Source organism: Microbacterium sp. LWH11-1.2, from assembly GCF_038397745.1.
GTDB lineage: Bacteria > Actinomycetota > Actinomycetes > Actinomycetales > Microbacteriaceae > Microbacterium.
Window position 1 is genome coordinate 1,296,639 of sequence record NZ_CP151636.1, and the last position, 109,535, is coordinate 1,406,173.

107 protein-coding genes and 1 tRNA gene (1 of these 108 only partly in view) are annotated in these 109,535 nt (G+C 69.0%); 59 read left to right on the forward strand and 49 right to left on the reverse strand.

All coding sequences use genetic code 11. The annotated features are described in order from the left end of the window. The first annotated feature begins 10 nt into the window (after window positions 1-10). The 5 genes from MRBLWH11_RS06145 to MRBLWH11_RS06165 all read left to right on the forward strand — a co-directional run bounded on the left by MRBLWH11_RS06145 (window position 11) and on the right by MRBLWH11_RS06165 (window position 2,722). Window positions 11-724 (forward strand): DNA-3-methyladenine glycosylase, encoded by a 714-nt coding sequence (locus MRBLWH11_RS06145; protein ID WP_341947142.1) that lies wholly within the window; start codon window positions 11-13, stop codon window positions 722-724. Between the two features lie 154 nt (window positions 725-878). Further along, on the forward strand, window positions 879-1,115 hold the full coding sequence (gene rpmB, locus MRBLWH11_RS06150) for a 50S ribosomal protein L28 (protein WP_017203559.1): 237 nt from the start codon (window positions 879-881) through the stop codon (window positions 1,113-1,115). After that, window positions 1,115-1,285, forward strand: coding sequence for a 50S ribosomal protein L33 (gene rpmG, locus MRBLWH11_RS06155; RefSeq protein WP_046014935.1), 171 nt, complete (start codon window positions 1,115-1,117; stop codon window positions 1,283-1,285). The genes rpmB and rpmG overlap by 1 nt, the downstream gene beginning before the upstream one ends. Window positions 1,286-1,288: 3 nt before the next feature. Then, on the forward strand, window positions 1,289-1,594 hold the full coding sequence (gene rpsN, locus MRBLWH11_RS06160; RefSeq protein WP_017829734.1) for a 30S ribosomal protein S14: 306 nt from the start codon (window positions 1,289-1,291) through the stop codon (window positions 1,592-1,594). A gap of 534 nt (window positions 1,595-2,128) precedes the next feature. Next, window positions 2,129-2,722: a DUF559 domain-containing protein gene (locus tag MRBLWH11_RS06165; protein WP_341947143.1), complete on the forward strand. Its 594-nt coding sequence runs from the start codon at window positions 2,129-2,131 to the stop codon at window positions 2,720-2,722. A 136-nt stretch (window positions 2,723-2,858) separates the two neighbouring features. Here MRBLWH11_RS06165 and MRBLWH11_RS06170 read toward each other — a convergent pair whose 3' ends face one another. Continuing rightward, window positions 2,859-3,686 carry an alpha/beta fold hydrolase gene (locus MRBLWH11_RS06170; protein WP_341947145.1) on the reverse strand — a complete coding sequence of 276 codons (828 nt, stop codon included), beginning with the start codon at window positions 3,684-3,686 and terminating at the stop codon, window positions 2,859-2,861. Between the two features lie 162 nt (window positions 3,687-3,848). Between MRBLWH11_RS06170 and MRBLWH11_RS06175 the strand changes: the two genes are divergently transcribed. The 3 genes from MRBLWH11_RS06175 (at window position 3,849) to MRBLWH11_RS06185 (ending at window position 7,016) form a co-directional block, all read left to right on the forward strand. Next, a complete protein-coding gene (locus MRBLWH11_RS06175) occupies window positions 3,849-4,430 on the forward strand; it encodes a helix-turn-helix domain-containing protein (protein WP_341947146.1) in 582 nt (193 codons plus the stop codon). Between the two features lie 182 nt (window positions 4,431-4,612). Then, the gene (locus tag MRBLWH11_RS06180; protein WP_017203554.1) at window positions 4,613-4,900 is read left to right on the forward strand and encodes an HU family DNA-binding protein; all 288 of its coding nucleotides are present in this window, start codon (window positions 4,613-4,615) and stop codon (window positions 4,898-4,900) included. A gap of 103 nt (window positions 4,901-5,003) precedes the next feature. Further along, complete coding sequence (locus MRBLWH11_RS06185; RefSeq protein ID WP_341947148.1) at window positions 5,004-7,016, forward strand: cytochrome c oxidase assembly protein; 2,013 nt, start codon at window positions 5,004-5,006, stop codon at window positions 7,014-7,016. A gap of 6 nt (window positions 7,017-7,022) precedes the next feature. Here the strand turns inward: MRBLWH11_RS06185 and MRBLWH11_RS06190 are convergent, their stop codons facing one another. Further along, window positions 7,023-8,093 carry a hypothetical protein gene (locus tag MRBLWH11_RS06190; protein ID WP_341947150.1) on the reverse strand — a complete coding sequence of 357 codons (1,071 nt, stop codon included), beginning with the start codon at window positions 8,091-8,093 and terminating at the stop codon, window positions 7,023-7,025. Window positions 8,094-8,208: 115 nt separating this feature from the next. Between MRBLWH11_RS06190 and MRBLWH11_RS06195 the strand changes: the two genes are divergently transcribed. Continuing rightward, window positions 8,209-9,630: an AAA family ATPase gene (locus tag MRBLWH11_RS06195; RefSeq protein WP_341947809.1), complete on the forward strand. Its 1,422-nt coding sequence runs from the start codon at window positions 8,209-8,211 to the stop codon at window positions 9,628-9,630. Window positions 9,631-9,632: 2 nt separating this feature from the next. On the opposite strand, the gene MRBLWH11_RS06200 is transcribed toward MRBLWH11_RS06195, so the two are convergent. Both MRBLWH11_RS06200 and MRBLWH11_RS06205 read right to left on the reverse strand, forming a co-directional pair. After that, window positions 9,633-10,280, reverse strand: coding sequence for a biliverdin-producing heme oxygenase (locus MRBLWH11_RS06200; protein ID WP_116633546.1), 648 nt, complete (start codon window positions 10,278-10,280; stop codon window positions 9,633-9,635). 51 nt (window positions 10,281-10,331) lie between these two features. Continuing rightward, window positions 10,332-10,646 carry a DUF2470 domain-containing protein gene (locus MRBLWH11_RS06205; RefSeq protein ID WP_341947152.1) on the reverse strand — a complete coding sequence of 105 codons (315 nt, stop codon included), beginning with the start codon at window positions 10,644-10,646 and terminating at the stop codon, window positions 10,332-10,334. A 96-nt stretch (window positions 10,647-10,742) separates the two neighbouring features. Here MRBLWH11_RS06205 and MRBLWH11_RS06210 point away from each other — a divergent pair, with 96 nt between their 5' ends. Further along, the gene (locus MRBLWH11_RS06210; RefSeq protein ID WP_341947153.1) at window positions 10,743-12,026 is read left to right on the forward strand and encodes a serine hydrolase domain-containing protein; all 1,284 of its coding nucleotides are present in this window, start codon (window positions 10,743-10,745) and stop codon (window positions 12,024-12,026) included. A 40-nt stretch (window positions 12,027-12,066) separates the two neighbouring features. After that, window positions 12,067-13,083, forward strand: coding sequence for a magnesium/cobalt transporter CorA (corA, locus tag MRBLWH11_RS06215; RefSeq protein WP_341947154.1), 1,017 nt, complete (start codon window positions 12,067-12,069; stop codon window positions 13,081-13,083). Here the strand turns inward: corA and MRBLWH11_RS06220 are convergent. Further along, complete coding sequence (locus MRBLWH11_RS06220; RefSeq protein WP_341947155.1) at window positions 13,080-13,475, reverse strand: hypothetical protein; 396 nt, start codon at window positions 13,473-13,475, stop codon at window positions 13,080-13,082. The genes corA and MRBLWH11_RS06220 overlap by 4 nt on opposite strands. Window positions 13,476-13,545: 70 nt before the next feature. Between MRBLWH11_RS06220 and MRBLWH11_RS06225 the strand changes: the two genes are divergently transcribed. Next, window positions 13,546-13,977 (forward strand): MarR family transcriptional regulator, encoded by a 432-nt coding sequence (locus MRBLWH11_RS06225; protein WP_341947157.1) that lies wholly within the window; start codon window positions 13,546-13,548, stop codon window positions 13,975-13,977. 81 nt (window positions 13,978-14,058) lie between these two features. After that, window positions 14,059-14,637, forward strand: a complete 579-nt coding sequence (locus MRBLWH11_RS06230) for an isochorismatase family protein (protein ID WP_341947158.1) — start codon at window positions 14,059-14,061, stop codon at window positions 14,635-14,637. A gap of 10 nt (window positions 14,638-14,647) precedes the next feature. Here MRBLWH11_RS06230 and MRBLWH11_RS06235 read toward each other — a convergent pair whose 3' ends face one another. Beyond that, a complete protein-coding gene (locus MRBLWH11_RS06235; RefSeq protein WP_341947159.1) occupies window positions 14,648-14,863 on the reverse strand; it encodes a multidrug transporter in 216 nt (71 codons plus the stop codon). Window positions 14,864-15,098: 235 nt separating this feature from the next. Here MRBLWH11_RS06235 and MRBLWH11_RS06240 point away from each other — a divergent pair, with 235 nt between their 5' ends. Both MRBLWH11_RS06240 and MRBLWH11_RS06245 read left to right on the forward strand, forming a co-directional pair. Then, window positions 15,099-15,746 carry an aquaporin gene (locus tag MRBLWH11_RS06240; RefSeq protein ID WP_116633582.1) on the forward strand — a complete coding sequence of 216 codons (648 nt, stop codon included), beginning with the start codon at window positions 15,099-15,101 and terminating at the stop codon, window positions 15,744-15,746. 124 nt (window positions 15,747-15,870) lie between these two features. After that, window positions 15,871-16,542 carry a GPP34 family phosphoprotein gene (locus tag MRBLWH11_RS06245; protein WP_341947160.1) on the forward strand — a complete coding sequence of 224 codons (672 nt, stop codon included), beginning with the start codon at window positions 15,871-15,873 and terminating at the stop codon, window positions 16,540-16,542. 11 nt (window positions 16,543-16,553) lie between these two features. On the opposite strand, the gene MRBLWH11_RS06250 is transcribed toward MRBLWH11_RS06245, so the two are convergent. Next, on the reverse strand, window positions 16,554-17,744 hold the full coding sequence (locus MRBLWH11_RS06250; RefSeq protein WP_341947161.1) for an MFS transporter: 1,191 nt from the start codon (window positions 17,742-17,744) through the stop codon (window positions 16,554-16,556). A gap of 110 nt (window positions 17,745-17,854) precedes the next feature. Between MRBLWH11_RS06250 and MRBLWH11_RS06255 the strand changes: the two genes are divergently transcribed. Then, window positions 17,855-18,316, forward strand: coding sequence for a MarR family transcriptional regulator (locus MRBLWH11_RS06255; RefSeq protein WP_116633585.1), 462 nt, complete (start codon window positions 17,855-17,857; stop codon window positions 18,314-18,316). Here the strand turns inward: MRBLWH11_RS06255 and MRBLWH11_RS06260 are convergent. From MRBLWH11_RS06260 to MRBLWH11_RS06285, 6 genes are all read right to left on the reverse strand, one after another. Continuing rightward, the gene (locus tag MRBLWH11_RS06260; protein WP_341947162.1) at window positions 18,247-19,299 is read right to left on the reverse strand and encodes an NADP-dependent oxidoreductase; all 1,053 of its coding nucleotides are present in this window, start codon (window positions 19,297-19,299) and stop codon (window positions 18,247-18,249) included. The two genes, MRBLWH11_RS06255 and MRBLWH11_RS06260, sit on opposite strands and share 70 nt — an antisense overlap. A 26-nt stretch (window positions 19,300-19,325) precedes the next feature. After that, window positions 19,326-21,062, reverse strand: a complete 1,737-nt coding sequence (locus MRBLWH11_RS06265; RefSeq protein ID WP_341947163.1) for a glycoside hydrolase family 9 protein — start codon at window positions 21,060-21,062, stop codon at window positions 19,326-19,328. A 1-nt stretch (window position 21,063) separates the two neighbouring features. Next, a complete protein-coding gene (locus MRBLWH11_RS06270; protein WP_341947164.1) occupies window positions 21,064-21,984 on the reverse strand; it encodes a carbohydrate ABC transporter permease in 921 nt (306 codons plus the stop codon). Window positions 21,985-21,998: 14 nt separating this feature from the next. After that, window positions 21,999-22,913, reverse strand: a complete 915-nt coding sequence (locus tag MRBLWH11_RS06275) for a sugar ABC transporter permease (RefSeq protein WP_341947165.1) — start codon at window positions 22,911-22,913, stop codon at window positions 21,999-22,001. A gap of 58 nt (window positions 22,914-22,971) precedes the next feature. Beyond that, on the reverse strand, window positions 22,972-24,255 hold the full coding sequence (locus MRBLWH11_RS06280; RefSeq protein WP_341947166.1) for an ABC transporter substrate-binding protein: 1,284 nt from the start codon (window positions 24,253-24,255) through the stop codon (window positions 22,972-22,974). A 94-nt stretch (window positions 24,256-24,349) separates the two neighbouring features. Next, complete coding sequence (locus MRBLWH11_RS06285; protein ID WP_341947167.1) at window positions 24,350-25,294, reverse strand: alcohol dehydrogenase catalytic domain-containing protein; 945 nt, start codon at window positions 25,292-25,294, stop codon at window positions 24,350-24,352. A 180-nt stretch (window positions 25,295-25,474) separates the two neighbouring features. Here MRBLWH11_RS06285 and MRBLWH11_RS06290 point away from each other — a divergent pair, with 180 nt between their 5' ends. From MRBLWH11_RS06290 to MRBLWH11_RS06340, 11 genes are all read left to right on the forward strand, one after another. Then, window positions 25,475-26,545 (forward strand): Gfo/Idh/MocA family oxidoreductase, encoded by a 1,071-nt coding sequence (locus MRBLWH11_RS06290; protein WP_116633592.1) that lies wholly within the window; start codon window positions 25,475-25,477, stop codon window positions 26,543-26,545. A 36-nt stretch (window positions 26,546-26,581) separates the two neighbouring features. Continuing rightward, window positions 26,582-27,565, forward strand: coding sequence for an ABC transporter permease (locus tag MRBLWH11_RS06295; RefSeq protein ID WP_116633593.1), 984 nt, complete (start codon window positions 26,582-26,584; stop codon window positions 27,563-27,565). Then, window positions 27,562-29,445, forward strand: a complete 1,884-nt coding sequence (locus MRBLWH11_RS06300) for a dipeptide/oligopeptide/nickel ABC transporter permease/ATP-binding protein (protein ID WP_341947168.1) — start codon at window positions 27,562-27,564, stop codon at window positions 29,443-29,445. The genes MRBLWH11_RS06295 and MRBLWH11_RS06300 overlap by 4 nt, the downstream gene beginning before the upstream one ends. Continuing rightward, window positions 29,442-30,401: an ATP-binding cassette domain-containing protein gene (locus MRBLWH11_RS06305; protein ID WP_341947169.1), complete on the forward strand. Its 960-nt coding sequence runs from the start codon at window positions 29,442-29,444 to the stop codon at window positions 30,399-30,401. Before MRBLWH11_RS06300 ends, MRBLWH11_RS06305 begins: the two co-directional genes overlap by 4 nt. Window positions 30,402-30,468: 67 nt before the next feature. After that, window positions 30,469-32,115 (forward strand): ABC transporter substrate-binding protein, encoded by a 1,647-nt coding sequence (locus MRBLWH11_RS06310; protein WP_116633596.1) that lies wholly within the window; start codon window positions 30,469-30,471, stop codon window positions 32,113-32,115. 81 nt (window positions 32,116-32,196) lie between these two features. Then, window positions 32,197-32,844 (forward strand): ThuA domain-containing protein, encoded by a 648-nt coding sequence (locus MRBLWH11_RS06315; protein WP_341947170.1) that lies wholly within the window; start codon window positions 32,197-32,199, stop codon window positions 32,842-32,844. After that, a complete protein-coding gene (locus tag MRBLWH11_RS06320) occupies window positions 32,841-33,611 on the forward strand; it encodes a sugar phosphate isomerase/epimerase (RefSeq protein WP_243408757.1) in 771 nt (256 codons plus the stop codon). The genes MRBLWH11_RS06315 and MRBLWH11_RS06320 overlap by 4 nt, the downstream gene beginning before the upstream one ends. Then, window positions 33,608-34,591, forward strand: a complete 984-nt coding sequence (locus tag MRBLWH11_RS06325) for an NAD-dependent epimerase/dehydratase family protein (RefSeq protein WP_341947171.1) — start codon at window positions 33,608-33,610, stop codon at window positions 34,589-34,591. The genes MRBLWH11_RS06320 and MRBLWH11_RS06325 overlap by 4 nt, the downstream gene beginning before the upstream one ends. Before the next feature lies 1 nt (window position 34,592). Then, window positions 34,593-35,333 (forward strand): TIM barrel protein, encoded by a 741-nt coding sequence (locus MRBLWH11_RS06330; RefSeq protein ID WP_341947172.1) that lies wholly within the window; start codon window positions 34,593-34,595, stop codon window positions 35,331-35,333. Further along, window positions 35,330-36,433 carry a Gfo/Idh/MocA family oxidoreductase gene (locus MRBLWH11_RS06335; RefSeq protein ID WP_341947173.1) on the forward strand — a complete coding sequence of 368 codons (1,104 nt, stop codon included), beginning with the start codon at window positions 35,330-35,332 and terminating at the stop codon, window positions 36,431-36,433. The genes MRBLWH11_RS06330 and MRBLWH11_RS06335 overlap by 4 nt, the downstream gene beginning before the upstream one ends. Window positions 36,434-36,542: 109 nt before the next feature. Next, window positions 36,543-37,307 carry a GntR family transcriptional regulator gene (locus MRBLWH11_RS06340; protein ID WP_116633600.1) on the forward strand — a complete coding sequence of 255 codons (765 nt, stop codon included), beginning with the start codon at window positions 36,543-36,545 and terminating at the stop codon, window positions 37,305-37,307. Window positions 37,308-37,343: 36 nt separating this feature from the next. Here the strand turns inward: MRBLWH11_RS06340 and MRBLWH11_RS06345 are convergent, their stop codons facing one another. Then, window positions 37,344-38,303 (reverse strand): alpha/beta hydrolase, encoded by a 960-nt coding sequence (locus MRBLWH11_RS06345; RefSeq protein WP_341947174.1) that lies wholly within the window; start codon window positions 38,301-38,303, stop codon window positions 37,344-37,346. A gap of 63 nt (window positions 38,304-38,366) precedes the next feature. Between MRBLWH11_RS06345 and MRBLWH11_RS06350 the strand changes: the two genes are divergently transcribed. Next, window positions 38,367-39,326, forward strand: coding sequence for a WYL domain-containing protein (locus MRBLWH11_RS06350; protein ID WP_341947175.1), 960 nt, complete (start codon window positions 38,367-38,369; stop codon window positions 39,324-39,326). Window positions 39,327-39,340: 14 nt separating this feature from the next. On the opposite strand, the gene MRBLWH11_RS06355 is transcribed toward MRBLWH11_RS06350, so the two are convergent. The 4 genes from MRBLWH11_RS06355 to MRBLWH11_RS06370 are packed head-to-tail and all read right to left on the reverse strand — an operon-like array spanning window position 39,341 to window position 44,312. Then, window positions 39,341-40,255 carry a BadF/BadG/BcrA/BcrD ATPase family protein gene (locus MRBLWH11_RS06355; RefSeq protein WP_341947176.1) on the reverse strand — a complete coding sequence of 305 codons (915 nt, stop codon included), beginning with the start codon at window positions 40,253-40,255 and terminating at the stop codon, window positions 39,341-39,343. Next, entirely contained in the window at window positions 40,252-41,268 is a 1,017-nt protein-coding gene (locus MRBLWH11_RS06360) for an SIS domain-containing protein (protein ID WP_341947177.1), read from the reverse strand. Before MRBLWH11_RS06360 ends, MRBLWH11_RS06355 begins: the two co-directional genes overlap by 4 nt. Window positions 41,269-41,290: 22 nt before the next feature. After that, a complete protein-coding gene (locus MRBLWH11_RS06365) occupies window positions 41,291-43,231 on the reverse strand; it encodes a primary-amine oxidase (RefSeq protein ID WP_116633603.1) in 1,941 nt (646 codons plus the stop codon). Between the two features lie 43 nt (window positions 43,232-43,274). Further along, the gene (locus MRBLWH11_RS06370; RefSeq protein WP_341947179.1) at window positions 43,275-44,312 is read right to left on the reverse strand and encodes a Gfo/Idh/MocA family oxidoreductase; all 1,038 of its coding nucleotides are present in this window, start codon (window positions 44,310-44,312) and stop codon (window positions 43,275-43,277) included. Between the two features lie 180 nt (window positions 44,313-44,492). Here MRBLWH11_RS06370 and MRBLWH11_RS06375 point away from each other — a divergent pair, with 180 nt between their 5' ends. The 5 genes from MRBLWH11_RS06375 to MRBLWH11_RS06395 all read left to right on the forward strand — a co-directional run bounded on the left by MRBLWH11_RS06375 (window position 44,493) and on the right by MRBLWH11_RS06395 (window position 49,525). Then, entirely contained in the window at window positions 44,493-45,770 is a 1,278-nt protein-coding gene (locus MRBLWH11_RS06375) for an ABC transporter substrate-binding protein (protein ID WP_165807972.1), read from the forward strand. Window positions 45,771-45,835: 65 nt separating this feature from the next. Further along, window positions 45,836-46,720 (forward strand): sugar ABC transporter permease, encoded by an 885-nt coding sequence (locus MRBLWH11_RS06380; RefSeq protein WP_116633606.1) that lies wholly within the window; start codon window positions 45,836-45,838, stop codon window positions 46,718-46,720. 9 nt (window positions 46,721-46,729) lie between these two features. Continuing rightward, window positions 46,730-47,632, forward strand: coding sequence for a carbohydrate ABC transporter permease (locus MRBLWH11_RS06385; RefSeq protein ID WP_116633607.1), 903 nt, complete (start codon window positions 46,730-46,732; stop codon window positions 47,630-47,632). 31 nt (window positions 47,633-47,663) lie between these two features. Continuing rightward, window positions 47,664-49,040: an aldehyde dehydrogenase family protein gene (locus tag MRBLWH11_RS06390; protein WP_341947180.1), complete on the forward strand. Its 1,377-nt coding sequence runs from the start codon at window positions 47,664-47,666 to the stop codon at window positions 49,038-49,040. Continuing rightward, window positions 49,028-49,525, forward strand: coding sequence for a hypothetical protein (locus tag MRBLWH11_RS06395; RefSeq protein ID WP_341947181.1), 498 nt, complete (start codon window positions 49,028-49,030; stop codon window positions 49,523-49,525). Before MRBLWH11_RS06390 ends, MRBLWH11_RS06395 begins: the two co-directional genes overlap by 13 nt. 9 nt (window positions 49,526-49,534) lie before the next feature. On the opposite strand, the gene MRBLWH11_RS06400 is transcribed toward MRBLWH11_RS06395, so the two are convergent. Both MRBLWH11_RS06400 and MRBLWH11_RS06405 read right to left on the reverse strand, forming a co-directional pair. After that, window positions 49,535-50,485 carry an NAD(P)-binding domain-containing protein gene (locus tag MRBLWH11_RS06400; RefSeq protein ID WP_341947810.1) on the reverse strand — a complete coding sequence of 317 codons (951 nt, stop codon included), beginning with the start codon at window positions 50,483-50,485 and terminating at the stop codon, window positions 49,535-49,537. After that, window positions 50,410-51,867: an MFS transporter gene (locus MRBLWH11_RS06405; RefSeq protein WP_341947182.1), complete on the reverse strand. Its 1,458-nt coding sequence runs from the start codon at window positions 51,865-51,867 to the stop codon at window positions 50,410-50,412. The genes MRBLWH11_RS06400 and MRBLWH11_RS06405 overlap by 76 nt, the downstream gene beginning before the upstream one ends. Window positions 51,868-51,981: 114 nt before the next feature. Between MRBLWH11_RS06405 and soxR the strand changes: the two genes are divergently transcribed. Beyond that, window positions 51,982-52,422 (forward strand): redox-sensitive transcriptional activator SoxR, encoded by a 441-nt coding sequence (soxR, locus tag MRBLWH11_RS06410; protein ID WP_116633612.1) that lies wholly within the window; start codon window positions 51,982-51,984, stop codon window positions 52,420-52,422. 28 nt (window positions 52,423-52,450) lie between these two features. Here soxR and MRBLWH11_RS06415 read toward each other — a convergent pair whose 3' ends face one another. Further along, window positions 52,451-53,878 carry an MFS transporter gene (locus MRBLWH11_RS06415; protein WP_341947183.1) on the reverse strand — a complete coding sequence of 476 codons (1,428 nt, stop codon included), beginning with the start codon at window positions 53,876-53,878 and terminating at the stop codon, window positions 52,451-52,453. A gap of 152 nt (window positions 53,879-54,030) precedes the next feature. Here MRBLWH11_RS06415 and MRBLWH11_RS06420 point away from each other — a divergent pair, with 152 nt between their 5' ends. Genes MRBLWH11_RS06420 through MRBLWH11_RS06430 form a run of 3 tightly spaced genes read left to right on the forward strand, consistent with a single transcriptional unit; the run spans window position 54,031 to window position 57,487 of the window. Beyond that, entirely contained in the window at window positions 54,031-54,243 is a 213-nt protein-coding gene (locus MRBLWH11_RS06420; protein ID WP_116633613.1) for a heavy-metal-associated domain-containing protein, read from the forward strand. Further along, window positions 54,240-55,178 carry a heavy-metal-associated domain-containing protein gene (locus tag MRBLWH11_RS06425; protein ID WP_341947184.1) on the forward strand — a complete coding sequence of 313 codons (939 nt, stop codon included), beginning with the start codon at window positions 54,240-54,242 and terminating at the stop codon, window positions 55,176-55,178. Before MRBLWH11_RS06420 ends, MRBLWH11_RS06425 begins: the two co-directional genes overlap by 4 nt. 47 nt (window positions 55,179-55,225) lie before the next feature. Beyond that, window positions 55,226-57,487 carry a heavy metal translocating P-type ATPase gene (locus MRBLWH11_RS06430; protein ID WP_341947185.1) on the forward strand — a complete coding sequence of 754 codons (2,262 nt, stop codon included), beginning with the start codon at window positions 55,226-55,228 and terminating at the stop codon, window positions 57,485-57,487. A 19-nt stretch (window positions 57,488-57,506) separates the two neighbouring features. On the opposite strand, the gene MRBLWH11_RS06435 is transcribed toward MRBLWH11_RS06430, so the two are convergent. Continuing rightward, complete coding sequence (locus tag MRBLWH11_RS06435) at window positions 57,507-58,259, reverse strand: hypothetical protein (RefSeq protein ID WP_341947186.1); 753 nt, start codon at window positions 58,257-58,259, stop codon at window positions 57,507-57,509. Between the two features lie 155 nt (window positions 58,260-58,414). On the opposite strand from MRBLWH11_RS06435, the gene MRBLWH11_RS06440 reads away from it, so the two are divergent. Beyond that, window positions 58,415-58,876 (forward strand): DUF4279 domain-containing protein, encoded by a 462-nt coding sequence (locus MRBLWH11_RS06440; RefSeq protein ID WP_341947187.1) that lies wholly within the window; start codon window positions 58,415-58,417, stop codon window positions 58,874-58,876. Here the strand turns inward: MRBLWH11_RS06440 and MRBLWH11_RS06445 are convergent. Continuing rightward, complete coding sequence (locus MRBLWH11_RS06445) at window positions 58,873-59,094, reverse strand: hypothetical protein (protein WP_341947188.1); 222 nt, start codon at window positions 59,092-59,094, stop codon at window positions 58,873-58,875. The genes MRBLWH11_RS06440 and MRBLWH11_RS06445 overlap by 4 nt on opposite strands. 148 nt (window positions 59,095-59,242) lie before the next feature. On the opposite strand from MRBLWH11_RS06445, the gene MRBLWH11_RS06450 reads away from it, so the two are divergent. Genes MRBLWH11_RS06450 through MRBLWH11_RS06465 form a run of 4 tightly spaced genes read left to right on the forward strand, consistent with a single transcriptional unit; the run spans window position 59,243 to window position 62,736 of the window. Beyond that, entirely contained in the window at window positions 59,243-60,073 is an 831-nt protein-coding gene (locus MRBLWH11_RS06450; protein WP_341947189.1) for a hypothetical protein, read from the forward strand. 56 nt (window positions 60,074-60,129) lie between these two features. Continuing rightward, complete coding sequence (locus MRBLWH11_RS06455) at window positions 60,130-61,296, forward strand: aminotransferase class I/II-fold pyridoxal phosphate-dependent enzyme (protein WP_341947190.1); 1,167 nt, start codon at window positions 60,130-60,132, stop codon at window positions 61,294-61,296. 44 nt (window positions 61,297-61,340) lie between these two features. Continuing rightward, window positions 61,341-62,342, forward strand: a complete 1,002-nt coding sequence (locus MRBLWH11_RS06460; RefSeq protein WP_341947191.1) for an aldo/keto reductase — start codon at window positions 61,341-61,343, stop codon at window positions 62,340-62,342. A 19-nt stretch (window positions 62,343-62,361) separates the two neighbouring features. After that, window positions 62,362-62,736 carry a hypothetical protein gene (locus MRBLWH11_RS06465; protein WP_341947192.1) on the forward strand — a complete coding sequence of 125 codons (375 nt, stop codon included), beginning with the start codon at window positions 62,362-62,364 and terminating at the stop codon, window positions 62,734-62,736. A gap of 95 nt (window positions 62,737-62,831) precedes the next feature. Here the strand turns inward: MRBLWH11_RS06465 and MRBLWH11_RS06470 are convergent, their stop codons facing one another. The 3 genes from MRBLWH11_RS06470 to MRBLWH11_RS06480 all read right to left on the reverse strand — a co-directional run bounded on the left by MRBLWH11_RS06470 (window position 62,832) and on the right by MRBLWH11_RS06480 (window position 66,162). Next, the gene (locus tag MRBLWH11_RS06470; RefSeq protein ID WP_341947193.1) at window positions 62,832-63,431 is read right to left on the reverse strand and encodes a DUF305 domain-containing protein; all 600 of its coding nucleotides are present in this window, start codon (window positions 63,429-63,431) and stop codon (window positions 62,832-62,834) included. 85 nt (window positions 63,432-63,516) lie between these two features. Then, on the reverse strand, window positions 63,517-63,978 hold the full coding sequence (locus MRBLWH11_RS06475; protein ID WP_341947194.1) for a DUF6153 family protein: 462 nt from the start codon (window positions 63,976-63,978) through the stop codon (window positions 63,517-63,519). Between the two features lie 51 nt (window positions 63,979-64,029). Beyond that, window positions 64,030-66,162: a heavy metal translocating P-type ATPase gene (locus tag MRBLWH11_RS06480; protein WP_341947195.1), complete on the reverse strand. Its 2,133-nt coding sequence runs from the start codon at window positions 66,160-66,162 to the stop codon at window positions 64,030-64,032. 284 nt (window positions 66,163-66,446) lie between these two features. Here MRBLWH11_RS06480 and MRBLWH11_RS06485 point away from each other — a divergent pair, with 284 nt between their 5' ends. Beyond that, window positions 66,447-68,912, forward strand: coding sequence for a glycoside hydrolase family 2 protein (locus MRBLWH11_RS06485; RefSeq protein WP_341947196.1), 2,466 nt, complete (start codon window positions 66,447-66,449; stop codon window positions 68,910-68,912). Here the strand turns inward: MRBLWH11_RS06485 and MRBLWH11_RS06490 are convergent, their stop codons facing one another. The 6 genes from MRBLWH11_RS06490 to MRBLWH11_RS06515 all read right to left on the reverse strand — a co-directional run bounded on the left by MRBLWH11_RS06490 (window position 68,913) and on the right by MRBLWH11_RS06515 (window position 72,986). Further along, a complete protein-coding gene (locus MRBLWH11_RS06490) occupies window positions 68,913-69,602 on the reverse strand; it encodes an SGNH/GDSL hydrolase family protein (protein WP_341947197.1) in 690 nt (229 codons plus the stop codon). Between the two features lie 38 nt (window positions 69,603-69,640). Continuing rightward, complete coding sequence (locus MRBLWH11_RS06495) at window positions 69,641-70,177, reverse strand: hypothetical protein (RefSeq protein WP_341947198.1); 537 nt, start codon at window positions 70,175-70,177, stop codon at window positions 69,641-69,643. Between the two features lie 37 nt (window positions 70,178-70,214). After that, entirely contained in the window at window positions 70,215-70,910 is a 696-nt protein-coding gene (locus MRBLWH11_RS06500; protein WP_341947199.1) for a zf-HC2 domain-containing protein, read from the reverse strand. Continuing rightward, entirely contained in the window at window positions 70,907-71,428 is a 522-nt protein-coding gene (locus MRBLWH11_RS06505; RefSeq protein ID WP_116633626.1) for a sigma-70 family RNA polymerase sigma factor, read from the reverse strand. Before MRBLWH11_RS06505 ends, MRBLWH11_RS06500 begins: the two co-directional genes overlap by 4 nt. Before the next feature lie 137 nt (window positions 71,429-71,565). Continuing rightward, a complete protein-coding gene (locus tag MRBLWH11_RS06510) occupies window positions 71,566-72,372 on the reverse strand; it encodes a thioesterase family protein (RefSeq protein ID WP_116633627.1) in 807 nt (268 codons plus the stop codon). Then, window positions 72,369-72,986 (reverse strand): LysE family translocator, encoded by a 618-nt coding sequence (locus MRBLWH11_RS06515; RefSeq protein WP_116633628.1) that lies wholly within the window; start codon window positions 72,984-72,986, stop codon window positions 72,369-72,371. Before MRBLWH11_RS06515 ends, MRBLWH11_RS06510 begins: the two co-directional genes overlap by 4 nt. An 80-nt stretch (window positions 72,987-73,066) precedes the next feature. Between MRBLWH11_RS06515 and MRBLWH11_RS06520 the strand changes: the two genes are divergently transcribed. The 7 genes from MRBLWH11_RS06520 to MRBLWH11_RS06550 all read left to right on the forward strand — a co-directional run bounded on the left by MRBLWH11_RS06520 (window position 73,067) and on the right by MRBLWH11_RS06550 (window position 76,209). After that, window positions 73,067-73,525, forward strand: a complete 459-nt coding sequence (locus tag MRBLWH11_RS06520) for an Lrp/AsnC family transcriptional regulator (protein ID WP_341947200.1) — start codon at window positions 73,067-73,069, stop codon at window positions 73,523-73,525. A gap of 144 nt (window positions 73,526-73,669) precedes the next feature. Then, entirely contained in the window at window positions 73,670-74,161 is a 492-nt protein-coding gene (locus MRBLWH11_RS06525) for an Asp23/Gls24 family envelope stress response protein (RefSeq protein WP_341947201.1), read from the forward strand. Further along, the gene (locus MRBLWH11_RS06530; RefSeq protein WP_116633630.1) at window positions 74,158-74,346 is read left to right on the forward strand and encodes a DUF2273 domain-containing protein; all 189 of its coding nucleotides are present in this window, start codon (window positions 74,158-74,160) and stop codon (window positions 74,344-74,346) included. The genes MRBLWH11_RS06525 and MRBLWH11_RS06530 overlap by 4 nt, the downstream gene beginning before the upstream one ends. Continuing rightward, complete coding sequence (locus tag MRBLWH11_RS06535) at window positions 74,346-74,741, forward strand: hypothetical protein (RefSeq protein WP_341947202.1); 396 nt, start codon at window positions 74,346-74,348, stop codon at window positions 74,739-74,741. Before MRBLWH11_RS06530 ends, MRBLWH11_RS06535 begins: the two co-directional genes overlap by 1 nt. Beyond that, entirely contained in the window at window positions 74,738-75,322 is a 585-nt protein-coding gene (locus MRBLWH11_RS06540) for a DNA/RNA endonuclease G (RefSeq protein WP_341947203.1), read from the forward strand. The genes MRBLWH11_RS06535 and MRBLWH11_RS06540 overlap by 4 nt, the downstream gene beginning before the upstream one ends. After that, the gene (locus tag MRBLWH11_RS06545) at window positions 75,319-75,933 is read left to right on the forward strand and encodes a hypothetical protein (protein ID WP_341947204.1); all 615 of its coding nucleotides are present in this window, start codon (window positions 75,319-75,321) and stop codon (window positions 75,931-75,933) included. The genes MRBLWH11_RS06540 and MRBLWH11_RS06545 overlap by 4 nt, the downstream gene beginning before the upstream one ends. A gap of 102 nt (window positions 75,934-76,035) precedes the next feature. After that, window positions 76,036-76,209, forward strand: coding sequence for a CsbD family protein (locus MRBLWH11_RS06550; protein ID WP_116633633.1), 174 nt, complete (start codon window positions 76,036-76,038; stop codon window positions 76,207-76,209). Window positions 76,210-76,285: 76 nt separating this feature from the next. On the opposite strand, the gene MRBLWH11_RS06555 is transcribed toward MRBLWH11_RS06550, so the two are convergent. After that, window positions 76,286-78,751, reverse strand: coding sequence for a X2-like carbohydrate binding domain-containing protein (locus MRBLWH11_RS06555; RefSeq protein WP_341947205.1), 2,466 nt, complete (start codon window positions 78,749-78,751; stop codon window positions 76,286-76,288). A 171-nt stretch (window positions 78,752-78,922) separates the two neighbouring features. Between MRBLWH11_RS06555 and MRBLWH11_RS06560 the strand changes: the two genes are divergently transcribed. The 3 genes from MRBLWH11_RS06560 to MRBLWH11_RS06570 are packed head-to-tail and all read left to right on the forward strand — an operon-like array spanning window position 78,923 to window position 83,554. Then, window positions 78,923-81,385 carry a glycoside hydrolase N-terminal domain-containing protein gene (locus MRBLWH11_RS06560; RefSeq protein ID WP_341947206.1) on the forward strand — a complete coding sequence of 821 codons (2,463 nt, stop codon included), beginning with the start codon at window positions 78,923-78,925 and terminating at the stop codon, window positions 81,383-81,385. Next, window positions 81,375-82,349: an acetylxylan esterase gene (locus MRBLWH11_RS06565; protein WP_341947207.1), complete on the forward strand. Its 975-nt coding sequence runs from the start codon at window positions 81,375-81,377 to the stop codon at window positions 82,347-82,349. The genes MRBLWH11_RS06560 and MRBLWH11_RS06565 overlap by 11 nt, the downstream gene beginning before the upstream one ends. 38 nt (window positions 82,350-82,387) lie before the next feature. Next, a complete protein-coding gene (locus MRBLWH11_RS06570; protein ID WP_341947208.1) occupies window positions 82,388-83,554 on the forward strand; it encodes an ROK family transcriptional regulator in 1,167 nt (388 codons plus the stop codon). 102 nt (window positions 83,555-83,656) lie between these two features. On the opposite strand, the gene MRBLWH11_RS06575 is transcribed toward MRBLWH11_RS06570, so the two are convergent. The 11 genes from MRBLWH11_RS06575 to MRBLWH11_RS06625 all read right to left on the reverse strand — a co-directional run bounded on the left by MRBLWH11_RS06575 (window position 83,657) and on the right by MRBLWH11_RS06625 (window position 96,951). After that, a complete protein-coding gene (locus MRBLWH11_RS06575) occupies window positions 83,657-85,288 on the reverse strand; it encodes an extracellular solute-binding protein (RefSeq protein ID WP_341947209.1) in 1,632 nt (543 codons plus the stop codon). A gap of 52 nt (window positions 85,289-85,340) precedes the next feature. Further along, window positions 85,341-86,318, reverse strand: a complete 978-nt coding sequence (locus MRBLWH11_RS06580; protein WP_341947210.1) for a carbohydrate ABC transporter permease — start codon at window positions 86,316-86,318, stop codon at window positions 85,341-85,343. Then, window positions 86,315-87,289: an ABC transporter permease subunit gene (locus MRBLWH11_RS06585; protein ID WP_341947211.1), complete on the reverse strand. Its 975-nt coding sequence runs from the start codon at window positions 87,287-87,289 to the stop codon at window positions 86,315-86,317. The genes MRBLWH11_RS06580 and MRBLWH11_RS06585 overlap by 4 nt, the downstream gene beginning before the upstream one ends. A 77-nt stretch (window positions 87,290-87,366) precedes the next feature. Next, window positions 87,367-89,535: an alpha-galactosidase gene (locus MRBLWH11_RS06590; protein ID WP_341947213.1), complete on the reverse strand. Its 2,169-nt coding sequence runs from the start codon at window positions 89,533-89,535 to the stop codon at window positions 87,367-87,369. Between the two features lie 46 nt (window positions 89,536-89,581). Continuing rightward, window positions 89,582-90,301 (reverse strand): GntR family transcriptional regulator, encoded by a 720-nt coding sequence (locus tag MRBLWH11_RS06595; protein ID WP_341947214.1) that lies wholly within the window; start codon window positions 90,299-90,301, stop codon window positions 89,582-89,584. Window positions 90,302-90,306: 5 nt separating this feature from the next. Continuing rightward, window positions 90,307-91,338, reverse strand: coding sequence for an aldo/keto reductase (locus MRBLWH11_RS06600; protein ID WP_341947216.1), 1,032 nt, complete (start codon window positions 91,336-91,338; stop codon window positions 90,307-90,309). Further along, the gene (locus MRBLWH11_RS06605; RefSeq protein ID WP_341947217.1) at window positions 91,335-92,462 is read right to left on the reverse strand and encodes a mandelate racemase/muconate lactonizing enzyme family protein; all 1,128 of its coding nucleotides are present in this window, start codon (window positions 92,460-92,462) and stop codon (window positions 91,335-91,337) included. Before MRBLWH11_RS06605 ends, MRBLWH11_RS06600 begins: the two co-directional genes overlap by 4 nt. After that, window positions 92,459-93,325, reverse strand: a complete 867-nt coding sequence (locus MRBLWH11_RS06610) for a carbohydrate ABC transporter permease (RefSeq protein ID WP_116633642.1) — start codon at window positions 93,323-93,325, stop codon at window positions 92,459-92,461. The genes MRBLWH11_RS06605 and MRBLWH11_RS06610 overlap by 4 nt, the downstream gene beginning before the upstream one ends. Then, window positions 93,318-94,280, reverse strand: coding sequence for a sugar ABC transporter permease (locus MRBLWH11_RS06615; protein WP_341947218.1), 963 nt, complete (start codon window positions 94,278-94,280; stop codon window positions 93,318-93,320). The genes MRBLWH11_RS06610 and MRBLWH11_RS06615 overlap by 8 nt, the downstream gene beginning before the upstream one ends. Before the next feature lie 13 nt (window positions 94,281-94,293). After that, on the reverse strand, window positions 94,294-95,547 hold the full coding sequence (locus tag MRBLWH11_RS06620) for a sugar ABC transporter substrate-binding protein (RefSeq protein ID WP_341947219.1): 1,254 nt from the start codon (window positions 95,545-95,547) through the stop codon (window positions 94,294-94,296). Between the two features lie 57 nt (window positions 95,548-95,604). Further along, window positions 95,605-96,951, reverse strand: coding sequence for an alpha-L-fucosidase (locus MRBLWH11_RS06625; RefSeq protein WP_341947220.1), 1,347 nt, complete (start codon window positions 96,949-96,951; stop codon window positions 95,605-95,607). An 87-nt stretch (window positions 96,952-97,038) separates the two neighbouring features. On the opposite strand from MRBLWH11_RS06625, the gene MRBLWH11_RS06630 reads away from it, so the two are divergent. Continuing rightward, the gene (locus MRBLWH11_RS06630) at window positions 97,039-98,367 is read left to right on the forward strand and encodes an alpha-L-fucosidase (protein ID WP_116633645.1); all 1,329 of its coding nucleotides are present in this window, start codon (window positions 97,039-97,041) and stop codon (window positions 98,365-98,367) included. 61 nt (window positions 98,368-98,428) lie between these two features. Next, entirely contained in the window at window positions 98,429-99,001 is a 573-nt protein-coding gene (locus MRBLWH11_RS06635) for a DUF2165 domain-containing protein (protein ID WP_116634009.1), read from the forward strand. A gap of 11 nt (window positions 99,002-99,012) precedes the next feature. Here MRBLWH11_RS06635 and MRBLWH11_RS06640 read toward each other — a convergent pair whose 3' ends face one another. Continuing rightward, the gene (locus MRBLWH11_RS06640; protein ID WP_341947221.1) at window positions 99,013-100,113 is read right to left on the reverse strand and encodes a serine hydrolase domain-containing protein; all 1,101 of its coding nucleotides are present in this window, start codon (window positions 100,111-100,113) and stop codon (window positions 99,013-99,015) included. A gap of 135 nt (window positions 100,114-100,248) precedes the next feature. On the opposite strand from MRBLWH11_RS06640, the gene MRBLWH11_RS06645 reads away from it, so the two are divergent. Continuing rightward, window positions 100,249-101,553 (forward strand): alpha/beta hydrolase, encoded by a 1,305-nt coding sequence (locus MRBLWH11_RS06645; RefSeq protein ID WP_341947222.1) that lies wholly within the window; start codon window positions 100,249-100,251, stop codon window positions 101,551-101,553. Here the strand turns inward: MRBLWH11_RS06645 and MRBLWH11_RS06650 are convergent. From MRBLWH11_RS06650 to MRBLWH11_RS06665, 4 genes are all read right to left on the reverse strand, one after another. Beyond that, a complete protein-coding gene (locus MRBLWH11_RS06650) occupies window positions 101,545-102,231 on the reverse strand; it encodes a response regulator transcription factor (protein ID WP_341947223.1) in 687 nt (228 codons plus the stop codon). The genes MRBLWH11_RS06645 and MRBLWH11_RS06650 overlap by 9 nt on opposite strands. After that, window positions 102,228-103,334, reverse strand: a complete 1,107-nt coding sequence (locus MRBLWH11_RS06655; protein WP_341947224.1) for a histidine kinase — start codon at window positions 103,332-103,334, stop codon at window positions 102,228-102,230. Before MRBLWH11_RS06655 ends, MRBLWH11_RS06650 begins: the two co-directional genes overlap by 4 nt. 128 nt (window positions 103,335-103,462) lie before the next feature. Then, a tRNA-Gly gene (locus tag MRBLWH11_RS06660) sits at window positions 103,463-103,536 on the reverse strand. Window positions 103,537-103,647: 111 nt separating this feature from the next. Then, a complete protein-coding gene (locus tag MRBLWH11_RS06665; protein ID WP_341947225.1) occupies window positions 103,648-108,111 on the reverse strand; it encodes a glycoside hydrolase in 4,464 nt (1,487 codons plus the stop codon). Window positions 108,112-108,216: 105 nt separating this feature from the next. Here MRBLWH11_RS06665 and dcd point away from each other — a divergent pair, with 105 nt between their 5' ends. From dcd to MRBLWH11_RS06680, 3 genes are all read left to right on the forward strand, one after another. Continuing rightward, the gene (dcd, locus tag MRBLWH11_RS06670) at window positions 108,217-108,822 is read left to right on the forward strand and encodes a dCTP deaminase (protein ID WP_116633650.1); all 606 of its coding nucleotides are present in this window, start codon (window positions 108,217-108,219) and stop codon (window positions 108,820-108,822) included. Window position 108,823: 1 nt separating this feature from the next. Further along, complete coding sequence (locus MRBLWH11_RS06675; protein ID WP_341947226.1) at window positions 108,824-109,279, forward strand: hypothetical protein; 456 nt, start codon at window positions 108,824-108,826, stop codon at window positions 109,277-109,279. 76 nt (window positions 109,280-109,355) lie between these two features. Next, window positions 109,356-109,535 carry the 5' end (the start) of a hypothetical protein gene (locus MRBLWH11_RS06680; protein ID WP_341947227.1) on the forward strand. 351 nt of this gene lie beyond the right edge of the window, so the window shows 180 of its 531 coding nt (coding positions 1-180); the start codon lies at window positions 109,356-109,358; its stop codon lies off the right edge, out of view.

Below are 109,535 nucleotides of genomic sequence, written 5' to 3' on the forward strand. Positions count from 1 at the left end.
CGGCTCTGAGATGACCGACCACGATGCGCGGCGTCGCGCCACGCGCGCGGAGCTGAGCGGCTCGGCGGTCGATGTCGCGCCTCGTCTGCTCGACGCGGAGCTGCGCACGGTGCTCACGGCACCCGGTGCCGACCCCGTCGAGGTGCGCCTGCGCATCACCGAGGTCGAGGCCTATCACGGGCAGGGAACAGGGGCGCTGCCCGACCCCGGCTCGCATGCGCGCATGGGGCGGACGGCGCGCAACGCCACGATGTGGGGCGAACCCGGGCATCTGTACGTGTATCTGAGCCACGGCATCCATTCCTGCGTCAACGTCGTCGCCGGTCCCGAGGGGCAGGGCGACGGGGTGCTGCTCCGCGCCGGCGAGGTCGTCTTCGGGACGGATGCCGCAGCCCGGCGCCGTGGCGCGACACTGCCGCTCGGACGCACGGCGCTGCGCGATCTCGCGCGAGGACCCGGTCGGCTCGGGCAGGCCGTGGGCCTTCGGCATCCGCTGCATGACGGGATCGACGCGATCACCGGCGCGGAACAGCACGGCGCGCGGGCGGAGCTGTGGCTCGCGGAGCGCCGCACCGACATCGCCACCGGCCCTCGTGTCGGCGTGGCCGGCGTCGCCGGAACGGACGCCTTCCCGTGGCGGTTCTGGCTCGACGGGGATCCGACGGTGTCGCCGTTCCGCTGGGGACGCGGGGCGCAGGCGGCCTCTTCCGGCGTGCTAGACTGACTCTTTGTCTGCGCACACTCCTGTGCGCAGTTCGCGTGCCGGTTGGGTTTTCTCGGTTCCTGAGCTTGTCGAAGGAGTCGAAGGGCCCGCGGCGTGCAGACAAGGGATCTTGGGTGGGGCCGTCCGGCCCCACGGTAGAGAAGGAGTCACCATCATGGCAGCAGTGTGCCAGGTGACCGGAGCTGTTCCCGGTTTCGGTCACAACGTCTCGCACTCGCACCGCCGGACGAAGCGCCGCTTCGACCCGAACGTGCAGAAGAAGACCTATTTCGTGCCGTCGCTCGGCCGTAAGATCACGCTCAACGTGTCCGCCAAGGGCATCAAGGTGATCGACGTCCGCGGCATCGAGAACGTGGTCAAGGACCTCCAGGCGAAGGGTGTGAAGCTCTAATGGCCAAGAAGGCTCAGGACGTCCGTCCGATCATCAAGCTGCGTTCGACGGCGGGTACGGGTTACACGTACGTGACCAAGAAGAACCGCCGCAACACCCCCGACCGCCTCGTGCTGAAGAAGTACGACCCGGTCGTCCGCAAGCACGTCGAATTCCGAGAGGAGCGTTGATCAATGGCTAAGAAGAGCAAGATCGCTCGCAACGAGCAGCGCAAGGTCATCGTGGAGCGTTACGCCGAGCGTCGCGCCGAGCTGAAGAAGACCCTGGTCGACCCGAACGCCACCGACGAGGCCCGCGAGGCCGCACGCGTCGGCCTGCAGAAGCTGCCGCGCAACGCGTCGCCTGCTCGCGTGCGTTCGCGCGACGTCATCGACGGCCGCCCCCGCGGTGTCCTCACGAAGTTCGGCATCTCGCGTGTCCGCTTCCGTGACATGGCACACCGTGGCGAGCTGCCCGGCGTGACCAAGTCGAGCTGGTAAGCACCCGCTGAAAAGGGGCGAGGATCTTCGGATCCTCGCCCCTTTTCGCGTTCCGGGTCAGGCCCCTGCGGCATCCGCATCCGCATCCGCATCCCGCGCGCAGCGGCGCGGTGTCGGGCTGACTTCGCAGCCTCGGGCTGAAGATCGAGGCGGCAGCTTCCGCCGGACGCGGTGTCTTCTCCCGACGGTGAGCCTCCGACTTCTCGTCCACAGTGGGCGCTGTCACTCAGCTCTGCACATGCTCCGCGGAGCGACGGGCGAAGCTCCGCAGGAGATGCGCACGCCGGGCAATATCGGCACCCATGGATCCGGTATCTGCGCTGCGGGCGCGCGATGGGGTAGCGAGAGTCAGAACGCTTCGGCGAGTCGGCGTCAGCGATCACGATCTGCGTCGAGCGCGAGAACGAGGGCTGATCTTCTCGGTGTGCCGGGGCTGGGTCGCATTGCGCGGAGCCGATGGGATGCTGGTGGCCGCGGCACGACGGGGGGGTCGTGCTCAGCTGCGTGACGCTCGCCGCTCGCAAGGGGCTGTGGGTGCTCGACGATTCGCGGCCCCATCTCGCGGCGCCACCGCGGTCAGGCCACGCGTCGGCTGCGCGCGGAGTCATCCATTGGAACGCGCCGACCTTCCCTCGCGATCCGGATTCCTGCGAGGACTCGCTCGAGAACGCGTTGGTGATCCTTGCCCGGTGCCAACCGTACGAGAGCGCCTTGGCGACATGGGAGTCGGCCTTCAGGCAGAGGCTGGTCGATCCAGCGGAGCTCGAGCGAGCCCCGTTGCCGCCCGTCGCCCGTCGGCTGGTCGAGGAAGCGCGACCGTTCGCCGACTCGGGCACCGAGACGATCTTCCTCACGCGGCTCGCCTGGCTCGACCTGGCGATCACCCCGCAGGTGTGGATTCTGGGACACCGGGTGGACTTCCTGATCGGCGAGCGCCTCATAGTCCAGGTCGACGGAGGTCACCACGTCGGCGCGCAGCGCTCCAGTGACATCGCGCACGATGCTCTGTTGACGCTGCATGGTTATCACGTGATCCGCATCGGCTACGACCAGCTCATGAATCAGTGGCCGTGGGTGCAGCGGACCATCCTCGCCGCCATCGGGCAGCGGCTTCACCGTGCAGCCTGATGCGTTCGCGATGCCTTACATCGAGTCGGGCGGAGATCTCGCCGATGGGCGGAGGATGCATTCGCAAACCTCCGCCCATCGATGAGATCTCCGCCCGACAAGGTGCGGTAAGCGCGCGGCGCGCAGCGCCCGGGCATCAGGCGACGGATGCCGTCGCGTGCGCCTCGGCCCAGGCGAGGGCCTCGTCGGCGATCTCCTCCCAGCCGTCCTGGCTGACGAGCCGGTGCGTGCGGCCGGTGTACTCCTTGCGCTCGACGATCGCGGGGCTGCCGGTGGAGAGGTACTTCTTCTCGATCGCCCGCACGATGGCCGGCGGCACGACGTGGTCGATCTCTCCGGCGATCAGGAGCAGCGGGGCGCGGTCGGCGCGGCTGTAGTCGACGTGGGTCACGCCGCCCTTCTCGTTGAGCACCGAGGTGACGCCCTCGAAGAAGACCCGGTTGTACGAGTTCACCGCGTACTCCTCCCACAGGGCGTCGGATGCCGCGCGGGGCAGGTCGTTGCCGAACGTGAAGTGAAAGTGGCGCTTCGACAGCGGCTTCGCGCCGTTGCGTCCGAAGGGGTTCGAGAGGATCGGCGTGCCGGTCCACAGAGTGGAGAGGGGGAGCGCCGTGACGCCGGCCGTCTGCCCCGGTGCGACGCCGACGTACGCGACGCCGAGTCCGCGATCGGCGAGCATCTGGGTGATCACTCCGCCGAACGAGTGGCCCATGATGATCGGCTTGGCCGGGAGGGCGCGGATGATGCGCTCGTAGTGGTCGGCGATCTGCTTCAGGCCGATGCCCTTGAGAGCTGCCGGGTTGCGACGGATGTCCTCGACCGTGCGGTCGTCGATGCCGGGCCACCCGGGAACGATGACCTCGTGGCCCTTCGCGCGGAAGCGCTCTGCCCAGGTGTCCCAGCTCTTCGGCGTCATCCACAGTCCGTGGATCAGGACGATCGGGGTCTTGTCGGTGCTGTTCATGATTTCTTCTCCTGTCTGCGGCCCCGCCCTCTGCGGTGGCTGTATAGTGATAGTAGACCGAACGTTCTATCTACCGCAACTCCTTCGACAAACTTCTTTTCCGCGATCGGATTCGAGGGGCGGATGCGGGGGATCGGATGCGACGATGAGAGGAGAGAGATCATGAACATCACCACGAAGCGCCCAAGTCCCGCCCGCGCCCGATTGATCGACGCCGCCACCCGCCTCTTCTACGAGGAGGGCATCCATGCGGTGGGTGTCGATCGCGTGATCGAGGAGGCCGCGGTGACGCGCGCCACCCTCTACAAGCAGTTCGGCGGCAAGGAGAATCTCGTGCTCGCGTACCTCGCGGGCGAGGACGAGGCGCTCCGAAGCATGTTCGCGGATGCCGGAGCCGCCGTCGCCGATCCCGATGACCTGCTGACCGCCGTGATCGACGGCATCGCCGCCGACATCCGCCACCGCCACACGCGCGGATGCCCGTTCATCAACGCGGCAGCCGAGTACCCCGATGCCGCGGGCGCCGTGCGCCGGCTCATCGGCGAGCACCGGGAGTGGTTCCGGGCGACGCTCCAGGCCGTGGCCGAGGGGGCGGGTCTCACGCGTCCGGCCGACGTCGCCGCATCGCTCGTCCTGCTGCGGGATGCCGCCCTCGTCGGCGGCTATCTCGACGGCGACGACCGCGTGACGCCGGCGTTCGAGCGCACCGCGCGGTCGGTGATCGACGCGCACCGGCGGGCGTGAACGACCTGAAACGTGTGACTGGAGTGACCAAAGTGGTGCGACACGCCCAGTAATTGCCCAAAACCCGCGAAATGACGCGGAAATGTGGGCGGTCGTTGATACATTCGAGGCGGTCGCAAGACCAGGAGCATCCGCTCCGAACCCACAACGATGCGACGGGATCTCGTCGCTGGAGGAGTGACATGGCTGACAAGTCCATCACCAAGACCGAGCTCGTCGCGAGCATCGCAAGCGCCACGGGCCAGAGCCAGGCCACCGTCTCCGGTGTCCTCGACTCGCTGTTCGCCACGGTCTCCGACGCCGTTGCCAAGGGCAGCAAGGTCTCGATCCCGGGCTGGATCTCGTTCGAGCAGGTCGACACGGCCGCACGCACGGGCCGCAACCCGCAGACCGGCGCCGAGATCAAGATCCCGGCCGGCAAGCGCGTCAAGGTGACCGCTGGCTCCAAGCTCAAGGCTGCCGTCAAGTAATTCGACGCACCTTCACGAAGGCCGCCGCCCCACTCGGGTGGCGGCCTTCTGCGTCTGCCGACGGCGGTCAGCCAGGACGGATGCCGCGGCTTAGGCTGGAGGGGTGACTTCCGGCGCCGAGACGACCACCCGGTCCTCGGCGTATCGACTCGCCGGGATCGCGATCCTCCTCGTCGCAGCCGTCATCGCCACGGTGATCGCCCTCGCGCTCGGCGGCGGAGCGAAACCTCCGCTGCTGCAGGACCCCGGGCCCTTCGTGCTCTGGGGCACGCCGATCGCGAAGCTCGTGATGAACATCGCCGGTGCCGCGATGCTCGGGTCGCTGGTGCTCGCGCTCTTCGCGCTGCGGGCGGGGGAGCGGGCCTTCGACGCCGCGCTGAACATCGCCTCGATCGGCGCTGCGGTCTTCACTGTCGCATCGGGGCTGGCCGGATTCCTCGCGTTCATGGCGGCGTTCAACCCGAAGCTCAGCATCGAACGCGAGTTCGGCGCGCAGCTCGGCCGGTTCCTTCTCGACCTGCCGCTCGGGCAGTCATGGCTGATCACCACGATCTTCGGCGCGGTCATCACGGTGCTCGCGTTCGCCTGGCGCACCTGGACGCCGACGCTCATCACGGCGCTCCTCGCCGCGGCATCCTTCCTGCCGCTCGCGACGCAGGGCCACGCGGGAGATCTCGCCGGCCACAACGTCGCGGTGAACTCGATCCTGCTGCACATGATCGCGGCGGCGGTCTGGCTCGGCGGGCTGCTGCTGCTCGTGCTGCTGCGCGGCCGCACCGACGTCGACACCCCGCGGCTGGTGGCGCGGTACTCCTCGCTCGCGATCGCCGCGTTCGCCGTCGTCGCCGTGTCGGGTGTCACCCGCTCGATCGTCGCCGTCGGCAGCTGGGACGCCCTGTGGGCCACTCCCTACGGCGCGATCGTGCTCGCGAAGGTCGCGCTGCTCGTCGGCATGGGGCTGCTCGGCGCCTGGTATCGCACGCGCCTCATCCCGAAGCTCGAGGGGGAGCGCGCCACGCGCTGGTTCTGGATGCTGGTGCTCGGCGAGGTCGCGCTGATGGGGCTGGCCTCCGGTGCCGCAGCCGCGCTCGCGCGCACGCCGCCGCCGACCGGGGAGACCGCCGCGTTCGCCCAGACGCCGGCCGAGATCCTGACAGGCGCCAAGCTCCCGCCGGAGCTCACCCTCGAGCGCTGGTTCACCGCGTGGAACATCGACGTGCTCTGGCTGGTCGCCGCCGGATTCGGCCTGTTCCTCTACCTCGCGGGTGTGATCCGCCTGCACCGCCGCGGCGATCGCTGGCCGATCTACCGGACCGTGTTCTGGGTGCTCGGCATGCTGATGCTCGTCTGGGTCACGGGCGGACCGATCAACGCCTACCAGGAGTACCTCTTCAGCGTGCACATGCTCGGGCACATGATGCTGTCGATGGCGATCCCCCTGCTGCTCGTCTCCGGCGCCCCGATCACGCTGGCGCTGCGTGCCGTGCGCAAGCGCGACGACGGCACCCGCGGCGGCCGCGAGTGGATCATGTGGGCCGTGCATTCGCCCTTCGCCCGGGTGGTCACCCATCCGTTCGTCGCGGCGGCGATCTTCATCCTGTCGCTGTGGGCGTTCTACTTCACCGACCTCGTGCGCTGGTCGATGTACGAGCATCTGGGACACGAGTGGATGGTCATCCACTTCCTCCTGTCCGGCTACCTCTTCGTGATGAGCCTGATCGGCGCCGATCCCGTGCCGTACCGGCTGCCGTATCCCGGACGCCTCATCACGCTCATCGCCGTCATGGCCATGCACGCGTTCTTCGGCATCGCGATCATGATGCAGGAGGGGCTCATGGTCGCGGACTGGTTCGGTTCGATGGGCCGCGACTGGGGGGTCGACCCGCTGGCCGATCAGTACGTCGGCGGCGGCATCGCCTGGTCCATCGGCGAGATCCCCACGCTGATCCTCGCCATCACGGTCGCGATCCAGTGGAGCCGCAGCGACACGAAGCTGCAGCGCCGGAACGATCGGCATGCCGACCGCACCGGCGACGCCGAGCTCGAGGAGTACAACGCCAAGCTCGCCGCCCTCGCCGAGCGCGACCTGCGGGACGCGGAGCGAGAGCGCCGCTAGGCCCGCTCAGTCGGCGATGGGTTCGCCCGGGGAGCCGACCCGGATCGACGCGGACCCGTCCGGCAGGATCGTGATCGTGCCGTTGACCTGGAAGGGCACGTCCTCGGACACCGGCTCGATCGAGCCGTCGAACAGCGACTGGATCTCGACCTCGACGTGAGCCACGGCATCCGTCGTCGGGATCTGCCAGTTGCCGCCGTCCGGTGCGACCGTGACCTGCGGCTGGGCGCTGATCGACCACTGCGGCGGGGAGGCGATGCGGTCGCGGACCTCCAGGCCGAACGGGCACGCGGCCGGCATCAGCACCTGCTGCGTCGTGCACTGTGTCAGGAACTCCTCGACGCGCTGCTGCACGACGCCGACGAACTCCTCGGTCGGCGTCGTCTGCACGTCGAGCGGCGTGATCGCCAGAGGCGTGTCGGCCAGCACCCCGGTGCCGGAGGCCTGCGCGATGGGGGTGTCGACCGTGACCGAGTACAGGCCGGGCGTGAATACCAGGAGGGGCAGCGGGTCGATCGCGGTCGCGTCCGCTCCGGCGGCCGACACCTGACGGCGATCGACCTCGAAGCCGTTCACCGCGAAGCGGTCGGCTCCCAGGACCGTGAGGTCCACGACAGCCAGCGGGCTGGTGGTGAAGCGCCAGTCGGGGGTGACTCCTGCCCAGCCGTCCTGCTCGACGAGGAACGTGGTGGTGCCCGCATGGCCGCCGGCCTTGTAGCTGACGGTCACGGCCGTCTTGCCGTCGGCGGGCTCCTCCGACTCGATCTCGACATCGGTCAGCGGTGCGAGCGCGGCATGACGGAGCATCGCCTCGGATGCCGCGGCGTCGATGCCCGCCGCATCGAGCGTCTCGCGGTCGACGGCGACGCCGGGGATGCGCAGGGCGTCCGCGGCGCGACCGGCGGCGAGGAGGTCGAGGTAGCGGGTCACGAACGCCGAGGGGCCGTAGAACTGCTGGTAGAGCGTCGCGCCGCCGGCGCCGAGGGCGGCGAGGAGAAGCACGCCGACGAGCGCGAGCATCGTCAGATCGGCACCGAGACGGGCGCGCCGGGGCACCGCGGTGTCGACCTGCTGCATGGCGTCAGTCTAGAAGGGCGTCCTGGGACGACGCCGAGCGTCGGCGACTCCGGGCGGATGCCGGGACGTAGCATGGGTGGGCGCCCCGTGTCCGTCCGCTGCCCCTGTGAGAACCGTGTCCCTTCCCGCCCTGTCCGAGGAGCAGCAAGAGCTGTTCCGGCTCATCGAGGACACCGGCGAGCACGTCTTCATCACCGGCCGCGCCGGCACCGGGAAGTCGACGCTCCTGCAGCACTTCGCCTGGAACACGAAGAAGCAGATCGCGATCTGCGCCCCGACCGGCGTCGCCGCGCTGAACGTGGAGGGGCAGACGATCCACTCCCTCTTCCGCCTGCCGATCGGGCTCATCGGCGACGCCGACATCGACCAGAACGATGCCACGCGCCGCATCCTCAACGCCATCGAGACCCTGGTGATCGATGAGATCTCGATGGTCAACGCCGATCTGATGGATGCGATCGACCGTTCGCTGCGTCAGGCGCGGGGTCGGCGCGGCGAGCCCTTCGGCGGCGTGCAGGTGGTGATGTTCGGCGACCCGTACCAGCTGGCTCCGGTGCCGCCCCGCGGTGACGAGGCCCGCTACGTGCAGGATCACTACCGTTCGTTCTGGTTCTTCGACGCGAAGGTCTGGGCGGGGCCGTGGACCGCTTCGGGCACGCGGGCCGAGGCGCACGGCTACGGTTCGTCGGACCAGGCCGGCCTGTTCGAGGTCGACACCAGAGCCGAGCTGCACGTGCGCGAGCTGGTGCAGATCCATCGGCAGTCCGATGACGGATTCAAGGCGATGCTCAACGCGGTGCGGTACGGGCGGGTGACGGCCGAGATCGCCGGAGTGCTCAACGCCCAGGGGGCCCGCACACCGCCGGATCCCGAGCCCGGCGAGGTGCCGATGATCACGCTCGCGACCCGCAACGACATCGTGAACAAGATCAACAGTCAGCACCTGAACGCCCTGCCCGGGAAGGAGCAGACGGCGCGCGCCGAGGTCAGCGGCGACTTCGGCCGGGGCGAGGCCTCGCTGCCGGCGGAGTCGGAGCTGAAGCTCAAGGTCGGCGCGCAGGTGATGTTCCTCCGCAACGACACGGCGATGTCCGGCGAGCCCCCGCGGTGGGTGAACGGCACGATCGGCACGGTGATCCGCATCCTCGGCGGTGCCGTGCGCGTCGACATCGACGGCGAGGAGGTCGACGTCGAGCCCGCGGTCTGGGAGCGATTCCGCTACGCGTACGACCAGAGCACCAAGAAGCTGTCCCGCGACGTGGTGGCCGAGTTCACGCAGTTCCCGCTGCGCCTCGCGTGGGCCGTCACGATCCACAAGTCGCAGGGGAAGACCTACGAGCGCGCGATCATCGACCTGGGTTCCGGGGCGTTCGCACCCGGCCAGACCTATGTCGCGCTCAGTCGTCTGACGTCGCTGGACGGCCTGTACCTTTCGCGGGCGCTGCGCCCCACCGACATCCGGGTCGACGAGGACGTGCGGCGGTTCATGCGCGAGGCATGGCTCGCGAAGTCGACGCCGGAGCTGCCGACGGCCTGACCTCAGGCGGCGACGCGCGCGCGGTCGAGGTCTTCGAACAGCTCGGTGTTGAAGCGGTAGGCGAGCAGGACCTCGTCGATCACGCGCTCCCGCTCGGCGTCATCCCAGGGGGCGGCATCGAGCTGCTCGCGGTAGACGTCCTTGAAGGCAGCCGGGTCGGCGATGTCGTCGAACAGGTAGAAGCCGATGCCGTTCGTCTCGAACCCGAAGCGCCGCGCCATCACGCGGCCGATGAAGATGCCGCCGGAGAGATCGCCGAGGTAGCGCGTGTAGTGGTGGGCGACGAATCCGCCGGCCCAGGTCGCGCCGACCTGACGGATGCGCTCGACGTAGCGCTCGGTGGTGGGAAGCGGCGTGATGCGCTCGCGCCAGTCGGCCCCGAGCAGGAACTCGAGATCGGCCTCGAGCGCGGGCAGGCGGGTCAGCTTGTCGCTGAGGAAGACGGATGCCACGGGGTCCTGCCGCATCCGCTCGCCGGCGCCCTCGAGCGCCTCGTAGATGAAGTAGTGCTGCGAGACCAGCGAGATGTAGTCCTCGCGCGAGCCCTCGCCCTTCAGCAGGTCGGACATGAAGCCGGCGCCCTCGCTGCGGGAATGCGACCCGGAGGATCGTTCGCGCAAGGCGGCGGAGAAGGAGAGGATCTCGGACATGGGATCAGTGTAAGGCTTACCTAACCTCCTGTGGAAGTCAGATATGCGGCATCAGGCGTGCGGACGCGGCTCGACCCCGAGGCGTGCGCACGCGGCGTCGTAGAGTGCGACGACCTCGCGGCGCACGGCGGGCCGGTCATCGATCGGGCCGCCCGGCCACGGCACGCGGAGCTCGGACACCGCGGCGTCACGGGTGATCTCCCACACCCCGCCGTCTCCGTCGAAGCCGACCATCACGGCATCCGTGATCGTCGCATCGGCCGGTTCGGCGAACGCGCGGGCGATGAGGAGATTGTCGTCGGTGTGGTCTCCGTTCATGTGTCGGAGGACGGCGGAGATCACATCGGCATCGAAGGCATGGGGCACATTCACACCTTAGGACGCCCGCCGGAGGGGCCGCCGGTGCAGAATTTCAGCATCCGCGTTCTAGACTCGGGAGACACGTCTTCGGGGGTACTTTCCATGCAGCATCTCTCGTCGCGCCGGTGGCGCGCCGTCGCGGCCACTGCGGCCGTGCTCGGTCTTGTCCTCACCGGCTGTTCCTCCGGTGAGACCTTCACCTACACGCCACCCGCGCAGGTCGACGGCGCACTGCCCGACGACACGGTCGCCGCGATGCAGGAAGCGGTCGACAGCGCGATCGCGGCCTCGGGCGCCTCCGGCGCCATCGTCGGGGTGTGGGCGCCCTGGAGCGGCAGCTGGGTCACGGCGAGCGGCACGCAGGAGCGCAGCGGTGAGACGCCGCTCGATACCGAGATGTCCTTCCGCATCGCCGACGTGACGCGGCTGATGACCTGCGACGTGCTCTACGCCCTCGCCGACGAGGGGACGGTCAAGCTCGACGCGAAGGTCCCGAAGTATGTGTCGGGCGTCGCCGACATGCAGGACATCACCCTGCTCGACCTCTGCAACGGCACCAGCGGCGCCGGATCGTCCGAGGCCACCGTGAAGAACGCCTGGCTGAACACCCCCGACCGCGTCTGGGCTCCCCTGGAGCTCGCCGGGTTCGGGCTGGGGCGTCCGCGAGTCGCTGCGCACACCACCTACCGCGACTCGGACTCGGGCTACCTGCTGCTCGGCCTGGCGCTCGAACGCGCCTCGGGCATGACGGCATCCGAGCTGATCGCCGAGTACGTCACCGAGCCCCTCGGCCTCCCGAACACGTCGCTTCCCGGCCCCACCGCCGCTCCGCCGTCCGCGGGGCCGTCGATGAACGGGCACTTCATCAACGTCGTCGAAGGCGGATACGGCTGCGCCGCACCGGTCGACATCACCGAGCTCTCGTCGAGCTCGGGCTTCACCGACTCCGGTGTCGTCTCGACGATCACCGACCTCGGCCGCTACGCACAGGCGGAAGCGGCTCAGGTGCTCCGCACGAAGGACAAGCCGGCGCGCTTCGGTGCACCGCTCCCGGTCGCTGCCGACGCCCCCTCCTGGTACCAGGCGACGGGGGGTGCCTATCTCGTCGGCTCGCTGGTCGGCCAGCACGGCTGGACCCCGGGTTACGCGACGGCGGCGTACTCCGACCCGGCGACCGGCTTCACGGTGGCGGTCGTGCTCAACGACTCCACGGCGGGCCCGCTCTTCGCGCAGTACCTCTCGTGGGAGCTCGCGGCGATCGCGTCCAAGGCGCCGGCGGCCTCCGGGGAGACCGCTCCGGAGTTCGGCCTGCCGTTCACGGCCGGTCAGTACCACCAGGCCATCATCGACGCCGCGCTCGTCTGCGTCGACCCGCCCGTGGAGTGATCCGCGGCGCATCCGGCAGAGCGAGCGAGGGGCGGCGACGATGGCGATCATCGACAACGCGATCTATGTGAACGGCGTCCGCACCGAGAATCCGCAGAGCCTCAGCGAGACGTTCGAGCGCATGCGCGAGCGCGGCGGGATGAGCTGGATCGGACTGTACCGTCCCAGCGAGGAGGAGATCCGCGAGGTCGCCGACGAGTTCGGCATCCATGCCCTCGTGGTCGAGGACGCGCTCGCGGGCCATCAGCGCTCGAAGCTGGAGCGCTACGGTGACGTGCTGTTCATGGTGCTGCGACCGGCGCGCTATCTCGATGCCTCGGAGGAGGTCGAGTTCGGCGAGGTGCACGTGCTCGTCGGCCCTGATTTCGTGGTGACCATCCGGCACGCCGAGTCGCCCGATCTCGGGAGGGTGCGCAGGCGCCTGGAGAGCGATCCGACGCTACTCGGCCACGGGCCCGAGGCGGTGCTCTACGCCATCCTCGACGAGGTCGTCGACGAGTACACGCCGGTGCTGGCGGGGCTCGAGAACGACATCGACGAGATCGAGAGTCAGCTGTTCGAGGAGGATGTCGACGCGACCCAGCGCATCTACGACCTCGGCAGGGAGGTCATCGACTTCCAGCGTGCGACGCAGCCGCTGTCGGGGATGCTGGAGGCGCTGCTGCGCGGATCCGACAAGTACCGGGTGAGCGAGGAGCTCCAGAAGTACCTGCGTGACGTCCTCGACCACACGCTGCGCGTCACGGATCGCGCGACCACGTTCCGCACGGTGCTGGACAACGCGCTCACGGTCGAGTCGACCATCGTCGCACGCCGGCAGAACGAGGAGATGCGGCGGATGACCGAGCTGAGCATCCGTCAGAACGACGAGGTCAAGAAGATCTCCGGATGGGCAGCGATCCTGTTCGCGCCGACGCTGGTCGGCACGATCTACGGCATGAACTTCGACCACATTCCCGAGCTGCACTGGGTGCTCGGCTATCCGATGGCGATCGGCCTGATGCTCGCCATGGGGATCGGGCTGTACGCGGCCTTCAAGCGCAAGGGGTGGCTCTAGCCGCGCAGGAGCACCGTCGTCTGCGCCAGCACACTGCGGAGTGCTCGCGCGGCGGCCTCGGCATCGGCCGCGTCGATGCCCGCCCAGATCGGCTCGGTCAGGGCTCTGATCTCGCGGCCGATCTCGTCGACCAGGTCCGCTCCGGCGACGCTGAGCGCGTCGTCGACGATCAGGCCGCGCCTCTCGAGGCCCGACAGGAGGTCGGCCGCGTCCGCGAACTGCCCTCTGTCCCTGATCGTCTCGGCAAGAGCGTCAGGTCCGTCGAACTGCGAGGTGAGGCGCAGGGCGACCCACTCGCGCTCGGAGAGCTGCCGGTCGACCAGCACCGTTCGCAGGAGGGCGTTCAGGGCCTTCTCCGTCTGTCCGATGAGCTGTGAGCCGAAAGGAAGCATGATTCCTCCTAATAGTTGGTGACGCCAACGATATCAGATCGTAGGTGGGGCCAACGAGTAGGGTGGTGGCATGGGACGTCTCGACGGTCGGGCGACGTGGCAGGTGAGCCGCGCGCACCTTCGTGCACACTCCCTTCTGCAGGAGCTGTTCGCCGATGCGGGAGCGCGCGCGTATCACTACCGCCTGCTCGCAGCGCTCGAAGAGGCAGGCGCCGTGAGCCAAGCCGAGCTCGGGCGCGTGACCGGTCTCGATCGCAGCGATGTCTCGGTCGCGTTGAGTGCGCTGGAAGAGGGCGCGCTCATCGTGCGCGCCGCGCACCCCACCGACCGGCGCCGGAATCTCGTCTCCCTCACCGCGCGAGGGCGCGACGAGCTCGCGCGGCTCGACGCCGTCGTCGAACGGGCGCAGGCCCTGTTCCTGGCGCCACTGGCCGAGGAGGAGCGCGACGCGTTCCTCGACATGATCACCCGTCTCGGGCGTGAGCCCGGTACCGGGGTCTGAGCGCGAGGACTGGCGGGATCCCTCCCTTCGTTGACCGTTCCGCGTCTTGCCGGATGCGGCGGGCGGACCGAGGCTGAACGGATGACCGCATCCTCCGACACCGCCCTTCTCGTCATCGACGCCCAGGAGTCCTTCCGCCAGAGAGCCGACGATTGGGCGGCCACCGCGAACCCGGCGGTGCTCGACAACATCGCCCACCTCGTCGAGCACGCCAGGACCGTCGGCGACCCGGTCGTGTGGATCACCCACTCCGAACCAGGGACCGGGGGAGTCTTCGATCCCGCGCTCGGGTTCGTGCGCGTGATCTCGGAGCTCGGCCCGAGACACGAGGAGGCAGCGGTCACGAAGACCACGATCAATGCCTTCACGTCGACCGATCTCCAGGAGCGGCTCGAGGGCACCGGCATCCGTCGGGTCGTGATCTGCGGCATCCGCACCGAGCAGTGCTGCGAGACGACGGCGCGCGTGGCCGCCGACCTCGGATTCGACGTCGAGTTCGTCACCGACGCGACGACGACCTCGGCCATCCCGAGCCGGGGTGCGCTCGCCGCAGTGTCGGGCGACGACATCATGCGCCGCACCGAGAGCATCCTCTCGGCCCGCGGATTCGCCACGATCACCGACACGAAGACGAGGATCGGAGCGAGCCCCGTCGCCTGAGCGGAGCGGCTCAGTCCCCCTCGTCGCCGGTCTCGACGCCCGGTCCGGGACCAGGTCGTACCGGGGCATCCGGGGCGATGTCGATCCGGGTGTTCCCGTCGTGCTCGCTCACCTCGATGCGCGGCGCAGCATCGGCCTCGGTGGCATCGGGCGCCGCGGTCAGCTGGTCGTGGCGCTTCTCCTCGAACGTCTCGTCGTCTGCGGATGGGTGATCAGGCGTGCTCATGGCTCTCCTCGGTCGTCATCGTCGAAAGCTATGTTCCGACCGTGCCCCGCGGCGATGGGGTTGACAGCGGGGGTCCGGATGCGCACTCAGGATTCTCACAGAAACACCGCGCGGCGCGGTCATCCGTTCGCCCGGCACCGATATATTGTCGTCGCACGAAGGACGGTCCGCCGGCCTCCGGCAGGGGCGATCGAGGGGATCGCTTCACGACCTGACACAAGAAACGGGTTCTCTCATGACCGGTACCGCACGGAAGGCGCTCGCCGAAGGGCTCGCGACCTTCCTCTTCGTCCTCGCCATCATCGCCGCGGTGAACAGCGAAAGCCCGCTGACGCCGCTCGCGATCGGCTTCACCCTCATGGTCCTCGTCTACTCGACGGGCCACATCTCGGGCGCGCACCTGAACCCGGCCGTCTCGGTCGGTGTCTTCCTGCGCGGCGGCCTGAGCGTCGTGGACTTCATCGCCTACCTCATCGCTCAGTTCATCGGCGGCGCGCTGGCCGCACTGGCCAGCCTCGCGGTCTGGCCCGCGGGCGGAAAGGCCGTGGTCATCGAGATCGGCCCCGCCTTCCTCGTCGAGGCGCTGTTCACGCTGATCCTCGTCTGGGTGGTCCTCAACACCGCCACCGCGAAGGGCACCGAGGGTAACTCCTTCTACGGCCTCGCGATCGGTGCCACGGTGTTCGTCGGTGCCGCGACCGTCGGCTCGATCTCGGGCGGCGGCTTCAACCCGGCCGTGGCCCTCGGTCTCTCGGTGGGCGGCTACTTCGCCTGGAGCTCGCTGTGGCTCTACATCGTCGCCCCGGTCGTCGGCGCCGTGATCGCCGCGATCCTGTTCCGCGTGCTCAACGCGGACGACGCCAAGAAGATCGCCGGCGAGTAACCCGCTGCCACGAAGCGCCGCGTCCTCTGCGAGGGCGCGGCGCTTCTGCGTGCGGGCCTCTCCGTCGAGCGATGTCCGCCACGCGGGGGATGCGGGCACCGACGCGGCGACGTACCGTGAAGCCATGCTGATCGTCGAGGAGCTCCATCTGCTGCTCACCCGGCCTGACGGCCGAGTCGAGAGCGCAGCGAGCGTGCACCGTCTGTTCGGCGCGATCGCCGCCGTCATCGTCGATCTCTCCCTCCACGACCGCGTCGTGGTGACGGAGGAGAAGAACCCGGCCGTGCAGGTCGTCTCCGCCGATCCGATCGGCGACCCGGTCCTCGACACGGCGCTCGCGCGCCTCGCTCCCCTGAGCGGCAAGCGCCTGCAGTCGCTCCTCATGCGCTCGAGGCTCGATCCGCTGGACCAGGTCGTCGAATCGCTCGTCGCACAGGGCGTTCTCGTGCGTGGAGAGCGGGGCTTCTTCGGGTGGGGCTCGCTGCGCACACCCGAGTCGGATCCCGGACCGGAGATGCTGATCCGCTCCCGCCTCGCGGCCGTGCTGTCGGGATCGGCCGCGCCCACCCTGGCCGACGTGACGATCCTCGCCATCCTGCAGGGGATGAACGCGGCGCATCCGATCCTCAAGAACGAGGCGGCCGGGGCATCGGCGGGTCAGCTCAAGAAGCGGATCGAGCAGCTGGTCGCGGGCTCGGCGGCCGGTGATGCCGTCACGAAGGCCGTGAACACGGCGATCGCCGCGGCGCTGATGGCCGCGATGACACCGGTCATCGTGGCGACCACGACCGGCTGATCACCGCGGCGTCAGGACGCCACGGCGGCGGCCGTCGCGTGCCGGTCGGACTCCGCGGGGACGCGAGTGCGCGCGGCGGCGATCAGCATGACCACCAGCGCGACCGCGGTGATGATCGCGCCCAGCCAGATCGGCGAGGTGTATCCGAGGCCGGCGGAGATGCCCACGCCCCCTGCCCAGGCTCCGAGGGCGTTGCCGACGTTGAACGCGCCGATGTTGGCGCCGGAGGCGAGCGTGGGCGCGCCGCCCGCGTATTGCATCACCCTGCTCTGCAGGCCGGGCACGGTGCCGAATCCGAATCCGCCCATCAGGAAGAGCGCGACGATCGTCGCGATCCCGGACGATGCGAAGAGCGCGAACAGAGCGAGCACCGCGACCAGCGCGGCGATGAAGACGATCAGGGTGCGGTCGATGGCGCGGTCGGCGAGACGGCCGCCGAGCCAGTTGCCGAGCACGAGTCCGCCGCCGAACAGCACCAGCAGCCACGGCACGGCCGAGGACGCGAAGCCGCTGACTTCCGTGAGCGTGTACGCGATGTACGTGAACGCCCCGAACATCCCGCCGAAGGCGAGGATCGTGACGGTCAGCGAGAACCACACCTGGCCGGATCGGAAAGCTCGCAGCTCCTGGCGGAGGCTGATGCTCTGGTCGGGCCGCGGGAGGGCAGGCACGAGTGCGGCGATGCCGATGAAGGCCAGCACGCCGATCGCGGAGATCGTCCAGAACGTCGAGCGCCAACCGAACTCCTGGCCGAGGAACGTGCCGAACGGCACGCCGAAGACGTTCGCGGCGGTGAGGCCCGTGAACATGATCGCGATGGCTCCGGCCTTCTTCTCCGGGGCGACCAGGCCCGCCGCGACGACGGAGCCGATGCCGAAGAACGCTCCGTGGCAGAGGGCGGCGATGATCCGGCCGATCATGGCGGTGCCGTAGTCGGGAGCGAGAGCCGTGAGCGCGTTGCCCAGGATGAAGAGCACGAGGAGGCCGAGCAGCACGGGCTTGCGGGGCAGGCGCGTCGTCGCGGCGGTCAGCAGCAGGGCGCCGACGACGACGGCCAGCGCGTACCCGGAGATGAGCCAGCCGGCCGCGGATTCGGTGACGCCGTATTCGGTCGCGACCTCCGGCAGCAAGCCCATGATGACGAACTCGGTGAGTCCGATGCCGAACGCCCCGATGGCGAGGGCGATCAGTCCTACTGGCATGACGATTCTCCTGATAAAGTAATTTGATTGCAGACGCCGGATATTGCGCGTCGAAACACAATGCTTGCACACGCAACTATAAAGCGCAAGCAACTATCTGAGGAGTGCGGATGGGAATCGCAGACGACGCCGTCGAAGTGCGCGCCCAGGGGTGGCGGACGCTGGCTGCGCTGCACGGCCTGATCGAAGCAGAACTCGAGCGCGCCCTCGCCGACGCGGTCGGCCTGTCGGTCGTGGAGTACACCGTGCTCGACGCGCTCGAGCGTCAGGACGGCTGGCACATGCGCATGCAGCAGCTGGCCAGGGCGACCGCCCTGAGCCCCAGTGCCACGACGCGGCTCGTGAACCGTCTCGAGGACCGCGCGCTGCTCACGCGTGTGCTGTGCGCCGACGACCGTCGTGGCATCTACACCGAGCTGACGGCATCCGGTCGGGAGCTCTACGAGCGTGCCCACCCGATCCACGACGCCACGCTCCGCCGCGCTCTGGACGATGCGGCTGCTCAGCCGGAGCTCGCTCCCGTGGTCGAGGCTCTGAACGGCGTCGCGCTCCCCGCGCTCGTCACCCGCTGAGGCGCCGCGAACTCACCGGTCGGGGTGATCCCGACGCTCGGCGTCAGGGAGATCACGATCTTGCCGGAGGCGTGTCCGGCGATCGATCGCGCATACGCGAGACGCACGTCTTCGAGCGGATGCACCGAGTCGATCGGCAGCTCGACGCTGCCGTCGGCGATCAGCCGAGCGACCATCGTGAGCTCCCGCGCGCCGGCCTTCGCCCCGCCGATGCCGCGGACCGGATGCCGAGAGCGCGCCTCGTAGTCGGCCACGGTGTTGATGCGATCCGCGGGCACACCCATGGCCAGAGCGAGGTCGACCGTGCCGTGACCGACGGTGTCGAGCACCGCAGTGATCCCGCCGGGCGCCGCCGCCCGCACCGCGTCGGCGAGGTCGTCGCCGTAGGCGAGCGGATGGACGCCGAGGCGCCGCAGCAGCGCGTGGTTGCGCGGACCGGCCGTCCCGATGACCCGGGCACCCCGAAGGACGCAGAGCTGCGCCGTGAGGATGCCGACGCCACCGGCTGCGCCGCTCACCAGGACCACGTCGCCCGCGCCGATCCGCTGGGATCCGACGCTCGCCACGGCCGTGCGGCCGACGACGTTGAGCGCTCCCGCGACGACGAGCGGGAGCCCCTCCGGCAGGCGGACGAGCAGCGCGGGGTCGATCACGAGGTGGTCGGCCTGCGCGTGGTACCGGAGCCCGCCGAACACCTCTTCGCCCGTGCGCCATCCGGTGACGTCGTCTCCGACAGCTTCGATGGTGCCCGAGAAGTCGTACCCGTTGCCGGATGGCAGGCTCCGCTCGTACGGATCGTGCATCGGCTCGCCGCTGAACAGCTTCCAGTCGACGGGGTTCACACCGGCCGCGGCCACCCGCACCAGAACCTCACCCGCGGCGGGACGGGGGACCGCCCGATGCTCGATCTCGAGCACCTCGGGGCCCCCGAACCGGTGGAACACGACGCGTCTCGACGCGGCATCCGTCGGTGCGAGGGTCATGGGGACAGCCTAGGAGGATCCCCTGCTCACCCGGCGCTGACGGCGAGCAGGAACCAGGCCGAGTGCGGGATCCACTGCTCCGCCCATCGCCAGGAGTCGGGGCCCTCGGCGGTGTCCGATGTCAGGAAGGCGATGCCCTGCTCGTCGTCGGGGTGGCTGGTGATGCCGTTCACGATGCCGCCGGGCAGGTTCGGGAAGTCCGGGGTGTACTCGACGTTGTTCCGGCCGCGCCCCTGGAGCATGCAGGCGTCGAAGGGGTTCCGGCCGAGCACCCAGTGCACCTGATCGGCGGCGAAGCGACGCAGTCGCGCCGCAAGATCGGCATCGCACTCCGGGAGATCTGCGACGATCGCGGCTGCGAACGAGAGCGAGGCGAGGTTCGCGTTCTCGCCCTGCCACCAGTAGCCGGTGTCGTTGTCGTGAGGGAAGAAGAACGCGTCCTTCGGCACACCACCGCGCGGCTGCACGCGCTGCCGGGGGTAGCCGAACGGATTGGCGACGGCGTCCGTCCGATCCAACAGATCCTTCGCGAGCTGCACGGCGAGGGCGCGCGCCCGCCCGACGTGGGCGCCGGCCGGCACGAGCGCCGCGTAGCGGAGCAGGGCGATCGCCGGGAATCCGGCCTCGACCGCCGAGAAGTACGGGCGTCCGTCGTGCCAGGCCTCGAACCATCCTGCCGCGCCGTCGGCTCCGGCGCGATAGCGCTCGATCAGCGAGAGGGCGCGGCGGTCCGCCGCGGCGGCGAATCGCGTGCGCTCATCGGGTCCGACAGCCGCCACGAGCTCGGATGCCGCGAGCAGCGCGCAGTGGTCGTCGACGATCGACTCCGCACTCTCGGTCAGCTCCCCGGTCTCGAGATCGAGCCCGAACAGGTAGTCGTCGTTGTGCATCTCGAGGTCGTCGAAGGCCCCGACGGCAGCGGCCAGGTATTCCGCAGACGTGAAGTCGCCGTGCGCGCTCTCCCGCGACGCCCGCGCCAGCGCGGCGATCGCGAGCCCGCCGCCGCCGCGGTACGACGCCCGGTACCGGTCGGTGCGCACGCATTCCGGCAGCGGCGCGTTGATCACCCGCTCGTCGAGCTGCTTGGTCAGGGCGTCGAAGATGCCGCTGTAGAACGCGCCTTCCGGGGTGCGGAAGCGCACCAGGAAGTCGGCGCCGAACAGGGCCTCGTCACGCAGCCGCGCTCCGAGTGCCCGATGGAACCGCGGATGCCGTGTCGCCAGCTGGTCGCGCGCCTCGAGGAACGCCCACGTGCACAGGGGGATCTGCTGCGGGCTCATGGTCGGCGAGTACGTCAGGTGGCTGAGGAACTTGCTCGTGTCGCCGCTCGCGTCGAGCCACCCGCCGCGGGCATCCACCGTGCAGCCGGAGTCGTCGCCGTACCGCAGGGCGGCGGCATCCTTCCGTTCGATCTCACCGCTGGAGCGCCCTGCCTTGAAGGCGAAGAGGATGTCGGAGAGCGTGCCGGCGGCGAGCCGCTCCTCGCCGATCGTGAACGGCTCCGACGAGACGGCCTCGTCATCGACCGCCGCCGCGAGGACGTAGCGTCCGGGTGTATCGACGGCGTCGAAGTCCACGCGCGAGTATGCGCCCGTCCGCCAGGCGTCCACCGCCGCCACCGGTGTCGCCTCCAGCCGGATGCGGGAGCCGTCGTCGAGGGACAGCAGCTCCACGTGCGGCGTCGACCCGAGCTCGGCGAGCTCGATGAGTGCGGACTTGGGTGCCCCGGTGTCGTAGCCGAGGTGATCGATGAGGATGCGCATGTCAGCCCTTGAGTGCTCCGGCGAGGACCGCGTTCTCCATCTTCTCGGCGAACACCGCGTAGACGAGGTAGGCGGGGATCAGGGTGATGAGGATGCCGGCGGCAAGAACACCGTACTGCGCGGCGTTCGCGATCGAGAGTGTGGGCAGCGCCACCTGCGCGGTGCGCAGCGTCGCCTCCGGCCCGATGATCACGAGCGAGAAGAAGTACTCGTTCCAGAAGGAGAGGAAGTTGAGGATCGCGACGACGGTGAGAGTCGGCACGGCGAGCGGGACGTAGACCGACCACAGCACCCGCAGGGGACCGGCGCCGTCGAGCACGGCCGACTCCTCGAGCTCGGCAGGCACCGCGCGCATCGCCTGCGTCAGCAGGATCACCGTCAACGGCATCGCCGACGCGGGGAGGAAGAGGATGAGGAACTCGCGGGTGTGGAACAGATGCATCGCGATCGACAGCAGCACGGTCGGCACGAGCGCCGCGAAACCGGGGATGAGGAATCCGAGCGCGAAGATCCGCTCCACCATCTGTCCGAGCGAGCCCTTCGCGCGCGCCAGCGCGAACGCCGCCGGCACTGCGAGGGCGAGCGTCAGGACCTCCGCACCGATCGTGATGTACGCCGAGTTCAGCAGGGCCGTGCCGAGCGACGCCTGCGAGAACGCCAGCCCGAAGTTGTCGAGCGTCAGCGGGGTGAAAGGCGAGAACGGCTGGTTGAAGATGTCGGTGTTGCGCTTGAACGCCGAGATCAGCAGGTAGTAGAGCGGAGCGGCGAGCAGGATCACGTACAGCCAGACGCCGGCGTGCGCGAAGTACTTCGAGGGACCGGTGCGGGCCAGAGCGCCGCCGCGCGTGCGACGACGCGGGGTGGAGCGAGGGGCGGATGCCGTGGTGCGGGAGGGAGCGGGGGCTTCGAGTGTGGTGGTCATGGCGTCGGATCCCTTCAGTACTTCTGCCGGAACGCGCGGCGGATCACGAGGATGCCGACGACGCCGACGACGAACAGCACCACGGCGACGGCCTGGCTGTATCCGACCTTCGACTGGTTGAAGGCGAAGTCGTAGACGAGGAACGACAGGGTGGCGGTGGCGTTGCCGGGGCCGCCCTTGGTGAGCAGCAGCACGACGGCGGCGGAGGAGAACAGTGTCCAGAGGAACTGCAGCATCGTGACGACGCCGACGAACTCCCGGCACATCGGCCAGGCGATGCTCCACATGCGGCGGAAGTGGCCGCACCCGTCGATCTCGGCGGCTTCGAAGACCGAGGCGTCGATGGAGTTGAGTCGCGCGGCGAGCATGATCGCGGACACCGACATGCTGCACCAGATGGTGACGATGATGATCGACAGCATCGCGCTGTCGCCGTTCGCGAGCCACGGGCGGGCTAACTGCTCGAGACCGAGGATCTCGAGGAAGCCGTTGATCATGCCCTTCGGCGCGAAGACGCCGATGAACACCATGGCGAGGGCGGATGCCGAGAGCAGCACGGGCGTGAACATGAGGGCGCGGACGAACCGGTGGCCGCGGGGCTTCAGGTTCAGGTAGTACGCGATCATGAACGCACCCACGACCACGATCGGCAGGGTGACGACGAGCTGGAGGATCGTGTTGCCGGTCGCCAGCCACACGACCGGGTCGCCGGCCAGGCGGACGAAGTTCTCGAATCCGGCGGGGGTGCGCGGGGCGATGAGCCCTCGCCAGTTCACGGTGGAGAAGTAGAAGAGGCTGACGAGGGGGCCGATCGTGAAGACGAGGAACCACAGCAGCGCGGGGAGCGTTGCCGACAGCTGCAGCATCTCGCTCCGTCGGCGGGATCTGCGGCGCCGAAGCGCGACGACGTCGGGGGACAGGGCGGTCATGGATGCTCCAGCAGTCGGGAGGGCGGTCCGGCGGATGCGCCGGACCGCCCCGGCGGTCTTACTTCGCGGCGGCGTAGATGTCGTCGACGGTCTGGCAGATCGTCGCGGCATCCGTGCCGGGGGTGAAGGCGACCGAGGTCGCGCGGTACATCGGGTTGGAGACGTCGGCCGGCACGTAGATGTCGGGCATCACGGGGAAGTCCACGGCCTCGGGCAGCTCGGTCAGCGACTGGGCGAGCAGCGGAGAGGTGACGCCGGACGTGTCGCCGCCGAAGTCGGCCACCGGGATCACGCCGCCCTCGTCGAGGATGCCCTTGAGCACGTCGTTGCCGTACATGTAGGTGATGAGCTGCTCGACCGCGTCGATCTTCTCCTCGCCGTTGGGGCTGATCCACCACCCGGCGGACGTCGAGCCGCGGTAGGCGAGGGGCTTGTCGAACGGCGCGCCGTCGGCGACCGGGAGTCCGCCGAGCACCGTGGCAGCGGCGAGCTCGTCCGAGGCGGACGGATACGCCCACGACCCGATCGGAGCGATGGCGGCCTGTCCGTCCATGTACGCGGCCTGCGCCTGGTCTGCCGTGTATCCCTCGACGCCGTCGACGAAGACGCCTGCGTCGCGGAGCTCGACGAGCAGTTCGATGCCCTTCATGGCCTCGGGGTTGTCACACGTACCGCCCTCCGCGTAGACCTGCTTGGCCTCGTCGGTCGACATGTACATCTCGAGGAACTGCAGGAAGATCTTCTGCCCTGACCAGTCGATACCGCCCAGCGCGACCGGGGCGATGCCGGCGGCGCGCAGCTTCTTCGTCGCGTCGATGAGCTCGTCGGTCGTGGTGGGGACGCTTTCGACACCGGCGTGAGTCAGCAGGTCGGTGTTGTACCACCACGGCCACGTGAACCCGGAGTACGGGAAGGCGCGGACGTTGTCCTCGGCATCCGTCCAGTCCACGAGCGCGTCCTCGGGGATCCGGTCGGCGATGCCCCATTCCTCGATGTAGTCGTTCACGGGCACCACGGCGCCGTTGATCGCCCAGTCGAGCTGCTTCTCGAGGAGCCCGACCAGCAGCACGTCGGCCTCTTCGCCGGCGAGAAGCGAGGTCTCGTAGACCTGGTTCAGGTTGTCGCCGGATTCGAGCACCTTGACCTCGATGCCGGTCTCCTCGGTGAACGCCTCGAAGGCGGCGAACAGCGGCTTGTTCTGCGCCTGGCTCGCCGTCCAGTTCGTCTGGACGACGATCTGGTTCGGGTCGCTGGCGGGCTGGCTGCTCGCGCAGGCCCCGAGGCTCACGGCGAGCACGACGGCACTGGCTCCGGCCAGGGGGATGGACACGCGCTTCTGCACGAGAGACCTCCTTGTCGGCCGGTCGGATACCGGCGATTCCCTGAATGGTACTGTCTCGGACTCTAAGTGGTCAATACTGGTATGTAAAAGACCTCTAACTAAATACGACGACGCCCTTCACGAAGTCGGCAGGACGCTCCTCCATCAGCTCATACGCCCGATCCACGTCTTCGAGGGCGAAGGTGTGGGTGATGAGCGGCAGGTAGCTGAAGCGGCCGTCGGCGATCATCGCGAGGCCCTCGCGCATCGCACGGACCGTGCGCGGGCGCTCGGGGGAGAAGCCGTTCACGAGCGTCGCGCCCTTGTACCAGAGCTCCATGTCCATCGGCGCGTCGCCGGCGTGGTGGTACCCGACGATGCACACGGTGCCGTACGGGCGCACGAGCGAGGACGTGGTCCGCAGCGCGGCGGTCACCCCCGTGGCCTCGACGACGACGTCCATGCGCTGCTCGCGCCGGCCGGATGATGAGACGAACTCACCCGGCAGGTCATCGGGGTGATAGGCCTCATGCGCGCCGAGCGCCAGGGCGCGTGCGCGCGCGGCCGGATTCGGGTCGACGGCCACCAGCAGTCCCGGCAGGCGGGTCGCGGCCAGCTGGACGAGGCCGAGACCCATGAAGCCGAGCCCCACGACCGCGACGCGATCACCCGGACGGATGCGGCTGCGGGACAGCGCCTCCTCGAGGTCGGCGAGTGGCTCTCCGATCACATGCTGCGGCGCGAACCCCGCCGGCACGCGCAGGATCGAATCGGCGTCGAGCGCGACCCGGGTGGCGAAGCCGTCGCCGCCGAGACCGGTCACGACCTCGCCCACCTGCCAGCGTCCGGCGGGGTCGCCGACCGCGCTGATCCGGCCGACGGTCTCGTGGCCGAGCCGTACCGGCTTCTCCGGCGTTCCGTGCTCGCGCCATGGCGTGCGATCGGACGTGCAGACGCCGCATGCCAGCACGTCGATCACCACCTGGGAGGGCGTCGGGATCGGATCGGGCGCCTCGACGATCTCGGACCGGCGCGGACCGACTACCTGGCTGATGAGCATGGAATTCTCCTCCGGCGGGTGACTGCGGACCACTCACCGGCTTGTCTCAATTGGACAGCAAGTGGTTGCACTCATCATAGAAGCGTATTAGCTTGGCCCTCAGTGGTATTTCAATGGACTACTACAAACGCTCGAAGGAGAGGCCATAGTGTACCAGTTCCCCCTGACGGACGGGCCGCGATGACGGCGGCCCTCACCGCTGCCGTTCTCGGCGCGGGTGCGCAGGGAGCAGTTCACGCCTTCGGCCTCTCCCGCATCCCCGGGATGCGCATCGTCGCGATCAGCGACGTCGATCCGGATGCCGCCGCGTCTCTCGCGGCCCGCCACGACGCCCGGGCGTACACCGATCTCGAAGCCCTGCTGGCCGACCACCGCGTGGACCTGCTGAGCATCTGCGCGCCGGCTGCCGTGCACCGCGCCGTCGTCGACGCCGCGATCGCGCACGGGGTGCGCGCGATCCACTGCGAGAAGCCGATGGCCCTCACGTACGGCGACGCACGCCATCTGGTCGCGGCGACCGCGGACGCGGGCGTCGCCCTGACCGTCAATCACCAGCGACGCTTCGACCGCATGCACCGCGAGGTGCGGGAACTCGTGCAGGACGGCGTGATCGGAGCGCTCACCGGCGCGCAGGGCTACTGCGCGAACCTCTTCGACTGGGGATCCCACACGCTCGACCTGATCCGGCTGCACCTCGGGGACCCGCGGGCGGTCTCGGTGCTCGCGCAGATCGACGTCGCCGCCCGCAAGCGCGTCTACGGGGCGCTGACCGAGACGGCCGGCATCGTCAAGGTGCGCTTCGACAGCGGCACCGATGCGATCATCGCGACCGGACGCGATGAGCGCCTGCACGCGCTCGGCGACAACGGGATCGTGCTGCAGGGCACGCGGGGACGCGTCGACATCTTCGGCGGGCGCGCGCTCGTGCACGCCGACGGCCGCGAGCCCCGCGAGATCGCGGAATCCGTCGACCCCGCCTTCGCGATCGAGCTCGGCGGCGTCGACGCCACGATCATCGAGCAGACCGCCCTCGCTCTCGCCGACCTCGCCCGCTGTCTGACGACGGGCGAAGAGCCCGTGCTGCACGCCCACCACGGACTCGCTGCTGCGGAGATCATCTTCGCCGCCTACGAGTCGAGCGTGCGCCGCGGCACCGTGCGGCTGCCGCTGGACGTGTTCGACAACCCGCTCCAGCGCGGGCTCGACCAGGGGCTCTGGACGCCCGCCGGCGAGATCGTTTCGACCTACTGACGTGAGAGAGATGGAAGCGATGAGAGAGGCCGTGGCATGAGAGTGCTCCTGCGGCGAGGACTGTTCTATCTGATCACCGCCTTCGCGGCGATCACGATCAACTTCTTCCTCCCCCGAATGATGCCGGGCGACCCGATCGAGCGGATGCTCACGCGGTTCCAGGGAAAGCTGAGCCCCGAGGCGGTGTACGCGCTCCGGCAGCTGTTCGGCCAGGGGGACGCCAACCTGTGGAACCAGTACTGGGAGTACTGGGGCAACATCTTCACCGGCAACCTCGGGGTGTCGATCAGCGCGTACCCCGCGCCCGTGTCGACGATGATCCTGCAGGGGCTGCCCTGGACGCTGTCGCTCATCGGCATCTGCACCGTGCTGAGCTTCGTGATCGGCGTCGGGCTCGGCATGCTCGTCGGCTGGCGCCGCGGCTCGTGGATGGACGGTCTCGTGCCGGCCACCACCTTCATCTCGTCGATCCCCTACTTCTGGTTCGGGCTGATCATGGTCTACGTCTTCGCCGTGCTGCTGCGATGGTTCCCGCTGTCGGGCGGATATGAGCCAGGGCTGATGCCGGGGTTCAACCTGGAGTTCATCGGGAGCGTCATCTCCTACGGGATGCTGCCGGCGATCACGATCATCGTGTCGTCGATCGGCGGCTGGCTCCTCGGGATGCGCAACATGATGGTCACCACCCTCAGCGAGGACTACGTGCTCCTCGCGCAGGCCAAGGGTCTCAAGACCCGGCGGGTGATGAGCACCTACGCCGGACGCAACGCGGTGCTGCCCTCGCTCGCGAGCTTCGCGATGTCGCTCGGCTTCCTCGTCGGCGGATCGATCGTCACCGAGGTCGTCTTCAACTACCCGGGACTCGGCTACACGCTGTTCCAGGCGGTCCAGCAGCAGGACTACCCGCTGATGCAGGGCATCTTCCTCGTGATCACCATCACCGTACTGGTGGCGAACCTCGTCGCGGACTTCGCCTACGTGATGCTCGATCCCCGCACCCGTCAGGAGGCCCGCCGATGACGACCCCGCTCACCGCCACCCTCGCCGCGCCTCAGCCCGCTCCCAAGAAGGGGCGCAACCTCGACTGGCTGCACGGACTCCGCTCCGCCAAGATCATCGTCGGCGGCACCGTCTTCCTGCTTTTCGTGCTCGTCGCGATCTTCGGGCCGATGGTCGTCACGACCGACCCGAGCGCCGTCAGCACCGAGGTGCTGCTGCCGCCGTCGCCCGAGCACTGGCTCGGCACGACGCACACCGGTCAGGATCTGTTCGCGCAGATGGTCTACGGCACCCGCATCTCGATGTTCGTCGGTGTGGTCTCCGCCTTCTTCGCCACGGCGCTGTCGCTCATCGTCGGCCTCACAGCGGGGTACGTGGGCGGGCTCGGCGACGAGCTGCTCTCGGTGCTCTCGAACATCTTCCTCGTGATCCCGGGCCTGCCGCTGGTGGTCATCCTCGCCGGATATCTGCCGAGCACGGGCTCGATCGGCATCATCATCGTGATCTCGATCACCGGCTGGGCCTGGGGTGCCCGCGTGCTGCGGGCGCAGACGCTGTCGCTCCGCAACCGTGACTTCGTCGAGGCCGCGCGCGTCGCCGGCGACCGCACCTTCCGCATCATCTGGAGCGAGATCCTTCCGAACATGCTCGCGATCGTGGCGTCGTCGTTCCTCGCGACCGTGACCGGCGGCATCCTGACCCAGGCGGGTCTCGCCTTCCTCGGCATGACGGACGTGACCGAATGGTCGTGGGGCGGCATCCTCTACTGGGCGCAGAACAGCTCGGCGCTCCTGTTCGGCGCGTGGTGGTGGTTCGTGCCCCCGGGGCTCGCGATCGCCGTCGTCGGAACCGCTCTCGCCCTGGTGAACTTCGGCATCGATGAGTTCGTCAACCCGCGTCTGCGGGCGGCGGGCCTCGGCACGAAGGCCGGAACCAAGACGCAGTTCAAGCGTCCCCGTCAGCCGCTGCTGAACCTCCGCAAGCCGCGTCGCGACCTCGACGAGGACACCGCCTTCGTCGCGGGCGAAGCCGTGCTGCAGATCTCCCATCTGTCGGTCGAGTACCAGACGCGCGACGGGGCCTTCCGTGCCGTCGACGACGTCAGCCTGACCCTGCACCGCGGCGAGATCGTCGGTCTCGCGGGCGAGTCGGGATCGGGCAAGACGACCCTCGCCTACGCCGTGACACGTCTGCTGCGCCCGCCGGCCGTCATCGCGGGCGGCGAGATCATGTACACCGGCCGCGACGGCGAGCAGATCGACGTGCTCGGTCTCGACGACCGGGAGCTGAAGGCGTTCCGGTGGTCCGAGATCGCGATGGTGCTGCAGTCCGCGATGAACGCGCTCAACCCGGTCATCTCGGTCGGCGACCAGATCGAGGACATCTTCATCGACCACGATCTGGGCCTGAGCCGGGAGGAGCGCCGCCGGCGCGCGGGCGATCTGCTGCGCACGGTCGGCATCGACCCGATCCGGCTCGCCAGCTATCCGCATCAGCTCAGCGGCGGCATGCGGCAGCGCGTGATGATCGCGATGGCACTCTCACTCAAGCCGCGCGTCATCATCATGGACGAGCCCACGACGGCGCTCGACGTGATCGTGCAGCGCAGCATCATCGACGAGATCGCGCGCCTGCGCCACGATTTCGGCTTCGCGGTGCTGTTCATCACGCACGACCTGGGCCTGCTGCTCGAGATCAGCGACCGCGTCGGCGTGATGCGCAAGGGGCGTCTGGTCGAGGAGAACACTCCCGAGGAGCTGCTCGCGAACGCCGAGCACGACTACACCCGACACCTGCTGCGGTCGTTCCCCAGCCTCCGCGGCGACGCGCCGCTGTCGGGAGGCGGTCGTTACATCGCGGAGGACGGCGAGACCGCCTCCGAGGAAGTGGGAGCACGATGACCACCCTGCATGCGGTGAACCTCACCAAGGACTACCACCTCGGTCGTCGCGGCAGCACGCTGCGCGCGGTGGACGGGGTATCGCTCACCGTTCGTCCTGGCGAGACCGTGGCGCTGGTCGGCGAGTCCGGAAGCGGCAAGTCGACCATGGCGAAGATGATCCTGCGCATCACCGACCCCTCGTCGGGAGAGCTCCGGCTCGACGACGAGGTCGTCCCGCGCGGGCAGCAGGGCGTCCGCGCCTATCGCTCCCGTGTGCAGATGGTGTTCCAGGATCCGTTCGCCTCACTCAACCCGCTGCGCACCGTGCGGCACCACCTGCGCCGCCCGCTGCGGGTGCACCGCATCGTGCGCGGCGCGAAGGAGGAGCAGACCGAGCTCGAGCGGCTCCTCGACTCGGTGAACCTGTCGTCGGAGTACCTCGACAAGTTCCCGCACGAGCTCTCGGGCGGTCAGCGTCAGCGCGTGGCCATCGCCAGGGCGCTCGCGCCCCGCCCCGAGGTGCTCATCGCCGACGAGCCGGTCTCGATGCTCGACGTGTCGATCCGGATGGAGATCCTCGAACTGCTCGACGCCCTCAAGCTCGAGCGCAACCTCGCGGTCCTCTACATCACGCACGACCTCGCGACGGCGCGGCACTTCTCCAGTCAGATCGTCGTCATGCGCAACGGGCGCGTCGTCGAGCGCGGGCCGAGCGGCGACGTGATCGCGGCGCCGATCCACCCGTACACGCAGCTCCTGGTCCGAGCCGCGCCCGACCCGCGCTCGGAGCCGTTCGTCGTCGACGTCGACCGGCGACTTCGCCACCCGGAGGTGCTCGTGAGCGAGACCGACCCGACGGTGGCGGATGCCGCGGACGGCATCCACTGGGCCCGGGAGTGGGACGACGACGAGAGCGTCGCCCGGCTCCTCACCGAGAACCGCATCGAGGGGAAGGAGGGCACAGGCGTGCTCTGACGAGCACCTCCGCAGTTCCTTCATGTCCCCCGCAGTGTCCTCGCAGTCTCAATGAAAGGAAGTCGGCATGCCCATGCGCACGTCGAAACGAGCGGCCATCGCCACCCTGGCGGTCGCCGCCCTCATCACCGGCCTCGCCGCCTGCGCCCCCAGCGGCGCATCGAACTCCGGGGGAGGCGACACGATCCTCACGGTCGGCCGCTCGTCCGCCTCCGTGCAGCAGGTCTTCAACCCCTACCTGCCCACCACCGCGTACCAGCTCGGTTCCGAGGGCATGATCTACGAGCCCCTCGTGCAGGTCAACACCACCAAGGCCGGTGACTTCAAGCCGTGGCTGGCGACCGAGTGGGAGTGGAACACCGAGGGCACCGAGCTCTCGCTCCAGCTCCGCGACGGCGTGAAATGGACAGACGGCGAGGACTTCACGAGTGAGGATGTGGTCTACAGCTACCAGCTCATCAAGGACCACCCGGAGCTGAACCTCACCGGCATCCAGTTCGACACGATCACCGCGCCCGATGAGCACTCCGTCGTGCTGACGTTCGCCACCCCGTCGGCGAACTTCTTCGACAAGATCATCTACCTGAGCATCGTGCCCGAGCACGTGTACGGCGAGGTCGACGACGTCGCCGGGTACGCCGACGACAAGCCGGTCGGCACGGGTCCGTTCATGCTCGACACGTTCACGCCGGAGAGCTACACGCTCACGAAGAACCCCGACTACTGGCAGAAGGGCAAGCCCGCGATCGACGGCCTGCGCTTCGTCCCGTACAAGGACAACACGGCGGTCTCGCAGGCCATGGTGCAGGGCGACGTCGACTGGTGCAGCTGCTACATGGCGAACGTCGAGGAGACGTTCCTCTCCCGCAGCGACGACTTCCACATCCTGTGGTCGGTCGTCGGCGCCGACGGTCTCATCACGAACAACCAGAGCTTCCCGTTCAACGAGCGCGAGATCCGCGAGGCCGCCAGCCTTGCGATCGACCGCCAGCAGGTGGCCGACGTCGCCAACCGACCGGCGGCGACCTGGAAGGGCGGCCTCCCGCTGCCCGTGTTCGAGGATGCCATCGCGCCCGGCCTCGAGGACGAGGTGTACGAGTACGACGTCGACGGTGCGAAGAAGATCCTCGAGGGGCTCGGCTTCACGATGGGCTCCGACGGGTACTACGAGCGCGACGGCCAGCAGCTGGCCTTCGAGATCACGATCCCGCAGGCGTTCACCGAGCAGGTCGCGGCCGCCCAGATCATCCAGTCGAACCTCAAGGAGGCCGGCTTCAAGGTCGACGTCAACGGCGTCGCCGTCGAGGCGATCAACGGCATCACCAGCAAGGGCGAGTTCCAGGCCACGATCGGCTACCCGATCGCGACGCAGATCCTCGCGGTGAACCTGTACGACTCGTGGATGAACCCCGCCTACTCGCTGCCGATCGGCGAGGCCATCCCGACGTACCAGAACATCCAGCGCACCGAGGACCCGGAGATCGCGCAGTACTTCGCCGACTACTTCGCCGCGACCACCGACGACGAGCGCACCGCCGCCGTCACGGGTCTGGAGGAGCAGTTCATCGAGGAGATGCCATGGCTCGTCCTCTCGTACTACCAGGCCTACGCCGGGTGGAGCGAGAAGAAAGCCACCGGCTGGCCCGAGGAGAACGACCCGTACTGGGGCGCTTTCGTCAACCCGGTCGTCGCGCTGGAGCTCCAGCCCAAGTGACCGAGTAGACCTTCGACGGGCTCAGGACCGCACGGTTCCTGAGCCCGTCGAACGGCCCACTCACCAACCCGAGGAGAACCCATGTCCACCCGCGCCCTCGTCGTCGTCGGCGGCGACGACACCCACCACGACCTCCTGGGCGCTGCCGACGTCCTCACCCGCATCGGTGCCGGAGCCGGGTTCGCCACGGCACCGGCTGTCGGCATGCAGCGTTTCGCGAACGCCCGGCCCGAGACGGCGGATGCCGACGTCTACGTGCTCTACGACTCCGGCGCCTCGTTCCCCGGCGCGCAGCAGGCCGCGCTCGCCGCGGCGGTCGCGGCGGGCAAGGGACTCGTCGCCCTGCACATGTCGAACGTGATGAGCGACCCGCAGGGTACCGATCGGGCGTTCTTCGAGCTGCTCGGCAACCACTACCTGTCGCACGGCCCCGGACACCACGAGGGCCGGCATCGGATCGAGATCGTGGCGCAGCATCCGATCACGGACGGCGTCGAGGACTTCGAGCTCTTCGACGAGTACTACGAGTTCGCGTTCGCCGATGAGGATCATCTCGTGCTCGCCGAGCGCACCAGGGAGGACGGGGTGCGGATCCCCGTCCTGTACGTGCGGGAGGTCGGCGAAGGGCGCGTGGTCTATCTCGCCCTCGGGCACGACATGCGCGCGTGGGGTGAGCCGCCGTTCCGCCGGCTCGTCACTCAGGCGATCCGCTGGGCGGGACGCGCATGAGCGCCGCACTGCCCGGCGCCGCCGTCATGCTGTACACCGTCGACGCACTGCTCGACGACGACTTCGAGGGCGTGCTCGAGCGCATCGCCGCCCTCGGCTATCAGGGCGTCGAGACCTACGGCCTGCATGGTCGCTCGGCCGCAGACGTGAAGCGGATGCTGGATCGCACGGGTCTCGCCGTCGTGAGCTCGCACGCGCCGTTCCCCTTCGGGCCGGAAGCCCCGCGCATCCTCGACGAATACGCCGAGCTGGGTGCCCCCAACCTCGCCTGGAGCATGGAGGCCGAGGAGTTCGACAGCCTCGACCTCATCGAGCGGGGCCTCGAACGCGTCAACGGCGGCGTCGAGTCGGCGAGGGCCTACGGCATGACCGTCGCGTATCACAATCATCACGCCGAGTTCCGGAACGTGATCGACGGCCGGAGCGCCTACGACCTGCTGCTCGAACACCTGCATCCCGACGCCCGGGTCGAGTTCGACATGTACTGGGCGGCGGTCGGCGGGGCGTCGCCGGCGGAGGTCGTGCGGTCGATCGGCCCCCGATTGAGATACGTGCACGTCAAGGACGGCCCGGCCCTGACCTACGGCGGCGACACGCTCGTGCCGATCGGGCAGGGAACGGTCGACGTGCTGGGCGCGCTGCGCGAGCCGTCGACGCTCGAGTGGCACATCGTCGAGCTGGAGAAGCTCGACCTCGACCCGTTCGACGCCCTGGCCGAGTCGTATCGCTACCTCACCGGGCACGGCGTGACGGCGGGTGCCCGATGAGCGCCCTGCGTGTGCTGTTCCTTGGCGGCGCCGGCATGATCGGCTCCGCGGTCGCGCGCGAGGCGGTGCAGCAGGGGATCGATCTCACGGTCGTGACCCGCGGCGAGCACCGGCGCGCGCTGCCCCCGGAGGTGCGCGGCATCCGCGCCGACGTTCGTGATGCGGCGGCACTCGACGATGCGCTCGGCGACGCCGAGTACGACGTCGTCGTGAACTGGGTCGGCTTCGCGCCGGCGGACGTGCTGCCCGACGTCGACCGTTTCGCCGGCCGCACCGGCCAGTACGTGTTCGTCAGCACCTGCTCCGTCTTCGGACGCCCGGTGCCCCAGCTGCCGATCACGGAATCCAGCCCGCGCCGGCATCCGGTCTTCGGATACGCCCGCGAGAAGCTGGCCTCAGAGCTCGCCCTCGAAGACGCCTACCGCGAGCGCGGTCTGCCGTTGACGATCGTGCGGCCCATGCACACCTACGACGAGACGACCATGATCTTCCCTGTCAGCTGGACGGCGATCGAGCGGATGCGGCGGGGCGAGGCGTCGGTCGTGCACGGCGACGGCACCTCGCTCTGGACGCTCACGCACTCGAGCGACGTCGCGCGCGCACTCGTACCGCTGCTCGGCAACGATCATGCGATCGGGGAGAGCGTGAACCTGGTGAGCGGCGACGTCCTCACCTGGGACCAGATCCACACGGCGCTCGCCCGGGCCGCCGGTGTCCGCGATCCGCGGCTCGCGCACTTCTCCAGCGAATCGATCGGCCGGGAGATCCCCGGCTGGGCAGAGGTGCTCCAGGAGGACTTCCGGCACTCGATCCTCTTCGACACCACCAAGTTGCGGCGCCTCGTGCCCGGGTACCACCCGCAGGTCTCGTTCTCGGAAGGCGCTCGCCGCATCGTCGCCTGGCATGAGGCGGATGCCGCGCGGCGGGCCTTCGACGACGACCTCTCAGCCGCGTTCGACCGCCTGATCCGGAACGGATGACATGACAGACACGATGCTCTCGATCCAGCTGTACAGCGTCCGTACGGAGCTCGGGCAGAAGCGGCCCGCGACCCTGCGGCGGCTCGCGGAGCTCGGCTACAGGCGGGTCGAACCCTACGACATCCTCAGCGACCCGGAGAAATTGGCGCGCGACCTCGCCGCCGCGGGTCTCGAGGCGCCGACCGCGCACGTGAAGCTGCTCGATGCACCGATCGACGAGGCGCTCGCCGCGGCGAAGACCGTGGGCGTCGAGACGCTGATCGTGCCCTGGGCCGATCCTGCGCTGTTCGCGGACCGGGCGGGCGTCGAATCGCTCGCCGCGCGGATCAACGCCGCCGCCGAGAGTGCCGCGGCCGAAGGGCGGCGCGTCGGGTACCACAACCACGACTTCGAGTTCTCTACGCTGATCGACGGACGGGCCGCGTGGGAGATCCTCGTGGAGCTGCTCGACGAGCGCGTCGTCCTCCAGGTCGACAGCTACTGGGCGAGCGTCGGTGGAGCCGATGTGTTCGAGCTGCTTCCCCGCCTGGCCTCCCGCATCCGGTTCGTGCATGTGAACGACGAGGAGCCGGAGCCCGACGACCCGCCCACGCTCGGCGTCCCGGTCGTGGGACGGATGAGCGAGGTCACGGTCCTCGCCGCGCGCAGCGTCGAGCTCGTGGTGGTCGAGGTCGTCGTCGACGGCGACCCGCTCCCCGCGGTGGAGCGCAACACCCGCGTCTTCCAGGGGGCGCTCGCGTGACCGGCAGGCCGGTCCGCGTCGGCGTCATCGGGGCGGGCAACATCTCGGACGAATACCTCACCACCCTCACCGCCGCTCCCGGCGTCGAGGTGATCGGGGTCGCCGATCTCGACGAGGAGCGCGCTGCCGCGCAGGCGGCGAAGTACAGTGTGCCCTTCTCCGGCAGCACCGCCGGACTCCTCGCCCTGCCGGAACTCGAGCTCGTCGTGAACCTGACCATCCCCGCGGTGCACGCGCAGGTCGCCCTCGCGGCGATCGCGGCGGGCAAGCACGTGTGGGGCGAGAAGCCGCTCACGCTCGATCGCGCCTCCGCCCGGACCGTGCTCGATGCCGCCGCGGCGGCGGGGGTGCGCGTCGGCAATGCGCCGGACACCGTGCTCGGACGCGGCATCCAGCACTCGCAGCAGCTGATCGCCGAGGGCCGGATCGGCACACCCCAGACCGTGCTCACTCTCATGCAGGGGCCGGGTCCCGACGCGTGGCATCCGCGCCCGGACTTCCTGTTCGCGCGGGGAGCAGGCCCCTTGTTCGACATCGGCCCGTACTACCTCACGACGCTCGCGCTGCTGTTCGGTCCGATCGATACCGTGCAGGCGATGGGCCACCGGGCTTTCGACGTGCGCACCGTGCCGTACGGCGAACGCGCGGGCAACCGCATCCCGGTCGAGGTCTGGACGCACGTGAGCGTGCTCACCCGATTCCGGTCGGGCGTGGTCGGCACCTCGATCTACAGCTTCGATTCGCCCGTGCGGCGGCAGCTGTTCGAGGTCACCGGCTCCGGCGGAACTCTGACCGTGCCGGTGAGCGGATTCGACGGGCCGAGCGTTCTCGTGCCGGCGGGGCAGCCGCGGCCGGAGTCGGTCGAGCTCGTGCCCTCGGGTGCCGACCGGGCGCGCGGCATCGGCGTCGTCGAGATGGCGGAGGCGATCCGCGCCGGGCGGGATCCGCGCGCGAGCGGGCCCCTGGGGTTCCACGTGCTCGACGCGCTGCTGGCCATCGAGGAGTCCATCGACGCGGGCGGGCCGATCGCGGTGGCCAGCGACTTCGACCCCGTGGACGCCCTGGATCCGCAGTGGGGCGCAGGCGCGCCGCCTCTTTGACGGTAACGCTGAGGACTTAGAATGGTCGTTACTGGTATGGTGCACAGGCGCGCTGTACGGCTCGGAACTGTACCGTGCTGAGTGGAACGACACCTCCGAGGGGGCAGGGATGACGAGCATCAGTGAATCGCCGATCCGCGCGGACTATCCTGAGCCGCTGTGGATCCAGGCCGTGAATCTCATCAAGGTCGAGATCTCGTCCGGCCGACTCGCGGAAGGATCGCGGCTGCCTCCTGAGCGCGAACTCTGCACCCAGCTGGGCATCAGTCGGGTGACCCTGCGCAAGGCCCTGCTGCAGCTGGTCGACGAGGGCGTGCTGAGCTCTTCGCACGGCCGCGGCTGGTACGTGGCTTCGGCGCCCGTCGCCAAGGAATGGCCGAACAGCCTCGAGTCCTTCAGCGAGACCGCACGGCGGATGGGCCTCGAGTCGACGTCGATCGTGCTCCGCGCCGAGACCGGGCATGCGAGCCTCGACGAGGCCGAGGCCATCGGAGTCGCGCCGGGAACGCCGATCTTCCGCCTCGACCGCATCCGTCTGCTCGACGCCGTGCCGATCGCCCTCGACGCCTCCGTCGTGCCCGCGGCTCTGCTGCCCGATGTCTCGAAGACCGACTTCGCCGTCGACTCGCTGTACGACCTGCTCGACGAGTCCGGCGCCGGACCCCAGCGCGCCGACAGCACCGTCGAGGCACGAGAAGCCGATGCTCAGGCCGCCGAGGCTCTCGGCGTCCCGGTCGGCAGCCCCCTGCTCGTGATGCGTCAGGTCGCGCACGGCCTCGACGGCCGCGTCGTCGCACTGTCGACCATCCGCTACGTGGGCGAGCGCTACCGGCTGCGCACGGTCTTCACTCGCGGCACCGGCCCCGCGCGCTGACGATCCACCGCCGCGCGCAGGGTCGGGAGGCCGATGTCAGGGCCGAGCGCCGTCGTGCCGCTTCAGCCACTCCAGGATCGCGCGGGTGGTCTCCTCGGGCCGCTCCTGCTGGATCCAGTGGCCGCTGTCGAAGGTGATCTCCTCGACGTTCGGCACGAACTCGGCGAGATTCGGCGACGGCGCCACCGTATCGCGTGCGCCGGACAGCATCAGTGTCGGCTGGTGGATGATCGGATCGACCTCGCCGAGCAGGTGCCAATCCCGGTCGAAGTTGCGGTACCAGTTGATGCCGCCGGTGAAGCCGGTCTTCTCGAAGGTGGCGACGTAGACGGCGAGCTCGTCGGCGCTCAACAGAGGCTCTCCGTGAGGGTCGTCGGACAGCGCGAGCTCGATCATCGCGTTGCCGGGCTGCGGCGCCCGGAGCGGCTCGTCTCTGCGATACAGGTTGCGGATGAACCGCTCGGCATTCGCATCCAGGACCGCATCGGCGACGCCGGGCTGCCGATTGAAGTGCACGAAATAGTAATCGCTGCCGAGCACCTCCTCCATGAACTCGAGCCACGGACGCTCGCCGCGCGCGGGGTAGGGCAGGCTCAGGCAGATCACCTTGTTCACCCTGGTCGGATGCAGCTGGGTGAGGCTCCACACGACCATCGCGCCCCAGTCGTGACCGACGAAGGTCGCGTCCGCGTATCCGTAGTGGTCGAGGAGCGCGACGAGATCGCCGGACAGCTGCGCGACGTCGTAGGCGGTGACCTCGGCTGGGCGTGAGGAGTTGCCGAAGCCGCGCTGGTTGGGGGCGATCACGTGGTAGCCCGCGGCGACCAGAGCGGGCACCTGATGACGCCAGGTGTAGGCGAGATCCGGCCAGCCGTGGCAGAGCACGATAGGTCGCCCGGCGTTCTCCCGGCCGGCTTCGAAGACCTCGAGCGTCACTCCGTCGACGGCGATCATGGTCGGCTCGGGAAAGGGGATGGGGTGTGTCAGTGTGTTCATGCTCTTCACGGTAGGGAGGTATACCGGTCACCTGATGACCGGTTTTTCTGCGAATGTTGTCCTATGCGCAGTGATCGCCTCGTCGCCATCCTCCTCATGCTGCAGCGCCGCGAGCAGGTGACCGCCGCCGAGGTCGCCGCCGAGCTCGAGGTGTCGGAGCGCACCGCGCGGCGCGACCTCGATGCGCTGGCCCAGAGCGGCGTCCCGGTCTACTCGATCCAGGGCAGAGCCGGCGGCTGGCGGCTGCTCGGCGGCGGCCGCACCGACCTGTCGGGGCTGACCGCGAGCGAGACCCGCGCTCTGTTCCTCGTCGCGGGTCCGGCGTCGACCGCGACTCCGGCCGTGAGATCCGCGCTCCGCAAGCTCGTGCGCGCGCTCCCCGAGCCGTTCCGCGACGAGGCCGAGGCCGCGGCGACATCACTGATCCTCGACCCGCGGAACTGGGGCTCGTCCCGAGCGGTCGAGCCGCCCCGTTTTCTCGACGCCCTTCAGGATGCCGTGATCCAGGGCGCGCAGGTGCGCCTCGGGTACGTCGACAGCGAGGGCGCCGAGTCCGAGCGGATCGTCCACCCGCTGGGCATCGTCGCCAAAGGGCCGTCCTGGTATCTCGTCGCCTACACCGAGAGCGGCCGGCGCACCTTCCGGGTCGACCGGGTCCTGTCCGCCGCCCCGACCGATGAACCCGTCGCTCTCCCGGGTGCGGTCGATCTCTCGGAGAGCTGGCGGGAGATATCCGACGACATCGACCGACGGCGCACGAAACCCGTCGAGATCCACGGGACCTGCGCACCCGAGGGCCTCGACCACCTCCGGATCGCGGTCGGCGAGAACCTCGAGACCGGGGGCGTCACCGCCGACGGACGCATCTCCATCGTGATCCGCGGTCCCAGCGAGTATGGGCTCGCGGGACTCCTCTCGGGGCTCGTCGAGTGGCTCGACATCACGGAGCCCGTCGGCGTGCGAAACCACCTCGCGGCCATCGGCGCGGCCCTCACCGCACGGTACGGGGCTCCCGGCGCCTGAGCGATTCGACGTGCCTACAGTCGGTTCGCGAGGAACCACGCGCCGGCGACCGGCGGCTGGTCCAGGAGCACGAATCGCAGATCCGGATGCCGTTCGGCGAGCAGTTCGCGCACGCCGTCCGCGAGTCTCGGCTGCGCGGTGATCACGCCTCCCGCAGCGACGACGGCGTCACCCACGGCGCCGCGCCGGCGCAGCTGATCGATCAGGCGCACGAGGTGCGCCGCACCCGCACGGATCACCTCGGCGGCGAGAGCAGAGCCCCGGTCGGCCGCGCGGAACACCGCGGCGGCGTGCGGTGCCCAGTTCGCCATGGTCGGGTCGTCGTTCACGGCGCGGGCGAGACGCTCGGCATCCGCGACGCCGAAGTCCGCCAGCAGAGCCTGGAGGAGTCCGTCGTCGGGCTCGCCGTCATCGTGCGCGAGCAGCGCGGCCTTCGTGGCCTCACGGACGAGCCCGGCGGCGCCCGCTTCGTCGCCGATGACCCAGCCCCAGCCGCCGGTGACGAAGGAGCGTTCTGCCGCATCCGTCCCCGTGCCGATCGCTCCTGTGCCGGCGATGAGGCCGAGTCCCTGATCGAGTCCGGCGGCAGGCACGAGCAGCGCCGCATCGTTCACGCAGCGCACCTGATGATGCCCCCGCTGCACCAGAGCCTGCTCGAGGTCACGCGCGACGTCGGGATTGTCCAAACCCTGTGCGCCGACCACCAGGGCGCCGATCGTCGACCCGGTCGGCAGGGCGCGGAGCAGCACATCGGCGAGCCAGGCCGCCGCGGCATCCGCCGGTTCGGCATCCCACTCGGCCGAGCTCATCACGACGTCGGCGACACGCACGCCGTCGCGTGTCGTCGCACGCACGGCCGCCTTCGTCCCGCCCACGTCCATGCCCACGATGAGCCCCTCGTGCGGGAAGGAGTCATCGGGTGGAGTCACTGCGCCGCTCCGGATTCCACCTTGATGTCGTCGTTGTGGAACACGAACTCCTCGATCGCCACTCCTCGGGCGTCCGCGACCCGTGCCACGAGGCCCTGCAGGAACAGCGCCTCGAGCACGGCGAGGGCGTTCGACGAGGCCTGCGGCAGACGCACGACCTCGAGGTGGTCAGAGCTCTCCACGTCGTCGGTCGTGACCAGCACGACCCGGTGACCGGCTTCGCTCAATGTGTGCGCGACCCGGCTCTCTCGTTCACCGCCGAACAGCACGTGCGCGCCCTCGCCGGCCGATTCCATGGCGCCGTGCAGGTACCGCCGCGTGCCCATGGCACTGGCGGGGATGCGGGCGACCTCGCGGAACAGCAGCGCGCCGGCCTCGGCCGAACCCGTCGAGGGCCCGGCGCCGACGAAGTCGAGACTCGGCGCGGTGGCGATGAGCTCGGCGGCACGGTCGATCTGCGGGGCGAGCATGGTCTCAGTCTCGCGGAAGAGCGCCGCGAAGTCATGCCACGCCGGGTCGATCTTCCCGCCGGCCCACGCTTCCGAGAGCATGCTCACGGCGACCACCGTCGCGGTGTAGCCGATGGTCGAGGCGTAGCTGTCGGGGATCGACCCCAACCCCACCAGGTGGTTCGCGATGTCGGCGATGGGAGAGGGCGCGGTGTTGACGACGCCGTAGCGGAGCGACGCGGGAATGGTGTCCAGTGCGGCGATGGTCTCGCTGCTGCGACCGCTCTGCGACACGGCGATGACCGGGTGGTCGCCCGTGGCGAGCGGCAGCGGCGTGTCACCGGCATCCAGGCGCCAGGCGGTGATCCCGCGTTCGCGCAGATGCCAGACCGCTGGCGCGGCGGCGGCGAGGCTGGCGCCGATGCCCAGGAAGAGCGGGCCGACCTCACCGAGTGCGCCCTCCGCGGCGAGAGCCTCGACCTGGCTCTCGATGTGCGGGATCGCCGCCGCGAGGGCGTCGGCCTGACCTGCGGTGGCCTCCGCGTAGCTGATGTAACCGTTCATGTCGTTCCTCGTGCTCGTCCGGTCAGTGTCCGGCGTGGTGGTCGTGGTGGCCCGGCGCGCAGTGGTCTGCGGCGGCGGGGATGTCGAGAGCGGGGTTGCGGCCGAAGAAGCCGTGCGGCTTGAGCACGAATCCGCACGTGTCGACCGACATGATCGGCCAGTCCTCGACGCGGGGGAAGTGCGTGAGACCGAACGTGTGCCAGAGCACGATGTCGGTGCCGTCGACCGGCCGGTCCGCGACCACCCACTGCGGGAGGCCCGCGCCGCCGGGGTGCAGGTTGACGAAGTCACCCGCGGGATAGATCTGGTCGGGCTCGTAGGCGGTGACCCAGAGGTGCTTGGTCGTGAAGGTCGCGCGCTTGTGGATGTCAGACTCGCTGTCGGCGAGCAGCAGCGGCTTGCCCTCGGGGTAGAGCACCCAGCCCACGGGCTCGCCGAGGCGGTTCTGCACCTCGGTGTTGCCGATGAACCAGACGCGCCCGGTGAGATTGTCGGCGATGCGCTGCGCCTCCGACTCGGTGCGCAGGCGCGTGACGCTCTGCGTGAAGCCGGTGCCGTGCGGGTTCTGCTCACCGCGCGGAACAGCCACCGCCTCGATCTCGTCGACCGCGTTCGCGAGTCCGTCGACGGCCACGTCGAGTCGCGCGCTGAACAGGTGCTGGTGGTTCGGGGCGCCGAGGCCCGGCGCGACCTCGGTCGCGAACGGATAGCCCTTCCCGGGGTGCGCCGAGGTGAAGACGATCCCGGTGGCCTTCACCTCGAACTCGATCGTGCCGTCGAGGCCGAAGTACCAGTAGAAGCCGTAGTCGTAGTTGCCGACCGTCATGAAGAAGCTGACCACGAGGCGGCGGTTGCGACGCGTCTCGGACGAGCCGTTCCAATTGTCGGAGTGCTTCCAGAGCACTCCGGCGTCCTCCTCGTGGATGCAGATGGCCTGACGCACGATGCGCGCGTCGCCGTCGTTGCCCGCGACCACCGCGTCGAGGTAGGTGATGTCGCCGACACAGTCGCAGCCGAGCTCGAGCGAGTTCGCGAACCCGCCGAACAGGTACTCGCCGCCGTCGAAGAAGTTCTGGAACCAGCGCTGCGGGCTCGGGTCGCCGTAGGGCACGACCATCTCGGCGATCGACGCACGATAGAGCACCGAGCGCTGCGCCTCGCCGTCGGCGATCGAGACGTCATGCAGCACGAGGCCCTCGCGCTGGTCGAAGCCGACCTGCAGGCGCCATCCCGCCCAGTCGAGCACGCCGTTCTCGTCGATCGTGAAGCTCGGTCCCTCCGGCTGCGAGATCTCGATCGGCTTCAGACCGGCGCGATCCGGGCCGCGCCACGAGGCCAGGTGGTAGTTCCCGTCCTCCTGCGGCACCGGGAGGTCGACGTAGTCGATCACGTCGAGCACCTCGCCGGTGACGACGTCGACCATGACGGTCACGCCGTCGACGGGGTGCGCCCAGCCGAGATCGTCCGGCGTGTTCTGCACGAAGGTGAAGCAGCGCTGGATGCGGCGGCCGCGCTCGCCGTCCGCGAGGACGCCGCCCGACAGCGGGTTCACGCGCAGCTTCGAGACGTCGGTCAGACCGCGCTTCGCCATCGCGGCGAGCCACCGCTCGTCCTGATGCACGACCTCTTCGACGTAGCCGAACTCGCGGATCACCACCGGGACCGCACCGTCGACCTCGGGGTCGAGCTCGCGCTCCGAGACGACGGCGCCTGCGGCGGGGTCGACGACGACGTCGTGCGAGCGCCCCGTGACCATGTCGATCAGGAAGCTGCGCACCTGACGCGGCAGACTCTCACCAGCCAGCAGTCGGCGTTTGTCCGGCGCCGTCAGTCCGACGTAGGAGTAGTGCGTGTTCGGGTTCGCGATACCCGCCGCCTCGAGGACCGCGCGGTTGGCGACGATCTCCTCGGCGGTCAGCGTCGCGAGCAGCGCGTGCGCACCGGCGGGCAGTGTGTTCGTCATTCTCGGGTGTCTCCCTGTCTGGTCTGGTCTGGTCGGTCGGTGCTCAGCGCTCGAGGAGCACCGGCTCCCAGGTGCCGGAGCGCATGGCGCGGTAGCAGGCGTCGAGGATGCAGTTCACGATCCAGCCGTCCTCGAAGGTCTCCATGGGCACGGTGCCCGCGGCATAGTGATCGATGAAGTGGCGCATCTGCTGCGAGAACCCGTAGGCGCGCGTCTCCTCCGGGACGGGGTGCACCCAGCCGGTCTCGGCATCCGCCTTCTCGACGAGGTAGCCGACCGGATTTCCGATGAAGCCCCAGACCGGTGTGACGGAGGTGTCGGTGACCAGGCGCCCGGCCGTGCCGGTGAACTCATGGCGCAGCTGCATGCCGCCCTTCTCCGCCCACGACGACTCGATGATCGCCAGCTGGCCGCCGGCGAACTTGAGGAGCGCGACCGCGGTGTCCTCTCCGGTGGTCTTGTCGGAGTGGACCAGGGTCGACCCCCACGCGAAGACCTCGGTGACCGCGTTGTCCTTGCCGAAGAAGTGCCGGGCCGATTCGACCGTGTGGCAGCCCATGTCGAGCAGGGCGCCGCCTCCGGCGGTCTCGGCGTCCCAGAAGTGCGCGGCGTGCGGGCCGGAGTGCGCCTCGCGGGCGCGCATCGTGAGCAGGTCGCCGATGCCGCCTGCCTGGGCCATCTCGTGCGCCTTCTGCACATTGGGGGAGAAGACCGAGCTCTCGGCGTAGCCGTGCCAGACGCCGGCCTCCTCGACGATCCGGAGGATCTCGGCGGCCTCGGCGCCGGTGCGGGCCAGCGGCTTGGTGCAGATGATGCCCTTGCCCGCCGCGGCCGCGATGCGCACGGCCTCGACGTGGGCCTCGTTCGGCAGTGCCACGACGACGACGTCGATCTCGGGATTCGCGCACAGCTCGGCGATGTCGGTGTAGCTGCTCGGGCTGCTCCATCGGGCGGCGAAGTCCGCTGCACGCTCGGGGTTGCGCGAGAAGTTGGCGACGAGGATGCCGTCGCGGACGTCGAGCAGGGAATCGGCGTACGAGTCTGCGATGAACCCGGAGCCGAGGATGCCGACACGAATCACTGGGAGACCTCCTTCAAGGGCTGTTGTCCACAAGATACCACTTGTCTTGAATCTGTCTACTATTTTTCCATACCTCTTGCTACCGCATACAGACCTATATATGCTGACCAGCACCACGCGCCGCCGCAAAGGTGTGGCAGGTCCCCGAAGACCGCGCGTCACTTCAGAGAGAAGGTCATGATGCGCTCAGCCACTGCACCGCTCGCCGCCCTCGCTGTCACCACGCTCGTCCTCGGCCTCGCCGGGTGTGCGACCGGAAGTGGCGGCGAAGACGGGGATTCCGTCACGCTCACCCTCGGCACGTGGCGCACCGAGGACGCCACGATGTGGGAGAACGACATCATCCCCGCGTTCGAGGAGAGCCACCCCGGCATCAAGGTCGAGTACGCCCCGATCGACACGAACGACTACAACGCCGCGATCCAGTCGCAGATCGACGGCGGCACCGGACCCGACGTCATCATGTGCCGTCCGTTCGACGTGAACCGCTCGTGGATCGAGAAGGGATACTTCGAACCGCTCGACGGTCTCGACGCGATCGGCTCCTTCCCGGAGTCGGCGCTCGCCGCATGGGAGGGCGACGACGGAAACCCGTACTGCGTGCCCGTGGCATCCGTCCTCGCCGGCTTCTACTACAACACCGCGATCTTCGACGAGCTGGGACTCGAGGTGCCGAAGACGCAGGACGAGTTCCTCGAGGTGCTCGACGCGATCAAGGAGGACGGCACCTACGCGCCGCTCGCGCTGGGCAGCGCCGACGGCTGGCAGCTGGCCTACAACATGCTCTACCAGGTCGGCCCGAACGCCTGGAAGGGCGAGGAGGGGCGCCTCGGACTCATCGACGGGTCGAAGAAGCTCACCGACCCCGAGTTCGTCGAGGGCTTCCGCGTGTTCGACGCGTTCAAGGACTACCTCCCCAGCGGCTACGAGGCCATCTCCTACGAGGACATGACCCAGCTGTTCACGCTCGGTCAGGCGGCGATCCTGCCCGACGGCTCCTGGCAGATCTCGCAGGTCACCTCGACCGGGTTGGACGTCGGCGTCTTCGGCGCTCCGCCTGCCGAGGAGGGCGGCCAGCGCTACCAGCAGGAGATGGCCGACATGGCCTTCGGCCTGAACGCCTCCGGCAAGAACAAGGAGGCCGCGACCGAGTTCGTCGAGTGGCTCGGCACGAGCGAGTTCCAGCAGCTCTACGTGAACAAGCTGCCGGGCTTCTTCTCGATGGGATCCGAGCCGGTGAAGTACGACAACGCCCTGGCGCAGGACTTCGCCGACCTGAAGGAGGGAGCCGAGCTCACCTCGCGCCTCGCCCTCGACCGTCTGAGCGCCGGCCAGCCGCCGCTGGACGACGAGATCTGGCGGGTCGCCCAGCTCATGTACAACAGCGGGCTCTCGCCTGAGGAGGCCACGGCCGAACTCCAGAAGAGCCTCGAGTCCTGGTACACGCCCACTCCGTGAGGCCCTGCCGGGGGTGGAGCCTCCACCCCCGGCATCCCCTGTTCCGTCGACGGAAAGCACCCCGAATGATCCGCACACCCGCCCGCTATCGCCTGCTGGCGATGTTCGTGCTGCCGGCCCTCGTGGTCTACGTGGCCTTCGCGGTCTACCCCCTGCTGAGCTCGGTCTTCCTGAGCTTCTTCGAGTCCAGCGGGCAGACGAGCGCGTTCGTGGGCGTCGCCAACTATGTCGACCTGTTCACGAACCCGACCACCAGCGCCCGGTTCTGGAACGCCCTCGGCAACAACGTCGAGTTCTTCCTCATCCACCTGCTCGTCGAGCTGCCCGTCGGCCTGCTCATGGCGGCGCTCCTCACGTCGGGCAGGATCCGGCGCTCGGTCGGGGTCTACCGCACATTGCTGTTCGTGCCCGCGACGCTCTCGGTCGTGATCGTCGGCTTCATCTGGCGGCTCATCATCAACCCGCTCTGGGGTGTCGTCGAGGTCCCGCTGCTCGGGCTCGAGGCCACCGCGCTGCCGACGATCTCGCTGATGTCGGTCTGGCAGTACATCGGCATCCCGATGATCTTCCTCTACACCGCTCTCCTCGCCATCCCCGACGACGTGATCGAGGCATCGCGGATCGACGGCGCGGGCGCCTGGACGGCGTTCTGGCGGATCAAGTTCCCGCTGATCGCGCCGCAGTTCGGACTGATCGTGATCCTCACCTACATCTGGACGTTCAACGGGTTCGACATCGTCTACGCCCTGAACGGGTCCGCCCCCGGGCCGAACTACTCGACCGACATCCTCGGCACCTTCTTCTACCGCTCGTTCTTCGGATCCAGCGGCCAGGTCGCCGACCTCGACCTCGGCGCGACCGTCGCGTCGGTGATCTTCGTACTCATCCTCGCGACCACGGCCCTCTACTTCTGGGCCGTGCAGCGCCGGCTGAAGTCCTACGAGCTCTAGGAGCGCAAGATGGCCACCGACACTCTCACCGCCCCTCCGGCCGCCTCCGAGCCGGCGCCCGTCGTCGCGCGCAGGCGGCCGCGCCGCGCCGCCGACGTGTTCGCCGGGGGAGGGGTGCACCTGCTGCTGATCGTGATGGCGATCTTCTCGATCGTGCCGATCCTCATCGTGCTGATGAACTCGTTCAAGACGACGCAGGGCATCTTCGGCTCGCCGTTCGCCCTGCCGGATGCCGAGACGTTCAACCTGCAGGGCTACATCAACGTGTTCACCCGCGGGAACTTCCTGCTCAACTACCAGAACAGCCTGATCGTCACGATCGCCACCATCGTGCTGACCATCGTGCTGGGCACCCTGGCCGCCTGGGCGCTCGTGGAGTACAAGGTGCCCATCACCCCGGTCCTCGCCGGATTCTTCGTGGTCGGCATCATGCTGCCGATCCGCCTGGGCACCGTGCCGCTGATCAAGATCATGACGTCGTGGGCGCTGATGGACACGCTCACCGCCCTGATCCTCGTCTACACGGCTATGCAGCTGCCGCTCGCGATCGCACTGATGACCACCTATTTCCGCGCCGTGCCGACCGAGCTCAAGGAGGCGGCTCGCATCGACGGGGCGGGCGAGTGGCGCACGCTCTCGATCACGCTGCCGATCGTCCGGGTGGGCATCGCCGCCGTCGCATCCATCACGATGCTGCCGGTCTGGAACGACCTGTGGTTCCCGCTGATCCTCGCGCCGAGCAAGGAGAACCAGACCGTGACGCTCGGGGTGCAGCAGTTCGTCGGGCAGTTCCAGAACGACTACCCGGCTCTGCTCGCCTCGCTGACGCTCGGCGCCGTGCCGCTCGTCATCCTCTTCGCCGTCTTCTCCCGGCAGTACATCGCCGGCCTGACCAAGGGCTACGGCAAGTGAGCCGTCCCGTCCGACCTGAAGGAGTCTCACCATGACCATCGCGACCATCGACCCGAGCACCGGCGAGCTGGTGCAGGAGTTCCCGGCGCACACCGCGGCGCAGGTGGAGGAGATCCTGTCGAGGGCGGATGCCGCGAACGCGCTCATGGCGCGCTTGACCTTCGCCGAGCGCGCGGAGTGGATGCGACGTGCCGCAGATCTGCTCGACGCCGACCTGGAGCACGCCGCGGGCCTCGCGGTCCTCGAGATGGGCAAGACCCTCGGCACGGCGAAGTACGAGGTGACCAAGTCGGCGAACGGCATGCGCTGGTACGCCGACCACGCGGAGGAGTACCTCGCCGCGGAGGAGCCCGTGCCCGCGGCATCCGTCGGGGCGTCGGCGGCGCGCGTCGAGTTCCAGCCGCTGGGCACCGTGCTCGCGGTGATGCCGTGGAACTATCCCTTCTGGCAGGTCATCCGCTTCGCCGCCCCGGCGCTGATGGCCGGCAACACCGGGCTGCTCAAGCACGCGTCGAGCGTGCCGCAGACCGCGCTGTACCTGGGTGAGCTGTTCGCGCGGGCGGGATTCCCGGCCGGAGCCTTCCAGACGCTGCTGATCGAGGGGGCTGCGGCATCCGCTCTGCTCGACGATCGTCGCATCCGTGCGGTGACGCTGACGGGGTCGGTCGGCGCCGGTGCGGCAGTGGCCGCGGCCGCGGGACGCAACATCAAGAAGAGCGTGCTGGAGCTCGGCGGGACGGATGCCTTCGTCGTCATGCCGTCGGCCGACATCGCGCGCTCCGCCAGGATGGGCGCGGCCTCGCGCACGCAGAACAGCGGGCAGTCGTGCATCTGCGCCAAGCGGTTCTTCGTGCACGCCGACGTCTACGACGAGTGGCTCGAGGCGTTCGTGGGCGAGATGAGCGCGACGACCTTCGGCGACCCGCGGGAGGAGGGCACCGGCTTCGGCCCGATGGCGACCGCGCAGGTGCGGGCCGATGCGCACGAGCTGGTGGCGGATGCCGTCGCCCAGGGTGTGACGGTCCGGACGGGCGGTGAGCTGCCCGAGGGCCCCGGCTGGTTCTATCCGGCGACCGTGCTGACCGAGGTGACGCCCGAGATGCGCATCTTCCGCGAGGAGTGCTTCGGCCCCGTGGCCTGCGTGTACAAGGTGGCTTCGATCGATGAGGCGATCACTGCGGCGAACGACTCCGACTTCGGGCTGGCGGCCGGTGTCTGGTCGGCAGACGCCGATGAGATCGCCCGACTGCAGCGCGAGCTGGAGTTCGGCAGTGTCTTCGCCAACGGCAACTCCGCCTCGTTCTTCGGCCTGCCGTTCGGCGGTGTGAAGGACTCGGGGTACGGACGCGAGCTCGGCTCGTTCGGCATCCGCGAGTTCGTGAACGCGAAGACGGTGTGGACGGCCTGACGCTGACGGCGTCCGCGGCGGCGTCCGTCGGTGCGTCTTCGCGCACCGGCGCCGTCCGGCATCTGGCGGCCGGGGCGGGGATGCTCGCCCTGATGGCACCCGCGCTGCTGCTCGGTCACGCCTCGCTGGCAGGCATCGGTGTGACGCTCGCGTTCTTCGCGTGGGCGACGGTCGCCGCCGTCCACGCTCGTCGCCGGAATCGGGTGGGGCCATGCGGAGGGGCGGTCGGGGACCCGTTCGCGATGGGGCTGATGATGGCCGTCCCGTACCTCGCACTCGGCTTCGGCGGGCACGCGCACGGTACGGGTGCCGACGTCGGCTCGACCGGGACCGTGGCGGTGGCGGTCATCGGCCTGTTCATCGTCGCCGGCTGGACGGCGCTGCGCGCGGGTGCGGCGAGGGCGGACCGCGCGGGGCGGTTCGGCTTCTGGTCGTGCCTCCTGATGATGCTCGGGATGCTGGCCGCCATGAGCATCCCGTCGTGATGGCGTGAGTCATTCCGCCCTCTCCTCTCCGAGCACCTCGAACAGGCTCGAGAAGCCCTGATCGCCGTGGCCGTCGGCGATGCGCCGATCCATCAGCCGCTTGACCTCCCGCATCCGCACGGCGTCGACGCCGAGGGAGTCGCGATGGCTGATCAGATCGTCCATCAGGGCGGCCTGCACGTCGAGCGAGCCGAGGTCCGGTCCGTACTCGCCGCTCGCGACCGCGGCGCCGAAGGCATTCACGAGCGGTGCGTAGCCGCCGATCGAGCCGGCGACTCTCTCCGCGAAGGCGGCGACGTCGACGCCTTCCGCTCGCACGAGGTCGAAGGTGTGCAGGAGCCCGATGAGGAACTCGTAGCCGACCGCCACCTGTGCCATGAACTCCACCCCGGCGAGCCCCGGGTCCTCGCCGTAGTAGGCGACGGTGCCGAGCTGCTCCAGCATCGGTCGGTGCGCCTCCCAGGCGTCGCGGTCGCCGCTGAACGAGAGCAACATGGTCGGGGTGCCGATGTACGGCGGGTCGCCCATGAGCCCGCCGTCGACGTACGTCGCGCCCTGTCCGTGCGCCCACTCCGCGATGCTGCGCGCCTGAGCGGGCGAGCCGCTGGTGACGTTCACGAGCACGCGCCCTGCGACGGCGCCCGCGATCGTCTCCCGCACCGCATCGACGGCGGTGCTGTCGAGCAGGCACAAGATGACGAGCGGGCTCGCTGCGACGGCATCCGACGCGGTCTTCGCCACCGCGGCACCCGCCGCGGCCAGGGGGTCGGCCCTGCTCGCCGTGCGGTTCCAGACCGTCGTGCGGTACCCGCGATCGAGGAGGGTCTTCGCGATCGCGGACCCCATGTTCCCGAGACCGATCACCGTGACCTGGCTGTTCGTCGTCATGATGTCGTTCTCCCTCCGTTCGTGGTCGCGTCGGTCGACTGCTCGTCGTCGGACCTCAGCCCGATGCCCCAGCTCGCGCCGCGAGCGATGAAGACCCCGATCACGGTGACGCCGGCGAACGCCAGCATGAGCAGCCGCGCCGATCCGACGATGTCGGGCATGGCGAGGTTGACGAGCACTCCGGCCATCGCCGCGCTGAACGCGCTCGCGATGATGAACACGGTGTTCACCGCGGCCGCCGCCTTGGCGCCCTCCTCCTCGCCCGACGTGCTGCCGAGCGCTGCGACCGTCAGATGCGGGAAGCCCAGACCGATTCCGGCGCCCGCGACGAACAGCGTCAGGAACCACAGCACGATGACGAGGGTCGACGGTCCCTCGTGCTGGAGCAGACCGTAGGCCGCGAGGCCGATCGCGACCACCGGCGGGCCGAGGACGATGAGCGCGCGCCGGGATCGGATGCCGGACGCGTTGGACGTGAAGATCTGCGTGATCGACCAGCCGAGCGAGAGAGCCGCTCCCAGGAAGCCGGCGACGAACGGCGCCAGCCCGCCGATCTCCTGGCCGAACAGCGGGATGAACGCCTCGGTGCCGATCGCGAAGGCCAGCACGGCGACGGTGAGGTAGACCCAGCCGAGCGAGGAGCCGTGGGCGAACGTCACGCGGGGGAGGATGCCGCGGCTGCCGCGCTTCTCGTGACGCAGGAACCACAGGCCGAGGACCACACCGACGACGAGGGCGGCTGCCGTGGCGAGACCGGCCGGGACCACGCTCGCGATCCCGACGGCGGCGACCCCGCCGGACAGGAGGACGAGCGAGAGCCAGGGGATCGACTCGCTGGAGCGGGCCCGCGCCGTCCTCGGCAGTGCACGGACCACGACGATCCCGATGAGTGCGGCGACGACGGCGAGCCCGATGAAGGTGACGCGCCAGGCATCCAGCTGCGCGAAGACGCCCCCGACCACCGGGCCGACGATGTTGCCGACGCCCCACATCGCCGACACCAGTGCGGCCCCCCGTGCCCACAGGCGCTCGGGCAGTGCCCGCTGGATGAGGGCATAGCCGAGGCCGGCCAGCAGTCCGCCGCCGAGACCCTGCACCGCGCGACCGAAGAGCAGCGCCGACATCCACGGGCTCGCCGCGCACAGCAGCGAACCGAGCGCGAACAGTCCCAGCGCCAGCAGGTAGGCCCGTACGGCGCCCTGCTGTGTGAGGATCCTGCTCACCAGCATCGAGCTGACCACCGAGGCCAGCAGGAAGGTCATCATGGTCCACGCGTAGAACTCGGCTCCGCCGATGTCGCCGACGATCGTGGGGAGGAGGCTCGTCGTGAGGTACACGTTGCTCGCCTCGAGCAGCACTCCACCGGCGAGCACGGAGGCGACGGGGGCGTAGCGGCTGCCGAGCAGCTCGCGCCAGGTGCCGCCGGCCGCGGTCTTGTCTGAGGTCTGCGTCATCGATCGTTCCTTCTCGGCGTCGGAGGGAGGCGATGGGCCTCCGCGGCGCCGATTGCCGGCGACCTTTCGTCACCGTATGACCTCAAGTAAGGTTGAGGTCAAGGGAAGGTCGAGATGTCTCTGGAACCCGATGATCTGCTCGCCATCGGCGAGGTCACGCAGCGCACCGGCGTGCCGGCATCCGCTCTGCACTTCTACGAGCAGCTCGGCCTCATCGCCTCGACGCGCACCCCGGGGAATCAGCGCCGGTATCGCCGCCACATGCTGCGGCGCGTCTCTCTGATCGTCGTGGCGAAGCGGCTCGGCATCCCGTTGAGCGATGTGCAGGACGTCTTCGAGAGCCTGCCGCTCGACGACCCGCCCTCGCAGCGCGACTGGCAGCGGGTCGCGAAGCTCTGGCGCACGCAGCTCGAGCTGCGGCGCACGCAGCTCGACCATCTGCAGCGCGAGCTCACCGGCTGCATCGGGTGCGGGTGCCTCTCGCTCAAGGCGTGCCGGCTGCTCAACCCGGAGGACGCGCTCGGCGTCGACGGGCCGGGGCCGCGTCGCATCTGACGCGGGCCCGGCCTGGGGATGCCGGCGTCTAGGCCTGGACGGAGTGGGCCGCCGCGTGCGTGGACACCCGCGGCCTTCTCATCGCCATGGCCGTGACCACGGCTCCGATCACGGCGAGGAGCGCCGCGCCGATGAAGGCGGCGGAGTACCCCTGGGTCAGTTCCACGCGAGACGGATCTGTGCCGGAGGCACCGGAGACGACGGCCGTGAGGACGGCGAGTCCGAGTGCGGAACCGATCTGGTAGTTGGTGCTCACGAGCCCGGAAGCCACGCCCGTCTCCGCCGGCGGTGCGGCGTTGATGGCGGTGCCGAGCGAGGGGACGAAGGCCAGCGACATGCCGAGAGCGGCCACGAGCGAGGCGGGCAGCACGTCGACCGCGTAGGTGCCGTCCGGACGGACGAAGGCGAGCCATGCGAGCCCCGCCGCCAGGAGGAGGAGGCCGCTGACGATCAGCGCCTTCGCGCCGAACCTCTCCTGCAGCCGTGGTGCGAGCGCGACCATCGCAAGGACGACCAGGCCGGTCATCGGCAGGAGCGCGGCGCCGGCGGCGAAGGCGCTCGCGCCGAGCACCTGCTGCAGGTACAGGTTCAGGAAGAACCACATCGAGACCCAGGCCGCGCCCAGCAGCAGCTGTGCGCCGTTGGCTGCTCCGAGCATCGGAGCGCGCAGCAGGCCGAGTCGAAGGAGCGGGTTTCTGCTCCGGACCTGGATGAGGAAGAAGATCGCCAGCAGCACGATGCCTCCTGTCAGAAGGCCCAGCGTGGACCAGGTGAGCCAGCCGACCTCCGGCGCGTTGACCACGGCGTAGACGACGGCGGCGAGCCCGCCGGTCACGGTGAGCGCGCCGACGATGTCGATCGATCCCGACGGCTTGCGGACGGTCCGGGGGAGCGAGGTCGCCGTGAACGCGAGCACGAACAGCGCTATCGGGACGGTGACGTAGAACACCCACGGCCAGCTCACGTATTCGGTGAGAACGCCGCCGAGGAAGACCCCGGCCGTTCCGCCGATCGGGGCCGCAGCGCCGTACACGGCGAACGCCTTGGGCAGGTCGGGGGTGCCGCCGAAGAGCATCATCAGCAGGGTCAGCGCGGCGGGGGCGATGAGTGCGGAACCGGCCCCCTGGATGGCGCGACCGGTGATCTCGAGCCCGATGGTCCCGGCGGCTCCCGCGAGGATCGACCCGGCGATCAGGACGATCCAGCCGAGCACGAAGATCTTGCGGGCGCCGAAGACGTCGGCGAGACGACCGCCGAGGAGGAGCAGGCCGCCGAAGGCGACCACGTAGGCGTTGAAGACCCACGAGAGCGACTCCGGGGTGAAGCCGAGCTCGCGTTGGATGTCGGGAAGGGCGACGCCGATGATCGAGGTGTCCATGATGACGACGAACTGCGCCGTGGCTATCAGCACCAGGCCGAGCCAGCGCTTCGCCGGTGCGAGGGGCGGATGGGACATGTGATTCCTCCTGACGGGTGAGCCCGGTGGTCGGGCGAGAGGTAGCATATACCCCCGTGGGGTATTCGAGTCGAACTGGCGGAATACCCAGGTGGGGTATACGGTTGAGACAGATACCCAGCCCGGGTATCCACGGAGATGAGGATGAGGACATGGCGACGAACGAGTACCAGGTGACGGGCATGACGTGCGGGCACTGCGAGATGTCGGTGCGCGAAGAGGTCGGACAGATCGCCGGCGTCGAGGGCATCCAGGTGAGCGCGAAGACCGGGTTGCTGGAGGTCACCGCCTCGGACGCGATCGACGACGCGCAGATCCTCGCGGCGGTCAAGGAGGCCGGCTACTCGGCGGTACGGGCGTCATGAAGACCGGCGCACGTCTCGCCCTGTACGGGCTCGGACTGATCGCCGCCTTCGGCGGTGCCTTCGGCATCGCCGCAGCGGTGGTTCCCGACGACGTGGTCGCCGGATGGCAGAAGGGAAGCGAGATGAACGGGCATGACGAGGGACACGAGTCCGGGGAGACGGCATCGACGGCCGTCGCCACGGCTCTGAAGGGCCTCGCGCTCAGCATCGACGGCTACGTGCTGTCGCCGATCGAAGCGCCGACGGTCGTCGGCGAGGCCGGGGAGCTGAGCTTCTGGATCCAGGATGCCGCCGGCGAACCCGTGACGGCGTACACGACCGCGCACGACAAGGACCTGCACCTGATCGTCGCCCGATCGGACGGCAGCGGGTTCCAGCATGTGCACCCGGTGCTCGACGAGGCCACGGGCACGTGGTCGCTCCCGTGGGAGTGGGCGGCCGCAGGAACCTATCGCGTGTTCGCCGACTTCACGCCGGGCGGCGCGGACGCAGCGAACCTCACACTCTCGCGCACCGTCCAGGTGGCGGGCGAGTTCGTTCCCGTCGAGACGCAGCCGAGCCTGGTCTCCGAGGTCGACGGCTTCACCGTCTCCCTCGAAGGAGACGTGGTCGCAGGGTCCGCGAGCGAACTGACCATCACCATCGCGCGTGACGGCGAGCCCGTCACGACCTTGGAGCCGTATCTGGGAGCGTTCGGCCACCTCGTCGCCCTGCGCGAGGGCGACCTCGCCTTCCTGCACGTGCACGCCGAGGGCGACGAGCCCGCGGCCGGCGACACCGCGGGACCTGCGATCGTGTTCTTCGCCGAGGCCCCGACCGCGGGACGCTATCTGCTGTACCTGGACTTCCAGGTCGACGGTGTCGTCCGCACGGCCGAGTTCGTCGTCGACGCGGCGCACGGCGATGGCGAGTCCCACACCGGCGACTCGCACTGACGTCGCACCCGCATCAGCATCCGTATCGAGAAGAAGGAAAGAGCACGATGAGCACCTCAGTGCCCCAGGCGGCCGGATCCGGCGTCGAGCTGGAGATCGGCGGGATGACGTGCGCCTCCTGCGCGATGCGGATCGAGAAGAAGCTCAACAAGCTCGACGGCGTCACGGCGACCGTGAACTACGCGACCGAGAAGGCGAAGGTCACGGTGCCGGAGGGGTACGACCCCGCCGCCCTGATCGCCGAGGTCGAGAAGACCGGCTACACGGCCGTCCTGCCCGCGCCCAAGGGTGAGAGGAAGACGGTCGGCGACGTCGATGACTCGGATCCGGAGCTGCGCTCGCTGCGCAACCGACTGATCGGGTCGATCGTGCTGACGGTGCCGGTCATCGCGATGGCGATGATCCCCGCTCTGCAGTTCACCTACTGGCAGTGGGCGTCGCTCGCGCTCGCCGCACCGGTGATCGTCTGGGCGGCATGGCCGTTCCACCGCGCCGCATGGATGAACCTGCGCCATGGCGCGGCGACGATGGACACGCTCATCTCGATGGGCACCTCGGCCGCGTTCCTCTGGTCGCTGTACGCGCTGTTCTTCGGCACGGCGGGAACCCCGGGGATGACGCACCCGTTCGAGTTCGCGCTGGCGCCATCGGACGGCGCCGCGAACATCTACCTCGAGGTCGGCGCGGGCGTGACGATGTTCATCCTCGCCGGGCGCTACTTCGAGAAGCGCTCGAAGAAGCAGGCGGGGGCCGCGCTGCGCGCGCTGCTCGAGCTCGGCGCCAAGGACGTCTCGATCGTGCGCGACGGAATCGAGGGCAGGATCCCCGTCGAGGACCTCCGCGTCGGCGATGAGTTCATCGTGCGTCCCGGCGAGAAGATCGCCACCGACGGCGTCGTGGTGTCCGGCACCTCGGCTGTCGACGCCTCCATGCTCACCGGGGAGTCCGTTCCCGTCGAGGTCGCGTCGGGGGACGCGGTCACCGGTGCCACCACGAACGTCGGGGGACGGCTCGTGGTGCGGGCGACACGGATCGGGTCCGACACGCAGCTGGCGCAGATGGCCCGGCTCGTCGAAGACGCGCAGACCGGCAAGGCCGAGGTGCAGCGCCTCGCCGACCGGATCTCCGGGATCTTCGTGCCGATCGTGATCGTCATCGCGGTCGCGGCACTCGGGGGCTGGTTGGGAGCCGGCTTCCCGGTGACGGCGGCGTTCACCGCAGCGGTCGCCGTGCTCGTGATCGCGTGCCCGTGCGCCCTGGGGCTGGCGACGCCGACGGCGCTGCTGGTCGGAACCGGTCGCGGCGCGCAGATGGGCATCCTCATCAAGGGCCCGGAGGTTCTGGAATCCACTCGCATGGTCGACACCGTCGTGCTCGACAAGACGGGGACCGTCACCAGCGGGAAGATGACGATGGTCGATGTCGTCGTCGAGACGGGCGTGGACCGCGCTGAGCTGCTGCGGTTGGCCGGCGCCCTGGAGGATGCCTCGGAGCACCCCATCGCGCAGGCCATCGCCAAGGCCGCGACCCAGGAGGTCGGGGCGCTGGCAGCACCCGAGGACTTCGCGAACATCGAGGGCAAGGGTGTGCAGGGAGTCGTCGACGGGCACGCGGTGCTCGTGGGGAGGGCGTCCCTGCTGGCGGAGTGGTCGCAGCACCTGAGCCCGGAGATCGCGCAGGCGAAGGCGGATGCCGAGAGCCAGGGCAAGACCGTCGTGGCCGTGGGGTGGGACGGCCAGGCTCGCGGCATCCTCGTCGTTGCCGACACCGTGAAGCCGACCAGTGCCGAGGCGATCGCGAGGTTCAAGGAACTGGGTCTGACCCCGGTCCTGCTCACCGGAGACAACGAGGCGGTCGCGCGGCAGATCGCCACCGAGGTGGGCATCGACGAGGTCATCGCCGAGGTGCTCCCTGCCGACAAGGTCGACGTCGTCCGCCGCCTTCAGAGCGAGGGCAAGGTCGTCGCGATGATCGGCGACGGTGTCAATGACGCCCCCGCCCTCGCGCAGGCCGACCTCGGCCTGGCGATGGGAACCGGGGCGGATGTCGCGATCGAGGCATCCGACATCACGCTCGTGCGGGGTGACCTGCGCAGCGCCGTCGACGCGATCCGCCTGTCCCGGAAGACGCTCGGAACCATCAAGACGAACCTGTTCTGGGCGTTCGCGTACAACGTCGCGGCGATCCCCGTCGCGGCCCTCGGGATGCTGAACCCGATGCTCGCGGGCGCGGCGATGGCGCTCTCCAGTGTCTTCGTCGTCGGAAACAGCCTGCGCCTGCGCGGGTTCAGGAGCGTCGCGCGGAGCTGAGCGAGCTTCGATGCTGTTGTCAGCGTTGGAGGTGGACCGATTTTTCCTCGGCGATGTGGTCAAGCGCAGTTCGTACGAGTGCATCGTCCAGGAGCGTGTCGATCTCGGTCCACCGTCTTAGCCACTGCTCGAGGTCCGCATCGAGATAGCTCGCGAACGTTCTCGCATCCTCCAACACCAGATGCGGGGCGCGTCGTAGTTGCACGCCGGGAGTGCCAAGTCCTGGTTGGGGGAAACCGAAGATAACCGGTTCGCAGTGATTGATGCGGTTTCGGGCCCAGTTCAGGCTCATCGCGGCGCGGTGTAGCGTCTTGCGCTCGATGCCATCGAACGCAGCCTGGAGAGCCGGCTCCCAGATGCTGGTTTGGAATCTCGCCTTGGTCCCGTCGTCCTTTCGATCTCCGCGACCCAGCAGCGATACCCAGGTGCCGAGCATCAACTGCGCCACTACCTTTCCCGCCGGAGCGCTTTCGCCGACCTTCTCCAGAGCTTCGTCGACCTTCTCGCAGAGATCTTCGTCGAAGCGGTGACGCTGAGAAGCGAACCAGCGTTCGTCGAACGCTGAGGTCATTGCGCGGTGGAGGTGCTCTCGGAGAGCCACCTCCACCAGCCGAAGCGTCGCGTGCAGATGTGAGGCGATCTGCGAGTCCAGAAGGTAGAGCGCGACCGCAGCGCGATCACCGTTCGTGGCGGCCCTGAACCGTCGAAGCCGTTGGGGCGCGAGACTCCGAATGAGCGCTTGTTGCTCGTCCAACGTGGGTTGAGGGATCACAGGCAGAACGCTACACTGGAGGCATATTCCCCCAACCTTCGGGTTGAGTATGGGTTTCGGAAGCCGCCGTAGTTCGTCGAACACGGCGGCTTCACCCGTTTCGAGGGGAGTGCGCGCTTAGGCGAGCCGTCACACCGTCGCGCTACTCTGTGCGGATGATCACCGACGGCCGGGCGACCCTTTCGATCTACAGCACCGAGATGACTGCGGTGGAGATCACCACAGCTCTCGGGATCGTCCCCAGCAAGACGTATGAACAGGGCGATCTGACGCCGTCGGGGCGTGCGGGGCGCCTGCTCAAGCCGCAGTATCTGACGTACCAACAGGCGGGATGGCATCTCGATGCGCCGGATTCCGTCGACGATCCCGATGCGTTCCGGTCGCTCAGGGCGCTGGTCCGCTCGATCGAGCGCAAGGCAGAGGTTCTACGCACTCTCCGGCCGGCGTGCGACACGGTGATCCGGTGGTACGGATCCTCCGACAGTTCGCAGGGTGGTTTCGTGATGGACGCCGAGCTCCTCGTCGGGCTCGCAGCTCTCGGGTGCGACCTGGTGGGCACCGCGTACCTATCCAGCGCGGAGCCCGAACTCGAATCAGACCGTGAAAGTCAGGTCTAGTACGGCACCTGACTGGTCAGGTGGAAGGTCATTCCCATCCATCTGTCCATGTAGGCGTTCTGGGAGCCGTTGCTGTACTTGAAGCAGCCCGCGCCGCAGGAGCCCTGGTAGACGTAGCTGTTCGCCGCGTTGGCGGCTCCGGCGGGCACGAGGAGGAGCGCGGCGGCGAGTGCGACGACGGCGCCAGCGCCCGCGGCACGCTTCTTGATGTTCTTCATGGTCTGTTCCTCTCGGTCATGCCCTCCGCGCGCGTGCGAGGAGGGGTCCGGCCGTCAGTCTTCCCCGACCGGGAAGCGCGCACATCGGTGGAACTACGGAGCCGCGTCGGCCGCTCTCGTCCTGACGATGGTGTGACAGATTGAGTTCGTGACCTCTCCCGCCATGCTCGCGCCTCCCCGCCGCACTCTCCTCGTCGGCTTCGGCAAGCTCGGTCGGCGTCTCGCGCTCCGGCTCGTCGCCGACGGCGGTGAGGTGATCGCGCTGCGACGCAGCGAAGGCGAGCTGCCGGAGGGCGTGTCCGGCATCCGGGCGGACCTCTCCGCGCCCCTGACCGAGCCGCTGCCGACGGTCGACGCGATGGTCATCACCCTCCCGCCGGGTGGCAGCGTCGACAGCTACCGAAGAGCCCTGAGCCATCTCCGCGCCGCGCTGCCCGCCGTTCCCGCACGCACCGTCTTCGTATCGTCGACAGGGGTCTTCGAGGCGACGGCATCCGAGCACCCGATCACCGAGCAGGACGAGCCCGTGCCGGCATCCGATCGCTCCCGCGGGCTGTATGACGGGGAGCGCGCGGCGATCGAGCTGTTCTCGGCTGTCGTCGTGCGGCCGAGCGGGATCTACGGTCCGGGCCGAGGCTTCCTGCTCCGGCAGGTGCGCGAGCACAAGCCCGTGAACCACCGCCGCCGCACGAACCGCATCCACGAGGTGGATCTGGTGCGCGCGCTCGACCTGCTCGTGCGGATGCCGGAGCCTCCGGCGCTCGTGCACGCTGTCGATCAGGCTCCGGCGCCGCTGGGAGACGTCGTCGCTCACATCGCGCTCCGGCTCGGAGTCGACGCTCCGCCGGACGACCCGTCCGCAGAGCCGACCGGCCTGGTGCATGACGGCTCGCTGCTCCTCTCCGTGCTCGGCAGCCTCGACTACCCGACGTACGTCGAGGGGTACGACGAGATGATCGCAGCCGAGCCGACCTCCTGAGAACCGGGCGAAGATGGAGGGACCCCCCTCTGCGACCGCGACCACAAGGAGCCTGCATGTCCCTCGCCTCCACCTTCGACTCCATCGAGGTCGAGCACCTTCGACGCATCGGCGGGCTCAAGTGGTCGATGTTCCCCGACGCGGTCGGCGCCTTCGTCGCCGAGATGGACTTCGGCGTCGCTCCGGGCATCTCCCGTGCGCTGCACGCGGCTGTCGATCAGGGCCTGTTCGGCTACCTGCCGGCCTCCCTCTCCGATGAGATGTCGGCGGCCGCGTCGGATTGGCTGCGTGACATGTACGGCTGGGCCGTGCCGGCATCCGACGTCCACCCGATCGCCGACGTGATCCAGGGCCTCGAGCTCGCGATGGAGCACTTCTCGCGCCCCGGCTCTCCGGTGATCGTTCCGACGCCGGCCTACATGCCGTTCCTCTCTGTGCCGCCGGCGGCCGGACGCGAGGTGATCCAGGTGCCGATGACGGTGACCGACGGCCGCTACACGCTCGATCTCGACGGCATCGACGCGGCGTTCCGCGCCGGAGCGAATCTGCTCGTCCTCTGCAATCCCTACAACCCGGTCGGTCGGGTGTTCGACCGTGAGGAGCTGCTCGCCGTCAGCGAGGTCGTCGAGCGTCACGGCGGACGGGTGTTCTCCGACGAGATCCATGCGCCGCTCGTCTACGCCCCGGCGGCGCACACCCCGTATGCGTCGATCTCGGATGCCGCTGCGGCGCACACCGTCACCGCGACATCCGCGTCCAAGGCCTGGAACCTTCCGGGGCTCAAGACCGCGCAGATCATCCTCACCAACGACGAGGACCGCGCGATCTGGGAGCCGATCGGGATGATGGCCTCGCACGGCGCGAGCAACCTGGGCGTCATCGCGAACACGGCCGCGTATCGCGACGATCGCGCCTGGCTCGCCGACGTCACGACCTACCTCGACGGAAACCGGCGGTTCCTCGGGGAGGCGCTCGCCGCGCGGATCCCTGAGATCGCCTACCGCGAGCCCGAGGGCACGTACATCGGGTGGCTCGACGCGAGAGCACTCGATCTCGGTGCGCAGCCCGCGGAGTTCTTCCGCGAGAACGCGGGCGTCGCCCTCACCGACGGCTCCGCCACGGGTGCCGCCGGCGTCGGCTTCATGCGCTTCGTCTTCGCCACCCCGCGTCCGATCATCGAGCAGGCCGTCGATCGCATGGCCGACGCGCTGGCGAGGCGCTGAGACTGGAATAGTGGACTCGTATCCTTCCCCCAGAAAGCAGGACGATGACGTACACCGCTGAGCCGACCAGGTACGACTCGATCACGACGGCGCGATCCGGGCGGAGCGGTCTGATCCTGCCGCGCGTGTCGCTGGGCCTGTGGAACAACTTCGGCGAGGACCGCACGTTCGAGACGCAGCGCGCGATCCTGCGCCGCGCCTTCGATCTGGGCGTGTTCCACTTCGACCTGGCCAACAACTACGGCCCGCCGGCGGGGAGCGCGGAGCAGAACTACGGCCGCATCCACCAGCTCGACTTCCGGCCCTACCGCGATGAGCTCATCATCTCGACGAAGGCCGGCTACCAGATGTGGGACGGGCCGTTCGGCGAGTGGGGCTCGCGCAAGACCATGGTCGCGTCACTGGATCAGTCCCTGCAGCGACTCGGACTCGACTACGTCGACATCTACTACTCCCACCGGCCCGATCCCGAGACGCCGATCGAGGAGACCATGGGCGCGCTCGCGACCGCGGTGCGTCAGGGCAAGGCGCTGTATGCCGGCATCTCGAACTACTACACGCCGGAGGAGACCAGAGCGGCCGCCGCAGCACTTCGCGCCGAGGGTGTGCCGTTGACGATCCACCAGCCGCGGTACAACATGTTCGACCGCCGCATCGAGGAGCTGGGTCTGCTCGACACCCTGACCGAACTGGGTGCCGGTGCGATCGCGTTCTCGCCGCTGGATCAGGGGCTGCTCACGGATCGCTACCTGAAGGGCATCCCGAGCGACTCGCGCGCGGCGACGGGACGATGGATGACCGAGTCGAACATCTCGGAGGCGTACCTCGATCGGGCGAAGGCCCTGAACGAGATCGCCGTCTCGCGCGGTCAGACGCTCGCCCAGCTCGCGATCCAGTGGGTGCTGCGCGACCCGGCCGTGACGAGCGCCCTCATCGGGGCCTCGAGCGTCCGCCAGCTGGAGGATTCGCTCCGCGCGCTCGACGGCGCCCCGCTCACCGACGAAGAGATCGCCCGCCTCGAGCCGCTGGCCGCGAAGCCGGCCTGATCGTGGAGTAGGAGGGGCCGTGCGGATCGTCGGCACTGTCCTTCTCGCGATCGCAGCGACGCTTGTCGGACTCTTCGGCGATTTCATGCTCGGGCTCTCCGGCCTCACCTTGGCAGGTCCAGGCCTCTCGGTCATCGAGTACTCCGATGCGGACGACGCCGAGCGGTCGATCGGTATCGGGATGGGCGTCGTCTCGCTCCTGGTGTGGCTCGTTCTCCTGCTGTCCGCCGCGCTTGTGGGGCTGGGTGGCGACCGCCCGACGCGCGCCCGGCGTGCCACGGTGTGGGTCGTCGTCGGGCTGAGTGCGGTCCTCGTGCTGGGGCTGCTGGCCGCAGTGCTGGCCACGCCGCCGCCTGTCAGCGAGTACCCGTTGCCGGAGTGGGACCGGGCGTAGCTCGGACTCGAAGGCGTCTTCAGGCCGATGGCAGGTCGTGTCGCGCAACAGGCCGAGGAGGTGGGGTGCGGGGGTCCCGCACCCCACCTCCTGGATCACAGAGTGGCGAGGATCTCCTTCATCGTCGTGATCTCCGTGGTCTGCGACTCGATGATCGTCTCGGCGAGTGCGACGGCGTCACTGTTCTGACCGTTGTCGACTTCGTCCTGCGCCATGTCGACAGCACCTTCGTGGTGCTGGATCATCTGCTCGAGGAACAGGCGGCCGGCCTCAGCGCCCGTCGCATCCTCGAGGGCCTGCATGTCCTCGTCCGACATCATGCCGTTGCCATGATCCATGCCGCCCATGTTGTCCACGTCGGCGCCCCAGTCGTCGAGCCACTGGTCCATCTTGCGGATCTCAGGCTCCTGAGCGGCCTTGATCTCTTCGGCGAGGGAGAGGACGCGGTCGTCGACGCCGTCCTTGCTGAGAAGGATGTCGGACATCTCGATGGCCTGAGCGTGGTGCTCCTTCATCATGCTGGCGAACATGATGTCGGCGTCGTTCGCGTCGGCTGCGTCTGCGGATGCAGAGGGGTTGCTGCCGTGGTCCATGCCCGGCATGCCGTCGCCGGAGCCGGCGGTGCCGGCGCAACCGGTGAGGGCGAGGAGGGCCGTGAGGGTGAGTGCGGCGATCGCCGTGTGTCGGGTGTTCATGAGTGTTCTCCAAGGGTCGGTGATGAGGCCCGGCTGGTGCCGGTGCCAGGGAGTGCGTTGCCCGCGAGAGCGGAGCAAGGCGTCATCACGTGCGACTGATGCAGAGAACGGTGAGAGAGGGCGGTGGCGGGAGGGCGTGAGCGCGGGCGGGCCAGCGTGTCGTCACGGACGCGAGAATCGCGACCAACGGAGTGTGCCGCCAGCCGAGCCCGCTCCGTCCGAGAAGGATGGTGGCGACCAGGAGTGCGAGCACGCACGCCATCCAGGTCATCGAGTCCCCGCTTTCACACGTCGCGCATCCCGCATCCGATGTCGGCGTGCCCGGCAGCTGGGCGGCTGTGGACGTGTCGTGGTGACGTTCGGACACTCCCGCATCGGTGCTGACGGCGACGGTGTCGTGGTGGCCGACAGTCGTCGCGTGCGAGTTGAAGGAGTGCATCGCCAGCAGTCCGGCGATGATCCCCACGGCGACCGCGAGGACGGCCAGGACGGTGTGTGTCAGCGTGCGCTGTCCCCGCACTCGTTGCCCTGCGTCGATCAGAGACATGCCCACCTCCCGTTCGTCTCAGCCTACGTCTCGTGTCTGACAGGTCTTCTGCTACCTGCCCGCGATGGCGTCCGGCCGCAGATCCAGGCGGCGCAGCAGCTGCGCGTTGAGCGCGACGACGATGGTCGACAGCGACATCAGCACCGCGCCCACAGACATCGGCAGTACGAACCCGATGGGGGCGAGCGCTCCGGCCGCGAGCGGGACGGAGAGCAGGTTGTAGCCGGCGGCCCACCAGAGGTTCTGCTTCATCTTCCGGTAGCTGGCCCGTGACAGTTCGATCACCGACAGCACCGATCGGGGGTCGTCGCTGGCGAGGATGACGCCCGCGGAGGCGATCGCGACATCCGTTCCCGCCCCGATCGCGATACCGACGTCGGCCTGCGCGAGCGCAGGGGCGTCGTTGACACCGTCTCCGACCATCGCGACCTTGCGCCCTTCGCCCTGAAGCGCCTTCACCTTCGATACCTTGTCCTCCGGTCGCACCCCGGCGAAGTATCGGTCGATGCCGAGCGCGCCCGCGACGGAGGCGGCTACCGCGTCGGCGTCACCGGTGATCATGACCACCTGCACGCCGCGTTCATGGAGGGCTTCGACCGCGTGACGCGACTCGGAACGGATCTCATCCGCCAAGCGCAGCGCGCCCGCGACCTGACCGTCGACGAGCACGTGGAGGATGATCGCACCCTGACCACGCCACTCGTCGGCAACCGCGAGCTCGGAGGCGTGCCCCTGTTCGAGCATGGAGGGGCCACCGACCTGCACGACGCGTCCATCCACCCGTGCACGGACCCCCACCGCGGGGGAGGATTCGAAGTCGGACGAGGCAGGGAGAGCGAGAGACCTCTCCTTCGCCGCGCTCACGATCGCGCGAGCGAGCGGGTGCTCGGAGTCGGCTTCCGCGGCCGCGGCCCAGGCCAGCAGCTGGTCGGAATCGGTCCCGGAGGCGGGGCTGATCGCCGTCACGGCAGGGGTGCCCTTGGTGAGGGTGCCGGTCTTGTCGAACAGGACGGTATCGACGGTGCGCATGCTCTCCAACGCGAGGCGGTCCTTGATCAGCACGCCACCACGGGCGGCACGCTCTGTCGCGATCGACACGACGAGCGGGATCGCCAGGCCGAGAGCGTGCGGGCAGGCGATCACCAGCACGGTGATCGTGCGGATCACCGCGGCGTCCGGCAGCCCGACGACCGTCCAGACGATCGCGGTGATCGCGGCAGCGCCGAGCGCGAACCAGAACAACCACCCCGCGGCCTTGTCCGCGAGGCGCTGCGCGCGCGAAGACGAGCTCTGCGCCTCGGTCACCAGCTTCCGGATCCCCGCGAGAGCGGTGTCCTCACCGATCGCGGTGATCTCGACCCGCACGCCCGAGTCGGTCGCGACGGTCCCGGCGATGACCGGGTCGCCGTCACTCCGGCGCACGGGCCGGGACTCTCCGGTGATCATCGACTCGTCCATGCTGGCCGATCCCTGCACAATCCGCCCATCCGCAGGCACCCGCCCACCGGGGCGTACCACCACCACGTCACCCACCTGCAGATCAGACGGGGTTACCGTGACGGTCGTGTCCCCCTCGATCCTCTCGGCCTCGTCGGGCAGCAACGCAGCCAGGGAATCCAACGCTGAGGTCGTCTGGGCGAGGGAGCGCATCTCGATCCAGTGACCGAGCAGCATGATCACGATCAGCAGCGCCAGCTCCCACCAGAAGTCCAGCTCATGATGGAGCACCCCGAGGCTCGCGCCCCAGGACGCGAGGAACGCGACCGTGATCGCGAGGGTGATCAGCAACATCATTCCGGGCTTGCGCGCCCGAAGCTCACTCACCGCGCCGGTGAGGAACGGGGCCCCGCCCCACACGTACATGACGGTCCCGAGAACCGGGGACACCCAGCCGATCCACGCGGCCTCCGGCAAGGTGTACCCGAGCAGCATCGAGAACATCGTCGAGAACCCGACAACGGGTACCGCGATGACCAGCATGATCCAGAACAACCGCCGGAACCGGCCCACGTGTTCACCGTGGCCACCGTGGCCACCGTGGCCCTCGTGATCGCCGTGGCCGGCGTGATCGTGACGAGCGTCGCCGCTGTCGTGGCTCACCGCCGCGTGGTCATGATGCGCCGTCGGCGCGGTGCGGTGATCTTCGTGTGTCGTGTGATGGATGTGCTCATCGTGCTGGCTCATCGGAAACCCCTGCTCGGATGCGCCCGGGTCGAGCCGGGCTGGGACGGACGGTGGGTCAGGCCCGGCTGTTCGTCGACGTACTCGTTCGTGCCGGAAGAATACCCCCCTAGGGTATCCAACACAATCGCACTCAGGGTATTCCCCGGTCGAGGCCTCGGAGTCGACCACCTGCCGGACCGATCGTGCTCTGTGAGGTCGTCGACGTCACCGACGAGGTGCACGACACTCCCTCGCGGGACGCACCTGGAAGAATGACGGCATCCCCCACAGAAAGCAGGTCCGTCGTGCCTCTGGTCTCCTCCCTCACTCACGGATGGACGCTCCGCGCCGTCGCCCCGGATGCCGGCACCCCCGCGGCCGCGCTGCCGGATTCGATCCCCGCGACCGTCCCCGGAACCGTGCACACCGACCTCCTCGCGGCCGGACTGATCGACGATCCGTACCTCGACCTGAACGAGCTGAAGGACGAGTGGATCGGTCACACACGCTGGGCGTACCGCACGACCATCGAGTGGGCGGATGCCGGTGAGGAGCGCACCGAGCTGGTCTTCGACGGCCTCGACACCGTCGCGACCGTGACGCTGAACGGCGAAGAGGTCGGGCGCACGTTCAACCAGCACCGCACCTACCGCTTCGACGTCACTGATCGACTGCACGCGGGAGCGAACGAGCTCGAAGTCGTCTTCGATTCCGCGTGGGAGTATGCGGAGGGCGTGATCGCCGAGCTCGGCGACCTGCCGAATGCGTACCCGACGCCGTTCGGGTTCATCCGCAAGATGGCCGCGAACTTCGGGTGGGACTGGGGACCCCAACTCGTCACGGCCGGCATCTGGAAGGACGCGCGGCTCGAGTCGTGGTCGGGCGCGCGGCTCGCCGAGGTGCGCCCCGTGCTCACCCTCGACGGCGACGAGGGCGTCGTGCGCGTGACCGCGCTGCTGGAGACGACGGATGCCGACGCCACGGGTCGCGTGATCACGGTCTCGATCGGCGGTCAGCAGGTCGAGGTGCCCGTCAGCGGTGAATCCGTCGACGCCGAGGTGCGCGTGCCGGATGCCGCCGTCTGGTGGCCGCGCGGCATGGGCGAGCAGCCGTTGTACGAGCTCGAGGTGTCGCTGCACGACGGCGAGACCGCCCGTGACTCCTGGACCCGCCGGGTCGGCTTCCGCACGGTCGAGCTCGACACGTCGGACGACGAGTCGGGCTCCAAGTTCACCTTCATCATCAACGGCATCCCGCTGTTCATCCGCGGCGCCAACTGGATCCCCGACGACTGCTTCCCCTCGCGTCTGACCGAGGAGCGCTATCGCGCCCGCATCGACCAGGCCATCGGCGCCAATCTCAACCTGCTGCGCGTGTGGGGCGGCGGCATCTATGAACGCGACGAGTTCTTCGACATCTGCGACGAGCTCGGGGTGCTGACCTGGCAGGATTTCCTCTTCGCGTGCGCCGCGTACCCCGAGGAGGAGCCGATCCGCAGCGAGGTCGTCGCCGAGGCGCACGACAACGTGCTGCGCCTCTCGACGCACCCGAGCCTGGTGCTCTGGAACGGCTGCAACGAGAACATCTGGGGCTGGTTCGACTGGAACTGGCAGGACGAGGTCGGCGACCGCACCTGGGGCCTCGGCTACTACACCGAGATCCTTCCCCCGATCGTCGCCGAGCTCGCCCCGATGACGCCCTACTGGCCGGGCAGCCCGTTCTCGGGGTCGATGGAGTTCCACCCGAACGACTTCGACCGCGGCAACGTGCACATCTGGGACGTCTGGAACCGCGTCGACTACACGACCTACGCCGACTACGAGCCGCGCTTCGTCTCGGAGTTCGGCTTCCAGGGGCCGCCGACGTGGTCGACGCTCACGCGCTCGATTCACGACCAGCCCCTCACGCCGGAGTCGCCCGGGATGCTGCTGCACCAGAAGGCTGCGGACGGCAACGAGAAGCTCGCCCGCGGCATGGAGCCGCACCTGCCCGAGCCGCAGTCGATGGAGGACTGGCACTACCTCACGCAGCTGAACCAGACGCGCGCCATCGTCTTCGCGATCGAGCGCTACCGCTCGCAGCGTCCGCACTGCATGGGCACGATCGTCTGGCAGCTCAACGACTGCTGGCCCGTGACGTCCTGGGCCGCGGTCGACGGCGACGGGCGCCGCAAGCCGCTCTGGCACGGCCTGCGCCGGTCGAACGCCGAGCGCATCGTCACCGTGCAGCCGATGCCCGACGGGACCCTGATGCTGGTCGCGGTCAACGACTCGATCGAGGACTGGACGGTGGCGGGCAGCATCCGTCGCCTCGCGTTCGACGGCACCGTGCTCGCCGAGCAGGCGGTCTCGCTCACGGTTCCCGCGCTGGACAGCGTGGGGGAGCCGCTCGATGCCGATGTGGCCACGCCCGACGACCCGCGACGCGAGGTCGTGCGCGTCGAGGTCTCGGGTGCGCGAGCGACGAGCCACGTGTTCGTCGAGGACAAGGAGCTCGCGCTGCAGGACGCGGTCCTTCGCGTCGAGGTCGGAGAATGGCGTGACGGTCAGCAGACGGTCGACATCGCGGCGGGGGAGTTCGTCCGCGGTCTCTGCCTGTTCCCCGATCGGCTGGTGGCCGAGGCGTGGACCGACGACGCCGACATCGACGTGATCCCCGGAGAGCCGATCCGGATCACCATCACCTCGCCGAAGCCGCTCGATGCGGAGGCGCTGGGGTCGTCCCCGGTGCTGCGCACCGTGAACGAGGTGGTGGCGGCGACCGCTCTCTGATCAGAGCGGCGGATCGAGCTTCTCCAGGGCGGCATCCATCTGCTCGGCCAGGTGGGCATACCCGACGTCGGACGGATGCAGCCCGTCGGACGCCATCCAGCTGTCCTCGGACCCGGCGTGGTGTCCGTCGAGCCAGTGGCTCGCGCCCGGGATCCGGTCGGCGTCGATGGCTGCGGCCGCTGCCTCGACCCAGCCGATGATGGTCTCGAGGGACTCGGGGCGCTCCTCGGTGTACCAGAACGGCTCGACGACCACGATCCGCGCCTCCGGCAGAGCATCGCGGATGCGGGTGAGGTCGTCGGTGATGGTGTCGCGGATCAGGTCGGCGCGCCGATCGAAGCTGAAGGTGTCGTTCAGGCCCATCGTCACGAAGACGATGTCGGGCTGCGCTTCGATGACGAGTTCGGGGAGGTCGTCCTCGTCGAAGTCCAGGCGGTGGTTGACGAAGCCGAGCCCGTTGACGCTCGGGTTGAACTCGCTCCACCCGCGGTCGGCGCTGATGATCGTCGACCAGCGCAGCGACGGATCGCTCGCGCCCGTGCCCAGTGTGTACGAGTCTCCGTAGAAGGCGACGAGCGGTCCGCTCCCGGAGGTCGGCGAGGCATCGGGTGTCGGCACGGGCACGGTGCTGCAGGCCGAGAGGCCCAGGGTGAGGGCGACGACGGATGCGAGCGATCGGAGACGGCGCATGCCTCTTGTTCGTCGCCGAGCGCTCGACGGATGGGACGTCAGGACAGCCAGCGGCGGCCCCGCACGAACGGCTGCGACTGCCACCAGGCACCGAGACCGATCATCGATCCGGCGCCGATCTCGGCGAGGAGCCAGCCGACGAGGATGTACACGAGGTGCTCGTCGACGATCGGGTTGTTCGAGAGGGGCAGCGCGCTGAGGTAGATGCCGCCCATCACGAGCGTGCCGCCGACGGCGGCGAGACGCAGGCACACGCCGGCGACGAGCGCGACGCCCACGGCGCCGAGGCCGAGCATGAACAGCACATCGACGACCGGGTTGCCGGCCATGGAACGGAAGACACCCGCGAGTGCACCCTCGGTGTGGCCCAGGTATCCGGCGCTCGGCGATTGCCCCGCCAGCACGGATCCCTCCGGCGGCGTGGCGACACCGAGGCCGAAGAGCTTGTCGATGAACGCCCACAGGTAGACGAATCCGAGCGCGATCCGGGTGAGGCCGCCGAAGACGCGTGCCGAAGGGGCGTCGAGCGCGGAGCGTGCGGGGGCGGCGTGGGCGATCTCAGAGCGAGTGGACATGTTCTTCCTCCGGTGGTGATGGCGTTGTGGTCGTGGGTCAGCGCGGGGCGACGGCGAGCAGGATGCCGGATGCTGCCGACAGCTCGATCCGGGAGATCTCGTCGAGCGGGGTCGAGGTCGCCGCGGAGAGCCCGGTCGTGCGGGGCCCGCCGTCGCTCTTCCAGGTCGCGACCACTGTGCGGATGCCGGTGGCGTCGACGACCGCGAGCTCGTAGTCCCGGTCGGCGTCGTCGTAGTCGTGGTCGGGCGCGATGCCGGGCGGGTAGGAGCACGACCAGTCGAGTCGCGTGCCCCACGGTTCCCCCGTGAGCGACAGGTCGGCGCGCACGCCGCTGTTCCCGACCGGGTCGAGGCGCACGGATTCTCCGACCGCGACGACCGCGGGAGTGCGGAGGCCCAGGGTGACGCCGTAGCCGGCCGCTCCGCCGAGGAGGATCAGTCCGACGGCGGCCGCGGCGAGCAGCATCCGGCTCTTCCGCCTCCCGTCGCGTACGCGATCGGCCAGCGCGGCGAACGAGGGGAGATCGGATGCCGCGGCATCCGCGGGCGCCGCCGCTCGGACGGCCGGCGCGGGGGCGGCGGCGAGCAGCGCGGGCAGGGGAGCGAGTTCGCTCACCGACTGCCGGCACGAACGGCATCCGGAGACGTGTCGTTCGAACTGCCGGCGCTCGGTCACGCTCAACGCTCCGAGCACGTACGCGGCATCCCACTCGGTGTACTCATCGTCGGTCATGACACGACGCCTCTCTCCTGCAGGGCGAGGCGGAGCGCCCGCATGCCGTAGTGCAGACGTGACTTCACGGTTCCGGCGGGGATGCCGAAGTCGTCAGCGAGCTGGGCGACGCTCTTGCCTCCGTGATAGGCGCCGCTGATGACGGCCTGGTGGTCGGCGGGAAGGGTCGACAGGGCCTCGGCGATGACCCAGCGCTCGAAGAGGCGGTCGGTGTCGTCGTCGTGCGCCCCCTCGGGGAGGGCTTCCACCACGACCTCCCGCCGCCGGCGGGCGCTGCGCAGATCGTCGGTGACGAGATTGCGCGCGACCCTGCACAGCCATGCCCGGATCACGGGCTCGGGCCTGGTCAGTATCTCGGGGTTCTGCCACGCGCGCAGGAGCGTCTCCTGAACGACGTCGTCGGCGAGGGCGGCGTCGTAGGGGAGCGAGATCACGAAGCCACGTAGCATTCCGGAATAACGGTCGTGAGCGGTTCGCAGCAGCCGATCGGCATCCGTCGGTGCTGGGAAGTCGTTCATCGGTGCGCGCGCACCTCGAGCCGTCTTTCCGCGGTTCTGCGAGTCATCGCGACCGTCCGCTTCCCCATGTCATCCCCCGTCTCCGGTGCGCGGAAACGCACCCTCCGAGGAAGAGACGACACGGGTGGGCGAAAGGTTCAGAGGGAATTCACGCGCAGCGTGAGCGACTGCTGGACCGTGCCGATCGGCCCGACGTCGTCGTGCAGCACGGTATGCGTGAGACCGTGACCGCGGGGCCCGAAGCTGACGGTGGTGTCGAAGCCGATCCAGTCGCTCACCGGGGCGCGGAACAGATGAGCGGTGAGGTCGACGTTCGGGAACGCCATCACGGTCGGTGCGATCAGCGGGGTGACGCCGTTCGCGATGTCGACCAGTCCCAGCATCCGCGCGGTGGTGCTGACCGCCGTGCCGGCGATCAGGGAGATCTTCGGCCGCATCCAGAATCGGGCGCGCCCCGGCCGTTCCTCATCCCGCCGGACGTCGACGGTCGTGACATACTCTCCCGGCCAGATCTCGGACGCATCCCACGGCGCCATGTCCGCGCGGGAGGGGATCGGCGACAGGGCGGATGCCGACACGTCCTCGGTGTCGGAGTCCGCGAGGAACCAGCCGCGGGCGATGACGGCCGCGCGGCCGTCCTGGCTGAGCACCGCCTCGGACAGTTCGATCGTGCGCCCGCGACGGATGACGTGCGTCCGCGTCTCGACCGCGTCGATGGCCAGCGTGCCGAGGATGTCGAAGGAGATGCGAGCGAGCGAGAGGGGGGAGCCATGACGCGCGCGGTGGTCGGTCTCGAGGACATGGGTGAGCAGCCCCAGTGCGGGAGCGATGTGCTGCTCCGCGGTGTTCCATGCGCCCTGCACCCCGGAGGTCGCGCGGAAGGTGATCGGATCGATCGGCTCGAAGTAGGCCGGAGTCACGAGGGGGGTTTCGACGGAGGTCATGGGTGGAGGAGCCTCTCGATGACGAGGAACAGACCGATGGCTATCATGGCGACGCCGGACACCCGACTGACGACACGCGCTGCGGTGGGCCGGGAGTGAAGTATCCGATTCGCACCGTACCCGACCGCCAGGTACATCGCCGCGCAGCTCACGATGTGGACTAACCCGAGGACGGTGATCTGCACCGCCAGGGGCCAGGGAGCATCGGCGTCGGTGAACGGCGGGAGCACCGCCAGGAAGAGCAGGAAAACCTTCGGGTTCAACCCGCTCACACCGAAGCCCTTGAGCCACCAGCGCCAGGCCGAGCCGGAAGCCGCATCGTCGCTGGGACGCACGACGGAGGGATGCCGCAGGGTGCTGATGCCGAGCCAGATGAGATAGAGGGAGCCGACGATCGTGAGCACGGTCAGGGCGCCCGGAATGCTCATCACGATCGCGCCGACACCGGCGGCCACGATCAGGGTGGCGACGAGGTGGCCGGTGAGCAGCCCGACAACGGCGGGCAGCACCCGGCGGTTCAGCCCCGCGGTGATGGCGTAGGCCCAGTCCGCTCCGGGGGTGATGACGAAGAGTGCGGAGACGCCCCAGAAGGCCAGCAGTGCGGCGAAACTCATGGGGAAAGGCTATTGGCGATGAGGGCGAAGGTGCTTCCAAATTCCTTCCCTGCGGGGGCTTATCGTGGAAGGATCATCGTATGGATGCCATCGATAGGAAGATTCTTTCCGAACTCCAGCGTGACGGCCGGCAGACCCTCACCGAACTCGCCGAGCGCGTGCAGCTGACGATGTCTCCCTGTCATCGTCGGCTGCGCGAACTCGAGCGCGACGGCGTGATCGTCGGCTACCGTGCCGACGTGGACCCGGCGTCGGTCGGTTTCGGCTTCCAGTCGCTCGTGTTCGTCACCATGCGGGAGTCCACCCGAGACGTCATCGCCACGTTCGAAGAAGCCGTTGCGGCGATCCCGTACATCCTCGATGCCGACAGGCTGTTCGGAGAGCCGGACTATCTCCTTCGCGTCGTCGCGCGGGATCTCGACCACTTCCAGCAGATCTACGACGAGCGGCTGAGCGCGCTTCCCGGGGTGCAGCGGCTGAACACGACAATGGTGATGCGCTCGGTCGTCGACGACCGCTCGCTCCCGCTGGACGGCTGACGCCGGCCGGTTTCCCCGACGTCGTCGGACTGATTCGTGACGAATCGGCGGGACCGCCCGTCTTACCTGTGAGCGAGGAAATCGCTCCCGGTCGAAGCCCCCCAGGGGCCGGTGGCCGGCACACAGATCGAGACAGGACCCGTCATGGCAAACCAGGACCAGAACACCGCCGCCCCCGCCGAGAAGCCCGCCACCTCCGCCTCACGCGTGGATCGGTCCTCGAGCTTCTCGACGTCCCGGATCCCCGCCGACGCGGATGCCGCAGGAAAGACGGTCATCGCCGACGGCGTGGTCGCCAAGGTCGCCGGCATCGCCGCTCGTGAGGTCCCCGGCGTGTTCGCGCTCGGTGGCGGCGGAGCGCGCGCCTTCGGTGCGATCCGCGACGTGATCAACGCGACCGACCTCGCCCAGGGCGTCAAGGTCGAGGTCGGCGAGACACAGGCCGCCGCAGACCTGACCATCGTCGTCGAGTACCCCGCCCCGATCCAGGAGGTCGCGAGCAACGTGCGGGCCGCCGTCGCCGGCGCCATCAGCCGACTCGTCGGCCTCGAGGTCGTCGAGGTCAACGTCGAGGTCAACGACGTGCACGTGCCCGGAACCGACAACCAGGAGAACGAGGAGTCGCGAGTCTCATGAGTCCCACCGTCACCGGCGCCCTGATCGGCGCTCTCCTCGCTCTCGCGGCGCTGCTGTTCGGGTTCTGGGGATTCCTCCTCATGGCCCTGTTCGCCGGCATCGGTGCGATCGTCGGCCGGATCGCCTCCGGCAAGATCGACGTCCGCGGACTCGCGGACGCCTTCACAGGGCGGCGCACCTCCTGATGCGCGTCGACCAGCACCTCGCCCCCGGTGGCGGTCCCGCGGGGGTCGCCACCGGAGGGGACGCCGTCCGAGGCCGCATCGACGTGAGAGAGCGCGTGTACCGCACGGTCACCGAGCAGGCGTCCGCGACCCTCATCGGCGTGCCCCGCGGTGACGTGAAGGTCGATGTCGCCGAACACCCCGCGGGGATCGCCGTCCGCATCGCGACGCCGCTCCCCGTGCCCGATCTCGACGACACCGCCGCGATCGCCGAAGGGATGCCCGTGCTCGACCGGGCACGTCATCTCCAGGAGCAGCTGCAGGAGCGGCTCTCGGGCATCCTCGGCCGTGAGGTGACGCGCATCACCCTCACCATCACCGGTGCCGCCATCCCCGAAAGGAGACGAGTGCGATGAGCACCCCGGTCCTGCGCCGCGTCGTCCGACGCGAGACGCACTCGCCGCGCACCGTCGCGACGTTCGTCGCCGTCATCCTGCTGATCCTGGCCCTCGCGTACATCGGGCTGGAGATCGTGCTGAGCCTCGCTGCCCAGCCCGCGCTCCTCCTCGGTCCCGCCGCCGCGGGCGGATGGCTGGTCGGACTTCCGACCGCTCAGCCCGCCGGAGCGGTGGTCGCGGGCAGCGTGATCCTCGCCCTCATCGGCGTGGTCTTCGTGTGGCTCGCCGTCGCCCCCGGGCGTCTGTCGAAGCACACCATCGACGCGGGCGACCGCGCGGTCGTCGTCGACAACGGCGTCATCGCGAGCGCCCTGGCTCAGCACCTGTCGGAGGAGACGGGCCTCGCTCGCGAGAACATCACCGTCGGCGTCGGCCACCGCAGCGTCGACGTGACCCTGCGCCCCGGCGCCGGCGTCCCGCTCGAGAAGAGCGCCGTGCAGTCGGCCGCCGAGGCGGAGCTGCAGACATACCGGCTGACCAGGAACGTTCGCACGCGGATCCGCATCGAGCGTCCGGACGAGAAGGAGGACTCGCTGTGAACGCCACGAATCGTGCACTCAACCGCACGCTGCTGCTGATCATCGGACTGCTGTTCCTCGCGCTCGGGGCGGTCGGCATCGCGATCATGAGCTGGCCCACTGCGGCCGACGTCTGGACGGCCGCCGGAGAGGACGCGCGCTCCTGGCTCGACCATGCGATCGCGGCATCCGTCATCGCGGGCGGCTCCCTCTCGTGGGTCGCGGTCGCCGCGGTCGCCGCGGTCCTCGTCGTCGTCGTGCTGCTGATCCTCGCGCTCACGAGCATCGCGGGTCGCCGCTCGAAGACCGTCTTCCGCTCGTCGGGTGCGCAGAATCCGCTCGGTCGGGTCACCGTCACCGAGTCGTTCGTATCGGATGCCGTGAAGAACTCGCTGGCGTCACGCGACGAGATCCTGTCGTCCAGCGTCACGGCCAATGACATCAAGAGCCGGCCCGTGCTGCACGTGGCCGTCACGCCGCGGCAGAACACGGATCCCCGCGAGGTCGTCGATCACCTCGATCGTCTGCTCACCAACCTCGCCGCCCTGACCGGACGCGAGACGGAGACCTACGTCTCGATCCACACCGGTCTCCGCGCGCGTCTCGCGCACGATCAGCGTCGGCTCTCCTGAGTCGCCTCCACCCAGACTTATCGCCGGTCGCTGCGCGGCACGTCGATGAGGCGTCGGGGGATCATCCCGACGTCATGATCACCACAAGGAAAGGAGCCCCCCATGGGACTCGATGACAAGATCAAGAACGCCGCTCAGGACATCGCCGGCAAGGCGAAGGAGGCGATCGGCAACGCGACCGACAACGACAAGCTCGTCGCCGAGGGCAAGGCCGACCAGGCCAAGTCCGACGTCAAGCAGGCCGGCGAGAACATCAAGGACGCCTTCAAGAAGTGATCACGGCGACCTGAGTGCCGGGGTGGGCGGGGGAGACCCTGCCCACCCCGGCATTCTCCTGTCGGCCGTCGTTCTCTCAGCGGGTCACGTACGACAGTCCGTCGATCGTCAGGACGTCACCCGACGTCTTGACGATCTTGATCGTGTGCTCGCCCTTGCGCAGGTCGCCGCTCGTGAACAGCTCCTGACGGGTGAGCCGCGCATCGCCGTGCAGATCGATCGTGTCGACCAGCTCGCCGTCGATGTAGACCTCGGCGGTGCCCTGGTCGGGTCCGATCGCACCCGTGAGCGTGACCTTCGAACCGGTGAAGCCGAGCGAGACGGACGCGCCGTCGACGCTCGACCAGTGCACGTCGTCGCGGAGATCGCCGCGGAAGCGGAACTCCAACGCCGTGTCGCCGTCGGCGAACGAACCCATCAGTGCGGCACCGATGGCCACCTCGCGGCCGTCGACCGTGTAGTCGGCTCCCGCCACGAGGGCGGTGCCGTCTCGGAACACACCGAGCAGCTCGCCCGGGTCGCGCCCAAGTGTCACCACGGCATCCGCCGGCTCCGCGCGGTCGAACGCCACGTGGTCGACGTCGAGCACGCCCTCCTGGATGACGTCGAGCTTGTCGAGAAGCATGAACTGTCCGGACTTCTTCACCACCCGGAGAGTGTGACTGCCGTTCGGCAGATCGCGCACGCTGTAGACGACCTGCTGCACGCCGCGACCTTCGGCCAGGAACGTGTCGACCGTGTCGACGAGCTGGCCGTCGAGATAGACATCCGCCTCACCCTGCGAGGAGTGAGTCTCGGTCACCCAGTCGATGCCGGTGCCGACGAAGGAGTACTCGAACGACGATCCGTCGGCCTCGCTGTACTGCACGTCGTCCTGGTAGTCGCCCATGCCCCGACCGGCGCTTCGGCTCCAGGTGCCGCCGTACACGATGCCCGGGCCGTCGTTGTTGACGCTGACCACGTTCGATGCGCCGGTCTCGGGTGCCTCGCCGCCCTGCGCGGAGTCGAAGACCGACACCGTCAGCGCCTGCGAACGTGCCGGGACCTCATAGCCGCCGTTGCGGCCCCAATCGCCGTCGTAGAGCAGCCGCGCGTCGTCGTCGTTGAGGGTGATCGTGCTCTTCTTCGCGGGCGTGAAGGTGAACAGGCGCGTGCCGTGGATCGGCACGTCCTCGGCGACGAACTCGCCGGTTGCGCTGCCGAGGTTCTTCTTGCGCCACAGATCGCGGATCTTCGCAGAGCCGTCGATGCCGATGTCGGCGAACGGGATCGTGATGTCTGCGTCGGTGCGACCGAGGTTGAACACGGCCACGGTCACCGATCCGTCGGAATTCACCGCGTACCAGGTCTGTCGCTGCGTCGCCGTCGAGACCGGGTGTGCGGGACGCCCCGCCTGGTTCACCGCGATGACCTCGTCGTTGGTCAGCAGCTCCAGTCCGTACTCGTCGAGGTTCGTCATGTCGTTGCCGACATACATCGGCGCAGCTCCCACGGCCCAGAACGTCGCAGCGGTGCGGCGCTCGTCCTTGGTCAGGCCGTCCATCGAGCCGTTGCCGACGTTGAGCGAGTCGAAGTCGTTCCATCCCGTGCCGGGGCCGGCGTGCCGCCACCACTCGGCGGCCTTCGGGAACAGGCGCGAGATGTTGTCCCACGTGGTGAGCGCGTCGTTCTCGCAGTAGCACTCGACGTCCCAGTCGACGCGCCAACCGTTCGCATGCTCCTTCCAGTAGTCGGCGTAGCGGATGTCGAGGGCCCACGAGAGTTCGAACCAGATGTCGTTGCGCTCGAGCGCCTGCGACCAGGCCGCGACGTCGTCACGGGCGTCGATCGACAGGTCGCCGATCCCGGAGCCCGGGGTGACGCTGTCGAACTTGACGAAGTCGATGCCCCATTCGCCGAGCATGCCGGCGATCGAGTCGATGTAGGCCTGTCCGCAAGGGGTCGAGAAGTCGATGCGATGCCCGATGCCCCAGTAGTCGGCCTGCTGGAGGGGGCGCTTCACGACGTCGCCGGTCGTGCACTCGGGGGCGCCGGCGATCGGCAGCTCCGCCTCGTACACCTCGGCCGAGATGCCAGGGATGAAGTACAGCCCGATCTTCTGGCCGTTGGCGTGGACGTGGTCGATGACGGCCTGCAGACCATCGGGATAGAGAGTCGTGCTCGGTACCGGGCGGCCGTTCTCATCCACACCGCCGTTCCAGCCGGCGTCGATGTTGATGTACTCGTACCCGTGCTGCTGCAGCTTCTCGTGCATGGCGTCGGACTGCGCGATGATCTGGTCGGCGCTGATCCAGGCCTGGCCGTTCCCGGCGTAGACCTGCATGCTGTAGCTGCTCCAGCCCATGTACGGCCGCGAGCCCAGTGGCTCGTCAGTCGACGTGGTGGCGGCGACCGTCGTGGCGGCGGACGCCGCGGACGGTGCGGATGCCGCCGGAGTTTCGGCGGCCTGAGCCGAGGCCGTGCCCAGGCCGAGCGCCAGGGTGGCGGCGGCCAGAACGGCCGGCCATCGCAGCCTCGTGGTCGGGCGATCGTTGTGGATCATGTCTTCCTCTCATGGCGGTTCGACGGTGAACCCCGCGCGTCTTCGCGCAGCCCCCAGAAGGTTCGGCAGCGGCTACTTCGTCCAGCATCGGAGCCGCCGCAAATTACTTGACGTCGGTAATTAATCACGATTAGTCTCGTATTGCAAGCAGCCATCTCGTCAAGGAAGACCATGCCGCTCCCCACTCCCGAGTCCCGTTTTCGTCCCGCAGGAACGCTGCGCCTGGCGTGGAATCGCCCCGCATCGAACTGGAACGAGGCCACGCCGCTGGGCAACGGCCGCATCGGCGCGATGCTGTTCGGCGGCGCGTCCGGCCGCTATGCGCTCAACGACGCGACCGTGTGGTCGGGCACGCCCGACGGGCCTGCCGACGCCCTGCGCGATGTGCTCGCTGCCGGGGCAGGCCCCGAGCGTCTCTCCCGCGTCCGCGCCGCTCTCGACGAGGGCCGCACCCGCGAGGCCGAGGACCTGCTCATGGCCTTCGAAGGCCCGTACTCGCAGGAGTTCCTGCCGCTCGCCGACCTCGACGTGCACATCGACGGCGCCGAGGCTGTCGCGCCTGCCCGCGTGCTCGACCTCGATGAGGCGGCGGTCACCGAGACGCTCACGATCCCCGGCGGCACCGTGCGCCGACGGTCCTGGATCTCGGCCCCCGCTCGGGCCCTGATCATCGAGATCACCGCGGATGCCGCGTTCACGGCATCCGTCTCCCTGCGGACGCCCCTGCGCGACGCGGGCTCGGCGGTTCTGCCGGACCTGAGCGGGATCACCCTCGACATCGTGGCGCCGATCGACGGCGCCCCGCTGCACGAGACGGCGGTCGAACCGCCCCTGACCTACGCCGGCGACGACTCCGAGGCGTTCGACGCCTTCGCGGCCGTCGCCGTCGCCTGGAGCACCGATGGACTCGCGGAGCGGACGCCCGAGGGCGTCACCCTCCGTGGAGCCCGCCGGCTGCTGATCGCCCTCTCCACATCGTCCCGCGCCGCGTCGTGGTGGGCCGGCGAGGACGAGGAGGGGCGGAGCGTCTCGCGTGAGACGATCCGGAACCATGCCGGGGAACAGGCGGATGCCGCGGTCCACCGCGGCGCGTCGGCGCTGTTCGAGGAGCACGTGGCCGATCGACGGCGCGCGACTCCGGCGAGGTTCGCGATCGGCGGCCGGCGGGAAGGCACGTGGGACGTCGACCGAGACATCCTGCGCGGACCCGACCTGCCGCTGAAGGCCACCGTGATCGCGGAGTTCGGCGCCTACCTGCTCGCCTCCTGCTCGCGGAGCGGAGGCCCGGCGGCGAACCTGCAGGGCATCTGGAACGACGAGCTCCAGCCGGCCTGGTCGTCGAACTACACCATCAACATCAACACCGAGATGAACTACTGGGCCGCCCCTGTGCTCGGCATGGACGACGCGTTCGAGCCGCTGCTCGGCATGGTCGAGAAGCTCGCCCGCAACGGCGCCGACGTCGCCCGCGACCTGTACGGCGCCCGCGGATGGGTCGGGCATCACAACTCCGACCTGTGGGGCTGGGCACTGCCGGTCGGCGGGGGCCACGGTGCACCGAGCTGGGCGATCTGGATGATGGGCGGCGTCTGGCTCACGCACAGCCTGTGGGACGCGTACGAGTTCGGCGGCGACCGCGAACTGCTGCGCACCCGCATCTGGCCGCTGCTGCGCGGTGCCGCCGAGTTCGGTCTCGACTGGCTCGTGCCGGATGCCGACGGTCGACTGCGCACGTCGCCGTCGACCTCCCCGGAGAACTCCTTCTTCGCCGCCGACGGCGAGGGGACCGCGATCGGTCTCACGTCGGCATCCGATCTCCTGCTCCTGCAGAGCCTCTTCGAACGCGCACGGACGGCGATCGACGTGCTGCAGATCGACGACGCCGCGCTGCACGCCGAGCTCGACGAGGCGCTCGCGCACCTCGCGCCGGTGATCGTCCGCGCCGACGGCCGGATCGGCGAATGGTCGGAGGATGTCGTCGAGGTCGAACCGCTCCACCGCCACATGACGCCGCTCATCGGCATCCACCCGCTCGATGTGACCACGCGCGAGCGCACGCCCGAGCTCTTCGATGCCGGCATCCGCCTGCTCGACGCCCGCGGTCCCGGCGCGATGGGCTGGTCCTGGGCGTGGAAGATCGCGCTGCGCGCGCGGATGCGCGACGGCGAGACCGCGGCGTCGCTGCTGGACGAGGCCCTCACGGCGTTCGACGGCGATGCCATGCGGCACGGCCCGGTCGACGGCTCGGAGTGGGGCGGACTGCTGCCGAACCTGTTCAGCACGCATCCGCCGTTCCAGATCGATGCGAACCTCGGGTTCCCCGCGTCGATCGCCGAGCTGCTGGTGCAGAGCCATGGCGGCGTCGTGCGGCTGCTGCCCGCGCTCCCGTCGGACTGGCGCGAGGGCGACGTGCAGGGCATCCGGGCGCGCACCGGCCTCGAGGTCGACCTGGCGTGGAGCGACGGGCGGTTGAGCGAGGCGCAGGTGCGCAACCGGCTCGACGAAGACCGCGACGTGGTCATCGAGCACGACGGCGTGCGACTGTCGCCGACCATCGCCGCGGGAGGGGTGTTCGACGTGCCGGTGCGCGACGTCGCCGACGCCGTGGTGGGAGGATCCGCCGATGCGCGGTGAGACGACGACCGTCGACATGCCGACGACCCAGACCGAGCCGAGCGACTTCGATGACTTCTGGGCAGAGACGCTCGCCGAGACCCGGCGCTTCCCGCTCGACGTCACGATCGAGCCGCGCGAGACCCGGCTGACGGTGATCGACGTCTTCGAGGTGACGTTCCGCGGATTCGGCGGCACGCGCATCCGCGCCTGGCTCCGCGTGCCGCACGGTGCGACGGAACCGCTGCCGGGACTCGTGCAGCTCTTCGGCTACGGCAACGGACGAGGTCACGCGCTGCGCGATCTGCGCTGGGCCGCCGCCGGATACGCCCACCTGGTGGTGGACGCGCGAGGCCAGGGGCACGGAGACACCGACGACGATCACCCCGAGGGCGGACCGTCCGCCGGCGGCTTCCTCACCCGGGGTCTGCGCTCGCCGCGGGAGTACTACTACCGACGGGTCTACGCCGACGCCGTCCGTGCCGTCGAGGCCCTGCGATCGTTGGAGGCGGTCGACGCCACGCGCGTCGGCGTCGTCGGGGCGAGCCAGGGCGGCGGCATCGCCCTCGCGATCGCGGGGCTGGTGCCGGATCTCGCGGTCGCGATCATCCAGGCGCCCTTCCTGTGCGAACTCAACCGCGCGGCCGACCTGAGCGCCGAGGAGCCGTATGCGCTCCTCACGCAGTACTTCGCCGACCGGCGCCTCGACACCGCGACGGCCCTCGACACCCTGCGCTACTTCGACGGGGTCAACCACGCCAAGCGCGCGACCGCTCCCGCGATCCTCAGCACCGGTCTGCGCGACGGCATCACGCCCCCGGCATCCGTCCTCCCCGCGTTCACGGCGTACGCCGGCGAGAAGCAGATCGTGCTCTGGCCCTACAACGGGCATGAGGCCGGCGGCGACCTCGACGAGGAGAACGCACTGGAGTTCGCGGCGACGCACCTGGCACCCGGGGGCTCGTCCTCCGCACGGCGGGCCTGAGGATTCGCTACCGTAGCCGATAACGACTGAGGAATTCGATGGACCACGACACCGCCGCACGCACCTCCCTGATACGCTCCGCCTCGGATGCCGGGTCGAAGGTGTTCGCGACGATCCTCACGCGCAGCCCGATCAGCCGCATCGACATCGCGCGGCACACCGGGCTCTCGCAGGCCGCCGTGACCAAGGCGGTCTCGCCGCTCGTCGCCGCCGGCCTTGTCGACGCGCCCCCGGCCGCGCACCGCGACGGGAATCCCGGACGCCCGGTCGCCCCCGTCTCGATCGTCTCCGAGGCGATGATCATGCTCGGCGTGAAGGTGAACGTCGACGAGATCATCGCCGTCGCGACCGACCTCGGCACCGCCGTGCTGGCGGTCGAGCGCCGGCGGCTCCCGCAGCACGATCCGGATGCCGTGCTCGAGGCGATCCTCGACGTCGTCGGCGTGCTCGAAGCCGCCCTCGGCGATCGCTCCGCCGCGATCGCCGGTCTCGGCGTCTCGGTCTCCGGCGATGTCGACACCCAGGCCGGAGTCGTGCGCGAATCGGCGATCATGGGCTGGCGGGACGAGCCGTTCGGCGCACGTCTGCAGGAGCGGCTCGGCAGGCCTGTGACCCTCGAGAACGACGTGCACGCGTTGACAGTCGGCGAGCACTGGTTCGGGGTCGGCCTCGGCACGGCGTCGTTCGCGATCGTCACGATCGGGCGCGGCATCGGCAGCGGTCTGCACCTGAACGGTCAGGTCGTCACGGGTGCGTACGGCGTCGCTGGCGAGATCGGCCATCTCCCGCTCGCCGACCCGCAGCGGATCTGCCCGTGCGGACGACAGGGCTGCGTCGAGGCCGTCGCATCGACCGCCGCGATCGAGGCCGCGGTGTCGGCCGCGCACGGTCGGCCGGTTGCGATCGACGAAGCCGTGCGACTCGCGCACGACGGCGATCGGGCTGCGGAGGCCGCGTTCCAGGAGGCCTCTGCCATCATCGGCACGGCCATCGCGACGCTGGTCAACCTCACCGGACCCGAGCTGGTCATCATCGGCGGCGAGGGTGTGTCGAACTTCGACCTCTACGACGCGACGCTGCGCAGCGCCTTCGAAGCGCATGCCTTCGGCGCGGCCGCGCGTTGCCGCATCGTGGTGCGCCCGCACACCTTCGAGGACTGGGCCCGCGGCGCTGCCGCGGCCGCGATCCAGTCCCTCGTGCTCTGACGCGCAGCATCCGCAGCGTCCGGGGACCGAAGTCCCGGCATCCGTCCCGGACACAGAACTGCCCGGCGGGGTCATCCCGCCGGGCAGTCACCGCTCTCGTGATCAGAGCGCGTCGTACAGCTTCTGCTGCAGCTCGAGGTAGCGCTCGACGCCGAGACCGTTCAGGTCGTCGATGTAGGCCTGCCAGGCGCCGTCGTCGTCGATGTCGCGCTGACCGGTGGCGAACTCCGCCTGCGCCTGCGTGATGTAGGTCGCGATGTTCGTCTGCAGCTCGGCGATCTCCGCCGAGGTGTCGGGGTCGGGCCACAGCTTGTTGTCGGGGAACAGCAGCTCCTCGTCGGGCGCGAACGGCTCGTACAGCTGCGTCGCCTCGAGCAGACGGCGCTCGTAGCCGTCGGGGGAGTAGACGTCCTCCGGCACGACCTGCGAGTTGCGGTACTCGAGCGAGTCCCAGTACTGGCCCATCGAGCGCCATGAGGCGTTGGACGTCTCGTCATAGGTGAGCGGCTTGAACGTCGGCTCGAGCTCGGGGTCAAGGGCGAGGTCGCCGTCTTCGGCCGGAACCCAGGCCTCGCCCTCCGGTCCCATCGCGCCGAGCCGGTCGCCCTCGTCGGTCACCAGGTAGTCGATGAGCTTGATCGCCTTGACGCGCTCGTCCTCGGTCGACTTGTTCGTGAGGGCGAACATGCCGAGCGGGCTGACCTGCGAGCGGAAGGTGGCGAACTGCGTGCCGTCCGGGCCCTTCACGGGAGCCACCGCGTCGTAGTGCTTGTCTCGTCCGTCGGGAGAGTCGGCCGTGACGATCTCGTACGGGTGCAGCACTGCTGCCGCGCCGAGGATCTCGGCTTCCGCGTTGTCGCCGAGGGCGCGCAGCGCTTCACCGTTCTGCGTGAAGGACGCCGTGTCGATCAAGCCCTCCTCGGCGAGCGATGCGATGTACTGCAGACCCGCCCGCCAGCCGTCCGACGTCGCCGAGAGCTCGACCTTGCCGCCGTCCATCACCATCGGCGGCGGACTCGAGGGGCTGCCGTACGGTGCGTAGGCGAACGCATTCAAGAAGTAGTTGATGACGGGCTCGGATGCCGATGCGCTGAGCGCGACCTCGTCGGCCTTGCCGTTGCCGTTGGGGTCGTCGTTCTTGAACGCCCGCAGCACCTCCCGGAGCTCTTCGGTGGTCGTCGGCTGCTCCAGGCCGAGCTTGTCGAGCCAGGTGGTGTTCATCCACAGCTTCGAGGGGTAGCTGCAGTGGAAGCACTCGGTGAACTGCGTGATCGCGTAGATGTGCCCATCGGGCGCGGTGACCGACTGCTTCCAGTCGGGCTTCTCCTCGAAGCGCTCTTTGAGGTTGGGGGCGTACTCGTCGATCAGGTCCTCGAGCGGGACCAGCACTCCCTGCTGCCCGTACTTCATCACCTCGCTGCGCGAGAAGGCGTCGACCCACGGCACGAGGAAGTACGCGTCGGGGTAGTCGCCGCTCGCGAGCGAGACCTGCCGCTTCTCGCCCGCGACGCTGCCGTCGTAGGTCGTGGTCTGCCAGTCGAAGTCGATGTCGAACTTCTTCTCGACCAGCTGGGTGAACGCGTTGTCCTCGAGCGAGCCGTTGTCGCCCTGGGGGCCGAACGCGACCAGCTGGCCGTTGTCGTCGTCACTCGGCGACGTGCAGGCGGCCAGCGCCGCCGTCGCCAGGGCCAGCACGCCTGCGGCGGCCACCCCTCTGATGATGCTGTGTCTCATTGCCGGAATCTCCTTTGCCCGGTTAATGGGTGATGTGGTGGGTCTGTGGGGGTCAGCCCTTGACGGCGCCGACCATGATGCCCTTGTTGAAGTACTTCGCCACGAACGGGTAGGCGACGAGCATCGGTATGGTCGCGATCACGACCGTCGAGTAGCGGAGCAGATCGGCGAGCTCGCGGCGTCGCAGCTGCTCGGCGACGTCGCCGCCGCCGCCGGAGTCGTTAAGGATGAGCAGGCCACGCAGCACGAGCTGCAGCGGTTGCAGGTCGGCGTCGCGCAGGTAGAGCAGGGCGTCGAAGTACGAGTTCCACTGCATGATCGCGTACATCAGGGCGATCACCGCGATCAACGGCTTGGCCAGCGGCAGCACGACCGTCCACAGGATGCGGAGTTCGCTCGCGCCGTCGAGCTGCGCCGCCTCGTACACCTCGTCGGGAACGGCGGAGCGGAAGTAGACGATCGCGATGATCACCTGCCAGACGCCGATGGCATTCGGCAGCAGCATCGACCAGCGCGTGTCGAGCAGGCCGAGCGACTGCACCACCAGGTACATCGGGATCACGCCGCCGCTGAACAGCATCGTGAAGACGACGCCGCCGGTGATGACCTTGCGTCCCACGAGCTGCATCCGCGACAGCGGATAGGCGATCGCGACCGTGCCGAGCACGCTGATGGCGGTGCCGGCGACGGTGTAGAAGATCGAGTTGCCGAAACCGCGCAGGATCGCCGGGTTGCCGAGCGCCTCCTCGTATCCGCGGAAGGTGAACTCGACGGGCCAGAACAGCACGCGCCCGGACGACACGGCCTGCGGGCTCGACAGCGAGCTGGCGAGGATGTTCAGCAGGGGCAGCAGCACCACCAGAAGGAATACGGAGAGCAGGATGTAGGCCGCGACGATGAAGACGCGATCGGCCCTGGTCTCCTTGACCTTCACACCGCGCATCCTGGGGTCGTGCCGCCGACGGAGCTTCTTGTTCTTCGCGACGACGATCTCCTCGGTGAGGAGGGCCTCGGTGTTGATCGTGGTCACCACAGTCCGTTTCCCGTCACTCGCTTGGAGACGCCGTTCACGACCACCAGCAGCACGAGGCTGATCAGGGCGTTGAAGAGCCCGATGGTCGCTCCCAGACTGAAGTTCGCGTTCAGGATGCCGGTCTTGTAGACGTACGTCGGGATGATCTCCGAGGTCGACAGGTTGAGCGCGTTCTGCAGAAGGAACGCCTTCTCGAATCCGATCGCCATGATGTTGCCGACACCCAGGATGAGGATGATGGTCGCGGTCGGCAGCAGGGCGGGGATGTCGACGTTCCAGATCTTCTGGAGGCGGGTCGCGCCGTCGATCTTGGCCGCCTCGTAGAGTGACGTGTCGACCGAGGCGAGGGCGGCGAGGTAGATGACCGCCGAGTATCCGGTCGTGGTCCAGATGTCGGTCGCGACGTAGATGTGGCGGAAGAAGTCGGCATCGGCGAGGAGATCGACCTGTCCGGCGCCGAAGAAGCTGAACGTCCTGCCGAGGAGCCCGACTCTCGGGGAGAGCAGCAGGATCGTCATCGAGACGACCACGACGGTCGAGATGAAGTACGGCGCGTAGGTGACGAGCTGCACCGTGCGGGTGAAGAAGCGCAGTCGCACCTCGTTGAGGGCCAGCGCGAGGATGATCGGCAGCGGGAAGCTCGCGATCAGCGTGTAGCCGGCCAGGAGGAACGTGTTTCCGACGAGCCGCGGGAACACCGGGTTGCGGAAGAGGTTCGTGAAGTTGTCGAAGCCGACCCAGGGGCTGCCCCACACGCCGTCGATCGGGTTGTAGTTCTTGAACGCGATCACGGCGTTCGCCATCGGGATGTAGCGGAAGACGATGAACCAGATGATGGGGATCAGGAGCAGCAGATACAGCTGCCAGTAGCGGCGCAGACTCCGGACGAAGCGGGAGCGCCGTCGGGGAGCCGGGGCCGGCGTCTCCGCCGTCTCGGCGGAGAGGTCATGCTCGACACTGAGCGTCATGGCTACCTCTCGGGTGGATTACTTTACATCGTAATATAACTCTGCCTGGGGCCGAGCGCAACCCATTCAGGCGAGGCTCAGGCCTCGACGGCCTGGAGGTGCAGCAGCATTCCCTGGCTGGGGTTGAGCACGGGCAGCGGCAGGCCCTGCTCCAGCACGGCGCCGGTGCAGAGGAGGTCGTCGTCGGCGCGGAGCCAGGCCGGATCGTCGACCTCGTGCCGGCTCGCGGCACCGACCTCTTCGCGTACCCGCACGCGGTAGAGGGTGCGCGGATCGAGCCCGGGGATTGGCACGCGTGCCGTGTGCGCCACGCCGTTCGTCGCGGTGCGCACCCACGCGAACAGCGCCTCGCGACGATCGTGCGCGACGACGCCGTGCAGCAGAGCGCCGTCGTCGACCGCGTCGGCGCGTACCGTGACGCCGGTGTGGATCAGGCCGCGCACTTCCTTGTACAGCGCGGCCCAGGCGGCGATCGCCTGACGCTCCTCCGGCGATGCCTCGTCGATGTCCCACTCGATCCCGGCGTGGCCGAAGAGCGCGGTGACCGCGCGGAACGAGAACGACGCGTGGCGGTGCGTGGTGTGCGACTCGGTAGGCCCCACATGGGAGCCGATCAGTTCGGGGGGCAGCAGGGTCTGCGTCCAGCGCTGGATGCTCTGACGCTCGATCGGATCGTTGCAGTCCGACGCCCACACGCGATCGGTACGCGCGAGGATGCCGAGGTCGACGCGCCCGCCGCCGCTCGCGCATGACTCGATCTCGAGCCGCGGATGCCGTCGGCGCAGCTCGTCCAGCACGCGATAAACGCCCTGCGTGTGCGCCCGGGCCCGGCGCTCGCCGCCGGCGCCGAGCGAGGCGTGCAGATCGCGGTTGTGGTCCCACTTCACGAAGTCGACGGCGGCGTCGGTGATGACCTCGTCGAGGCGTTCGAGCACGTACGCGGCGACCTCGTCGCGGGAGAAGTCGAGCACGAACTGATGGCGGGACTCCAGCAGCCGCGATTCGCCGAGAAGCCAGTCCGGATGCGTGCGCGCGAGGTCGGAGTCGGGATTCACCATCTCGGGCTCGAACCAGAGGCCGAACTGCATCCCCCGCTCGTGCACCCTGTTGGACAGCGGCCGCAGACCGGCGGGCCAGACGTCCGCGTCGATGAACCAGTCTCCGAGGCCCGCGTGATCGTCGCGGCGGGCGCGGAACCAGCCGTCGTCCAGGACGAACCGCTCGACGCCCAGCTCGGCGGCCGAGGCGGCGAGAGCGGACAGCTTCTCGAGGTCGTGGTCGAAGTAGACCGCCTCCCAGGTGTTCAGTAGCAGCGGGCGCGGCGAGAGGGGGTGGCCGGCGCGGGAGCGGATCGAGGCGTGCAGGCGGGCGGTGACGCCGTCGATGCCCTCGTCGCTCCAGACGAACAGCGCGTCGGGCGATCGGTAGGTCTCTCCGGGTTCGAGGCGCACCTCTCCGGCGTCGACCAGCTCGCCGGAGCCGAGGACCGAGCGGTGCACGCCGGCTCCCTCGGGGAGGCGCTCCACGATGGTCTCCTGGTTGCCGCTCCACGCGAGGTGCGTCGCCCAGATCTCCCCGTCGCGGAAGCGGAATCCCGGGGTGCCGGCCAGGGTGAGCATCGACGCGTCGTGACCGGGTCGGCCCCGGCGCGACGAGCGCAGCCAGGTGCCGTCGTGGATCGTCGAGCGCTGCGGGAGGCGTTCGTTCGTCCAGCGACCGGAGAAGTCGAGCACCTCTGCGGCGCGGGCGGGGAGGGGGAGGAGCACGCGGGCGGCGCGGATGTCGATGGGTCGGTCGTTCGTCGTGTTGCGGATCTCGATCGCGGTGTGGAGGATGCCGGACGCGTCCAGCTCGTAGGAGAACACGGCTTCGGTGAGCGAGGCGGCATCACGGAGCGTGAAGCGCACCCGCAGTCCCTCGGCATCCGTGTCGATCAGCGTGAAGCCGTCGATCACGGCATCCGCGGCGTCCGCCTCGATCGCGGGCGTTCCGGACCACCCGTGCGCGCGGCCGGCGGCGATCGAGAACGACCGCGGGATGTCGATCGAGGCGTTCATCACGGCGGTAGTCGCGGTGGCGAGCAAGCCGGCGACGTCGGCGTCGTCGAGTGCCCGGCCCCAGTGCACGAGAGCCGGTGCTCCGAACGCATCGTTCGCGAACACCACGCTGACGCCTCCGCGACGGAGGTGCGCGATGGCGGGATTCCCGACCGCGTCGATGCGGGAGAGGCTGATACTTGACGTCATGAATTAATCATCCGGGTTCGCCGGACGCACCGCAAGCCGGAACGGGTCAGCGGTCGATCTGATCCTCGCCCCGGCGCGCGAGGATGGGACCGAGGCGGTGGTACGAGTTCTCGATGTGCCGGTGCATCGCCGACGCCGCGGCATCCGGATCGCGTCGACGGAGCGCGTCGAGGATCTGCTCGTGCTCGCTGACCGTGTCGTCCTCGAAGTCATGGCGGAAGTTCAGCCGGTACAGGTGCATGTGCGAGCGCAGGCGCACGATCGCGTCCGACAGCAGCGGGCTGAGCGCACGGTCGGCGATCAGATGGTGGAAGCGCAGATCTTCCTCGATGAAGCGACGGTAGTTCTGGAAGTGCTCGTCGTCATCCGGCGAGGATGCCGTGCGCATCTGTCCGACCGAGTCGGACAGCGCCGCCTCGGTCACGTCGTCGAGGTTCGCCGACGCGCGTCGCGCCGCCTCCGGCTCGAGCAGTTCGCGCATGTCGTAGAGGTCGCGCAGTCCGGCGGCGTCGAGCAGGGGCGCCGCCACGTAGCCCTTCAGCGCCCGCTTCGCGACCAGCCCCTCCGATTCCAGCCGGGTGAGCGCTTCGCGCACGGGTGTCGGCGAGACATCGAGATCGCGCGCGACGGCGTCGATGTTCACCCGCGCACCCGGCTCGATCGCCCGGTCCATCAGCAGCGCGAGCACAGCGTCGTACACGTCGTCGACGAGGGCGCGCCGGGCCGGGAGCGGCCGGGGGCCGGGAGCCACGTCGTCGCTGAACATGAAACTCATCGTACGGGTTGCCCTTCGCGCACTCGGGCCCCGCGCGGGGGGAGGGCTGACGCCCCGATCAGCGAGCGGTCGCGCAGTTCGTCCCAGAGCGCCTCGGTCGCCCGACGGCTCGCGAGGGCGCTGTTGCGGGATGCCTGCTTCGCGCTCGCCCCGCCCATCACCACGGCGGCCACGGCGGGATGCCGGAGCGGGAACTGCACGGCGACCTCCGGCAGAGTGCTGCCGTGGCGGTGCGCGACGTCGGCGATCGCACGCGCGCGCTCGACCACGTCGGATCCGGCCGGACCGTAGTCGTACGCGTCGCCGGCGGCCGGCGCATCCGTGGCGAGGATGCCGGAGTTGAACACCGCGGCGGCGATGACCGACACGTCGCGCTCGAGCGCGAGCGGCAGCAGCTCGTCGGCGGCGGAGTGGTCGAGAAGGGTCCAGCGCCCGGCGACCATCATGACGTCGGCGTCGGTCTCGGTGACGAAGCGCGCGAGCATCGCGGTCTGGTTCATGCCGGCGCCGAACGAGGCGATCACGCCCTGGTCGCGCAGCTCGCTCAGCGCGGGGAACGCCCCGTCGAGCGCCTCGCGCTCGTGCTCGTCCGGGTCGTGCACGAGCACGAGGTCGATGCGGTCGAGACCGAGCCGGATCAGCGAGTCCTCGATCGAGCGCAGCACCCCGTCGCGGGAGTAGTCGCGCACGCGACGATGGTTCGCCGGTACCGCGAAGAGGTTGTCGATGTCGGTGCGTCCGGCGGGGTCCTGCGGCACGAGGAGCCTGCCGACCTTCGTCGAGACGATGTACTCGTCGCGCGGCAGCATCCGCAGGCTCTCACCCAGCCGCTTCTCCGCGAGACCCAGACCGTAGTGCGGAGCGACGTCGAAGTAGCGGATGCCGCCGGCCCAGGCCGCCGGCACGATCTCGGGCCACTCCTCCTCGGCGAGCGCCCGGTAGAGGTTCCCGAGCGACGCGGCGCCGTACCCGAGGGGCGGAGTGGAGAGGCCGCCGCGGCCGAGGGACACCTCAGCGGCTACCGTCATCCCACGCTCACCCGGTCGAGGGCGGCGTCGTCCCACGTGATGCCCAGCCCCGGAGTCGTCGGCGCCCAGCCGCGGCCGTCCTCGATGCGCAGCTCATCCGTCGTCACGGCCCGCAGTTGCGGGATGTGCTCGAGGTAGAGGGCGTTGGGGATCGCGCACACGAGCGACACGTGCAGCTCCATGAGGAAGTGCGGCGCGACGGGGGCGTTGAACGACTCGGCCAGGTGCGCGATCTTGAGCCACGGTGTGATGCCGCCGACCCGCGCCACGTCCGGCTGCACGATGGACGCGCCGCCGCGCTGCAGGTGCTCGCGGAAATGCCCGAGGGAGTACATGCTCTCGCCGACCGCGATCGGCACCGAGGTCGATCGAGCGAGCTGGCGGTGCCCCTCGATGTCCTCCGCGGGCAGGGGCTCCTCGAACCAGAACACGTCGACCTGCTCGAACAGCCGCGCCCGGCGCACCGCCTCCGAGACGGTGAACGACTGATTCGCGTCGACCATGATGTCCATGCCCGGTCCGACGGCGTCGCGCACCGCGCGCAGGCGTTCGAGGTCCTGGTGGCCACGCGGCATCCCGACCTTGATCTTGACCCCGCCCATGCCGCGATCCTTCGCAGCCACCGCGTGCGCCACGAGCTCGTCCGTGCCGAAGTGCAGCCAGCCGCCCTCCGTGTCGTACATCGGGACCGACGGCGAAGCTCCGCCGGCCGCGACCCAGAGGGGGAGCTCCGCGCGCCGGGTCTTCGCGTCCCAGACCGCCGTGTCGACCGCGGCGAGTGCCAGTGCCGTGATCGGCCCGACCGTCGTCGCCCGGGTGATGCCGAACAGGGCGAGCCAGACGGCTTCGGGCCGCTCGGCCTCGAGGCCGAGCAGCGCGGGCAGCAGCGTCTCGCGCAGCAGACTCAGCACGGCGCCGCCGCCGGTGCCGATCGTGTAGCTGTAGCCCACGCCCTCGGTGCCGTCGGCGGTCCGCAGCCGCACGAAGATCGTCTCCTGCTTGACGAAGGTCTGCAGGGCGTCGGTGCGCTCCGTCTCGACCGGGAGGTCGCACAGCTGCGCCTCGACGTGCACGATACGACTGCCGCTCGTGGCATCCGCCGTGTGCTCTGTTGCGTTCATCATCGTCCTCCGAGTCCGCCCAGGGTGACCCCTTTGATCAGTTGTCTCTGCAGTAGCAGCACGAGGATCAGCGAGGGGATGACGGCGAGCGTCGATGCCGCCATCAGCAGCGACCACTGCGTGCCGAACTGGCCGGTGAACATCCCGAGCCCGAGCGGCACTGTCGCCATGTCCTGTGTGTTGATGATGATCAGCGGCCAGAGGTACGAGTTCCAGTAGCCGATGAAGGAGAAGACCGCGAGCACGCTCAGCGGCGCGACGAGCTGCGGCAGCAGCACCGACCACAGGGTGCGGAACCGCGAGGCCCCGTCGATCAGTGCTGCCTCCTCGTACTCGATCGGGATCGTGAGGAAGAACTGCCGCATCAGGAACGTGCCGAACGCGGTGAAGGCGAACGGGATGATCAGGGCGCCGTAGCTGTCGTTCCAGCCCCAGCTGTTGATCATGATGAACAGCGGCACCACGAGCACTTCCTGGGGCAGCACGAGCGTGAGCACGAAGAGCAGGAACAGCTGGTCGCGGAACTTGAACCGCAGTCGCGAGAACGCGTAGGCCGACAGCACGGCGACGACGACCGAGAGCGCGGCGCCGGCGATCGCGACGAACAGGCCGTTGAGGATGAAACGCCCGAAGGGGACGACCGTCCACGCCTCGACGAAGTTCGCCCAGCGGATCTCGGACCCGAAGATCTGCGGCGTCGCCGTGAAGACCTCGTTCTCCGGCTTGAGTGCCGTGAGGAACATCCAGATGAAGGGGAACGCGAAGATCAGCGCGACGATCGCGATGCCTGCGGTGTTCAGCCATACCTTGACGGATGCACGGCGCTGATGCGCTCGACGGGGGAGGCTCACTCGGATCTCACTCATAGTTCACCCACTTGCGCTGGCCGACGAACTGCAGGGCCGTGATGAGCATCACCACGACGAACAGGATCCACGCGAGGGCGGATGCATAGCCGAGCCGATCGAAGACGAATCCGTTGCGGTACAGGTACAGCACGAACGTGTTGGTGCTCTCGCCCGGACCGCCCTGCGTGAGGAACAGTGGCTGGACGAAAACCTGGAAGGCGCCGATCATGGTCATCGTCGAGCAGAAGAACAGCGACGGCGAGAGCAGCGGCAGGATGATGTACCGCAGACGCTGCCAGGCGCTGGTGCCGTCGATGCGAGACGCCTCCAGCAGCTCCTTCGGGATGGCGCTGAGACCGGCCGACAGCACGATCACGTTGTAGCCGAACGACTGCCAGACCGACATCGCGATCACGGAGGGCAGCGCCCAGGCGGAATCGGACAGCCAGTTCGGACCGTCGATGCCGACCGTGGCGAGCATCGAATTGACCAGGCCGTCCTGCGAGAGCAGCAGACGCCAGACGAGAGCGTTCGCGACCATCGGGGTGATGACCGGGAGGAAGAAGACCACGCGCCAGGCGCCGGCCGCCTTCATCCGGGTGCCGAGCCACAGCGAGATCACGAGAGCGACGAAGAGATTCAGCGCCGTGTAGACGACGGCGAAGATCACCGTGTTGCCGAGCACCGTGTAGAAGGTCGGATCGCGGAACAGTTTCAGGTAGTTCTCGACGCCGATGAACTCGGGGGTGCCGAACAGCTTCCAGTCGAAGAGGCTGATGAAGGCCGACCCGAAAAGCGGGGTCAGGATGAACAGGACGAACCCGATCATCCCGGGGGCGAGGAACGCCAGCGCCACCCATCCGTGACCGCGTCGGCGCGGCAGCCGAGGCCCCGCCGGGGCGGGGGCGCCGATCGGCACCCCCGCCCCGGCGGGCATCGTGGAGGATGCCGGGGCCTCACTCCGATCGCTCATGATCGCCATCCGCTCAGCCCTGGACCGAGTTCTGGATCGTCTCCATGATCTCCTCGGCCGTCAGCTCACCGCGGTACCCCTGCACGCCGTACTGGGTCATCAGGGTCTCGACCTGGTTCCAGGTCGTGGTGGTGCGCTGCGGGGTCGCGTTCGAGAGCAGGGCCTCGACGACCGCGGAGGAGCCTTCCGTCTTGCCCTCGGCCCAGGCCGGGAGCGCCTCGATGCGAGCCGGGACGATGCCCCGGGCCCCGGCCTGCTTTTCCTGCACGGCGAGCGAGGTGAGGGCTTCGATCGCGGCGAACGCCTCGTCGGGGCGCTCGCAGTTCGCGGCGATGCCGAATCCGGATCCTGCCGTCATCGCCGCCGCTTCGCCGCTGGTGGAGGGGACGATGCTGACGCCGAGGGTGAAGTCCGCGGCATCCGCGAAGCTGCCGTACATCCACGGACCCTCGATGAGCATCGGCACCGCGCCGCTGGTGAACGCCTGCTGTGACACCTCGGAGCCGTCGGCCGCCTCGGGCGCCTTCGCGACGCCCTCGACCGCGACCAGGTCGAAGAAGCTCTGCATCTGGTCGACGAAGTCGGGGTTGGTGAGGTCGAGCTCGCCGTCTTCGGTCACGGCGGGCACGCCGTCGGCCAGCGACCAGGCGTTCGGGATGAAGACGCCCGGCGCGAGCGCGAGGCCCTTCTTCTCGCCGTCGGTGAGGGCCTTCGCGTCGGAGATGAACTGGTCGCGGGTGTACTCGGTACCGGGCAGGTCGAGGCCGGCGGCCTGGAACGCCTCGACGTTGTAGAAGAGCACGATCGGCTCGGCGTCGTAGGGGATCGCGCGGATCGTGCCGTCGACGGTCATGCCGCTGAGCATCGAGGCGTCGATGTTGTCCACGTCGAAGCTGCTCTTCTCGATCAGGTCGTCGAGAGGCATGAGCAGGTCGCCGAGCTCCTGGGCCCGCGCCGCCTGTGTCGTGAGCAGGCAGGGCGGATTGGAGCCGGAGAGGCGTGTCTTGACCTTGGTCCAGTAGTCGGCGAAGCTCGGCCCTTCGACGGAGATGTCGAGGTCGGGGTCCTCCGCCTGCGCGCCGGAGATGAAGTCGGCCCACTGGGCCTGGTCTCCTTCGCTCGCGGCCCAGGTGTAGAGCACGAGGGCTCCCCCGGCTTCGCCGCCACCGCCGCTGCTGCTCGCGCAGCCCGCGAGAGTGATGGCCGTGAGACCGGCGACGCCGGTGAGGATGAGGCGCTTCGCGCGCCGCTTCGAGACTGCATTCATACTGTCTGCCTCCTTCATTGGATGCTTCATCAGATGCGTGGGTGGGTACTGCTCGGGTCAGTCGTCGGAGAAGTCGATGGCGATCACGTCGATCAGAGCGCCGCTGGGAGCCGCGGCGACGATGCGCAGCTCGCCGGACTCGTCGCCCGCTGTGGAGGACTCGTGCACCTCGAAGCTGGCGTCATGCTGCAGTTCGAGGCCGTCGGCGAGGCGGTGCACGCGGGTGATCCGCCGTATCGGCAGGCCGCGCACGATGACCTCGTCGACCGGGAGCGCGGTGAGGTGCAGGTACAGGCGTTCCTCTCGGGCGGTGCTGGGGCCGTGGAAGTCGACGCCCTGCGTGGGCTCGACGCCGATCACCGATTCGGCGTGCGCCGCCATCCAGTCGGCGAACTCGTGCAGGCGCTCGTTCTCGATCGCCGGCAGCGTGCCGTCCGGACCGGGGCCCACGTTGAGCAGCAGGTTGCCACCGCGGGCGACCACGTCGATCAGGGTCGCGAGCAGGGACCGCGCGGACTTCTCGTTGTCGGGGCCCCGGCGCCACGCCCAGTGGTCGCCGATCGTGAGGCACAGCTCCCACGGACCGGTCGGGACGGTGAGCGGGAAGCCCTGCTCCGGGGTGCGATAGTCGCCCTGGCCGGGGAGGCGGTCGTTGATCACGACATCCGGCTGCAGTTCCTTGATGAGGCGGCGCAGTCCAGGTGCGGTCCATTCGGCGGCCGAGCGCTCCCAGTCGCCGTCGAACCAGAGCAGGTCGACCGTGCCGTAGTTCGTGAGCAGTTCGCGCAGCTGGGCGCGGATGTACTCGAGGTAGCGCGACCATTCCTCGGGGCTCGAGCGGCGGTGCCGGTCGGTGGCGTCGGGGGTGTCCGCGAACTCGGCGAGCCCGGCAGCGGGCCAGTGCTCGAGCTTGTAGGGCAGGTCCTCGTCGCGGAAAGCGGGATAGTCGGGGTGGTTCCAGTCGGGGAGGCTGTAGTAGATACCGACCTTCAGTCCCTCGGCGCGCACGGCGTCGACGAACTCGCGGGTGATGTCGCGCCCGAACGGGCCGTGCTCGACGCCGAAGTCGGACTGCTCCGTGAAGAACATGTTGTAACCGGCGTGGTGGCGCGCGGTGAAGACGACATAGGTCGCGCCGGCCGCCTTGACGCGGCGGGCGAGGTCGGCAGCATCCCATTCGGTCGGGTTGAACGTCGGGGCAGTGGACTGATAGCCGACGACGGTGACCGCGTCGTCGACGTCGTCCACGCCGGGGATGATCGAGCGCCCGACCAGCGGCCAGGAGATCTCGATGCCCTGCTGCGAGGCCTGGTCCCAGTGCACGAAGATGCCGAAGCCCGCGCCGCTGAACCATTCACCGCCGGGGATTCGCTCGGTCGTGCGGAGGAACGATGCGTCGGTCATGAAAACTCTCTCCTTTGAGGGTCGTATTTCCTATAGGATACGTGATAGACGATCCGACCCACAAGGGTGTGACGGAAGGAGCCGAGAATGGCGATGTTCAAACCGGATGCTGTGAGGCCAGAGGCGTACCGCGGGTTCGAGCGTCCGCTGCCGGAGTGGTTCCGCGGTGCGGCGCTCGGGATCTTCGTGCATTGGGGGCCGTACTCCGTTCCTGCGTGGGCGGAGCCGACGGGGGAGCTCGGAGCGGTGCCTCGGGAGCAGTGGTACTCGCACAATCCCTACGCGGAGTGGTACGCGAACACGATCCGCATCGAGGGTTCGCCGGCGCACGAGCATCAGCAGACCGTGCACGGCGGTGCGCCGTACGACCACTTCCTCGACGAATGGAAGGCCGAGGAGTTCGACCCCGACGAGGTGCTGGCCGTGGTCGCGGCGACGGGCGCCGGGTACTTCATCCCGACCACGAAGCACCACGACGGCGTGACGCTCTGGGATGCGCCGGGGACCGAGGGCCGCAACACGGTCGCTCGCGGCCCGCGGCGGGACCTTGTCGGCGCCTTCGCCGCGGCGACGCGCGCCGCGGGCCTCCGCTTCGGGGTCTACTACTCCGGCGGGCTCGACTGGCACTTCTCCGATCTGCCGCCCATCGAGCACGATGACGATCCGGCCCCGGACGATCTCGCCTACGCCGAGTACGCGCATGATCACGTGATCGACCTGATCGAGCGGTACAGCCCCGATGTCCTGTGGGGCGACATCCGCTGGCCGGCGGCGGGGATCGAGCCGGGGCCGAAGAGCCTCGCCCACGCCTTCCGCACGTTCTACGACGCGGTGCCCCACGGCGTCGTCAACGACCGATGGGGGGAATCGCACTGGGACTTCCGCACGAGCGAGTACGTGCACGGCACGGCCGTCGAGGTCGGCGAGGCCTGGGAGAACTGCCGCGGCATCGGACTGTCCTTCGGGCATAACCGCAACGAGACGAGTGGGCACATGCTCTCGGCCGACGACGCCGTGCGGCTGCTGGTCGACGTCGTCTCGCGCGGCGGCAACCTCCTGCTCAACATCGGACTCGAAGCATCCGGTCGCATACCCGACCTGCAGCGGCGGACGCTCGAGGGGATCGGGGAGTGGAACAGCCGGCACGGCCATGCCGTTTTCGGTGCGCACCCCGAAGAGCGTCTGCGGCCGTCGGATGCTCCGTGGCTGCGATGGACCCGCTCCGGAGAGGAGATCCACGCGGTGACCGATCAGCGGGGCCGCATCCGGCTGCCGGACCCGGACGGCGTAGTCGACGAGGCGACGGCCCGGATCGGCGAGTCGCCGGTGAGCGCGATGCGGGTCGACGGTGCCATCCTGGTCGAGACGGAGGATGCAGCGACGCCGATCGCGATCTCCTTCCGGCCGCGGGTTTGACGAGAGGTCCCCCTGCGCGAAAGCCTGGCACCGCATCGCCCTCGTCCACTATCTTGTGGCCATGACCGACGCTCGCACCGGGGTCGAACCCCGCTGGCACGTTCTCGGCTCGCTTCCGTTCGCGGCCGCCGCACTCGTTCTCGTGAACGGGCTCTACATCTTCCTCGTCGCCCTGGGCAACATCACCGACTACGGCACGAACTTCGATTTCGTGCAGCACGTCCTGGCCATGGACACCACGAACTTCGGGCAGGATGCCGGCAAGGGCCTCGATCCCGATGTGATGTGGCGGGCCATCACCGACCCGGTGGTGTGGAACATCGCGTACATCGGCGTCATCGTCTGGGAGTCGGCCAGTGCCATCGTCCTGATCACCGCGGTCGTGTTCTTCGTCCGCGGATTCTTCGGCCACGGGTTCCATGCCGCGCGGGTGTGGTCGTCCGTCGGACTGGTCATGATCATCCTGCTGTTCGTCGGCGGCTTCATCTCGATCGGCGGAGAGTGGTTCCAGATGTGGCGCTCGACCGCCTGGAACGGTCTCGACCCCGCCTTCCGGAACGCCGTGATCGCGGCCATCGGGCTGGTGCTGATCCATCTGCCGTCACCGCGGTGGGAGACCGGTGCTGCCGCTTGAGTGACCCCTCGTCAGAGGGTGTCTGCGAACAGCTCCATGACGGCTTCGCCCATCTCGACCTGTGTGAGCACGATCTGGAAGGACCCGTCGGGGTCGATGGAGAAGTCGGTGCCCTGGCCACCGGACCAGCCGTAGCGTCCGGCGTGATCGCCCTCCGTGACGACGGCGACGCCGAAGCCCCAGCCGGTCGCGTTCCAGAACCCGGGGAAGAAGCTGTCCTCCGCCTTCGCCGCGTCGGGCACCTGATCCGTGCGCAGCAGCTCGAGCAGCTGCGGCTCGAGGAACACCTCACGGCCGTGGACACCGCCGGCGGCGAGCATCCGCGCGAAAGCCGCGTAGTCGGATGCCGTGGACACGAGCTCCGAATGGCTCAGGTCGAACGAGGCCGGGGCGACGGAGAACCCGCCGGCCGCGGGTTCGATCTCCACCAGCTCGCCGCTCTCGTCGTGGCGATACGCGGCAGGCAGCCGATGCGCCTGCTCGATCGGCACGGTGTACCCGGTGTCGACCATGCCGAGCGGCGCGAACAGATCCGACCGCAGGTGATCCTCGAGCGATCCCTCGACTGCGCGGGAGAGCAGGATGCCGAGGATCCCGAAGGAGTGGTGGTACCGCCATCCGGTCCCCGGCTGGAAGGCGAGCGGCAGGTCGGCGAGGGCGTCCAACCATTCCTGCGCACCGAGGGCGACGGGTTCCTGACCGGCCTGTGTCCGGTTGGCGATCATCGCATCCTGCAACGGGCACGGCGCCGTCATCATGCCGTACCCCGACATGTTGGTCAGCAGATCCCGCACCATGATCGGCGACTCCGCCGGCTCGACATCATCGAGTGGCGAATCGGGCGCGCGCAGCACTTGACGATCCGCGAACTCCGGGAGCCATCGCTCGATCGGGTCGTCGAGAGCGAGACGCCCGTCCTGCACGAGGCGCAGTGCGGCGACCGCCAGGACCGGCTTCGTCATCGACTGGATGCGCACGATCGCATCGGCCGGCAGATCACCCGCCGTGAAGACCTCGTCCGGTCCGTCGGCGCTGCCGCGAAGGACGACGATCCCCGGGGCCGTACCGCGCGAGACATGGTCTTCGAGAACAGAGAGCAGAGGCTTCGTCATGCCCTCGATTGAAACACGGTGCGCGTCGCGAGCGAATCACCCGCCAGACGGACTCGGCCGTGCGACCGGAGACAGATGCGGGTTCGACCTTCCGCCGGACGCGTGCGATCTGCGGCTCTCGTAGCGTCGATCGACGTGACCACCTCTGAACACCACCGCACACGCCCCTCCGTCCGCATCGCCCGAAGATTCTTCGGCGTCCTGATCGTCGCGATCGGGTGCCTGGTCGCGGTGGTCGCCGGCGCGTTCGCGATCCTGCTCGTGGCCGCCGAGCTCCCGTCCGCCGTGCTCTTCCTCGGGGCCGGGCTCGTGGTCGCCTTCGTCGTCGCCCTGCTGATCGGTCGCGCAGGATCAGCCGTCGCAGGGCGCGGGTGGCGGCCGGCTCTGATCGTGAGCGTCGCATGGTCGGCCGCTCTGGCGCTTCTCTTCGGCCTCACCTTCCTGCAGCCGTTCCCCGTGCAGCCGTCGGCGCCGGTTCCCGCAGGCGTCGCGTTCTGGGAACTGCCCGACGGCAGTCGACTGGCGTACACCACGAGCCCCGCGACCGGTCCGACGAAGCCGGTGCCGGTCGTCTTCCTGCACGGCGGCCCCGGCACCCCCAGCGAGGGCCTGCCCTACGGCACCGCCGAACTGAACGCGGCGGGCTACGACGTGTACAGCTACGACCAGATCGGCGCGGGTCGCTCCACCAGGCTGAGCGACGTCACCGGCTACACGGTCGAACGCAACGTCGCCGATCTCGAAGCGGTGCGAGAGCTGATCGGCGCCGAACGGCTGATCGTGATCGGGCAGTCCTGGGGCGGATCCCTGGCAGCGCAGTACCTGGCCGCGCATCCGGATCGGGTGGAGAAGGTCGTCTTCACCTCGCCGGGCGAGATCTGGCCGGCTGCGCACCCCGACACGGATGTGGATCCGTGGGGCGAGCTCACCGGGGCCGACCGCGAGCGGTACGACGAGCTCACCTCGGATCCGCGATTCCTGCTGCAGTCGGTCCTGCTGGAGAACAACCCTCAGGCCGCGCATTCCCTGATCGGCGATGCCGAAGCGGATTCCCGGTTGCATGAGATCGCGGTCACCGGCCGCCACCTGGCGAGCTGCCCCGGAGGGCCGCCCGCCGACGGCGAGGTCCACCAGAACCCGCAGGGCTTCTATACGAACCAGATGACCAACGCGGACTTCGAGACGGTGCCCGATCCGCGCCCGGCTCTGCAGAACCTGGACACCCCCGCCCTGGTCCTCCGGGCGGAATGCGACTACGTGCCGTGGGTCGATACCCGGGACTACCGGGATGCCCTGCCGGCCTCGGCGCTGATCTACCTGCCCGGCGCCGGGCACGGCATCACCGATCAGGCCGGCCCTGCATACCTGGAGGCGATCCTGGGGTTCCTCGCGGGCGACCAGCTCCGCGGCTATGACGGAGAGGAGGACCCGTCACGCTGATCGCGGACGACAGGGGGAGGCGGCCCCCACCATCCCGGTCTCGTAGGCGATGATCACCAGCTGCGCTCGATCTCGGGCGCCCAGCTTGGTCAGGGCTCGACTGACATGAGTCTTGACCGTGCCGTGGCTGATGTGGAGCTCGGTGGCGATCTCGGCATTGTTCCGGCCCTGCGCGACGAGCAGCAGCACGTCGCGCTCGCGTTCTGTCAGATCCGCCAACCGGGGTTCCGTCGCCGGATCGGGTCGGGTGTCAGCGGGCGACCATGTCTCGGCGATCCGGCGAGCGATCGCCGGGGCCAGCAGCGCGTCGCCGGCGACCACGGTGCGGATGGCCTGCACGAGCGCCGGGGCCTCGAAGTCCTTCAGCAGGTAGCCGCTCGCGCCGTGCTTGAGAGCGGTCGATACCGAGTCGTCGGAGTCGTAGCTCGTCAGCACAACGATCTTGGTGTGCACCAGCTCCGGGTCGGCGGTGATGGCGCGCGTGGCCGAGAGACCGTCTCCGCCGGGCATCCTGATGTCCATGAGCACAACGTCGGGTCGCAGCTCACGGCTCTTCGTCACGGCGCTCGGACCGTCTCCCGCCTCGCCGACGACGCGCAGATCGTGCTCGGAATCGATCAGCGCCCGCAGGCCCGCTCTGGCCAGCTGATGGTCGTCGACGATCAGCACCGTGATCATGGAACCGCCTCGGTCGGGACGCTCGCGCGCACGCGGAAGCCGCGCTGAGCCGCGGTGTCGATCTCGAGTCGGCCGCCGATCAGGGCCAGCCGCTCGCGCATGCCGCGTAGACCGTAGCCCTCTGCGAGGTCATCGGATGCGCCGACGCCGTCATCTGCGACCGTCAACGCGATCTCGGCCGGCTGCCACGCGAGCTCGACGGTGACGAGGGAGGCCCGCGCGTGCCGACGCACGTTCGTCAGGGCCTCCTGAACGACCCGGTACAGCGCCGCGCCGATCGACGAATCGACGACGCGGGGCTCGCCGCTGATCGCGAACGAGGCCGCGCACGTCTCGCTCCGGGCTGTCGAGACGAGATCCGCGAGGTCCTCGAGGCCCGCCAGGCGGTCGCTCGCCTGATCGGACGCACGCATGACTCCGAGCATCTCGCGGATGCTGCGCGAGGTGCTCGTGCTGGCGCTCCGGATCCTCAGCAGCGCGTCGCGCGCCGCGCCCGGGTCGCTGTCGAAGAGGTGCGCACCGATGGTCGCCTGCATCGAGACCGTCTCGACCGACTGCGCGATCACGTCGTGAAGATCGCGTGCGATCGCCAGTCGTTCGGCCGCGAGTTCGCGTTCGATCTCCCGCGCGCGCTCGAGCCGCAGGTTCGCCGCGCGAACCGCCAGGTACGAGCGGCGCAGCCCGATCGCACGACCGATCGTGAAGGCGAGCGCCAGCCAGCCGACGGTGAGCACGGACCCGCCCACGTCCTCCGCCTGCCACGCTCCGACGATGAGTGAAGGCAGGATCGCTGCGGTGACCACGAGCACGGGGCGCCGGCCGTCGGCAGAGGAACCCGCCGTGCCGATCGCGAGCGCGAAGGCGAGGAGGAAAGGTCCGTCGAGCAGCGATGAGGTCGGGAGCAGCTGGCCGATGAGTCCCACGGCGCCGATCACCGCGACGACCCGAAGCGGAGCGACGCTGCGCCACAGCAGCGGGGCGCTGCACGCGGCCGCGAAAGCCGTGACAATCACCCACTCGTCCCCGGACTGCGCCTGCCCGATCACGGTGCAGACGCCCGCCAGCCACACCGCCGCTGCGAGGCAGACATCGATGCGGGGCATGGACGGACTCCTCGGGCGTGCAGCGGACGATCCCACCGTATCGATCATGATCCGGGAGCGCGTCGTACCAGAGACCTATCTGTCATCGGCACTTCGGACGGATTCGCCCGGTGCGGAAAGGACTCACATGGAGGGACTGACGGGAATCGAACCCGCGCTATCTGCTTGGGAAGCAGAAGTTCTGCCATTGAACTACAGTCCCGAACCCGTTCCGAGGAGCGGGTGAACGCAAGCCTACCTGCCCGCCGCCGGATGGCAAAAGCATGGGGCCACCGCGGATGCTGTTCCACGATGGCCCCGTTGCGTCAACCGATCAGCGGCGCCAGCGTCGCCGTCCGGCGAAGGCGAGTCCGCCGCCGACGAGCAGGAGCGCTGCCAGGGCCAGAGTCACGGTGAGCGCGTTGCCGTCCAGCCCGGTCGCCGCGAGTCCGCCTCCGCCGCTCGTGCCGCTGGAGGCTCCGCCGTTTCCGCCGGTGCCGGTTCCCGGCTGCCCGGTTCCCGGTCCGGTGCCGGGCTCCGCCGCCCGCACGGTCAGTGCGGCGCGGAACTCCGAGCCGTCGGCCCGTGTCATCACGACGTGGTGCTGGCCCGCCGGAACGCTCGTCGGCACACTCCACGTCAGCGACGCTGCTCCGGCCGCGTCGGCCGTCACCGTGCCCATGTCCACCGGGTCGGAGTGCAGCGCGAACGACACGTCCTCCTCCTGCTCGAGCCCGGCGACCTCGACGGTGATGCTGTCGCCGGCGGTGACGGCATCCGCGGAGATCGCGATCTCGGGATCCGCCGGGGTCGTCGGCTCGTCGAGCGTCACCATGATCCAGCTCACCTGCACGTCGGCGTCGCGCGTCGGTGAGAGCACCAGCTCGATCTCGCCGGCATCGTCCACGGTGATGTCGCCGTAGCTGCGCGTCTCGTCGGCCGCGACGTAGTCGTGGTCCTCCTCGACGACGGTGCCGTTGACGCTCACCCGCGCGCCGCGGTCGTCCCACTGATCCCACGGATCCGCATAGCCGACGTGCACGCTGTAGCGCCCCGGCTCGAGGTCGCCGAAGCGGTACGCGATGTCGCGCCCCTCGACGGCGTAGCGCAAGGTGGAGAACATGGTGCCGTCCGCGGACCCCGACGTCTTGCTGCCTTCGCTGATGTAGCCCCAGGATGCGCCGGTCTCGGCGTCCTCGCCGAACGCCTGGTCCGCACCGGTGTTCTGCATGTCGCTCACGCCCGCGGCTTCCCGCAGCGCCAGCCAGTCCGCCGTCTCCTGACCGCCGGCGTTCACCGCGTAGCGGAGCCCGTCGGGCACGACGGCGATCGTGCGGGTGAAGGTGCGCCCGCCGAACTCCGGGAGAGTGCCCGTCGCTGTCACGATGCCGGGCACGTCGAACGAACCCGAGAAGCTCCAGGTGACCGGCTGCTCGGTCGCGACGCCATTCCGGGTCACGTTCACGACCGGCACATCGAAGCTGCCGCCGACCGGGATCGTCTCCGGAACCGCCGAGACATCCCACGCCGACCACTGGTCGAGCTGATCGAGAGTCCACTCGTCGTGCACCTCGACCGAGAGGGAGTCTCCGCCCTCGCCCATGCTGATCGGCAGCCACACCATCTGCGCATTCTTCAGATCGGTGCCGCCGTTCCAGCGGTCGCCCATATAGATGTACTTCCCGTGATCGGGATCGACCGGGATCACCGAGGAGGGCTGCGAGTTCCACGAATTGCTCTGCGCCCACCACGGGAACGGATCGCCCATCTCAGTCCACGCGCCCATGAGGTCGGTCGACGTCGCCCACCGCGACGGGTTGGGGCTCCACCCCGTCGTCCCGGACGTGATCAGGAAGTACCGCTCGTCGTGTTGGAAGATCGCCGGGGATTCCCGGGACTGGTTCACGAAGATGCGGTTGTAGTCCACCCCGAGCACGGCCTCGTCCGCGGGAGTCGCGAGGTCGGTGTACTCGTCGTTGAGCTTCGAGATGAACATGGTGGCGTTCTCCTCGCTCGAGTAGATGATGTACCCGGTCCCGTCGTCATCGACGAACAGGTTCATGTCGCGCGCCATGCCGCGGTTGTTCGGGGCGTTGTTCGGCGGATCGGCATCCGCCGGCGCGTAGTTCAGCCGGTAGCTGTCGATGTAGCGGAAGGGCCCGAAGGGCGAATCCGCCACGGCGACACCCGCGTTGGCCTTCGCGTACTGCGCCGACGAGGTCGCGGAGGGACCGTCCATGTGGGCCCACATCACCCACTTGCCGGTGCTCTCGTTGTAGATGACCTTCGGACGCTCGATGATCGGCGGGGTCACGCCATCGACCGGCACGGTGCCGAGGTCGCGGTACACGGCATCCTTCTGCTCCTGCGAGTAGTCGCCGTAGAGCGCCTCGAAGTACGGCTCGTCGAACTGCTCCTCCGATGCCAGGGCGCGCAGCGCGACGCCGCGGTCCTCCCAGTTGTAGAGGTCGTAGGAGCTGTAGACGTGTACGCCCGGTGCCGAGTGGTAGCCGTTGGTGCGGTCCTCGCCGTACAGGTAGTAGATCGTGCGGCCGTCGTCGTCCGTCGAGGGGACGACCTGACCGCCGTGGGCCTGGATGACCTCGCCGTCGGTGTCGAGCCACTCTTGGCCGGGGCGGAAGCTCGCGTACGGAGCGATCTCATCGCGCGCCTCGTCCAGCTTCCACTGCTGGTTCGAGCCCCAGTTCGACTGCCAGACGCCGACGGAGGCGCCGACGGATGTCGAAGAGCCTCCGACGTCGAGCACCTTCCCGCGGCCGGCGTTGAGCAGGCTGAACGTCGTGCCGTTCGTCGTCGTCATCATCCACAGCGCCGAGGGGTCGGCGGATGCCGTGGCATCGTCGACGTCGCGGAGGACCGTGCTGTCGCCGTCGGCGACGAGCGTGCGACCGTCGGCGGCGCGCAGGGCGAAGCGGTCGCGCGACGTGCCGGGCTGGTCGTCGACGAGCGTCGCCGTCCAGGTCTGCGCGTCGATCAGCTCGGGTTCGCGGGCGCTGCCGAGCTGGGTGCTGTCGGCGACCACGGTGAGCGCGTGCCCGCTCTGCACGCCGGTGAGGGTGTAGGACTCGCCGTCGCGCAGGGCCGGTGCCTCGTCGGCGACACCCTCGACACCGGTGACCACGAACGTGGTCACCGACTTCGCGGGCACCGTCAGCGTCGCCGTCCCGTCGGCGGCCACGGGCACCTCGCTGCCGGTGCGGAGCGCGTTCGCCTCGGGGTCGGATGCCGGGGACTCGGTCGTCACGATCGGGGTCACGGTCGCACCCTGGTCGATGTCGCCGAAGAGCGACAGGTCGATCGTGATCGTGCGCTCCTGGTCGCTCGTGTTCGTGTGCACGAGCGTCGCGCCCGAGCCGTCGCCGTCGATCGCCGCAGTGGTGTCGTCATCGCCGGCGCTGACGAGCTGGTCGCCCGGCTCGACGTAGTGCGTGAAGTTGCGCAGCGTGTTGTACTTCGCGTTCGTGCGGATGCCGCAGGAAGGGTCGGCGTCGCCGTCGGCGATCCGGCGGGCGGAATCGCCGTCGGCGTTGCAGTCGAAGTCGATGAAGATCGACCCCCAGTTCTTCTTCTCGACCTTCTCCATGTTGTAGAGGTCTTCGACCGGCTGCCAGAGCACCCAGGCGTCCGACTCGAGTTCGCGCAGGTCGTCGCTGACCAGCTGGGCGATGCCGAGACCGTTCTCGATGGCATCCGGGTTCCAGCTGTCGCCGCCCCAGTTGCCCTCGACCTCGCTCATCCACAGCGGCTTGTCTGCGCTCTTCGCGATGTCGCGGGCGAGGTGCCGGCCGCCCGTGCCGTAGGTGTGCACGTTGAGCTGGGCGACCACGTCGCGCGCCTCGGCGTCCCATCCGTTCCAGTCCTCGACGAAGCGGTCGGGGTTGGTCTCGTCGGGGCCGGAGATCGCGGCATCCGTCGTGGTGTCGGGCTCGGCGAGTTCGGCGGCGAGGGCCTTGAGCACCTCGGCCTGCAGAGCGGGTCCGGCGTGCGCGCCTTCCTGACGGCTCGCGCTCGTGGGCCAGCCGTCGTCGCCGAGAGTCGTGCCCCAGTAGTTGGTGTTCGGCTCGTTCAGGGGGTCGATCGTGTCGAAGGAGATGCCCTGGGTCTCTTCGACGTGCTGGACGACCGTCTTGACGTAGGTCGCGAAGGTGCCGAGCGAGTCCTGGCGGATCTGGTCGGCCCAGGCGTCGGTGCCGCCGCTGACGAATCCGCTCTCGGTCAGGAAGTAAGGCGGCGAGTTGCTGAAGGCCTCCCAGGTGTCGACCTGGTCCTTGATCGCCGACACCCAGGCGAGCTGCGCGGCATCCGCTGAGAAGTCGTAGTCGCTCGCGTTCTCGCCCGTCCACGCGGCGCGGAAGCGGTCGCGGTCGGCGTAGGTCGAGGTGATCTCGCCGTTCTCGTCCGACAGGGGAGCGTCGGGGTTCCACCAACCGGGCACCGCGCCTCCGGGGCGCAGGTAGTCGGGCACATCGGAGGCGTTGCCGCCGCCGATGTTGTACCGCGCGATGTTGAGATTCAGGCCGTCGTCGCCGAAGACCTTGTCGATGAGCTCGTCGCGCAGCCCTTCCGGGTAGGAGCCGGTGGCATTCGCCATCCAGACGAGACTCGATCCCCACCCCTGGAAGGGCCCGCCGGCGTATGCCGGATTGGGTGTGAGGGTGAGATCGGGTTCAGCGGCGCTGGCCGCCTGAGGGAGGGCGGCGAGACCGCTCGCTGTCGCCGCGAGGACTGCGGCCATGGCGAGCGCGCGCCGGGGTGAGGTCGCTCTTCTTTCAGACATCCTTGTCCATTCCGATATGTGTTGACGTCAACATGTCGACGTCAACACAATCTAGCGGATGACGATGCTTCCGACAAGAGTGCAGGGGGCAACTAGGCTGAACCCGTGCTTCTCAGCGATCGCGACATCAGGGCAGAACTCGCATCGGGCCGCGTCGGCCTGGAACCGCACGAGCCGGAGATGATCCAGCCGTCGAGCATCGACGTGCGCCTCGATCGGTACTTCCGGCTGTTCGACAACCACAAGTACCCGTTCATCGATCCGGCCGAGGATCAGCCCGAGCTCACCCGTCTCATCGAGGTGAAGCCGGACGAGCCGTTCATCCTGCACCCGGGGGAGTTCGCGCTGGGGGCGACGTTCGAGCAGGTCAGCCTCCCCGACGACGTCGCCGCACGCCTCGAGGGCAAGTCGTCGCTCGGCCGCCTCGGCCTGATCACGCACTCGACGGCCGGATTCATCGACCCGGGGTTCACCGGGCACGTGACTCTCGAGCTCGCGAACGTCGCGACCCTGCCGATCAAGCTCTGGCCCGGGATGAAGATCGGCCAGCTGTGCTTCTTCCGTCTCACCTCTCCGGCCGAGAACCCCTACGGCTCCGGGCCCTACGGCAACCGGTACCAGGGCCAGCGGGGGCCGACGGCCTCCCGCTCCTTCCAGAACTTCCACCGGACGGATGTCGGCGTGACCGACGTCGGAGCAGCAGGGGGCTGACATGAGCGACGGCAGCGGCACGACTCCGGAAGAACCGGTCACCCCGGAGGAACCGGTGATCGCGCCCGCGGATGCCGTCATCCCGCCGCCTCCCCCCGAGATCCCGATCCCGGAGGGACTCCTGACCCCGCCGCCGTCGGAGACCGCGGTTCCCGAGGCGGTGATCCCTCCGCCGCCTCCCGAGGCTCGTCTTCGCTCGTCCGAGCGCCCGCGTCCCGCGATCCTCGACGGCGACCAGCCGGCTGCCGTGGCGGACGACTGGGCCAAGCCCTCGGTCGCGCCCGAGGTCCCGACCTCGGGCGGCTACCGTGGGCTCACCGTCGCGATCTACGGCTTCCTCTTCGTGCTGCTCGCCGCCGCGGTCGTGCTGCTCGTGTTCCTGCTGAGCTCCGGGAGCTTCCCGTTCGCGACCTCCGACGCTGGGGCCGCAACGTCTGCGTTCATGACGCTACTCTGAAGACCCGCCGGCGCCTTGAGGTTCTTCTGCTCGGTCGCTCGTAGCGATTCGTTGCGTCGGCAACGCGGAGGGTTTGATGATTGATGGCAAGACGCTCACGAGGGCGCAGGCTCGCGAGGCGATACTGGCGCTGCTCGACGAAGCACGCGAGCTCGTTCCGAGCGAGCGACCAGCGGAGCTTCCCGGGGCGGTGAATGGCGAAGGGGTCTACATCCCCGGGTGGCACAGCTTCGAACACGTGGTGTGGAGGTACGGC

Excerpts from the sequence above, each read along its gene's own strand:
- MRBLWH11_RS06145 (WP_341947142.1), top strand. The coding sequence starts at position 11 with ATGACCGACCACGATGCGCGGCGTCGCGCCACGCGCGCGGAGCTGAGC.
- rpmB (WP_017203559.1), top strand. The coding sequence starts at position 879 with ATGGCAGCAGTGTGCCAGGTGACCGGAGCTGTTCCCGGTTTCGGTCAC.
- rpmG (WP_046014935.1), top strand. The coding sequence starts at position 1,115 with ATGGCCAAGAAGGCTCAGGACGTCCGTCCGATCATCAAGCTGCGTTCG.
- rpsN (WP_017829734.1), top strand. The coding sequence starts at position 1,289 with ATGGCTAAGAAGAGCAAGATCGCTCGCAACGAGCAGCGCAAGGTCATC.
- MRBLWH11_RS06170 (WP_341947145.1), bottom strand. The coding sequence starts at position 3,686 with ATGAACAGCACCGACAAGACCCCGATCGTCCTGATCCACGGACTGTGG.
- MRBLWH11_RS06175 (WP_341947146.1), top strand. The coding sequence starts at position 3,849 with ATGAACATCACCACGAAGCGCCCAAGTCCCGCCCGCGCCCGATTGATC.
- MRBLWH11_RS06180 (WP_017203554.1), top strand. The coding sequence starts at position 4,613 with ATGGCTGACAAGTCCATCACCAAGACCGAGCTCGTCGCGAGCATCGCA.
- MRBLWH11_RS06190 (WP_341947150.1), bottom strand. The coding sequence starts at position 8,093 with ATGCAGCAGGTCGACACCGCGGTGCCCCGGCGCGCCCGTCTCGGTGCC.
- MRBLWH11_RS06200 (WP_116633546.1), bottom strand. The coding sequence starts at position 10,280 with ATGTCCGAGATCCTCTCCTTCTCCGCCGCCTTGCGCGAACGATCCTCC.
- MRBLWH11_RS06210 (WP_341947153.1), top strand. The coding sequence starts at position 10,743 with ATGCAGCATCTCTCGTCGCGCCGGTGGCGCGCCGTCGCGGCCACTGCG.
- corA (WP_341947154.1), top strand. The coding sequence starts at position 12,067 with ATGGCGATCATCGACAACGCGATCTATGTGAACGGCGTCCGCACCGAG.
- MRBLWH11_RS06220 (WP_341947155.1), bottom strand. The coding sequence starts at position 13,475 with ATGCTTCCTTTCGGCTCACAGCTCATCGGACAGACGGAGAAGGCCCTG.
- MRBLWH11_RS06225 (WP_341947157.1), top strand. The coding sequence starts at position 13,546 with ATGGGACGTCTCGACGGTCGGGCGACGTGGCAGGTGAGCCGCGCGCAC.
- MRBLWH11_RS06230 (WP_341947158.1), top strand. The coding sequence starts at position 14,059 with ATGACCGCATCCTCCGACACCGCCCTTCTCGTCATCGACGCCCAGGAG.
- MRBLWH11_RS06235 (WP_341947159.1), bottom strand. The coding sequence starts at position 14,863 with ATGAGCACGCCTGATCACCCATCCGCAGACGACGAGACGTTCGAGGAG.
- MRBLWH11_RS06240 (WP_116633582.1), top strand. The coding sequence starts at position 15,099 with ATGACCGGTACCGCACGGAAGGCGCTCGCCGAAGGGCTCGCGACCTTC.
- MRBLWH11_RS06245 (WP_341947160.1), top strand. The coding sequence starts at position 15,871 with ATGCTGATCGTCGAGGAGCTCCATCTGCTGCTCACCCGGCCTGACGGC.
- MRBLWH11_RS06250 (WP_341947161.1), bottom strand. The coding sequence starts at position 17,744 with ATGCCAGTAGGACTGATCGCCCTCGCCATCGGGGCGTTCGGCATCGGA.
- MRBLWH11_RS06255 (WP_116633585.1), top strand. The coding sequence starts at position 17,855 with ATGGGAATCGCAGACGACGCCGTCGAAGTGCGCGCCCAGGGGTGGCGG.
- MRBLWH11_RS06260 (WP_341947162.1), bottom strand. The coding sequence starts at position 19,299 with ATGACCCTCGCACCGACGGATGCCGCGTCGAGACGCGTCGTGTTCCAC.
- MRBLWH11_RS06265 (WP_341947163.1), bottom strand. The coding sequence starts at position 21,062 with ATGCGCATCCTCATCGATCACCTCGGCTACGACACCGGGGCACCCAAG.
- MRBLWH11_RS06270 (WP_341947164.1), bottom strand. The coding sequence starts at position 21,984 with ATGACCACCACACTCGAAGCCCCCGCTCCCTCCCGCACCACGGCATCC.
- MRBLWH11_RS06275 (WP_341947165.1), bottom strand. The coding sequence starts at position 22,913 with ATGACCGCCCTGTCCCCCGACGTCGTCGCGCTTCGGCGCCGCAGATCC.
- MRBLWH11_RS06285 (WP_341947167.1), bottom strand. The coding sequence starts at position 25,294 with ATGCTCATCAGCCAGGTAGTCGGTCCGCGCCGGTCCGAGATCGTCGAG.
- MRBLWH11_RS06290 (WP_116633592.1), top strand. The coding sequence starts at position 25,475 with ATGACGGCGGCCCTCACCGCTGCCGTTCTCGGCGCGGGTGCGCAGGGA.
- MRBLWH11_RS06295 (WP_116633593.1), top strand. The coding sequence starts at position 26,582 with ATGAGAGTGCTCCTGCGGCGAGGACTGTTCTATCTGATCACCGCCTTC.
- MRBLWH11_RS06300 (WP_341947168.1), top strand. The coding sequence starts at position 27,562 with ATGACGACCCCGCTCACCGCCACCCTCGCCGCGCCTCAGCCCGCTCCC.
- MRBLWH11_RS06305 (WP_341947169.1), top strand. The coding sequence starts at position 29,442 with ATGACCACCCTGCATGCGGTGAACCTCACCAAGGACTACCACCTCGGT.
- MRBLWH11_RS06310 (WP_116633596.1), top strand. The coding sequence starts at position 30,469 with ATGCCCATGCGCACGTCGAAACGAGCGGCCATCGCCACCCTGGCGGTC.
- MRBLWH11_RS06315 (WP_341947170.1), top strand. The coding sequence starts at position 32,197 with ATGTCCACCCGCGCCCTCGTCGTCGTCGGCGGCGACGACACCCACCAC.
- MRBLWH11_RS06320 (WP_243408757.1), top strand. The coding sequence starts at position 32,841 with ATGAGCGCCGCACTGCCCGGCGCCGCCGTCATGCTGTACACCGTCGAC.
- MRBLWH11_RS06325 (WP_341947171.1), top strand. The coding sequence starts at position 33,608 with ATGAGCGCCCTGCGTGTGCTGTTCCTTGGCGGCGCCGGCATGATCGGC.
- MRBLWH11_RS06330 (WP_341947172.1), top strand. The coding sequence starts at position 34,593 with ATGACAGACACGATGCTCTCGATCCAGCTGTACAGCGTCCGTACGGAG.
- MRBLWH11_RS06340 (WP_116633600.1), top strand. The coding sequence starts at position 36,543 with ATGACGAGCATCAGTGAATCGCCGATCCGCGCGGACTATCCTGAGCCG.
- MRBLWH11_RS06345 (WP_341947174.1), bottom strand. The coding sequence starts at position 38,303 with ATGAACACACTGACACACCCCATCCCCTTTCCCGAGCCGACCATGATC.
- MRBLWH11_RS06350 (WP_341947175.1), top strand. The coding sequence starts at position 38,367 with ATGCGCAGTGATCGCCTCGTCGCCATCCTCCTCATGCTGCAGCGCCGC.
- MRBLWH11_RS06360 (WP_341947177.1), bottom strand. The coding sequence starts at position 41,268 with ATGAACGGTTACATCAGCTACGCGGAGGCCACCGCAGGTCAGGCCGAC.
- MRBLWH11_RS06365 (WP_116633603.1), bottom strand. The coding sequence starts at position 43,231 with ATGACGAACACACTGCCCGCCGGTGCGCACGCGCTGCTCGCGACGCTG.
- MRBLWH11_RS06375 (WP_165807972.1), top strand. The coding sequence starts at position 44,493 with ATGCGCTCAGCCACTGCACCGCTCGCCGCCCTCGCTGTCACCACGCTC.
- MRBLWH11_RS06380 (WP_116633606.1), top strand. The coding sequence starts at position 45,836 with ATGATCCGCACACCCGCCCGCTATCGCCTGCTGGCGATGTTCGTGCTG.
- MRBLWH11_RS06385 (WP_116633607.1), top strand. The coding sequence starts at position 46,730 with ATGGCCACCGACACTCTCACCGCCCCTCCGGCCGCCTCCGAGCCGGCG.
- MRBLWH11_RS06390 (WP_341947180.1), top strand. The coding sequence starts at position 47,664 with ATGACCATCGCGACCATCGACCCGAGCACCGGCGAGCTGGTGCAGGAG.
- MRBLWH11_RS06405 (WP_341947182.1), bottom strand. The coding sequence starts at position 51,867 with ATGACGCAGACCTCAGACAAGACCGCGGCCGGCGGCACCTGGCGCGAG.
- soxR (WP_116633612.1), top strand. The coding sequence starts at position 51,982 with ATGTCTCTGGAACCCGATGATCTGCTCGCCATCGGCGAGGTCACGCAG.
- MRBLWH11_RS06415 (WP_341947183.1), bottom strand. The coding sequence starts at position 53,878 with ATGTCCCATCCGCCCCTCGCACCGGCGAAGCGCTGGCTCGGCCTGGTG.
- MRBLWH11_RS06420 (WP_116633613.1), top strand. The coding sequence starts at position 54,031 with ATGGCGACGAACGAGTACCAGGTGACGGGCATGACGTGCGGGCACTGC.
- MRBLWH11_RS06425 (WP_341947184.1), top strand. The coding sequence starts at position 54,240 with ATGAAGACCGGCGCACGTCTCGCCCTGTACGGGCTCGGACTGATCGCC.
- MRBLWH11_RS06430 (WP_341947185.1), top strand. The coding sequence starts at position 55,226 with ATGAGCACCTCAGTGCCCCAGGCGGCCGGATCCGGCGTCGAGCTGGAG.
- MRBLWH11_RS06440 (WP_341947187.1), top strand. The coding sequence starts at position 58,415 with ATGATCACCGACGGCCGGGCGACCCTTTCGATCTACAGCACCGAGATG.
- MRBLWH11_RS06445 (WP_341947188.1), bottom strand. The coding sequence starts at position 59,094 with ATGAAGAACATCAAGAAGCGTGCCGCGGGCGCTGGCGCCGTCGTCGCA.
- MRBLWH11_RS06455 (WP_341947190.1), top strand. The coding sequence starts at position 60,130 with ATGTCCCTCGCCTCCACCTTCGACTCCATCGAGGTCGAGCACCTTCGA.
- MRBLWH11_RS06460 (WP_341947191.1), top strand. The coding sequence starts at position 61,341 with ATGACGTACACCGCTGAGCCGACCAGGTACGACTCGATCACGACGGCG.
- MRBLWH11_RS06470 (WP_341947193.1), bottom strand. The coding sequence starts at position 63,431 with ATGAACACCCGACACACGGCGATCGCCGCACTCACCCTCACGGCCCTC.
- MRBLWH11_RS06475 (WP_341947194.1), bottom strand. The coding sequence starts at position 63,978 with ATGTCTCTGATCGACGCAGGGCAACGAGTGCGGGGACAGCGCACGCTG.
- MRBLWH11_RS06480 (WP_341947195.1), bottom strand. The coding sequence starts at position 66,162 with ATGAGCCAGCACGATGAGCACATCCATCACACGACACACGAAGATCAC.
- MRBLWH11_RS06490 (WP_341947197.1), bottom strand. The coding sequence starts at position 69,602 with ATGCGCCGTCTCCGATCGCTCGCATCCGTCGTCGCCCTCACCCTGGGC.
- MRBLWH11_RS06495 (WP_341947198.1), bottom strand. The coding sequence starts at position 70,177 with ATGTCCACTCGCTCTGAGATCGCCCACGCCGCCCCCGCACGCTCCGCG.
- MRBLWH11_RS06500 (WP_341947199.1), bottom strand. The coding sequence starts at position 70,910 with ATGACCGACGATGAGTACACCGAGTGGGATGCCGCGTACGTGCTCGGA.
- MRBLWH11_RS06505 (WP_116633626.1), bottom strand. The coding sequence starts at position 71,428 with ATGAACGACTTCCCAGCACCGACGGATGCCGATCGGCTGCTGCGAACC.
- MRBLWH11_RS06510 (WP_116633627.1), bottom strand. The coding sequence starts at position 72,372 with ATGACCTCCGTCGAAACCCCCCTCGTGACTCCGGCCTACTTCGAGCCG.
- MRBLWH11_RS06515 (WP_116633628.1), bottom strand. The coding sequence starts at position 72,986 with ATGAGTTTCGCCGCACTGCTGGCCTTCTGGGGCGTCTCCGCACTCTTC.
- MRBLWH11_RS06520 (WP_341947200.1), top strand. The coding sequence starts at position 73,067 with ATGGATGCCATCGATAGGAAGATTCTTTCCGAACTCCAGCGTGACGGC.
- MRBLWH11_RS06525 (WP_341947201.1), top strand. The coding sequence starts at position 73,670 with ATGGCAAACCAGGACCAGAACACCGCCGCCCCCGCCGAGAAGCCCGCC.
- MRBLWH11_RS06530 (WP_116633630.1), top strand. The coding sequence starts at position 74,158 with ATGAGTCCCACCGTCACCGGCGCCCTGATCGGCGCTCTCCTCGCTCTC.
- MRBLWH11_RS06535 (WP_341947202.1), top strand. The coding sequence starts at position 74,346 with ATGCGCGTCGACCAGCACCTCGCCCCCGGTGGCGGTCCCGCGGGGGTC.
- MRBLWH11_RS06540 (WP_341947203.1), top strand. The coding sequence starts at position 74,738 with ATGAGCACCCCGGTCCTGCGCCGCGTCGTCCGACGCGAGACGCACTCG.
- MRBLWH11_RS06550 (WP_116633633.1), top strand. The coding sequence starts at position 76,036 with ATGGGACTCGATGACAAGATCAAGAACGCCGCTCAGGACATCGCCGGC.
- MRBLWH11_RS06555 (WP_341947205.1), bottom strand. The coding sequence starts at position 78,751 with ATGATCCACAACGATCGCCCGACCACGAGGCTGCGATGGCCGGCCGTT.
- MRBLWH11_RS06560 (WP_341947206.1), top strand. The coding sequence starts at position 78,923 with ATGCCGCTCCCCACTCCCGAGTCCCGTTTTCGTCCCGCAGGAACGCTG.
- MRBLWH11_RS06565 (WP_341947207.1), top strand. The coding sequence starts at position 81,375 with ATGCGCGGTGAGACGACGACCGTCGACATGCCGACGACCCAGACCGAG.
- MRBLWH11_RS06570 (WP_341947208.1), top strand. The coding sequence starts at position 82,388 with ATGGACCACGACACCGCCGCACGCACCTCCCTGATACGCTCCGCCTCG.
- MRBLWH11_RS06575 (WP_341947209.1), bottom strand. The coding sequence starts at position 85,288 with ATGAGACACAGCATCATCAGAGGGGTGGCCGCCGCAGGCGTGCTGGCC.
- MRBLWH11_RS06585 (WP_341947211.1), bottom strand. The coding sequence starts at position 87,289 with ATGACGCTCAGTGTCGAGCATGACCTCTCCGCCGAGACGGCGGAGACG.
- MRBLWH11_RS06590 (WP_341947213.1), bottom strand. The coding sequence starts at position 89,535 with ATGACGTCAAGTATCAGCCTCTCCCGCATCGACGCGGTCGGGAATCCC.
- MRBLWH11_RS06595 (WP_341947214.1), bottom strand. The coding sequence starts at position 90,301 with ATGTTCAGCGACGACGTGGCTCCCGGCCCCCGGCCGCTCCCGGCCCGG.
- MRBLWH11_RS06600 (WP_341947216.1), bottom strand. The coding sequence starts at position 91,338 with ATGACGGTAGCCGCTGAGGTGTCCCTCGGCCGCGGCGGCCTCTCCACT.
- MRBLWH11_RS06605 (WP_341947217.1), bottom strand. The coding sequence starts at position 92,462 with ATGATGAACGCAACAGAGCACACGGCGGATGCCACGAGCGGCAGTCGT.
- MRBLWH11_RS06610 (WP_116633642.1), bottom strand. The coding sequence starts at position 93,325 with ATGAGTGAGATCCGAGTGAGCCTCCCCCGTCGAGCGCATCAGCGCCGT.
- MRBLWH11_RS06615 (WP_341947218.1), bottom strand. The coding sequence starts at position 94,280 with ATGAGCGATCGGAGTGAGGCCCCGGCATCCTCCACGATGCCCGCCGGG.
- MRBLWH11_RS06620 (WP_341947219.1), bottom strand. The coding sequence starts at position 95,547 with ATGAATGCAGTCTCGAAGCGGCGCGCGAAGCGCCTCATCCTCACCGGC.
- MRBLWH11_RS06625 (WP_341947220.1), bottom strand. The coding sequence starts at position 96,951 with ATGACCGACGCATCGTTCCTCCGCACGACCGAGCGAATCCCCGGCGGT.
- MRBLWH11_RS06630 (WP_116633645.1), top strand. The coding sequence starts at position 97,039 with ATGGCGATGTTCAAACCGGATGCTGTGAGGCCAGAGGCGTACCGCGGG.
- MRBLWH11_RS06635 (WP_116634009.1), top strand. The coding sequence starts at position 98,429 with ATGACCGACGCTCGCACCGGGGTCGAACCCCGCTGGCACGTTCTCGGC.
- MRBLWH11_RS06640 (WP_341947221.1), bottom strand. The coding sequence starts at position 100,113 with ATGACGAAGCCTCTGCTCTCTGTTCTCGAAGACCATGTCTCGCGCGGT.
- MRBLWH11_RS06650 (WP_341947223.1), bottom strand. The coding sequence starts at position 102,231 with ATGATCACGGTGCTGATCGTCGACGACCATCAGCTGGCCAGAGCGGGC.
- MRBLWH11_RS06655 (WP_341947224.1), bottom strand. The coding sequence starts at position 103,334 with ATGCCCCGCATCGATGTCTGCCTCGCAGCGGCGGTGTGGCTGGCGGGC.
- MRBLWH11_RS06665 (WP_341947225.1), bottom strand. The coding sequence starts at position 108,111 with ATGTCTGAAAGAAGAGCGACCTCACCCCGGCGCGCGCTCGCCATGGCC.
- MRBLWH11_RS06675 (WP_341947226.1), top strand. The coding sequence starts at position 108,824 with ATGAGCGACGGCAGCGGCACGACTCCGGAAGAACCGGTCACCCCGGAG.